Origin of the sequence: Halomonas faecis (genome assembly GCF_010993975.1) — a bacterium.
Taxonomy (GTDB): Bacteria; Pseudomonadota; Gammaproteobacteria; order Pseudomonadales; family Halomonadaceae; genus Halomonas; species Halomonas faecis.
Genome location: NZ_JAACZO010000022.1, coordinates 1 through 113,403 on the forward strand (window position 1 = coordinate 1; position 113,403 = coordinate 113,403).

The following is a 113,403-nucleotide window of genomic DNA, read 5'->3' on the forward strand; positions in this document are numbered from 1 at the left end:
AACAGATGGCCAAGCCAGAAGGCCTGCGTCGAGGTCAGTTCGTTCATGGTGTCCTCCCGTCTATCAGAGGTCACCAGTGTGATCAGTGGCGATCAACTGCGGTAGATGTGGTTGCTGGAGCGTTTACCGACCTCTTGAGCATAGACCCGCCCCTGCTCGACAGAAACTTCCGCCCCTACTTTTGGGACGGTGTCTCCGTCGTCGCGCAGGGGTGCCCCCTTGCCGGACAGATAGAGCATGCTCTCCGAGATGACGTAGGGGTGGAAGTTACCCCTTGGCTTGGTAACTGAGGGTAGTTCTAGACCTAGCGAGCGAAGACGTTCTTCCACAGTTGGTTGCATTGCAAGTCCCTTACGTGCGCTGTTTGAAACTCAGTGACATTTAACGCCGCGCTCTGGGGCAAACCGAAGCGCAGCGTAGGTTTGTCCCTAGCAGCGCATTGTTATGCCTTAGCTTTGACGGCTTGTTTGATGTCATTCCCGTGCAATCTTTCGATAACTTTTTCTTCTTTTACTGTCCTAAACTTTCCGCCCACGTCAATATACTTAAGTTCTTCATCTTCTGTAATTGCTGGTTCTCGCCCAGCGAAGTCACATAGGTTATCAAAGTACCCTTTGGCATACCTGTATGCAGCGACGGCTTCATCAGTGGTTTTTCCAACAGTTAAAAGCTCCATTTCTTCTCCGCGATTCAGCTTCGTCGGAACCAAGACGCTATTCTGGGCAAGTTCAACATAAATTTCCGGCAACCCAAGCTTCTGGCTTAGGCGATAAATTGTGCTGCAAAAATTGGCAATATAGAAGCTGTAGGTCATCTTTGGATTGACATCTCGGATGATTGAGTTGAGCTGCCACCTGGCTGAAGACAACTCTCTCTCAATATCTTCGAATGCTTCTTGATTTATAAGCGGAATTCCATCCTCAGGCTTACCAGTAAAGAATATCTTATGAACTCGCGGATGTACTTTAAATCTACCAGTTAAACAATCAAGATATTCAACTTCGCCTATCTGACCAAAATAGCTAAACAGCTCTTTTCTATGAGAGTGGAAAAGGTCGATGTTGTTCTTCTGCTGTGAGATCTTAATCTGCTTAGCCGTTTGCTTGGTGGCATGCAGGCGGGACACAAGAACAGATAATGGCAGAGAGAGGGATAAAGTCGCTAGGGGAAGAGCGCTGATCGAGAAAAACACCTTCAAACCATCACCTGTCAAAGAGATAGAATGACCGCTCCAAGAAATTACACCAAGGGCAAGAAAATATAGAAATGGTGACAGTACTGATACCCACAATAGACCTTGCTCAGCAAGCCCCCGATCTTCGTCCAGAGCCAGCGTTGTCTGGAAGCGCTCAAAAACCCAAGAGCCACTTCCTAAGACAACCGCAACGACCAATAAAGGAATAAGAAGTGGCAACAATACAAGGGCCAGAAGGCAGACTATGTCGGTCACTCAAAACTCTCCCTTGGCATAACGCCGCTCAGCACGCGCGGCTACGAAATGAAGGCGAAGCCGCAATGTAGTAGACGTCGCCGTGCCTGGCCTTGTTAAAAACAAATGCGGAGTCCGCTTACAGCCATTGCTGACGCCAATAGCCCGAAGACTGTAAATGCGGATCCGGCCCATAGATACCCGCGCTTGCTATCGAGCACACGGTTTTTATGTGCTTTAATTTTATCCGGAATCCGAATATCGATTGCCGACTCTCTCGGAAATACCCCGGCAAATGCCAGTATAAGACCGATGAAGAAGGCGGACAGTATTATTATACGGAAGCCTTCAGGCACATCTGATTTATAGAGAAAAGCAGCGCCACCACCAATCAGAGCCACATTAATAGTTATCAGCAACTTCAGAACTTCATTAGCTGTCCCAATGTTGGCTTTGACCGTTTCGTAGCCCCACTGAATGTAAAAGGCTTCGTCCTCAGTGGTCGCCCGAGCTTTACCCTGAACGATTTTCTCGTCTGTCATTGCTCAACTGTGACCGAGTTTCTTGTGCCACAGTTTGGACAATTAACAACGTAAGTAGGTGGCCTCGGAACATTATCGTCCATCAAAAACATAGTTGCGCCTTCCGTCTCAAACGTGGCTACCTTATCGCAATTTGTGCATGTGTAGGTTACAGATGCCATTGTCTCTCTCCATTTTTAACGCCCACAGCACGGGCAAATTTGTAGCGCAGCGGAAAATTTGTCCCTGTGCCTGTGATGGTTAGGGCTTTTCTTCCTATGGGGCATCAAGGCACTCCTCAATCGATTCTTTCATATAAGAAACAAGTGTCTCGAAATCCTCCTGCTTCTCATCCCATCGATCCTCAATCTTTCCCAGATATCCATCCCGCGCATACCTCAATAGCATTGCGTGGTCAGGGGATGCTTGCTTTTCCGCCCACTCCGCAGCCGCATCTTTTGGAGCAATATCGCCGGTAGCAGCGGTCAGCCACATACGTGACAAGGTCAGAACGACATTGCGTTCATCTCCCGTTGCCTCAGCCAGAAGACTGGGCAAAGAATCATGGATTGCCCGTCGGATGTCACTCATTGGCACCGGATCGAACAGCTCTTCAGCATAGATCCCATACAGAGGCAGGCTGTTATCGATTACTTTCTTCAAAACAACTGCAAGATCAGGATCGCGGACTGGTTCCGGAACACTTCCGGCCTCAAACTCCTGTCGCAACCACTCACCGTATACAAACTCAGCCCGAGGCGGGAATTGCCAAGGCACGACATCAGAAACCGTCATCACAGTTAATTCTAGCGGCCTGATGGCTTGTAGATTCCCAATTGCGCCGGATACGCTCATTAACAGAGATACCAAGGCCTTTCTTTGCTCAAAGGTAGGCGAATCAGAGACCGCGACCAAGATATCTACGTCGCTGTCGCGCTGCAAACCACCAACGACGGCAGAGCCAAAGAGATAAATGCCGATGATCGAATCACCAAGCACACCTTCAACGGCTGACTGTGCCTGCTTCGCTTCATCTGGTATCTCCATATTTGCCATATACTCCGGAAACTCCTCTCGCCCTAACGCCTGGGCTCAGCTGCCGGTTTAGCGCGTCAGCGAAAAACCGGTCAGCTGCAGCCCTTGGTTATGCACTTCTAGCTGCATGGGGCTCAAATGCCGTACCTGCCGCTAGGCATGAAACAGAAATCAGAAGTTCACCATCTTCATCAGTGATGCTTCTGACAAGACCGAAAACCGTTTTAACTTTTCTACCTGTCATAGCATCATATCGGGCTGATGAGCTTAAACAGAGCCAGGCATCAAAGGTATATTCGATTCGAACACCATAACCTCGGTAGTAGGACCTGCGCATCTGAGTCTTCCCTCTCTCATTATTATCTATGTCCGAAAAATAGAACGGCAGCTGCGCTACAAAATAGTCTCCTTCTGAAAGGACAGATTTCAGCTCGCTTTTATAGGGTATGAAAGAGGTAATATCTATTACGGGTGTAGACTCCAATACCTGATCGACTATGTTCGAGAGATACCAAGAGATATACATTCCATCAGAGATATCAGTGAACCAAAACCCATTAGGGTTATGCTGAGCCCAGTTGTCGGTCGAAGAAAGGAATCCATTCCCATCTAGATACCCACGACTTCGGAGGTAACCTGTTATCTTTGTGTTTGTGCACGCGATACTTCGGTCTATAGCCAGCTCAAAAACTCGTTGAATATTCACCCAATCCCAACGAGAGAAATCACGGCTATTTTTAAGTGCCAAAATAGCTTTTGCGTCAAGCTTTGTTACATCAGTTTCCCAGTTTTCCTTGGACGTAATGAGCTCAGATCGAGACAAACCTTGAGAAAGCTCTTTTCTCGTGTGAGCGAGATCATGATGGTCTAGACATAGAACAATCAGGTTGCTCTCCGAATGGTTTCTCGACGACGCCCACTCATCAATATGATGAACAACAACTGACTTTTTGGGGTCCCTACAGACACAACAGGTCCTTCTACTTCGGTAAAGCACCCGCAGCAAAGTTTCTTCAGGTATAGGAGGCCGAGGCTCCTGGAGCAATCGCTCTGCTTGTTCGCTACTAAAACCTAAATTAAGAAGAGACTCCTGTGGCATTTGCTTAAGCGACGCCATGGTGTGTTTTTTCGCAGATAGGCTTTCAGCCAACTTACTGTCGATACCTCTTGCCAGAAGAGCGTTGACTGTCCTCTTACTCATATAGCTTCAGTTCCAAATGCATAACGCCGTGCGCATGGGCGCGAGTTTACGAGCGTCCCGCCGACGCTTGCGACGGCGTAATGACGCACCTTGTTAGGAAATGCTCTCACGACCCAACATTCCTTGAGTTTTGTTTAGCCGCTCTCGCCATGCCTGCACCTGCTCTGGTTTAGTAAAAGTTTCGATAGTATCGGGCGCTGCATTGGTGTACTGGCGCTGAACTACAACCTTTCGTCCTGCTGTCGTCACTTGCTCCGCTATATCGAGTATTTCTCTTACAATATCAACCTCACCCATCATGAGTGGATCATGAATATTTTCATCAATTGAAATTATGAAATCAAAATTCATCTAACATATCCCTTATTTCCTAACGCCCGCAACAGCGGAAAATTGCGAGCGAAGCGAGTAATTTTTCCGACTGCTTGCGCTTGTTAGGCATGGCTTTCCAACAAGTTCTCATTGAGAATCTCGATGCATCTATCTATAAACTCTCTTTTCTTTTCCGGATCTTCGGGATATATATTTTTAAGAGCATTCTTCAACGTTTTCCTATGCTTAGTTTTACTCATCACTCTCGATGAAATGAATCTAAACCTCATTTCCCTAGTGTGGACAATGGAAATGACATAGCAATCACTTTGTACGTTAATATTCAACGGTAATTTTAGGTGGTACCTATCCGCCAAATTAGCAAGATCAGAAAATATCACAACCCGCTCCAAATCTTTTTTATCGGGACAGGGAACCATAAGGGCACCAAAATTACGTGAGTAACTAACAACCTCCCCAAAAGAAATTCCATGCTTTATAAGATTTTGTCCATTTTTAGAAGGATCGAATTCATATAACTCACAGCTTGAATACAAATGTTTACCTGCGGCCAGCGATTCAAACTCGTCTCGAAATAGATTCTTAATCGCATATAAAAAAATATCTAATTTACCATAAAAATCTATATCTACTTTCCCTGCCAGGATGTTAATAAGCGTTTGTTTCCGCTCCTCTTCTAGCTCAAGGCAATCTAACTTAATTGAAAGCTCTTCCTCGCTGAGAGAAGACAACAATTCTTTCGCTTTATTAAATAGCTTTATATCTTTTTCCACTTTTCTGCTCGTAAAGATTGCTGGACTTCCCCAGAAACCGGTACCTCGGATGCCTAACGCCGCTCAGCACGCGCGGCTACGAAATGAAGGCGAAGCCGCAATGTAGTAGACGTCGCCGTGCCTGGCCTTGTTAAAAACAAATGCGGAGTCCGCTTACAGCCATTGCTGACGCCAATAGCCCGAAGACTGTAAATGCGGATCCGGCCCATAGATACCTGCGCTTGCTATCGAGCACACGGTTTTTATGTGCTTTAATTTTATCCGGAATCCGAATATCGATTGCCGACTCTCTCGGAAATACCCCGGCAAATGCCAGTATAAGACCGATGAAGAAGGCGGACAGTATTATTATACGGAAGCCTTCAGGCACATCTGATTTATAGAGAAAAGCAGCGCCACCACCAATCAGAGCCACATTAATAGTTATCAGCAACTTCAGAACTTCATTAGCTGTCCCAATGTTGGCTTTGACCGTTTCGTAGCCCCACTGAATGTAAAAGGCTTCGTCCTCAGTGGTCGCCCGAGCTTTACCCTGAACGATTTTCTCGTCTGTCATTGCTCAACTGTGACCGAGTCTCTTGTGCCACAGTTTAGACAATTAACAACGTAAGTAGGTGGCCTCGGAACATTATCGTCCATCAAAAACATAGTTGCGCCTTCCGTCTCAAACGTGGCTACCTTATCGCAATTTGTGCATGTGTAGGTTACAGATGCCATTGTCTCTCTCCATTTTTAACGCGCGGGTTAACAGGCGCTGGCTGTGCCAGCGTCCTTGTTGAACCCATTGTTAACTTCTACCCAGCCTATCCAATTCGTCCACTGGAATAATCCGGCTATTTGGCACCCTCTTCACTGTCCAAACTCGTGCGAACGCTAAATGCCCAGATGAAAATGACAAAGAGTATTCACTTCTTAATTTGGAGTGAAAGGCATTTGGAACTTGAATCTTTCCCTTCAAGTAGCGCACCGAGCCCTGGATAGCCTTAGATGACTTCATGTTCTTGATATTCCAGCGTTGTGATCCGCTATCGCTTAGTAACGACATGACTTGCGCATCGGACCCCCGCGTGTTCGTGGTTGTCGACCATGAAACGTCTGTCGACAATAAGGCTACCACTGAAAAGTCGTCTACTTGCGCAAAAAGTGATGCTGCCCTAATAAAGTCTTTCACCAGATCGCGCCGCCGATTAGAAGCATTCCCTGCGTCATCACGCCGCCACCATTTGAGCTCTACTCCTCCGACCTCTCGGATATTGCCATGGCTGGTTTTTGACTTAATATATAGGTCTACCGCTGAGTCTAGCCATCCTTGAGGCTGAATTTCCCGGTCAATGATCCACGGTTGGCTCTGACTCGCCCCTGAGGCTGCGGCAGCCGCTACCAGCCCATCTCTCAAGGTAATCTCTCCCATCCCACTCATCGATGACGTCGCCAACCCATGGGCTGCATATGAAAGCAGCATACTAGCAATCCTATCTGCCAGTTCTTGGACTTCCGAGTCGAGCATAGGCATACCTAAAAAAGTTAACGCCGCGCTCACCGGTAAATTAGGAGTGCAGCGAGTAATTTATCCGAGTGCAGCGCCTTGTTAGCGCTTTGAGTTTAGCTTACTTATTGATTTCTCTAACTCGGATATGGATATAGATATATACTGTCTAGACTTTTTGGCTCCTTTAATGTCTCTGTTTACATCAAAAATTCTCTCTTTCTGTTTCGCTGATATTGAGGAGTCTAGACACTGCTGAAACAGAAGCTCATCCTCGAAGATTGTTTCGACATATTTAAGCTCCGGAAAAGAAATCATAGCCTTTACTGGACAGCTTGATATCGTATCGAGTAACCCCTTATCTAAAGTAGTTACACTTGGAATGTAAAAATTGTTACCAGTCTCTTCTGTGAGCAAAGTTTCAGTGAATCTAAATATAAACAGATCCCATGCGAGGGCACCGATGCGCCTTACCGAGTCATTTTTAGGCGACTTAAGAGAGGCCTCATCAAAAACAGGCGTAAAGAAACCAACGCTGAATCCAATTACAACTTTCCATGCGAAGTAGATTTCTTTGAAGGGTAATACACCCAGCTCATCCAAACAATAGTCAACAATACTATGGAGAGCCCTTTCTATAGTGATATTTGTACTTGCCCAGCACATATAAAAGGTTTTAAGCATAACTGCATAAATTAGGTCTCTTCGATCTATCAAGCCCCACATGACTTCACTTGACCTAAAGCTCATCCAAATGGTCTCGGCTTGCTCAATATATGGCTCGAATATATCGCCTTCCGTGTTCGATTTATTAATAGCACCTCTTAATTTGTGATCAAAGTAAATTGCAGCTGAGACTTTATTAACCGGATGAGGGTTGTTGTCACAAGTAAATTGCCTTAAGTTCTCTAGCATGGCGAAAGAATAATCGAACCCGCCACCATACACTCTTTCAATCACGATCAAGACATCTTCGACTTTTTCCGCTGTGGTAATATCGACGCCCTTGAAGTACTTTGGAAGGTCAGACAATAAGTTCGTATCAAGTAATGCTCTTTGCTTAAAGCAAATAACAGATGTTCCCAGTTCCATCTCATTTCTGATTGAATCTGAATACGCCAGCAATCGATCTTTGGCGAATATACCTGAAATAATATGCTTCAGTGAGTCATCCACCTGCAATGGTGCGCCACTAAAATTTGTAGAGTACAACATTCTTATGCCGCTAAATACAGGTTCATCTCTATTTATAACATCTTTAAGAGAAGAATTTTGATCAGCGGTTAAAATTGCCTCTTTGACACGGGATATTTTATTTTTTTCTGTATTCATTTAAAGATTACATCTGCCTTCAGATAAGATTAGCGCTAACGCCGCCATCACGCGCTTATCGCGTGCATGGCCTTGCTAGCACTATTTTAAATACTCGCTTACGGGAAAGAAATTATGAGAAAACCGCATAGCTTCTGATAACTTCATAAGATACATATAACAACCAAGCAAAGTGTTCGATTTTTCTTTCATAGTAGACCAGTGAACATTCCCATCCTTGACATAAGGTATATAAAATCCGTCATTTTTAACTAGGTAAAAACCCTTATCCAGTACAGTTATCACGTTAGGCATAAGATCAATAGATAATTGATTGTGCTTCATGTACTCCCATAGACAACTCCGGAGTTTTTCTTCAGAAGGCCCTTTGAAGGCAGTTATCATGTATGGTGTGAGCCTCTGTGTAGGATTAAGACCTGACTTCTCAAATAAAATATCAGGTGTGTTTTCTGGTAATTTATTGTAAGCAAGGTACTGTTTATCCATACCTATCGGATTAATCCGATCTAGGCGCTTTAATTTAACACATGCGTCTAAGGACATCTTTAATGCTGACTTACCGCCGTCTAGCATTGAGCCAGTCTGCAATTTTGACTTACACTCAATGACAGCGAGCACATTATCGACGGGAAGCAAGTCGATATTCGATGCGATGTTTAACTTCATCGAGCTGGCAGCATGTATGATGATATCAAGTTGACCACTTCTATTATCGGATGAATCAAATACCTCTCCGCTGGTAAAATCTAAAAAGCTAGGAAGGTTTGACTCTAGGAAGTGCTTTATAATAAGTTCTCTAGAGGTGCCTAAATTGCCGGAATGTCCTGATATTGAGGTTAGATCATAGTAACTCTTCAGTGTCGACTGAATATTGTTCAGGTGTTTTTGAATTATCTTCATATGTTTCCTTGTAGCGCTAGCGGAAATGCAATCCGGCAATAGCGCTTTGTTAGCTTATTAATCGATATAACGCCGAACAAGACTCACCAAAAAACTGCTTGACAATATAACTCCAACTATTCCCTCTGCGACAGCAAAAAATCTAGATTGAGCAATGGGGGAAATATCCCCATAGCCAATCGTAGTAAATGATATACCAGAGAAATAGAGCGCCTCCCAATAACCAAGTCCACGCTGAACAGTATCTCCATCCGGCCCAGGCGCATTAAAATACGAACCAGGAATAACATAAAATAGAGAAAATACGATAATCGAGGCAGCAATAATGGCGAGAATTCTCCACGGAATAATCAGGCCGCCAAAAACCCTAAAGACAAATCGTTTAAATTGATTATCAATTGATGAGAGACTTTCGAGGTACTTTAACCTAGCTCGCTCTTTACTACTCATGTGATAATCTGAATTTTTGATAAGAAAGTTAAAGGTATCGTTAGACCTTTTTAACCTTTCTTTCTTTGCTTCTCTGTCAAAGTCTATATGTTTTGAAAAATCAAGAAAAGAATGATTGCTTTTGATTGAATTTAACCACTTATCCGTTTTAACTGCTTTCTGAGCAAATACGTTCACTTGGCCGTAGGGAAAAACAATATCTTTTATGCTATTCCCTGAAATATCAACTGTTCCAAAATAATTGAAGCATGAGGAAAGCGTACTTACAAAACAGTCACCAATAGCTAAATAGGATATATCTGACGAGGAAATTGACAGCAAACCTATCTCATTATTTACAACTTTCAATTCAGGAGAATTTGTTTTCGTTAGGTTAATGTCGGTGATAGAGCTTGCGCCAGCGATAACAAGCCCACCACCAAGGGCGACATAGTCCATGAAGATGCCTAAAGAATGCTCCTCTTTATTTCTGATGCACAGCTCGCCTGTAAATATACAGTCTTTAATACTAATTTTAGATGAGTTAGATATTTCAATCCTTTCCATATCAAAAATCGTTCTATCGTATTCAAAACTCAAACAGTAAACACGATCTTCAGAATCCCCCCTGATCAAGTCAGAGCTTTTTAATATCTTAAAAGGAACGTTATTTGTAGTCTCGTAGTTTTCATCAATATATCTTCTTAACTGCTTTTCTGTACGTATATTCAGTTCATCAAGTAGGGATCTCAATGTTTCCATACTAACTCCAGAGAAAGCTAACAGCGTATTGTATAGAACGCTCATTTTTCCACTTGAACGTGCCAACGCGTTCAACAATCTTATCTAGCCCGCCCATTCTTCGTAACCCCTTGATATTCTTGGAAGCTAAGAATACATCGGCAACCTATGCAGAATTCGCGTGGTTGCGCGTTTTGCTGGAACCTATAATACTGTATAAATATACATAGACAAGGAACGCAAGGAGCAGCGTATGGACGCGCACAGCCGCCCTCCAAAGCTCATGGATCGCGTGAAGGCCATCATGCGAGTGAAACGCTACAGCCCTCGCACCGTGAAGACCTACTGCTACTGGATACGCTACTTCATTCGTTTCAATGGTGTGCGTCATCCCGCCAGCATGGGTGGCCCCGAAGTGAAGGCTTTCCTGGAACACCTCGCTGTGGATCGACGTGTGGCCTCGGCCACGCAGAACCAGGCGCTGAATGCTGTCGTCTTCCTCTATCGCCATGTGCTCGATCAGCCTCTCGGAGATATCGGTGATTTCGCGCACGCCAGACAACCGCGTCGGTTGCCGGTGGTTCTGAGCCATGAACAAGCGACATCCGTGTTGAATCAACTCTCCGGCTCCATGCATTTGATGGCGAGCTTGATGTATGGCTCGGGATTGCGGGTACTCGAAACCTGCCGCCTGCGTGTACGCGATATCGATTTCGACCGCCAGGTACTGACGATAAGAGCCGGCAAGGGCGACAAGGGCAGAACCACCCTGCTCCCTGCGACCTGTATCCCCGCCTTACAACATCAAATCTCTACGGCCAAACGGATATCAGGACGGTACAGGAGCTGTTGGGCCACAAGAGTGTCGAAACGACGCAGATCTACACCCACGTGCTGGGCAAAGGCTTTGCCGGCGTACGCAGCCCGCTGGGCTGAGGCTCGGGGGCATTCGGGCACGCTACCGCCCCTACCTGGGCATGCTGCGATGACCCGTTGCCATCCATGCGGTAGTCCCTGCGTACTTGGTCACTCTAGCCATCTTCAGCGGCCTTTGCCGTACCGTAACCAGCCGTTACACCGAGGGCAACGCCCACGAAAGCATGAGTGAGGCTCAGGAATCGCGCGGGGTTGCTGTTAGCTGGCTTCGCCCAGCATGCCGTCCAGCTCGCTTTCGTCAACGCCGAGCATCTGCAGGATGTTGCGCTGGGCGGCATCGAGAATGCGTTGCCGCTCCTGCTCGCCGGGCAGGCTTTTGGCGATGGCCACGGCGCCCACCAGCGAGGCGAGAATGACGCGGGCTTTGTCGGCGATGACCTCGCGGTCGGGTTCGAAGGGGAGTTTCTTCAGGCGGCTCAGGGCGATGAGCCGGGTTTCGAGCATCTTCTTCATGCGCAGGTAAGAGGCTTCGAACAGCGTGCGGATTTCGGCGTTCTCGTTGCCGATCTCGTTGAACAGTACCGTCTCCGGCCCCGGCTTGTGCTTGCGTTCCAATTCCTGGAGGTTCCAGCAATTGGAAACCAGCTCCGTCAGGTGCTTCACCGAGAGCGGCCCCTTGACCAGCCGGGCCGCACGGCTGCTTTCCAGGGTTTCCCGCACCGAGGCATGGTAGAGCGCTTCCTTCGAGGAGAAGTGCGCATAGAAGGCGCCGTGGGTCATCTTGGCCAGCTTCATGATCTGGCCGATGGAGACCTTCTCGAACCCCTTGCGGCTGAACAGTTCGATGGCCGACTTGAGAATGCGCTCTCGCGATTTGGCCTTGCGGTTCGTCGAGTAGGGCATGGCGATCTCACTCCCACGCTGAATATTATCTTGATCATATCAAGCCGGCTGCTAGCGTGGCACAAACCCAAGCCGTTCAGGAAATCACCATGCAATCACCGCTCGTCATCACCGGCATGGGCATGATCAGCCCGCTTGGTTGCGGCGTTCATGCCGGCTGGGATCGCCTTCTGGCCGGCCGCTCCGGCATTACCTCCATTACCCGCTTCGATACCGGCGAGCTGCCGATCAAGGTGGCGGGGGCGGTGCCGGATATCGAGAGCGACCCGGAAGCCGGCCTCGACCCGGATCGTGTGCTCGATGCCAAGGAGCGTCGCAAGCTGGAGCTGTTCAGTCTCTACGCCATGGCCGCGGCGCAAGAGGCGCTGACCCAGGCCAACTGGTTCCCCTCGAACGATGCGGAACGAGAGGCCACCGCCACCATCGTGGGTTCCGGCATCGGCGGCTTTCCTACCATCACCCAGGCGCAGAACACCCTGTCGACGCGTGGCCACCGACGGCTCTCCCCTTTCACCGTGCCAGCCTTCCTGGCCAACCTGGCGGCGGGCAATGTGTCGATTCGCTATGGCTTCCGGGGGCCGCTGGGTTGCCCGGTAACGGCTTGTGCGGCGGGCGTGCAGGCCATCGGCGATGGCATGCGCCTGATCCGCAGCGGCGAGGCCGAGGTGGCTCTGGTGGGTGGTGCCGAGGCTTGTATCGACCCGCTCTCGCTGGCCAGCTTCAACGCCATGAAGGCACTCTCCACCGAGCAGAATGACCCCACCAAGGCGTCGCGCCCGTTCGATCAGGCACGCAACGGCTTCGTGATGGGAGAGGGCGCGGGGCTGATGGTGATCGAAACCCTGGCCCACGCCGAGGCACGCGGGGCAACGCCGCTGGCCATCCTCAGCGGCTACGGCACCAGCGCGGATGCGCACCACATCACCGCCGGCCCGGAGGACGGCGCCGGCGCTGCGGCGGCCATTCGCGCGGCACTGCGGATGGCGAGACTGGCTCCCGAGGCCATCGATCACATCAACGCTCACGCCACCTCGACCCCTGTCGGCGACCGGGCCGAGATCGCGTCCCTGCGCAATGCCTTCGGCGACGCCCTTGCCGGCATCCCGATCTCCGCCACCAAATCGGCCACCGGCCATCTGCTCGGTGCCGCCGGCGGTGTGGAGAGCATCTTCTCCGCCCTTTCGACGATGCACGACCGCCTGCCCCCAACCTTGAATCTGGAAAATGCCGACGAGGATCTGAGCGATCTGGATTTCGTTTCGGGCTCGGCACGCGAGCACCGCAGCCAGCACGTGCTGTGCAACGGGTTCGGCTTCGGCGGGGTGAATGCGGCGCTGATCGTCAGCAAGGTGTAGGTGAGCTCCTCGGATCGATTGCACCCATTGTCACTCCGCAACGATACGATCCCGCCCGTCCTGCTTCGCACGGTAGAGATGCCGGTCCGCTTTCTCGATCAGGCTGGACGGGCCACCACCATCCGCCGCAAATGCGGTGGCCACGCCCATGCTGACGGTGACGAGGTGGGAAACCTCGGAGGCGCGATGGGGAAGGGCCGCATCGTTGATGGCGGCCTGGCAGCGCTCTGCTACCTGCCGAGCGGCTTTAAGATCGGTTTCCGGCAAGACGAGCACGAACTCCTCACCGCCGAATCGCGCCAGCAGATCGCGCGGCCGCACGATCGACGACCCGAGAATCTGCGCAACACGTCGTAGACAGTCGTCGCCAGCCAGATGACCGTAGTGGTCGTTGTACTGCTTGAAGCTGTCGATATCGAGCATGATGACCGAAAGGGGTTCACCGCTGCGTCGAGCGCTCGCCCACTCTGCCTCCAGCACGGAATCGAGCAGCCGGCGGTTGGCGACACCGGTGAGGCCATCCTGGTACGAAAGCTCCTCGAGCTCGCGTTGCAGCTGCAGCAACGTCTCTTCGTTCTTCTTGCGCTCGCTGATGTCGAACATGAAGCCGATCAGCGCTTCGACTTCGCCGTTCTCGTTGCGTACCACGTGCACGACGTCACGAATCCATACGTAGCTACCATCCGCCTTCAGCGCACGGTAGTCCGCCTCGTGGTCGATACCCGACTTCGACTGCGCGACGCAAAAGCCGAAGACCCGGTCGCGGTCTTCCGGATGCATGCGCTCCACCCAGTCGTCGATGCTGACCCAACTGCCCCGAGGCCAACCCAGCAGGCGCTCGATCTGTGGTCCGATATAGGCGAAACGCAACGTTCCCCAGTCGATTTTCCAGGGGATGGCCTGGGTAGACTCCAGCAGCGTCTTGTACACGGCATTGCCAAGGTTCATGTCCGCGGGAACGTCACTCATGAATGCATGGCCTCGGAAAAAGCTGACATCGCAGCGAAGGATGGTCGAGATCGCAAATAGTGAAGAGGAATGATGCTCAGACACCACTCCTCGGTCTGCACTATAGCCCGTACGGCTGCGGAGGGGAGCATCGAAAGCCGGCGACACGGGGCACACCGACTCAAAAGAACACGGATTCCGCATCGTGGGAGCCATCGGGTCGCTCAGTCAACCGCCGCTAAAGGCGCCATCTGCTCGGCGTATGCCTTCACGAAGGCCGGGCGAGCCATGGCGAACGCATGTCGAGGCGACTAAACCCAGACGTCGTTCTCGGCCTCGAGGTCGCCACCTTCGTCCCCCGTGTTGACGACGCCTCGCGGCTCGATGAGAAGCACATGGCATTCCGAGTCGGCAAACGGCTTATGCTCCACGCCTCTCGGGACCACATACATCTCTCCTTCGGAGAGTCGCACCGTTCCCTCCCGAAACTCGATCCCCATGGAACCGCTGATCACCAGAAACACTTCGTCCGTCTCTTGATGATCGTGCCATATGAACTCGCCTTCGAACTTGGCTACCTTGAACTGGTAGTCGTTCATCTCCGCGACCACGCGAGGTGACCAGAATTCGGAAACCTTGGCGAACTTCTCCGCTAGATTGACGACGCCTGACGGCATAAGATTTCCCTCCTCGAACTCGTGCCAACGTCATCCATTCTCCGCATACTGGGGAAGGTCGTCAGTTATTTCGAACCATGGCGCCTTACTGTTCACGAAGACGTGGCGATCCGCGCGCACCCCGGGATCGGTATCGAGCGTGCCCAGCGGCAACGCATACACTTCGGGTTTCGAATCGAACCGCGTGTGAATGCTCGAGCCGCAGTTCGAGCAAAAGACCTTGTATTCGCCGGGTGAAGATTCATAGGACTTGAGCAATTCCTGGCCCTTGACGGTTCGCCAGTCCTGCATTCGCACCTTGGCACACGTCCTGAAAGCGGCAGCGTGAAGCTTTCTGCACATGGAGCAGTGACAATGGTAAACGTCCTTGAGGCTACCATTGATTTCGTATTGAACGCCGCCGCAGAGGCAGCTACCCGATAGGCTCATTGATAGACCTCTCTTCACGGTGGCTGAGACGAGCTATCGTTCGTCGAGTCGAGTGATTTACAGGAACACGTTGGATGGTTGACCCATCCGAAGCGTAAGCAAGAGCGGCGATGGCTGCAAAAACGGCGGTGGGTCGTGGCATCGAACTCGACGCCCTCTTGCCGGTTCCCATCATTGCCCAGCACGGTTGCAGACTCAACGAGCCCCGATCATGATGGCACGAGCCGTCTCGGCAACACGTGCCCCCGCCACGGAGCTCCCATGCCATTGTTGATCGACTTTCAGGACGCCCGTGAAGCCACCCGCTGGCGAACCATCAACGATGATGTCATGGGAGGCATTTCCCGCGGCGAGATGACGGTGGAAAACGGCATCGGCGTGTTCAGCGGCGAACTTTCCCTGGAGCATGGCGGCGGCTTCGCCTCGGTGCGCCGCGATCCCGAGGCCTTCGAGCTGGACGGCTATGCGGGCATGATGCTCAACGTGCGCGGCGACGGCCGCGGCTATCAACTACGCCTGCGCACCAACCGGCTGTTCGATGGCGCGGCCTACCGGGCTCGCTTCCAGCCACCGGCTGGCGAATGGCAACGCATCGTCCTGCCTTGGCGAACGTTCGAAGCGGTCTTTCGCGGTCGGCTACTGACGGATGCCCCACCGCTCGAGCCCGACGCGATTCAGCAGGTGGGCCTGTTGATCGCTGACAAGCAGGCCGGGCCGTTTCGACTGGAGGTCGAGTGGGTGGGAACTCAAGGAGACGGAGATCGGGGATGAGGTAGGGGATCTCTCCCCTCGCCTCATGCCTTATCGCTTCGCCGTAGCCAGTGCTGCCCCGAAGCACATGAACGTCGCCCCTCCGATCCGATTGACCACGCGCGCTCCCGTCGGCGAACCGAGCCAGCCCTTTGCCTGCTGGCCGAAGAGTGCATACAGGCAGTGAATCACGATGACCAGGGTGCTGTAGGTCAGCACCAGCAAGGCGAACTGAGCCTTGAAGCCCCACTCCGGGCTGATGAACTGGGGAAAGACCGAGAGAAAGAAGAACACGGCCTTCGGATTGGTCAGCTGGATTGCAAGCCCTTCGAGAAAGCGGCGGCGAAAGCCCAGTGACGGCGTGGGCCGCTCAGCGAATGCAAGCGCCGGAGATCGCCACAGGCAAATTCCCAGATACAGCAGGTAGGCGGCACCGAGCAACTTGAGCGCCGTAAAGGCAACTGCCGAGGTCGCCAGTACCACGCCGACACTCGTCGCGGATATGCTCGCCACGATCAGCGTGCCAAAAGCGATGCCGAATATTCCACCAAGACTCCCCATGAAGCCAAAGCGTAGCGAGTTGCTGAGCGTCATCACGACGCCCGGCCCCGGGCTGAGAACCGTCAGCGTCGCCATGACCAGGAACAGCCAATAAAGGTCCATCTCAAACATCCTCCGAATGATGGCTCAAAGTTGCCAGAGGCCGTGATCGTTCGATCCAATGATGTATATCGCGAACTTTCCCTTCCCGGGAATTTCCATCGGATGCATAGCAATCTTCGCACCCTGAGCCTCGATCCGGGAAACGGCCGATTCGATATCGTTCACGAGCCAATAGGGCCGAACCACAGGGTCTTCTGTCTCTCTCAGTGGGCCTCTGACGCCGACGGTCGTACCGTCGAGCAGTCGACAGGTTCTGGCTCCACCGAGAAGCTCATCCGGGGCACTGAACTCAACGCCATGGGCGGCCTCATATGCATTGCACACCGCATCGACATCATGCGATACGATTTCCAGGTAATGTACCTTCATGCGCTTTCCTCACTATCGAATGCATCTGGCAGGAGACGGACTGCGACCGGATACGACACTGCATTCGTTTCAATGGCGTATCGCCCCACCGGCATGCGTCAAAATCTTGGATTGATACTCAACGACAACATGGCCGAGAGATGACACAACGGCCTTCCTGAATTCTGCTGCAGCTCATTGAAGGCATCTTGTACGGCCTGAATGTCTCGCTGACTCGTGGGAGTCCGGTCAATGATGCCGGCGGCCATCAAGCGCGCAACCACATCGCTGGTCAATAAAAACGTATCCTTTCCGACCAGGCGTAAGAATCCGGCACCCGAGCGTCCGCCCAAACGAGCGCCGCGCTTGGCAAGCAAACGCCACAAGCCGATGATGTCGGAACTCGGCCAGTTGGCAATGAACTCGCCAAAGCTGGTGCCATGCTCCTGGCGAACATCCAAAATGAATTGGGCGTTTTTAGGAATGGTCTGGAGCTTGGTACGATGACGAATGACTCGATCGTTTTTCATGTAGCCTTCGATTTGTTCCGGGCTGAGCAACACCATTTTCTCGGGTTCAAAGCCCCAGAAGGCGTCTTCAAAGGCCGGCCACTTGGCATCGACCACCGAATGTTGCATACCGGCCTGAAACACCCGCTGACTCATGGCGGAAAGATAGCGATCATCCCCCTTCTGCTTCAGCTCGTCGGGAGTGAGCGCTTCGGGAAGGAAGGCCTCCAAGGCTTCGTCAGATTCGAAACGCTTGCGTGCGGTGTCGTAAAGCCAGCGGTAGTCGAGTGTCATGCTTGCCTCAGTGGAAGTCATGGAATCAGTACCTGCCCAATGCGCTCTGCTCCGGCGGTCTGGAAGTCGTGCCGTTTCTGGTCGCGGCCGGTCGATGATGAATCGGTCGTGCTGGCACCGCTTCAATGTAGGGTGTCGTCGGCTGCTACGCCGGTAGTGGCTCACGAGACACGCTAACGCCCCTAACCTGAAAGCCGTGATGAACTCCTGCCATCCCTGCGGTGGTCCTTGCGCTCCCACGATATTGCTCGAAAGCCCGGTCGTTTCAGGTACCTGAGAAGATCAGCGTATGCAAGAGTAGCGATGGATGCAAAACGGCGGTTCGCGGACGAGCAGGCCTTGAGGCTCATATCGATGAGGAAGCCTAACAGCCCGACAACCTGAAGTGCTCGGAGATGAATGAGGCGGGATATGATAACGTGAGAGCACTTCGCAGATTTTTCTGAAGAAACGGAGGCTCATGTGCTGGAATGGCTGCAACGTCGACTCGGACTGCAGACCATACCGGGGGTGTTTTTTACCTCGGCGGGGATAGCCGCACTTTTCATCGCGCTGGCGATCCCATTTGACCAAGTCGTTGCCGAAAGTTTCGGGCTGCTCACCGGTTGGGTCGCTCGTAACCTGGGCTGGTTCTACATCCTCGCCGTGAGCGTTCTGTTGATCTTCCTGCTCGTGCTGGCGATCAGCCGCTATGGCAACATCCGGCTGGGAGCGGACGACAGCCGCCCCGATTATTCCAACCTGACCTGGTTCACCATGCTGTTTGCCGCCGGCATCGGCACCATTCTGATGTTCTGGGGCGTTGCAGAACCGGTTTCCCATTTCGCCCACCCGCCTTTCGACAACGTACAGCCGGGTTCGGAGCGAGCGGCCAGCGATGCCATGACCATAGCGCTGTACCATTTTGGCCTGCACACTTGGACGATCTTTGCCATGCCGGGATTGGCGATCGGTTACTTTGCCTACCGGCATGATCTTCCCATGCGCATTAGCAGTCTGTTCTACCCAATCCTCGGAGAAAGGGCCTTTGGCCCTTGGGGCTGGGCCATCGACGTGATTGCTGTACTTGGCACTCTGTTTGGTGTGGCAACCTCGCTGGGGCTCGGTACGCTGCAATTGAACAGTGGCCTGAACTATCTGTTTGGCGTGCCTTCCACCGCCCTGATCCAGGTCGGCTTGATTGCCGTCATTACCGGCATCGCCGCCACTTCGGTAGCGCTGGGGCTAGACAAGGGAGTGCGCCGCCTGTCCCAGGTCAATATTGTACTGGCCATGGTCTTGCTGGCTTTCGTTTTCACCGTAGGGCCAACCGTATTCATTGCCGAGGGAATGGTCCAGAGCGTGGGCGATTACTTCGACAAGTTGCCGTGGCTGGCTTTCTGGACCGAGACCTTCAAAGAAACCGACTGGCAGCGGCAGTGGACCCTGTTTTACTGGGCATGGACCATCTCCTGGGCGCCTTATGTGGGAATTTTCATTGCCCGAATTTCTCGGGGGCGAACCATCCGCGAGTTTGTGGCCGGTGTCTTGTTTGCGCCCACGGCTTTCACTCTGGTCTGGTTCGGCATCTTCGGTCTCTCGGCCATCCAGGTGGAGATGAACGGCCAGATATCCCTTGCCGAACAGGTTCAGCAAGATCCCTCGGTGGCCATTTTCGCCTTCCTGGAAGCTTTCCCGCTAGCGGATATCGCATCTGCGTTGAGCGTCGTCATCATCGTTATTTTCTTTACCACATCATCCGATTCGGCCTCCTTGGTGATCGATATGTTGACGCGGCGCGAAGATCAACCATCGTTGGTGCGCCAGCGTATTTTTTGGGCTGTTGCTCAAGGGGTAATTGCTGCGACACTGCTATTGGCCGGCGGACTGGACGCCTTGCAAAATGTGATCACCTCCCTTGGTCTACCTTTTTGCTTCCTTCTGGTCTTCATGGCAATAGCTCTTTTCAGAGCGCTACGAGCGGATTATCGCGGCTTCAGTGTCGATGAATTGGTCCAGGGTAGAGCCTTCCCCGAAGTGGAGGGCACTTCCAACGCTAAACAGGAGACCGATAATGTATCAGAAACTGTTGGTCGCCATTGACCCGGAAGACGATGGCGAGGGCAAGTGTGCCATAGCAGCTGCCATGGAGCTGCTGACCGAGGATGGGGAGCTTCACCTGGCCAGCGTTTACAATCCGGGCGGCGGTGGATTTTTCCCGCACGTGACGGAAGAAGCGCCAGAGCAGAAAGAAGCGGAGGTTCGGAAAAAACTGGATCTGTTCGTTCGCAAGTATTTGCCTTTGGACCGAAATGCGAGCTTACACGTGGTAGCAGGAAGCGCTGGCGAAAAGCTGGTGGGCCTCGCGGCCCAGCTCTCTGCCGATCTGATGATCCTGGTATCCCGCGGCAGCAGCGGCCACTGGCCCCTGCGCCGTGCCACTGTGGAGTATGTTTCCGTCAATGCGCCATGTCGGGTACTGGTGTTGCCTTCATCGGAACGAGCCGACTCTCAGACTGCAGAAGAAGAGGATAAATAGTCGAATACGCTGACGGAGAAACACGGCCCGGATGCCGGCATGGCAAGGCCTGCCACTGTCGCGCTTAGACGTTCGCCCTCTCATGTCCGCTCGCTTGGCCCCGGCAGTATGCAGTTTCTTGTAGCTATCGATCAGGCGCTGGTGCCTCGAAAGAGCGACACTAACTCACTGGAAACGTGAATGTTTGCCCATCCGCTGGGATCAGCAACCTATCCTGAAGATTTTCGCGCTGACAACGGCAGGCCAAGTCGTTACGGCTAACCGGGCAATGATCCAGAGCCTCCAGGTGATTGGCGACAACGATCCCCGAGCTGAGATGACTGGCAGCTATGACGTCCTCTTCACCCATGATGATTTCACCGCCTAGATCAAACCGGGCTCCACCGGCAGGTAATATCGAGACATCCGGCTGGCGTTGCGTTAAGCAGTTCTTGACGTCCTCGGTCAGGACACTTCCACGCCTGCTTGAACGCAACACACCCTTTCAGGAGCTACCTGAACTGATACAAAAAGCCCCCTTTTTACGAGACGTGTTTCATTGGGTTGAGAAAACTCCGTACACCCACCTAAAGACTGCCTCACTCGCCAAGCACCTGCACATCACCCAGCGCACTCTCAGCAGAAAAATTGTCACCACCACCGGCTATAACAGTGCGCAACTCATGCGATTGATAAAACTCAATCAGATAAGCGAGCTATTGATAAGCACCAACAAGCCGGTATATCGCATCAGTGACGAAATGGGTTTCGCCGATGACACGAGTCTGCGCCGCAGCTTCAAGCGGATAACGAATATGACACCAGGAGAGTATCGGCGGTCCTTCGCTTGAAGAGGCTGGTTTCAGTTAGTCGTTGAGGACGAGGTGCGCGGAAACGCCCTCCCCGTCGAGACCACCGGGCCGGGCGCTGACGGCGAGAGCGTAGGAAGGGAGAGTTACGAGGTGGCGATACCGGCCCTGGCAGCGCGGGCGGCGTGCAGCTTCCGGTAGCTATCGATCAGGCGCTGATGCCTTTCCAGTCCTTCCAGTTTCATGCTGGTCGGAGTCAGGCCATGGAAGCGGACCTCGCCTTGCACTGAGCCCACCACGGCGTCCATGGTTTGCACACCGAACAGACGCTCGAGGTTGTCGCGGTAATCGGAAAGCTCGAGCTCGTCGTCCAGGGCGATCTCCAGCACCGCCTGAACCGCCTGATAGAACAGGCCCCGCTCGACGGTGTTGTCGTTGTACTGCAGGAAGGCCTCGACTCGCTCAAGGGCTTCCTCGTGCCGTTGCAGCGCCAGGTCGATCAGCAGCTTCAGCTCGAGGATGGTCAGTTGCCCCCATACGGTGTTCTCGTCGAACTCGATGCCGATCAGGGTGATGATGTCCATCTGCTCGTCGAGCGGGCTCTCCTCGAGGCGCTCGAGCAGGTCGGCCAGCTGCCGATCGTCCAGGGCGTGAACGTTCAGGATGTCCTCGCGGAACAACAGCGCCATGTTGGTGTTGTCCCAGACCAGATCCTCCACGGGGTAGACCTCGGAATAGCCCGGCACCAGGATGCGACATACCGGCGCGCCCAGGTCCTCGAAAACGGCCATGTAGGCTTCGTGACCCAGCGCCTCGAGAATGCCGAACAGGCTGGCGGCCTCTTCCTCCGTACTGCTGGAACCGCTGCCGGAGAAATCCCACTCGCAGAAGTCGTAATCGGCACGGGCGCTGAAGAAGCGCCAGGAGACCACCCCCGAAGAATCGATGAAGTGCTCGACGAAGTTGTTGGGCTCGGTAACGGCCAGCGAGTTGAAGGTAGGCGCCGGAAAGTCGTTCAGCCCCTCGAAGCTGCGCCCCTGCAGCAACTCGGTCAGGCTGCGCTCCAACGCCACCTCGAAGCTCGGATGCGCACCGAAGGAGGCGAATACGCCGCCGGTCCTGGGATTCATCAGGGTCACGCACATCACCGGGAACTGACCGCCCAGAGAGGCATCCTTGACCAGCACGGGAAAGCCCTGGGCCTCCAGCGCCTCGATGCCCGCCAGAATGTCGGGGTACTTCTCGAGAACCTTCCGGGGAACGTCCGGTAGGGCGAGCTCCTCCTCGATGATCTGCTTCTTCACCGCCCGCTCGAATATCTCGGAAAGGCACTGTACCTGGGCTTCCGGCAGCGTGTTGCCGGCGCTCATGCCGTTGCTGAGATAGAGGTTCTCGATCAGATTGGAGGGAAAGTAGACCGTCTCGCCGTCCGACTGGCGCACGAAAGGCAACGAGACGATGCCGCGTTTCATCTTGCCGGAGTTGGTGTCGATCAGATGCGAGCCGCGCAGCTCGCCCTCCGGATCGAAGATCGCCCGGCAGTGCTCGTCCAGGATGCCCGCCGGCAGCGCGTCGCCCGGCCCGGGCTGAAACCATTCCTCGTTGGGATAGTGGACGAAGGCGCTATTCGCGATCTCCTCGCCGAAGAACTGATCGTTGTAGAAGAAGTTGCAGCTCAGCCGCTCGATGAACTCGCCCAGCGCCGAGCACAGCGCGCTCTCCTTGGTGGCACCCTTGCCGTTGGTGAAGCACATCGGCGAGGCGGCGTCGCGAATGTGCAGCGACCACACGTGCGGCACGATATTGCGCCATGAGGCGATCTCGATCTTCATGCCGAGGTCGGCCAGGATGCCCGTCATGTTGGCGATGGTCTGCTCCAGCGGCAGATCCTTGCCCTCGATCCAGGTACCCTCGCCGCGCTCGGCCCCCTGGGGCACGCCCGTCAGCATGGCCTGGGCGTCCTCGTCGATGTTCTCCACCGCCTCGACCTGGAACTCGGGGCCGGTCTGCACCACCTTCTTCACCGTGCAGCGGTCGATGGAGCGCAGGATGCCTTGGCGGTCCTTGTCGGAAAGATCTGCCGGCAGCTCGACCTGGATCTTGAAGATCTGCTGATAGCGGTTCTCCGGGTCGACGATGTTGTTCTGCGACAGCCGGATGTTCTCGGTGGGGATGTTCCGCGCGTTGCAGTACACCTTGACGAAGTAGGCCGCACACATGGCCGACGACGCCAGGAAATAGTCGAACGGGCCGGGGGCCGAGCCGTCGCCCTTGTAGCGGATGGGCTGGTCGGAGATGACCGTGAAGTCGTCGAACTTGGCCTCCAGGCGGAGGTTGTCGAGATAGTTGACCTTGATTTCCATGGGGCACCGGAGGTTTTGCGTGGGCAGCACGAGGCGGCAAACCCGCCATTATCCAGTTTTCGACGCGCCTCGTCTTGGGCGGCGGCAAAAAATCCGCCGGGGCACGCGCTACATGCCGTACTCGCGCTCCACCTTGGCGATGCGCACCCGAAAATCGGCATACCAGCGCTCGTGTCCCAACCGCTGGGCCTCGCGGTGCTCGGCGTGCCGCTTCCAGTTCTTGATGGCTTCCAGACTCTCCCAGTAGGAGACGGTGATGCCCAGCCCCTCGCGGGCGGACTCGATGCCGAGAAAGCCGGGCTGCGAGGCGGCCAGCGCCACCATGCGCTCGGCCATGGCACCGTAGCCGTGATCGCCTTCGGTGCGATGGCTGCTGAAGATCACGGCGTAGTAAGGCGGTTCAGGGGTATTGGCGATATCGGACATGGGTGAGCCCCGGGATTGCGTTGGCCGATGGAGATGGGTGACGGCTACTCAGCCTCCTTGTACACCAGCAGCTCTCCCTTGCCGACGGGAACCAGCGACATGGTGAGCGCTTCGTTCGCTTCGATCCAGGCGACGAAGTCGCGGATTTCCCGTTCGTGGGAGATGGCGTTGTCGCAGACCAGCAGCCCACCGGCTTTCAACCGCGCGAACAGCCTATCGGCCAGGGGAAGATACAGGGACCTATCCGCGTCGAGGAAAATGACATCGACCGTCTCGGGTACGGCGGACAGCGCTTGCCTGACATCGCCTACCAGTTGCGTCACGCGAGAGGCCATGCCCGCCCTTTCGATGTTGTCGCGGGCCTCCCTGGCCTTGGCCTCCTGGTGCTCGATGGTATGGACCTGGCCCTCGTCCGGCACGGCCGAGGCCAGCCACAGCGTGGAATACCCATTGGAGGTGCCGATTTCGAGAGCCGTTGTGGCGCCGACCGCCTTGACCAGCAGCGCCAGGAACTCACCGGTATCGCGCGTGATGTTCAGGTATCGCTTGTCTTTCTGCGTTTGAACGGCGTCGTTCCGGCTTCCCAGTGCTTCGAGTTCCGACAGCAGGTTTTCGAGAATCGAGTCGGAGGCTTGCATCGTTCTTGCGTCCCTGTGTTCCGTGACCGTGTCCTTCCCTGGCCCGTTGCCGGAGCCTGGATGTTTCAGACTATGCCAAGCCGTGCACCTCTGCAAAGCCCGGCAGCTCAGGGCAATTTCGTGCAATACCGCCGCAGCTTCGCCGGCCAGACTCGAGCCACCGCTTGCCCTTACCGGAGAATGACGATGAGCCTTGCCATGATCCTACCGATGTCGGCCTTTGCCCTTGCGGCCTCCATTTCACCAGGCCCCGTGAACCTGGTGTGCCTGAGCAGCGGCACCCGCTACCCCATCGCACGGGGGCTGATCTTCGTCACCGGAGCCACCCTGGGCTTCGTCGCGCTGTTCATTGCCGTGGGCCTGGGACTCTATTCGCTGCTGATCGTGGTGCCGGGCCTGGAAATCGCCCTGCGCTGGGCCGGAGTGGCGTTTCTGCTCTACCTGAGTTTGCGCCTGTTCCGCGACGATGGCCGCCTGCCGGAGAACGAGACCCAGCGAGCGCCGGGGTTCATGACCGGCGCGCTGATGCAGTGGCTCAATCCCAAAGCGTGGCTGGCCTCGGCATCGGGTATCGGCGCCTACGCCGGTGGCGATGTCGGGTTGGTGTGGCTGTTCGCCGCCCTCTATCTGCCCATCTGCTGGCTGTCGTTGGGCAGTTGGGTCTATGCCGGAGCCTTCCTGCGCCGCCATGTGCAGCGCCCCGGTGTCCTGGTTGCCATCAACCGGACCCTGGCGGTGCTGCTCGCCGCCAGCTGCGTCTATCTACTGCTCGGGTAGCGGGCGGCGGTACTGGTCCGGCGTGGCAGCCACCAGCCGCTTGAAAGTGCGCTGGAAGTGCGGCTGGTCGCTGAAGCCGGCATTCAGCGCCGCTTCGGCGATGGGCCTGCCGCGCTTGAGCTCGCGCTGGCCCAACTGAATGCGGCGATTGATCAGGTAGGCATGGGGCGTGAGGCCGAAGTGCTGCTTGAAAGCGCGGATGAGGTGGCCAGAGCTGTAGCCGGAGCGCTGGCACAGGTCATCCAGAGAGACCTCCTGCGCAGCGTGTTCGTCGAGATAGGCGGCCAGCTCGCGGAGGATGGCCGGAGGCAGCGACTGCGGCCAGGCCGGCTGACCGGCCAGATGATGCATCAGCGCCGAGAGGTACTCGACCGCCTCGCTCTGCTTGTCCAGCAGGTCGCGCTGCGGATCCAGCAGGGCGTCGGTCATCGCCACATAGCCGGCGTACCACTCGGGCTCGGCGACCACCGCGGTGGGAATGTCCTGCCAGTGCGGCGCTTCGATCAACCCCGCCGCATGGCGCAGCCGAGTCAGCCAGTCGGCATCCACATAGAGCATGCGGTAGGCCCAGGGCTCGTCGTCGATGGGGTTGCAGGCGTGTACCCACTCCGGGTTCATCAGCACCAGGCTGCCGGCGTGGATGCGATAGCGCGCTTCCCGGTAGTGGAAGGTGCTTTCTCCGGCCGTCACGGCGCCCAGCGACCACTGCTCATGACTGTGGGGCGCATAGCACACCTTGCGGCCGTCCTCGACCCGACGCAGCTCCAGATGGGGCAGGCGGGGATCGCGCCAGAAGCGGGGTAAGCTGGCATCGTTCATCGGCACTTTCCTGTTAGGGCACGCCGCCGGTCACTCCAACGGCATCGCTCCAGCGTAGCGCACCCCGCTGAGCAGAGCCATGTCGCGGTTCCAGGTGGCCAGGTCGTCCGGGTTGAAGCCGGCCAGGCTATCGTGACCGCAGGCGCGAGCCATCATTTGCATGAGCGCCGTCGACGACCGCAGGAAAGTGTCGAGCTGTTTGGCCGACTTGTCGACATCCAGGCGCTGGCGCAGGTCCTGCCGCTGAGTGGCGATGCCCGCGGGGCAGTTGTTGGTGTTGCAGATGCGGGCCGCCACGCAGCCGATGGACTGCATAGCACTGTTGGCGATGGCCACGCCATCGGCCCCGAGCGCCAGCGCCTTGACGAAGTCGATGGGCAACCGCAGTCCGCCGGTGACGATCAGGGTGACGCGCCCGCTGGCACCCTGGGCATCCAGGTAGCGCCGGGCGCGCGCCAGCGCCGGAATGGTGGGTACGCTGATATGGTCGCGGAACATCGTCGGGGCCGCCCCAGTGGCGCCGCCGCGGCCATCCAGGATCAGGTAGTCGGCACCGGCGTCCAGAGCGAACTGAATGTCGCGCTCGATATGATTGGCACTGAGCTTGAAGCCCACCGGGATGCCGCCGCTGACCTCGCGAACGCGATCGGCGAAGCGGCGAAAGTCCGCCACACTATGCAGGTCCTCGAAGGTGGCCGGCGATTCGGCGGGCTCACCCTCGGTCAGGCCGCGTACCTGGGCGATCTTGCCGACGTTCTTGCTACCCGGCAGAAAGCCGCCGGTGCCGGTCTTGGCACCCTGGCCGCCCTTGAAGTGGAAGGCCTGCACCTTCTCGAGCAGCGTTTCCTCGTAGCCGAACTTGGCGCTGGCCAGCTCGTAGAAGTAACGGGAGTTCTCCTGCTGTTCTTCCGGCAGCATGCCGCCCTCGCCCGAGCAGATGCCGGTACCGGCCTTCTCGGCACCGCGGGCCAGGGCGATCTTGGCCTCTTCGGAGAGCGCGCCGAAGCTCATGTCGGAAACCAGCAGCGGCATGTCGAGGGTCAGCGGTCTCTTGGCCTCGGGACCGACCACCAGCCGGGTGGCCACCTCGGCATCGTCGAGCAGCGGCTGGGTAGCCAGTTGGGCCACCATCAGTTGTAGGTCGTCCCACTCCGGCAGGGTGTGGCGCGGCACCCCCATGGCAGCGATGGGGCCGTGGCGTCCCACTCCCTCCAGGCCTTCCCGGGCCAGTTGGTGGATGAATTCCACCGTGGGCTCTTCCTCACTGCTCTTGGCCTTGGGTGCCTGGTTCTCGCCTTCGTCGGCTTCCGGCTCGGGCGCCTCCTGGCCCACCTGCTCCTTGCCGAACTGCTTGTGCGTACCGTCGCAGAAAGGGGCGTCGCCAGTCTGCTTGCACTGGCAGAGAAAGGCGTCGCCATCCTCCTCGGCCACGAACGTCTTGGGGGCGAACCCCGTCCCCTGATGGGAGCCGTCGCAGAAGGGTTGGTCGTTCGAACGGCCGCACACGCAGAAGGCATACTCCTTGCCTCGCTTCAGCGTGACCTTCCTGGGCTTGTTGTCGGCGATGACCGGCTGGCTCATGGGCTGGCTCCTGGTCCGAGAAAACGACAGCGTTTTCGTCAGTCTGGGATAGGAGCTCACTCGCTTCCAACTATTACGGCGATAGCCGTCAACGCTGGATCCTTCTCCTCTGCCATTCCGCGACGACCCACCGCGCCCCAGGCGAGCGCATCGCAGCGTGCGACTCACCGTAGCAATTGAGCGGGTCGCCCTGTCTCAGGCAAGATGGAACCGAGCAATGCAAGCAGGAATCGATGAGCCACGGCATACCGCTGGAGGAGCCCTATGCAACCGCTGAGCTACTACTACTACAACGTGCTGGAAGGTTTGGAAAAACCGAGCGACGTGCCGTTGGACCACCTGCAGGAGGGCTATGACATCCTGTACCGGCATGGCGGACGCATCGAGATCGATCTGCTGCGCAAGGCCGAGGAAGGCGACGCCAAGGGCGAGCCCTACCACTGGTACGAAGCGCTCGACACCGAGCAGCGGGAAAAACTGCACAAGGCACTCGATGACCGCGACCCCGCCAAGATTCTCAAACTCATGCAGCGCAACGGCTATAGCGGCGTGTTGTATCACCATGCCAGAGAACACTTTCAGGAGGATTCTGGAGCCGCCTGAACGTCACGCTCCCACCGTCAAGCAAAGGGCCTGCGAGATTGCAGGCCCTTTTTGCGGTGGCATGCGTTCAGGACGTCACGGCGTCTCACCCTCGACCCATTCCTGACCACTATCACCGCTTTTCTCTGGAGCTGTTGCATCATCACTGGCGTACTTGATCCAGGTCTTGCCCAGGTGGTTGCGCAGCTCCTGGCCGATACGCTCGGCATCACGTGCTTCCAGTGCGGCCATGATGGCCTCGTGCTCCGCCATGGCAACGGACCACTTGTCGTTCTTCTGGTTGGAAAGATATCGCACCCGATACAGCTGACGGCTCAGGTTGGCATGGATTTCGATCAGCGAGGCATTGCCCGACAACGAGACGATCCGGTTGTGAATCTCCTGGTTGAGCCTGAAGTAATTCTGCCGATCGCGGCGCAGAAAGGCGGCTTTCATCTCATAGTGCAACGCTTGCAGTTCGGCGATGTCGTCATCGGTTGCCTTTTCGCAGGCCAGTTCCGCCGCCCCTTGCTCCAGGACGCTCAGCACGTAAGCCTTTTCTTTCATGTCTGCAGGGCTGACGTCGGCAACCACGGCACCACGGTGCGGCGATATCACCACCAGCCCCTCGGTAGCCAGGATCTTGAGAGCTTCGCGCATGGGAGTGCGCGATACCTGAAGCTCCTGGGCGAGGGTGCGCTCGGGAAGCCGCTGCCCTGGCTGAAAGTGATCCATCACGATGTGCTCGCGCAGGTAGTTGGCAACTTTCTCTACAAGCCCTGCACGACTCGTCTGTTCCGCGACTTGCATCTGATTCATCGGATTGAGCCCTCCGTATCATAGAAGAATGGCATACCAGAAATATCCTTTCAAATGCCTAACCTCTCCGAATCCTGCTAGAAACTATTTACTTTGCAGACACTTGAGCCCAAGCATGATCATGATGCGACCAAAGTCTCAGCCCCGCGACATTGACCCCCAAAATGGCATACCACTACATTGCTTCCTAACGATCACTGGCCCACCACCTGGATGACCCTTGAAGGCTCCCAGGAGTGACGCCCGACTCATACCGGGGACAGCTAGCACACATGAACTATTTGCAACACTTTGATTCTGAAAGAGTTATCGAAACCTGCGTGGCAGGTGCCGGCGATTTCGGACGCGGTATTCTGCGCCAGGCTCGCCAAATGCGCGCCCTGTCCGCACGCATCGCAATCGACGTGAACCCCGAGACGGCGGCTGAAGCGCTACGCTTGTCGGGCGTACCCAATGAGCAAATTACGGTATGCCATTCTACTAACGATGCCCAGAAAGCCTGGAATTCGGGCCACTACCTCGCTGCGGACAGCCTGAAAACCGTCAAGGAGCTCCCGTTCGACATTCTGGTCGAATCAACTGGCATACCAAACATTGGCGCTCATCATGCCGAAACCGCGATTCTCGCCGGCAAACACGTCGGTATCGCGACCAAGGAGACCGAGTCAGTCGTTGGCCCCTACCTGACGCGACTGGCCGAGCAGCATGATCGGCTGTTTACCCCGCTCGACGGCGACCAGCCCAGCCTGCTGATCGGACTGGTGACCTGGGCGCAGACTCTAGGCTTCGAGATCGTGGCTGCCGGTAAAAGCAGCGAGTATGACTTCATCTGGGACGAGGCCGACGGTGCCGTCTGGTGCAACGGCAGCCGTTACTCGGCCCAGGCACTGGCCTCCCTGTGGACACTGCCCCATGAGAAAGAGCGCGACACTGTCCAGGCCCGCAGTGAGGTGCTGGCAGCCATCCCCCAGATATCCGTCCCGGATCTCTGCGAGATGACCAACGTGGCCAACGCCACCGGCCTGGTGCCCGACACTGCCGAGTTTCATGCCATGGTCTTGCGGACCCATGAGGTTCCAAGCCTGCTCGATCTGCAGGAGTTCGGGGGGGTCCTTCAGGGCACCGGACGACTGGAAGTCTTCAATTGTCTGCGTCGACCCGATGAAGTCAGCTTCGCGGGAGGGGTATTCGTCATCGTCCGCTGCGAAGACCCTGAGGCCTGGGAACTGCTGCACGGCAAAGGGCATGTGCTGAGCCGTAGCGGCAAAGCCGCGATGGTATACCTCCCTCGCCACCTGCTGGGTCTGGAAGCCCCGATCTCGCTACTGGATGCGGTGCATAAAGGCTTGCCTTCCGGGGGCGGTCCCGCCACCGAGCCGCATGTCGACCTGATCGCCCGTACCACGCAGGCCTTCACGCCCGGCCAGCGTCTCGAGATGAAGGGGCATCATCGCCACATCGAAGGACTACGACCGGAAGTCCACCCCGCGGCTCCGTTGTCGAGCGCGTCCCCGGTGCCCTTTTACCTCCTCCCGGACGCCAAAATCGTCCGTCACGTAACCGCCGGCCAGCCGATCACCCTGGCGGATATCACCCTGTCCGACTCGCATCTGCATCGACTGCGCCAGGCTCAGGACACGCTGTTCTTCCCTGACAGGCCGTCATTCACGCAACAAAAGGAGTCCTCCCCCACGCCAACTTCCTGACCGGAAGCTCATTCACCCATCCATGAACACCGTCATAACAACCATCACAGGAGCATGTCATGTTCAAGAAGCATTTTCTCGTCGCCGCCAGCTCTCTCGGCCTGACCTTGATGGGTAGCACCACCGCCGCGATTGCCAGCAGCGATGCTGCGGCCGACTTCCCTTCCAAGCCCCTGCAGTTCCTGGTGGCTGCCGGTGCAGGCGGAGGAACCGACAACTTCACGCGTACCGTGAAGCCGATGCTGGAAGAAGTGCTGGGCGTCCAGTCCACCGTGATCAACCTGCCATCGGCCTCCGGCGCTCTGGCCCACCAGCGTACTGCCAACAGCGAGCCAGATGGCCACACGCTCGACTTCGCCTCCTCGACCCTGGTGACCTCCCTCGCGGCAGGCCAGAATCCGACCGGTCTCGACGAACTGACGCCAGTGGCCCGGATGCAGTCGGACGTCATGACGCTGATTGTCGATCCCGACAAATATCCTGATTTCGAGTCCTTCATGGCTCACGCCGAGGAGAACCCCGGCGAGGTCATCATTGGCGGCACCCACGCGGCCAGCCCGGATCGCATGGCCTTCCTGTCCTTCCGCGATGCCTCTGGACTCGACATCAACTTCATTCCCTACGATGAAGAAGGCAGTGTCTCGGCCAACGTGATGGGGGGTAACATCGACGGTATGTTCGGCGAGATCAGCTCGATTCTCAGCTACATGGAATCGGGCGACATGATGCCGATCCTGGTGTTCGCCGAGGAGCGCCTGGGTAACTTCCCGGACATTCCCACCACCGTGGAGAACGGTTGGAACCTGACCGACGGCAACGAACGTGGCGTGTTCGTCAATGCCGAAACGCCCGACGAGATCGTGGCCAAACTCGAGTCTGCCTTCAAAGAGGTCTATGACTCCGATGCCTATCAGGAGTACGCAGAGCGGGTAAACCTCCATTACCGTGAAGGCTGGCTGGGCAGCGACGCCTACGGCCAGAAGCTGGAGGAGAACCTCGATCTCTACAAGCGCCTCCTCGAGCAGAATTGAGGCCCTGCCCCTCCCGAGCGAGTGGATCGTGGCTGGCCCGCCGGGCCAGCCACGGCCCAACCAGACACCCTTAGTGCCGCCGCCCGCTTCCCGCGGATAGCACACCTCACGACCGGGCTCGACCATGCAAGCCAAGGTAACGCTTTTCGCCATTGCCATCCTGCTGCTCGCGCTGGTGGCACTCGTTCCCACGCTGCAGCTTCCCAGTGCCGAAGAGGTTTCGACATTCATCGGCCCACGGCTCTGGCCGCTGAGTCTGCTTGTCACCTTGCTTGTGCTGGGTGGTTTCCTGCTTGTGACGACGTGGCGCAATACCCACCGAAGCCGGACCAAGAAAACTGAAGAAGACGAATCCGCGCCACCACGCCGCTTCTCCCTGGCGGCGACCCGTCACTGGTGGATCATGGCCGCAACTCTAGCCTACACACTGCTGATGCAAGCGGTCGGCTTCCTCCCGGCGACCGTCGTTTTCACCGTGTTCGGCACCTGGCTGTTGGGGGCGCGCCACTGGGTTGCCATCCTGGCCACCGTGGCCATTGCCGTCGTGCTCATTCAGGGCGTCTTCGCATTCCTACTGGGAATTCCGCTGCCTTGACCTGAGGGATTGATGATGTTCGAGAGTTTCCTGAGCGGGTTGGCAGTGGTTCTCCAACCCATGAACCTGTTGATTTTGACGTCGGCCGTCTTCATCGGCTTCATAGGCGGTGCGCTGCCCGGCATCAGTGGTGTCATCCTGGTCGTGATCCTGCTGCCGGTCACGTATGGCATGGACCCAACCGCCGCTTTCATGCTGCTCACTGCCATCTACGGCTCGACGGTCTTTTCCGGCCTGATCACCGCCATCCTCTATCGCGCCCCTGGCACGCCGGAAGCGGTAATGACCGCCTTCGACGGCTACCCCATGACACAACAGGGGCAGGCCGGGAAAGCGTTGGGCATCGGTGTGCTGAGTTCGGCCATCGGCGGCCTGGTGGGAACCGTTGCGCTGATCATCTTCACTCCCCTGCTCGCCTCGGTGGCCCTCAAGTTCTCCTCGCCCGAGTACTTCGCCCTGGCGATCCTGGGGCTCACCGTGGTGGCATCGCTGGGTGGTCGACTGATATTCGGCCTCATCGGCGCCACTCTCGGACTGCTGATCGCGAGCGTCGGCATCGACCCCCTCACCGGCACCAGCCGCTACACCTTCGGGAGTCTGCACCTGGCCGAAGGCGTCGGCCTGATCCCGGTCATCGTGGGGCTGTTCGCGGTCTCCGAAGTCATGAAGCGAGCCCTGGGCCAGGAGACCCATCAGCCGCTCAAGAAGGTCAGCGTGAAGATCTTCGACATGCCCATCTTGCGACGGATCGGTATCACGCTTTCCCGGTCGTCCCTGCTCGGGGTCATCATCGGCATCTTGCCCGGCATCGGCGCCAGCACGGCCGCCATGGTCAGCTACAGTGAGACGGTTCGTTGGTCCAAGCACCCCGAGCAGTTCGGCAAGGGGGCACCGGAAGGCATCGCCGCCCCGGAAGCCGCCAACAACGCGGCTGCCATGGGAGCACTGGTCCCGCTGTTCGCGCTGGGCATTCCCGGAAGCGGTACCACGGCCATCATTCTGGGTGCCTTCATCATGCATGGCCTGCAACCGGGCCCCATGTTCATGATGACCAGCAGCGACCTGATCTATGCGGTGTTCGCCGGCCTGTTCATCGTCAACTTCATGATCCTGCTTTTCTCGAAGCCTTTCATCGCGCTGTTCACCCGACTGCTCAACATCCCCTACTCGGCTCTGGGTCCCATCATCGTCATGTGCTGCATCGTGGGTACCTACTCGGTACGCAACTCAATGTTCGACGTCTGGTTGATGCTGGGCTTCGGCGTGCTCGGCTTCCTGCTCGAAAAAATCCGGTTCCCGCTGGTGTCGATCATTCTCGGGCTGGTCCTCGGCCCCATCGCTGAGAGCGAACTGCGGCGTTCACTGGCCATGTCCCAGGGCGACCTCGGCATCTTTTTCACGCGTCCCATCAGCGCCACCCTGATTGCGATCTCATGCCTGCTGCTGATAGCAGCCATCATCGTGCCCCTGCGCAAGCGCTGGCGCATCAAGGCGGCAACGACCTAACACTGACTAGCGGAGACATTCATGACATTAGTGCTGGGTGCCATTGCCGACGACTTCACCGGCGCCACGGATCTCGCCAACAATCTGGTGCGTGCTGGCATGCGCTGCGTGCAGGTCATCGGCGTGCCGGAGGCCGATCTGCCCCTCGATGAGGTCGATGCAGTGATCGTGGCCCTGAAGTCTCGCTCCATTCCGGCGGAGCACGCGGCGGCCGGCAACATCGGCCCGGTTGCCGACGCCCTGCTGGAACGGCTGGACGCGAAGCAAACGGTGATGGTGCCGGCCTTTCCGCTCAACGGGCGCACCGTCTACCAAGGCCACCTCTTCGTCGGCGACCGACTGCTCAATGACAGTGGCATGCAACACCATCCGCTCACACCCATGACGGATGCCGACTTGGTGCGGGTGCTGGGCCGCCAGACCCCGCATGGAGTGGGGCTGGCCGCCCGACCGATGCTGGCCCAGGGGGCCGCGGCGACCCGCTCACATCTGGAGGCGCTGGCCGGCCAGGGGGTGCGCCACGTGATCTGCGACACGCTGGACGAGGATGACCTTCGGGTGCTGGCAGAAGCCGTGGTGGACCACTCGCTGGTTACCGGGGGATCAGGGCTCGGGCAGGCACTACCCGCGCAGTACCGCCACCGTGGCTGGCTGGCCGACGTGGCAGAACCGGGGCGACTCTCCCCAGCCACCGGCAGCGCCCTCGTGCTCTCGGGGAGCTGCTCGCGGGCCACGCTGAGCCAAGTGGCCCACTTCCTCGAACGCCACTCTCCCCGGGGCTTCGCCCTGGATCCCCTGAAACTCGCCGAGAGCGAGACTCACCTGGCCCAGGCGCTGGCCTTCGCCCGCCAGGCACTCGCCGACTGCGGCCCGGTGCTGATCTACGCCTCCGCCGATCCCGAGCGAGTCCAAATCACCCAGTCGGCCTTGGGAGTCGAACGCGCTGGCGAGTTGGTGGAGCATGCCTTGGGCGAACTGGCGCGGACGCTCGTTGACGAGGGCGTGGGGCGCCTGCTGGTCGCCGGGGGAGAAAGCTCCGGAGCGGTGGTCTCGGCGCTGGGCATCCGCCAGCTGCGCATTGGCGACCAGATCGACCCCGGCGTACCCTGGACTCAGGCACCGCTGCCGGGCCGAAAGGCACTGCTGTCCCTGGCCCTCAAGTCAGGCAACTTCGGTGGCCCGGACTTCTTTACCCACGCCTTCGAGGTGCTGCCATGAGCGATCAAGCCATCAGTGCACTGCGCGAGCAGATAGCCACCTTGGGCGAGTCGCTGTTCGATCGTGGCCTGACCATGGGGTCCAGCGGCAACATCAGCGTGCGACTCGCTGACGGCGGCTGGCTGATGACGCCCACCAATGCCTGCCTGGGCCGCCTCGACCCGGCGCGCATCTCGCGTCTGGATGAGTGCGGCCAACTCATCGACGGCGACAAGCCCACCAAGGAGCACTTCCTGCATACGGCGATGTACCAGGAGCGCCCCCAGTCCGGCGCCATCGTGCACCTGCACTCCACCCACTCGGTGGCGGTTTCCTGCCTGCCAGGCATCGATCACTGCGACTGCATCCCGCCGCTCACCGCTTACTACGTGATGCGCGTGGGCCGGCTGCCGCTGGTGCCCTATCACGTGCCCGGCGATCCCGCCTTGGGCGATGCCGTCCGCGGCCTGGCCGGTCGCCACAGCGCCGTGCTACTGGCCAACCATGGCCCGGTGGTGGCCGGCAAAAGCCTCGAGGCCGCAGTCTACGCCACCGAGGAATTGGAGGAGACCGCCAAGCTGTTCTTGATGCTGCAAGGCAAGAACCCGCGCACGTTGACCCCCGAGCAGGTCGCCGAACTCGAGGCTCGCTTTCCCCGGGATTGAACGTCTCTCGGAGCTCGGTTCCGATGAATCGGTAGCGAGGCGTGAAAACACTACCCCCACCGAGCTCCGAATCGTCCCGTATCGGCAACACCGATATGGCACTGCCGGTCCGGCGACTGAACGCCTCGCCGATCAGAACTCGGTCCACTCCTCGACATCCTCCGCGGGCTTCTTGTGGCGCGGCTGAGGTTTGGGATCGACTTCGCGGCTCGCCGATGCGTGGTCATCCTGGTGTGACGACGAGTCGCTGGGTCGATGAGTCAGCCGGGCTGCCGGCTGCGCCGCGGGTGCTTCCCGGTCGTCGATGCGGAAGGTGGCGATCAAGCCGGCCAGGTGCTTGGCCTGCTCTTCCAGCGAGGCGGCGGCGGCGCTGGTCTGCTGAACCAGCGACGCGTTCTGCTGCGTGACCGAGTCCATTTCGGTGAGCGCGCTGTTGATCTGCTCGATACCGCCGTTCTGCTCCCGCGTGGCGGTCGAAATCTCGCTCATCAGGGCAGTGACCTGACGGATCGATTCGACCGTCTCGCCGATGGTGGTACCGCTGCGCTCGGCCTGCTCGGCGCCGCTGGTCACCTGCGACGTGGTCGCTTCGATCAGGCCGCGGATCTCCTTGGCGGATTCCGCACTGCGGCTGGCCAGCTTGCGCACTTCTTCGGCCACCACGGCGAAACCGCGACCGTGCTCGCCGGCGCGAGCCGCCTCCACCGAGGCATTGAGCGCCAGGATGTTGGTCTGGAAGGCGATGGAGTCGATCACGCCGATGATCTCGTTGACGCGATTGGCGCTTGCGGCGATCTCGCGCATCACCTGCACCGTACGCTCGACTTCCTGACCGCCGGCTTCGGCGGTCTGCGACGCCGACGTGGCCAGCTTGTCCGCTTCCTGGGCCGTTTCGCTGTTGGTACGCACGGTACTGGCCATCTCTTCCATGCTGGATGCCGTCTGCTGCAGCGCCGAGGCCTGCTGTTCGGTCCGCGAGGAGAGATCCTGGCTGCCCGAGGCGATTTCCCCGGCCCCGGTGAAGACGTTGTCGCTGCTGTCACGCAACGACACCACCAGTCCCTTGAGCTTGTCCTGCATGCTCGCCAGACCTCGATAGAGCTGACCGATCTCATTGCGCCCGCGATCCTCGATCCGTTCGGTGAGGTCGCCCCCGGCGATGCGCTCGAAATGATCGACGGCTCGTCGCAGCGGAGTGACCACCACACGCATCATGCCATAACGAATCACCAGAACCGCCAGCAAAGCCGCTACCAACAAGGTGACATCGATGATGCCGATGATGCGACTGACCCCGGTGACTTCATCGATCACCGTCCTGCCATGGCTCTCCGAGTCGTCGATGAACTCGCGCATGGCCGTGTCGAGGGCGATGCCCAGCTCGGCCAACTCCTCCTGGCTACGCATGATTCGAAACGGCGTCTCGTCGAGCAGCGGCTCCAGCCCATCGTTCACGTAGGCCTCGAACGCCTCGTCGATCGCCGCCACGTAGGGGGCACGCGGATCATCCGGTGCGACGTCCACCTCACGGAAGGCAGCGAACCGTTCACGCGCGGCGGCCAGGGCCTCCTTGGCCAGTTCCTGGTTCTCTCGCCCCTTTTCGGAATTGCCCTGGGTGCTCAGGCTGGCGTAACGGTCCAGGTGGGTCTGGGCACGCAACACGTTCACCTGAGCACGGTTCGCCTGGTTGGCCAGCTGAATGTTGGTTTTCTCGAGTTCATGAAGCGCACGTTGGCTAGTGCTGCTCGAATAAAAACTCAACCCGCTGATCAGGCCAATCATCAGCACCAATACCGCCAGTGCTGCCGTCAGGCTCCATTTGATGGATAGATGCTTCATCGTTCCCCCGTGGCTCGTCTGTCTTCACTCTTAGCGGTCTAATGGGTATCGGCAGATACGACAAAAGATTGAGGGGGTCGCGTCGGTCTACGACGTTTGGCTAACACCCGACCGTGATCCAACGGCTGCATGCCCAGCGACGTCGGAACGTTCAGTTCTCCCCGGGCCCGCACTTGGCTAGGATGAGAAGCTGTCAATCGGCGGATGGCCTCCATGCTCGCGTCACTCGAACAGCGCACTCTCAAGATTTCCATCGTCGCGACCCTCGCGGTCTCGGCATTGGGGGTAACGCTGGGGTTGCTCGCCGGATCGCAATCGATTCTCTTCGACGGGGTATTCTCGACCATCGATGCCGCCATGTCGGGTCTGGCGCTACTGGTGGCACGCCTGGCGGAACGTGAGGTTAGCGAGCGCTTTCAGCACGGCTATTGGCACCTGGAACCCATGGTGGCTGCACTCAACGGCAGCATTCTGCTGCTGCTGTGCTTCTATGCCTTCCTCAACGCCGTGCTGGGGTTGCTGGAAGGTGGCCGCGAGCTGACCTTCGGTCTGGCCATCGTCTACGCCGCGGTGGTCGCTCTGGTCTGCTTTGCCATGCATGCCTACGAAAAACGCATCAATCGCCGCGTCGATTCGGAATTCCTGCGCATCGACGCCCAAAGCTGGCTGATGGCGGCACTGATCACTTCGGCGCTGTTAGTGGCCTTCGCCATTGCCCTGATACTGGAAACCACGCGCTGGGCACATTTCACCCGCTACGTCGATTCACTGCTGCTGGCGGTTCTCACCTTGTGTTTCATGCCGGTGCCCATCGGCATCGTGCGCCGAGCCCTGCGCGAGGTGTTCCTCATCGCTCCCGGCGAACTGGACAGCGAGGTGCACGCTGCCATGGCGCCGGTGATGGCGCGCAATGGGCTGCTCGAATACACCAGTCACGTGGCCAAGACCGGGCGCGGCCACTTCATCGAGATCCACATCGTCACCACGCCCGAGTTCGCCGTCGGCGAAGGAGTCGCGGTGATGGACGAGATCCGCGAGCAGATCGCATCCGGCCTGACACCGCCGCCGGAACGACGCTGGTTCACGGTAGCCTTCACCGCCGATCCGCGCTGGGTCTGAAGCGTACTTGCAGGGCCCCCGCCTCGACCGGTGAGCCATGCGTTGCCTGAGAGCCCTTCATGCGTCGATACTCGAACGCATGCGCAGGGCTAGCTCGATACCGAACGGCTCATCGCCCTTGCGCGGTCACCGCTCATGGGTGACCGGAATGTCGAAATGCAGCACGTCTTCGCACGGACCACCCAGTTTCGAGTAGAGAGCGATGGCCGCAGCGTCGCCCCTGTCCGCCTGCACGAAGACCACGTAGGCGCCGCGCTCGAAGGCGATTTGCCGGATTTTCTGGATCAAACCGGTGGCTATGCCCTGGCGGCGATGAGCCTCGGCCACCGCCAGATCGTAGATATAGAGCTCGCTGCGTGCCTGCTCGAACTTGATCAGCTCATAAGCGGTCAAGCCCCCTACCACGTCATTCCCGCTTAGGGCGGCCAGCGCGATGAACGTATCGCTGCCTAGCAGCCGGCGCAGATAGGCATCGTCAGGACGAGCGCTGCCGTACGTCTCCGCCTCGTCGAAGGCTTCGCCGAAGGTGGTCAGCAGCGCGTGCATCATCGGCACGTCCTGCGCGGTAAGGCGATGCAGACGAAAGGCATCCCGAGCAGCCATGACAGTCTCCTGGACTTCTACCTGGCCTGTCCGTCGAAGCAAAGGCAAGGGGTGACCCTCGGCATGGCAGCATGCCTCCGTCCGGCATCGGCAGAACCCGGAGTCATTCGTCCACGACGACCTCGAAGCCGCCATAGATCAGCCGCTTGCCGTCGAAGGGCATGGGGTTGGCATCGGGCTGCAGGCGCGGGTCTTCCATGACCTTGGCCATGCCTCGATCGCGCACATCCCGCGAAGGCCAGGTGATCCAGGAAAAGATCACCGTCTCGTCCGGCTGGCATTTCACCGCCATGGGAAACGAGGTGACCTTGCCGTCCGGCACGTCGTCACCCCAGCATTCCACCATCTGCAGGGCACCGTGCTCCTTGAAGACCGCCGCGGCATCGCTGGCGTGCTTGATGTACTGCTCGCGGTTGGCGGTAGGCACCGCCGCGACGAATCCATCGACGTAAGTCATGACTCTGCTCCCGTATCGCGTGGGGGTAGTTCCCGTACCGGACGCACCTCGATGGTGCCGAAGCGGGCGGGAGGAATGCGGCTGGCCAGCTGCACGGCTTCGTTCAGGTCGCGGGCCTCCAGGAGGTAGAAGCCGGCGAGCTGTTCCTTGGTTTCGGCGAAGGGACCGTCGGAGATCAGCACCTCGCCATCGCGAAGGCGCACGCTGGCGGCACTCTCCACCGGCTGCAGGGCCTGGCCGGCGAGAAAGTGCCCCTGGTCGGTCAGGCGCTCTACCCCGGCCAGGCACTCCTGGTTGAGGTCGTGCCACTCCTGTTCGCTCATGGCCTCGATCAGGCGCTCCTGGTAGTAGACCAACGCGGCGTATTTCATGATTCGCTCTCCTCGTCGTTCATCGGACAGCGTCCGGTCTGACAGCCGATCATCCAGTGCACCCCGAAACGGTCGGTGGCCATACCGAAGCCCCGAGCCCAGAAGGTGGCGTCGAAGGGCATGGTGACCTGGCCGCCCTCGGCCAGCCGCTGGAACACCGCCTCGGCCTGTTCGAGCGCCTCGTATTCGAGGTGCACCTGGGCTCCCTGCGGCGCCTGGTAGCAGTCGCCGGCCATGTCCGCGCCCATCAACCGCCGGCCGCGCACGTTGAGCGAAGCGTGGATGATGCGATCATGCAGCTCGGACGGTGTGTCCCGGGCGGCCGGGGTCTCGCCGTAAGTGACCAGCGCCTCCAGCCGACCGCCGGTGACCTCGGCGTAGAAGGCCATCGCCTCGCGGCAGTTGCCGGGAAAGCACAGGTGCACGTTGAGTTCGCTGGGCAGACGAGCCTGGTCGAGATGCTTATCCAGACCGTGCCCCGGTTCGAAATCCTCGAGGCTGAAGTAGCGGCGCAGCTCCAGCGTGACGTCGCCGTCCTCGCGAGGCCACTGCCTGGCCCACTCGATGGCGGTCTCGAGCGAGTCCGCCTCGAGTACGGTGTAGCCGGCGAGCAGCTCCTTGGTTTCGACAAAGGGCCCGTCGGTGACCAGCAGCTCGCCACCGCGTCGTTCGATCCGGCAGCCTTCGCGGCTCGGTCGCAGGCCGTCACCGGTAACGAACAGACCGGCCTCGTCCAGCCGGCGGTTATAGTCCGCCATGGCTTCGAGCACTTCCTGGCTGGGTAGCTCACCGGCTTCGGTCGCCTCGTCGGCCTTGCGCATCAACATGTATCGCATCGGTTACTCCTTCATCGGCTGGTTGCTTCCTCGAGTCGCACGAGGCGCGGACGAATCGACAACGAAGGCGAATTTTCAGCGTTCCGGCTGATCCAGCTCGCCCAGACGACGCTCCAGGAAGCGCCGCTCCGGCTCCTGGACGCTCAGCGCCAGGGCGCGCTCATAGGCGATTCGGGCCTCGCGAGGCTGACCGGCGCGGCGATGAAGGTCGCCCCGAGCGGCATGGAAGAGGTGGTAGTTGACGATCGCCTTGTGGCCCTCCAACGTCTCCAGCTGGCGCAGGCCCACCTGCGGGCCGTCGCGCATGGCGAGGGCCACCGCGCGGTTGAGCGCGATCACCGGCGAGGGCTGCTGCTGGTAGAGCGCCTCGTAGAGCTTCACGATCCGTGCCCAGTCGGTCGCCTCGGCGCTCGGCGAGCGGGCATGTTCGGCAGCGATCGAGGCCTGCAGCGTGTACGGTCCGGTGGGGCTGAGCGCCAGTGCCCGCTCCAGGCCGAGCAGGCCTTCGCGGATGCGCTGCCGGTCCCAGCGGCTGCGGTCCTGCTCCTCCAGGGGAATCAGTTCCCCGTCCGGGCCCTGGCGGGCATCGCGCCGGGCATCGTGCAGCCGCATCAGCGCCTGCAGCCCGAACACTTCGCCCCGCGGCAGCAGCCGAGCCAGCGCCTCGGCCAATTCCATGGCCTCGCCCGACAGGCTGACGTCGAGCAGCGATTCGCCGGCCGTCCGCGAATACCCCTCGTTGAACACCAGATAGATCACGCGCAGGACGTCCGGCAAGCGCTCCGGCAATTCCCGGGCATCCGGCACCTCGTAGGGAATGCCCGCATCGCTGAGCTTTCGCTTGGCGCGCACGATGCGCTGGGCCAGGGTGGCGGGCTTGAGCAGCAGCGCTCTGGCTACCTGCTCGGTGGTCAGGGCGCACATCTCGCGCAGCGTCAGCGCCACGCGCTCGTCCAGGGCCAGGCTGGGGTGACAGCAGGTGAACAGCAGTCGCAGCGGGTCGTGCTGGATGCTTCGCTCGTCGAGGCTCGCCACGGGCTCTTCGGGCACCACGAGATGGGCATGCTGGCGCGTGGTCTGGCGGCGCCGAATCTGATCGATGCCACGCCGCTGCCCGGTTCGGATCAGCCAGGCGGCGGGGTTGTCGGGCATGCCCTGCTCCGGCCACTGCTGCACGGCAGCCATGAAGGCCTCCTGCATGGCCTCTTCGGCCATGTCGAAATCGCCGAGCAGACGAATCAGGGTCGCCAGCACGCGCCGCGAGTGCTGTTGGTACAGTCGTTCGATATCGGGTTCGCGGTTCATGACGATGAAGGGCTAGTCCGGACGTTCACTGCAAGCGTAACCGCATGCTGCGAAAGCGCCGCCGATACTGGCTGGGGGTGAGACCCACGCGACGCGTGAACAGGCGGCGAAAGAAACTCGGTTCAGCATAGCCGACCTGCTCGGCCACCGCTTCGATGGGCTCGGCGCTGCTCTCCAGGATCTGCTTGGCCTCCTCGAGTCGCAAGGTATGCAGGTACTCCATGGGCGTCATGCCGGTAGCCGCCTTGAAGCGGCGCTTGAAAGAGCGTTCGGTCAACCCGCTGAGCTTGACCATGCCGGCCACCGGCGAGTGGGTATCGTAGTGCTGGGCCGCCCATATCTGGCAGCGAGCGATGCAAGCATCATCGACCTGACGCGTGCTGTTCAGGGCCGCATAGGGAAGCTGGCCGTCGTGATGCCAGTCGATCAGGTTGATCCGCGCCAAGCGCATGGCCTCGTCGGCACTCACCAGCCGAGCGACGAGGAACAGCGCCAGATCGATCCAGGAGGTACCGCCGCCGGCCATGATCAGCCGCTGCCCTTCCCCGCTGACCACCAGGGTACGGCGGGCATGCACCCGCACCCGCGGGTGACGTTGCGCCAGCGCCTCGCAGTAGGCCCAGTGAGTGGTGGCATCCTGGCCGTCGAGCAGGCCGGCCTCGGCGAGCAGCAGCGCTCCCGTACAGGCAGCGGCCAGCATCGCCCCCTGGCCATGGCAGGCACGCAGCCAGGCCATTTCCTCGGCATATCCCTCGAGCGGGGCATCGGGCGCGACGAACAAGTCGGGAATGCACGCCACGGCGGGCGCCGGGCAGTCGGCCAGGCGGGCATGCGGCTCGATCCAGGCGCCATTGGCGGCGCGAAAGCCCCGCCCATCGCGCGACACGATCATCGGCGCGAGCAGCGGCTCCCCCATTCGTCCGCTCATCAGGAACTCCCAGTCGCGTCCCACCGAGCCGAACAGATCGTACATGCCATACAGCGTGGAGGCGGTCGCATCCGGCCCGGCCAGCAGCGCGACGGTCAACGCCGAGCAGGAGGGTTGGACAAGCTCAGACATGGCAGAAAACCCCCGTTTGCGGCGCGATGCGCCAGCGTGGTGGCAGCGATATCGCCGTAACCTGCTCCCGGCACCTATCGCCAACCCACGACAAGAGGAGCCAGAACATGTGCGATATCGCCATTACGACGACCGACCGGGCCAACGCCGAAACCGAACGCAGCGAGGAGGACTTCGAGAGCCGGCTGGTGCAGGCGCTCAACGCCGGCGGCCTGCTACTGCTGACTTCGCTGGGCCACCGCACCGGCCTGCTCGAAACGCTGGCCGGCCAACCGCCGCTCACCAGCCAGGCCCTGGCGGAACGCTCCGGCCTTCAGGAGCGCTACGTCCGTGAGTGGCTCGGTGGCATGGTGGCAGCCGAAATCGTCGAAACCGATCCGCAGTCGGCCACCTACTGGCTACCGGACGAACGCGCCGAGCTGCTCACCGACCGGGGCACGGCGAACCTAGCCGTCTATGCTCAGTTTATCCCGTTGCTCGGCAGTGTGGAGGATGACGTCCTGCGCTGCTTCCGCGAAGGCGGTGGCGTGCCCTACTCGCGCTATCCACGCTTCCAGGAGGTGATGGCCAGCGACAGCGGCCAGACGGTGCTGCCGGCATTGTTCGATGCCATTCTGCCGCTCTGCCCGGGGCTCACCGACCGCCTGGAAGCCGGCATCCGAGTGCTCGACTGCGCCTGCGGCCGCGGCCGAGCGCTGCTCGCCATGGCCGAACGCTTCCCGGCCAGCCGCTTCGTCGGCTACGACCTCTCCGCAGAGGCCATTGCCTGGGCCAACGCCCAGGCCGAACACGCCGGACTCACCAACCTGACCTTCGAGGTGCGCGACCTGAGCGACTTCGACGCGACGGCCGAACCGGCGGCGTTCGACCTGATCACCACCTTCGACGGCATTCACGACCAGGGGCAGCCGCGCCGACTGCTGGCGGGCATCCGCAAGAGCCTGGCCGCCGATGGCGTCTACCTGGTGCAGGACATCCACGCCTCGAGCCACCATCACCTGGATCGCCAACATCCGCTCGGCGCGATGCTCTACGCCGTGTCGGTAAGCCACTGCATGACCGTGTCGCTGGCCCAAGGCGGGGAAGGACTGAGCACCATGTGGGGTCGCGAGCGGGCACTTCGCTACCTGAAGGAGGCAGGATTCGGCGACATCCAGGTCCACCAGCTCGAGCACGACATCCAGAACGACTACTTCGTGTGTCGACCTTGACCGCTACACTGGTGGGAATAGAGCGGGCCGCTCGGCGTGTGCCGGGCGGCCCGGCGGTAGGCAAGGGAGCAGGCAACATGATGGATCTCGCGAGTCTTCAACGGGCCCAGGCGCGCATCGCCGATACTCTCTCCCCCACGGCCCTGGTTCTCGACCACCCCTTGAGCGAGCGTCTGGGGCGGCGGGTGTGGCTCAAGGGCGAACTGTTCCAGCGCACCGGCTCCTTCAAGGCGCGCGGCGCGCTCAACTGGGTCCGCACGGCCTCGCCGCAGGAACTCGAAGGCGGGCTGGGCGCCGTCTCGGCCGGCAACCATGCCCTGGGTCTCGCCTGGGCGGCACGCGAGGCGAACGCACCGGTGACCATCGTGATGCCCGAGAACGCCAGCCCCTTCAAGGTGGAAGCCGCTCGGAAGCTGGACGCCGAGGTGATCCTGCACGGCGACATCAACGACGCCTGGGCGCACATGCATCGACTGGTCGAGGAGCGGGGCCTGACCCTGGTGCACCCCTACGACGACGAGCGCATCATTGCCGGCCAGGGCACCGTAGGCCTGGAGATCCTCGAGCAGGCCCCGGAAGCGACAGCGATCCTCTGCCCCATTGGCGGCGGTGGGTTGATCTCGGGCATCGGGGTGGCAGTCACGGAGCTACGCCCCGCGCTCAGCCTGGCCGGCGTGGAACCGGCCGGGACGGCGAGCATGTCGCACGCCTGGGCCAGCGGAGGGCCGGAGCGTCTGGATCCGGTCGACACCTGCGCCAAGAGCCTGGCCGCGGCCATCGTCGGCGAGTGCACCTATTCGCTGAGTCGCGCCCATGTCGACGCCCTGGTCGACATCGAAGAAGCAGCCATCCACCGCGCCATGCGCCACCTGCTCTATGCGAGCAAGCTCGCCGCCGAACCCGGGGCCGCGGTGGGCGTGGCCGCCCTGCTGGAGGATGTCGTCGAACTGCCCCCGCAGGGCGATGTCGTGGTGGTGATCACCGGCGGCAACATCGGGCGCGAAGAACTGATGGATTTCCTGTAACTGCCTCGTTCAGCCGAGTATGAAGATCACGCAGGCTGCGGTCAGTGCTCCCATGGTGACATTGAATACCCGCCAGGCACGCGGCGTATCGAGCCAGCGCCCAATGGCGGTGCCGAAGCCCGCCCACAGGGCGATGCACGGCAGCCCCACCAGTTCGGCGAAGCCCGCCAGTAGCAGCGCATTCACTACCGTATCGCCGCCCTCGGGTAGAAACCCCGCCATCAGCGCCAGCCCCATCACCCACGCTTTGGGGTTGGCGAACTGGAAGGCGGCCGCCTGCCAGAAACTCAGCGGCCGCCCTTCGCCAGTGCGGCGTAGATCCGGCGGTGGAGCGGTGGCGATGCGCCAGGCGAGATACAGCAGATAGGCGCTGCCGATGAAGCGCAGTGCCGTCTGCACGATCGGATAGCGCTCGAACACCAGACCGAGCCCCAGCGCGATACCGGCAAACAGCAGAAAGCAGCCGCCGAGGATCCCGAAGATGTGCGGCAGGGTGCGCAGAAAGCCGTAGTTGGCCCCGGAGGCTGTCAGCATCACGTTGTTGGGGCCCGGCGTGATGGTCATCGAGATCATGTAGAGAGCCGCCGGCCCCAGGAACGCCAGAATTTCCATATAATTGCACCCATACATTTTTGACGAGAATCGACTTTAAATGCCGATAAAATCCAGCATAATGGGTACGAAAAAGGCGTCAAAGGTTTTATTGTCACCATGACGATTTGGATTCCCCGGCTCACCGAACGGGGCCCCCGCTATCGCGCCATCAGCGATGCCATTGCGACGGCGGTGCAGTCCGGTGAGCTTCGTCCCGGCAGCCGCTTGCCCCCTCAGCGTCGCCTGGCCGATGAGCTGTCGGTCACCGTGGGCACCGTGACCCGCGCCTATGCCGAGGCCGAACGCCAGGGCTGGGTGCGGGCCCGAATGGGCAGCGGCACCTATGTGCGGGGCGGCGATGACGACCCCGTCGCCCCCTTCCTGGCCAGCCGCCCGGTCGAGGATGGCGTGGTCGACCTGAGCCTCAGCCTGCCGCCACCGCATCCCCTGCGCGCGGCGGCGTTGGGACGCGCCCTGGCAGCGATCAGCCAGGATGGCGACGCGCTCAGTCGCGCCGTGGAGTACCAGCCGGAACGCGGCGTTCCCGCCCACCGCGAACGGCTCGCCGCTTGGATGGACCGCCTGGGCATGCCGGTTGACCCCGAACGGCTGCTGGTCACCCAGGGAGGTCAGCACGGTATCGATCTCACGCTGCGCGCCCTCGCCCGGCCCGGGGCTCGCATCGCCGCCGATGCCCTCACCTACCCCGGCCTGATCGGCGCGGCGCGCCAGGCACACCTCAAGACCCTGGCCGTACCGATGGACGCCGGCGGCATGGACATGGAAGCCCTGGCGCGCCTCTGCGCCCAGCAGCCGCCACAGCTCGTCTACGTCACTCCGGAACAGAACAACCCCACCGGCATCATGCTCAGCGAGGCCCGTCGCGAACGGCTGGCCGAGCTGGCCGAACGTCACGAGTTCTGGATCCTCGAGGATGGCGTGCAGTACCTCCCGGAAGCCGAACGGGGCACACCGCTCTACCGGCTGGCACCGCAGCGTACCCTGTTCGCTTTCAGCACTGCCAAGGTGCTCGCCGGCGGGCTGCGCATCGGCGTGCTGGTGGTTCCCGAGGCGTTGCAGGAGCGGCTGGGAGCGGCGCTGCGCGCCCAGAGCTGGATGGTGCCGCCGCTGATGGTCGATGCGGTGTGCCACTGGGTGGCCAGCGAAGACGCCGAACGGCTGCTGACCTGGCAGACCCAGGAGCTGGGCGAACGCCAGCGGCTGGCCCACCACTGGCTGGGGGCTTACGAACCCAGCGGCCGCCCCCATGGAGCCAACCTGTGGTTGCCTCTTCCGGATGAGTTGCGCAGCGCCGAGCTGCAGACGGTTCTGGAGCGTCGCGGCGTGCGGGTAACCAGCGCCGAGCCGTTTTGCGTGGGTGGCGAACCGGCGCCCCAGGCGCTGCGCCTGTGCCTGAGTGCCGCCGGCTCGCGCGAGGCGCTGACTCGCGCGCTCGACATCCTCGTCGAGACATTGAACGAGCCGCCACCCTCGCCTTGGCAAACGTTATAACGACCTCAGCCGGCCAGGTTTCGCGCTGTGTGCCAGGCGATCATGCGCTCCTCATCGGTGGGGATCACCCACACTCCGATGCCACTGTCGGCCCCGGCAATGCTGGCGGCATGCGCCGCGTTGGCATGGGGGTCCAGCGTTGCCCCCAACCAACGACACCCTTCCACCACTGCGGCGCGCACCGGAGCGGCACGCTCGCCGATACCGGCAGTGAACACCAGATGGTCAAGGCCGCCCAGCGCAGCAGCCAGGCTGCCGATCTCGCGCACGACCCGATAGACGAAGAGTTCGATGGCCTCGGCCGCCTGCGGCGCCGAGCTTTCCAGCAGCTCGCGCATGTCGCTGCTGATACCGGAAACGCCCAACAAGCCCGATTCTTTGTAGAGCAGGTGCTGCACACGCTCCGCCGTGAGCCCCTGCTGCAGGATCAGGTGTAGCACCAGGCCGGGATCGAGGCTGCCGCTACGGGTGCCCATCATCAGCCCCTCGAGAGCGGTGAAACCCATGGTGGAAGCGACGCTTTCGCCATCGCGGATGGCGCACAGACTCGCGCCATTGCCCAGGTGAGCGACGACGGTACGGCCGGGCACGCTGCCTACCCAGCGCGGCAGCATGCGATTGATGTAGTCGTAGGAAAGCCCATGGAAACCGTAGCGCCGCATGCCTGAGGCGGTGTAGCGCCGCGGTAACGGGAAGGTCTGGGCCACCGCCGGCTGGGTGGCATGGAAGGCCGTGTCGAAGCAGGCCACCTGAGGCAGACGCGGACGCATCTCCTCGAGCGCCCGCACCGGTGCCAGTCCGTAGGATTGATGCAACGGCGCCAATGGCACCAGCGCCTCGAGCTTGGCAAGCACCGCGGTATCCAGCCGCAGCGGCGCGCAGAACTCGCTGCCGCCATGCACGATCCGATGGCCGATGGCGGTGAGCTCGGCCAGCTCGGGATGCGCCTCGATCCAAGCCAGCAACCGAGACAGCGCCGCATCGTGGTCAAGCTCGGCAGCGATACGCCCCAGCGGCGTTCTCGGGCCGGCGTATTCCTGGCGCTGCCCCCGGCCGTCGACCAGAGTCAGCCGTGCATGGCTGCCAAGCCCGGCGAAGTGACCGCGATAGCGCAGCGACAGGTCGTTCAGCCCAGCCCCCTCCGGCGCGCCGAACAGGCCGAACTTGAGGCTCGAAGAGCCGCTGTTGAGGACCAGCATCTCTTCCACTAACGACTCCTCCGCTTCTGGTGTTCGGTCACCAGCAGAGCCAGCGCGCAGGAGGCCAGACGCGTGATGGCGTCGTCGGCGCGACTGGTCAGCACGATGGGCACCCGCGCCCCCACTACCACGCCAGCGCCCGTGGCATCGGCCAGATAGGTGAGCTGCTTCATCAGCATGTTGGCGGCTTCCAGATCGGGCGCCACGAGGATATCGGCGCGCCCCGCCACCGGCGAATCGATGCCCTTGGCAGCGGCAGCCGCCTCGGAAACGGCATTGTCGAAGGCGAGCGGACCGTCGATGGTGCCGCCCACGATCTGACCGCGCTCGGCCATCTTGCAAAGCGCTGCTGCCTCCAGCGTCGAGGCGATCTTGGGATTGACCGTCTCCACCGCGGAGAGGATCGCCACTTTGGGGTCGTCGTTGCCCACGGCATGGGCCAGATCGATGGCGTTCTGAACGATATCCAGCTTGTCGTCGAGGGTCGGGTAGATGTTGATGGCGGCATCAGTGATGAACAGCGGCCGCGGATAGGTGGGCACGTCGAAGGCCATCACGTGACTGATGCAACGCTCGGTGCGCAGCCCGCTGTCGCGCTTGACCACCTCGTGGAGCAGCTCGTCGGTGTGCAGCGCACCCTTCATGATCGCGCCCACCTTGCCGGCGCGGGTGAGCGCCACGGCCTTGGCGGCTGCGGCATGACTATGCGGCACGTCGACCAGCTCGAACTCGTCGATATCGATGCCCGCGGCCTTGGCCGAGTCCCGGATTTTCGCCTCGGGTCCCACCAGTACCGGATGAATCAGCCCCTGGTGCCATGCTTCCCAGGCGCCCATCAGCGAGACCTCATCGACCGGATGGACAACCGCCATGCTCACCGGCTCGGGATGGTTGGCGGCACTGAGCAGTTCGTGGAGTCGCGCTCGCTCGGCCATGCGCACCCGCGGCAGTACGGCGCGCGGACGACGGATCTTCTGGGTGGGCGCCTGCACATTGGCCTCGCCCTCGATCACCACACGGCCATTCTGGTTGATGCAGCGGCAATCGAAGGTGATGCGATGCCGCACGGTATCCTTGGCGCGCGCCGTGACGCTGACCTTCAGCACGTCGCCCAGGCGCACCGGCTCGCGGAAGCACAGTGTCTGGCCCAAATAGATCGTGCCCGCCCCGGGCAGCTCGGTGCCCAGCACCGTGGAGATGAGCGCCCCACCCCACATGCCATGGGCCACCACTTCCTGGAAGCGGGTACTCTTGGCGAAGTCTTCGTCGAGATGCGCCGGGTTGATGTCGCCGGACATGATGGCGAACAGCTTGATGTCGTCGAGCGTCAACCGCTTCTCGATGGCTGCCGTGTCGCCTACCTGGATCTCATCGAAGGTTCGGTTCTCGATCTGCCCCGCGTCAGCTACCGTATGATTCGCCATGCCCAACTCCCGAAGCGGTATTTGCACCAGCATACTGCAGCGCAGCATGAAAAGGCCATGCCGGCCAACGATGCCATGCGGCAAACGACGGGAGCCTGACAGACATCACCAGCGGCACGGGTGGAGCGAGCCATCTATAGTGAGCCAACGGGTACCAATCACGGCAGTCAAGGAGGCCCCATGCCACAGTATCGCAACGATCCGACGCTGGAAGTGCCGGTCTTTCCCGGCAGCCACCTGGTCTTCGACGACCACTACGTCTTCGTGTCGGGACTGACCGTCACCGACATCCAAGGTGGAGACACCGTCCTCGGCGATATCGGCGAAGAGACCACCTGGATTCTGCACCGCCTGAAACGCATGCTCGCCTTCGTCGGCGCCGAACTGGCCGATACCGTACGTGCCGACGTCCACCTGACCAACCTCGACGACATTCATGATTTCGATGCCGCCTACGCTGAATTCTTTCAGCGCGAGCGCTACCCGGCACGCACCTGTACCGAGTCCCCACGCCTGTACGGCGGCGCCAACGTGGAAATCACCTTGATGGTGAAACGTCAGCCCGAGCCGAATGGGAGCGACGGCGAAGAGGCGGCGTCACAAGCAACCTGACGCCTTTCAGGCCACGGCGGGGTGGCGGCGCGGCCCCAACAGGCAGGCGCACAGCAGCAGCAACCCCGACACGGTAGCGATCATGCCCGCCGCGCTCAGCGAGGCATCGATGCCCAACCAGCCCGGCCCATGACCCGCCAACACGTAGCCGACCACCGACGCGATCACCGCAAAGCCCTGGCTCCAGGCGATCTGCACCGACAGCCGATCGGTCATCAGCCGGGCAGCGGCCGCCGGGCAGATGAACATGGCGATGACGATGATCGAGCCCACCGCTTCGAAGGCGGCGATGGCCGCCACCGCGACCAGAGTCACCAGCAGCAGATCGACCAGGGCTGGATGAGCGCGAACGCTGGCAGCGAAATCCGGGTCGAAGCTGCCCAGCACCAGGTGGCGCCGGAATGCCGCCACGAAGACCACCACGAGCCCCCACACCAGTACGACACGCGCCAACTGCGGGGGCAGCTCGGCCAGCGCCAGCGGATCGAACAGCGCTGCCGGGCCGGTGCCCTCGAACCAGATCAAGCTTTCCAGGTTGCCGTACAAGGCGTGCTCCACATCGAGATGCACACCAGCCGCGTCGTGCCACTCCAGCAACAGCACGCCCAGGGCGAACAGGCTGGTGAAGGTCACCCCCATGGCGGCACTGGTTTCCACCCGCCCCAACCGGCGGATCAGCTCGATCATCACCACGGTGACCAGCGCCGACACCCCTGCCCCCAGCATCATGGCGCCCGACGCCAGCATGCCAGTGAGAATGAAGCTGACCACGATACCGGGTAGCGCCACGTGGCTGATGGCATCGCCGATCAGGCTCTGGCGCCGCAGCACCAGGAAGTTGCCGAGCAGCGCGCAGGTCATGCCGATGACCACCGCCACCGTCAGCGGCACCAGGCTGAACATGAAAAAGTCGCTCATCGGCGGGCCTCCTGCGTGGCACTGGGCGGCAACTCGGCCTCCAGCGTCATGATGGCATCCGGAGACAGTACGCTGGCGATGGGCGTCAGGCCGGAGTGCTCCTGCTGCAGGGCATCCTCGGGCTGACGTTCGCGATAGAGCGCCCACAGGCGCTCCTCGTGCTCGGCATCCCGGGCCGCCGCCCGCCCCGGCGGTGTGGGCACGCCATCGCGCCTGAGATAGCCGCGGCGCTGCAGAATACGCAGAGTGAGATTGTCGAAGATCGGCTCATCGCGGGCGACGGCCAGTAGTCCCTGGCGCAGATGCACCCGGCGGCGGAAGCGCTGGTGGGCGAGCAGCGAAGCCAGCACGCCGCGCCGTGCCGAGCACAGGAAAGAAACGAAGAACAGACTGAAGGCGGCAAGCACGATCAAGGGGCCCGTTGGCAACCCCTCAGCCACGCTGGAAAGCGTGACTCCCAAATAGCCGGCCAGGATGCCGAGCAGCGCCGCCAGAATCACCATGTGCAGGGGGCGGTCGGTCCAGAACCGCGCCGTCACCGGCGGGATGATGGTCAATGCCACGATCAGGATCAATCCCGTGACCTTGAGGCCGATCACCACCACCACCATCAGCAACGCCAGCATGGCCAGATCGATGCGCCCCGTATGCACGCCCTGGGTGCGTGCGAAATCGGCATCGAAGCAGACCATCAGGAAGTCGCGGCGCATCACCACAATGGCCAGCAGCACGCCCAGCGCGCATAGCGCTATGAGCTGCGCCTCGGCGGCCACCATGCCGGCCGTAGCACCGACCAGGTAGCCGGTGAGACCCGCCTGCCCGGTCACCGACATCGACTGGATCACGGTGATCAGCACCACGCCGAAGGCGAAGAAGGTGGAAAGCACCGAGCCGATGGCGGCATCCTCGCCCAGACGAGTCCGCTCGCTGATGCGCTGCACGGCCCACAGCCCGAAAGCCGCGCTACCCGCCGCCCCGACGAGCAGCGCCGGCAGCCAACGGCCATCGCCCTGCACCAGGCCCACCAGGATGAAGGCCAACGCCAGGCCGGGCAACGTGGCATGGCTGATGGCATCGCTGACCAACGAGCGTTTGCGCAGCAGAATGAAGGTGCCGATCATGCCGGCACCCGCCCCCAGCAGCATGGTTCCCAGGGTCACCAGACTGGTGTTGTAGCCCAGTTGGAACGTCAGGGCGCGCCACCAGATTTCCATCATTCGCTCCGCGAATCGCTGTGCGCCACCGGTTCCATCAGCCGCGCCAGCTGCATGGGACTCAAACGACCGCCATAGGTCGCCTGCAGGTTGGGCGCGGTGAAGGCTTCGGCCACCGGGCCATCGGCGATGCGCCGCACGTTGAGCAGCAGCACATGGTCGAAATAATCGCGTACCGTGGCCAGGTCATGGTGCACGCAGAGCAGCGTGCGCCCTTCACGCTTGAGCTGCTTGAGCACTTCGACGATGGCCTTCTCGGTGGCGGCATCCACGCCGGCAAAGGGTTCGTCGAGGATGGTCAGCGCCGCCTGCTGGGTCAACGCTCGCGCCAGGAAGACGCGCTGCTGCTGACCGCCCGAGAGCTGCCCGATCTGGCGATCGGCAAAGGCTTCCATGCCGACACGGCTTAGGCTCTCCAGGGCGCGCTGGCGATGTCGACGCCGCGTCAGTTGCCACCAGCGCAGATCGCGGAACAGCCCCATGGTGACCACGTCGATCACCGTGGCCGGAAAATCCCAGTCGACGCTGGAGCGCTGGGGGACGTAAGCCACGTGCCGCGACATCGTTTCCACGGGCTGGCCGAACACCCACACTTCCCCGGTCAGCCGCCGGGTGATGCCCAGCACGGCCTTGAGCAAGGTCGACTTGCCGGCACCGTTAGGACCGACGATGGCCGTCATGCTGCCCGGCGGAGTCACGAAATCCACCGAGTGCACCACCGGACGGTGAGCATAGCTGACCGTCAGCCCGCGAATGGCCAGAGGGCTCTGAGCGATGGTTTCGCTGGCACCGATCATGAGTCCTCCTCGTCGTCGGCCAGGCGCCCCTCGCGTCCGCCAGCGGGGGCGTCTCCGCCCAGCGCCGTGGCGATGGCCGTGACGTTGTGGTCGAGCATGCCCAGCCAGGTTCCCTCGTAGCTGCCTGCCGGCCCCATGGCATCGGAAAACAGCTCACCGCCGATGCTGACCTCGTGACCGCGCGACTCCGCACCTTCGATCAGTGCCCGCACGTTACGGTCCGACACCGACGACTCGATGAAGATCGCGCCGATGTCACGCGTCACCAGCTCATTCACCAGCGACTCGATCCGCGCCAGGCCCGCCTCGCTCTCGGTGGAAAAACCCTGGATGCCCAACACCTCGAAACCGTAAGCGTCGCCGAAATACCCGAAGGCATCGTGGGCGGTGACCAGCACCCGAGACGACTCCGGCACGCTCTCCAGCACCTGGCGCGCATAGTCGTCCAGCGACTCTAGCTCGTCCAGGTAGGCATCGGCACGCTCTTCGAAGGCCTCGGCGTGCGAGGGCTCAAGCTCGCTCAACGCATCGCGCACCGCCACGACCACATGGCGCCAGCGGGAAGGATCCATCCACACGTGGGGGTCGTACTGATCGTCATAGGCCTCGTCGGCGAGGCGCTCCCCCTCGGGCACCGCCTCGCCCACGGCATAGACCGGACGCCGCGCTGCCAACCGCTCGAGGAAGTCCTCGAGCTGCGCTTCCAGGTACAGGCCGTTCCAGAACACGGCATCGGCCTTGGTCATGGCGCGCACGTCGCTGCGGGTCTGCCGATAGAGATGGGGGTCGACGCCGGGGCCCATGAGCCCATTCACCGAAACCGCATCGCCGCCCACCTGGCGCAAGACATCGGCGATCATGCCGGTCGTGGCCACCACCTGAAGGGGCTCACCCCCCTCTTCGGCATGGACGTCGAGAATCGGTAACAGGGCCACGGTCATCATCAGCCCGGCCTTCACTAGGCGGCGAATCCACACGGGTTTGAACTCCTTTGCTGAAGACATCGCGTATCCGATTATAAAGGCTACCATCGATAGACTATCTTGTCGGAAAGCGATGGCTAATCGGTCATGGCTAGTCAACCCATAGCCTCAGACCATTTCGGTACCCACCGGGGGAGCGACATCATGGTCAATCACCCTCACCAACCGCCCGTCGACGGCCCACTCAACCATTACGCGTACGTCCACCGGCTGCTGCACTGGCTGATTGCCGTGCTGGTGCTGTACTCGCTGACCAGCGGTATGACGCTAGGTTCCCTGGGCTTCGAGGGCAGCGTGGATACCTTCGGCCGCACGGCCACCGACACGATCTACACGCTGCACAAGACCTCGGGCGTGTTGATTCTCGTCCTGATGGTGCTGCGCTTGGTGAGCCGGCTGACCAACGGCAAACCGCCTTACGCCGTGCCGCTGCCCACTCTTCATCGGCTTGCCAGTACGCTGGTCCATGCCCTGCTCTATGTCTTGCTGTTGGCGATGCCGGTGCTCGGCTGGCTGGCCACGGCAGCCGGGGATTTTCCCGTGCAGTTCTTCGCCTGGAACCTGCCCGGACTGATCGGCGTGGACGAGGCGCTCTCCGAGACGCTGTTCGTCTGGCACGGCCGCGTGGGCGTGTTGATCCTGCTATTGGCAGCCCTGCACATCGCCGCCGCCCTTTACCACTGGTTGATCCGCAAGGATGGCGTCATGGCACGCATGAGCCTGTTCCGGCACTGAGCGCTACAGCGTCATGCCCGGCTCGATGCGATAACCCAGATCGATGATCCGCTCGGCATCGGGCCTGCCGCCGATGCCGGCCAGCAACGCTCGGGCCGCCCGCTCGCCGATCGCCTGACGCGGGGTGATGACGCTCGCCAGGCGCGGGGTCATCACCTGTCCCACGTCATGGCCGTGGAACCCGGCGATGGCCATCTGCTCCGGCACGCGGACACCGCGACGCAGACACTCGAAGTAGGCGCCGACGGCCACGTCGTCATTGGTGCAGAAAATGGCGTCGGTCTCGGGATGTTCGGCAAGGATTTCGCCCAGCAGCGCCGCACCGACGCTGTAGGAGGAGCGCTGGCTGCGGTGCAGGGTGACCGGCGTCAGCCCCCACTCCACCATCGCCTGGCGGTAGCCCTCCTCACGCTGACGGGTGCGCTCGTCCAGCCGCACTGCCAGATAGAGCACATGGCGACGGCCACGGCGGATCATCTCGCTGACCATGTCGTAGGAGGCCGCGACATTGTCGAATCCCACCGACTGCTGCAGCGGTGGCGAGCGCGAATCCATGATCTCCACGGTGGGAATGCCGGCCGTTTCCAGCATGCGCCGGGTGCGCGAGGTATGACGGCTGTCGGAGAGAATCACGCCATCGACGTTATAGGAAAGTAGCGAGGCCAGGCTGCGCTCCTCGAGTTCCTGACTGTAACCATAATGGGAGAGCATCAGGTGATAGCCGGCCGGTTCGGTCACCGCTTCGATACCCACCAGCACGTCGGCGAATACCTGGTTGGTGAGCGACGGCACCAGCACTCCGATGGAGTGGCTGGTGGCCCGCGAGAGAAGGTCCGGGGCGCGGTTGGGGATGTAGCCGACCTGTTCGGCAGCCGAAAAGATGCGTTCGCGCAAGCCCTCCGAGACGGTGGCGGGATCGCGCAGGCAGCGACTGACGGTCATTTTCGTCGCACCGACGCGATCGGCGATGTCCTGGAGGGTGGGGCGTCGTTTCTTCACGGTACCGTCAGTCGTTTGATGAACGTCTCGACCAGAACCGCAGGCGGCTCGGCAATATCCAGCCGCACGGCTTCGTCCGGTCCGGGGGGTTCCAGGTCGGCAAACTGGCTGTCGAGCATCGCCTCGCCCTTGAAGAAGTGCCCTTCACGACCGATCAGCCGCTCGCACAGGCGTTCGCGACTGCCGTCGAGAAAGAGGATGGCAAGAGCGGAATCGCCCTGACGCAGGGTGTCGCGATAGCGCCGCTTGAGCGCCGAGCAGCCGATCACCACGCTGGCGTCACGCTGGCGGTAGTCAGCGAAAAGCTCGGCCAGCGTTTCCAGCCACTCGCGGCGGTCCTCGTCGTTGAGGGGAACGCCCCGCGCCATTTTGGCGATGCTGGCCGGAGCATGGTAATGATCGCCATCGATGAAGTCGATGCCGAGCCGCTCGGCCAGCAGGCGGCCGACATGGGTCTTGCCCGAGCCCGACACCCCCATCACCAGGATACGCTGCGATACCGTCACGCCACCCCTCCGTCAGTTGCCGCGAACATCGGTGAGTTCGGGCAGCCAGGTAACCAGCCCCGGGAAGGCGATCAAGATCACCAGCACCACCAGCAGCGCCGCATAGTAGGGCAGCATGGCCTTGACCAGTTGCTCCATCGATACCTTGCCCACGCCGCAGCCGACGTAGAGACAGGTGCCCACCGGTGGCGTCAGCAGGCCGATGCCCAGCACGAAGGCCATCAGCACGCCGAAGTAGACGGGGTCGATGCCCACCGAGGTGACGATGGGCGTGAGCATCGGCGCCATGATCACCATGGCCGGCGTCAGATCCATGACGAAACCGACGAGCAGCAGCAACCCGGCGACGATCATCAACAGCCAGAATGGATCCTGGGTAATCGCCCTCACTTGCTCGACCAGCGTCTGCGGCACCATGTTGATGGTGAGAAACCAGGCGATCACCGTAGCGAACGCCAGCAGCAGCAGCACCATGCCGGTCAGGCGCGCCGTGCGCACCAGCATGCCCCACAGTTCGCGCACTTGGAATTCGCGATACACCGCCAGCGAAATGAACAGCGAATAGAGCAGGGCCGCCACTGCCGCTTCGGTGGCGGTGAACACCCCACCGATGATGCCGCCGATCACGATCACCGGCAGTAGCATCGCCAGCCACGCCTGCTTGAAGGCCTGCCACAGCAGATCGAGGCGAAATTTACGGGTCTGCCCGGCGTGCTCGATGCTGGCCATGATGAAGGTCGTCACCATCAGCGCGAAACCGATCATCACGCCGGGCACGATGCCGGCAACGAACAGCCGGCTGATCGAGGTCTCAGTGACGATACCGAAGAGAATCAGCGGGATCGACGGCGGAATGATGATGCCGATCACCGAGGAGACGGTGTTGATGGCAGTGGCATGGGGGGCGGAGTAGCCCTGCTGCTTCATCGAGGGAATCATCATCGAACCCGTGGCCGCGGTGTCGGCCACGGCCGAACCGCTGATGCCGCCGAAGAACATCGAGCCGGTGATCGCCACCTGGCCAAGCCCACCGCGAATGAAGCCGACCAGCGCTCCCGCCAGATCCATCAGTCGCCGGGCGATGCCGCCGGCACTCATCACCTCGCCGACGAGGATGAAAAAAGGAATGGCCAGCAGCGGAAAGTTGTTGACGCCGCGGATCGACTGTTCGATGAGGATCGACAGCGGGATATCGGAGATCACCGCCAACACCACGGCGGCTACGCCCAGGCCGAAGGCGATGGGCAGACCGATGGCGATGGAGGCGAAGAGAATGCCCAGAAAAATCCACAGCATGACTCAGGCTCCTCCATCGTTGGTCGACGCCGTCGACCGGTTGGGATCGCGCAGCAAGCGTACGCATTGCAGCGCACGCCATACGGCGACTGCACTAATGAACGCCGCGCACAGCACCAACGACACGTTGATCAGGTTCCAGGGCACGCCAAGGATGGCAGTGGTCCCGGTGGAGCGACTCATCACCAGATACCCGCTCCACAGAAGCACGACCATCAAGCCGATGATGAACAGATGCTGAAGCAGATACAGCGCATAGGCAGCGCGCGAAGGCAGCCGGCGCACCGTGAAGTCCACGGCGATGTGCTCATAGCGCACGAAAGCGGCCGCCGCGCCGATGAAGATCAACCAGATGAACAGCATGCGCGCCAGTTCATCGGCCCAGGGCAGGGAGTGGTTGAGCAGGGAACGCCCAATGACGTTGGCCGAAACGGAGACGATCAGCGCAACGAGGATCGCTGCGATCAACTGTTCCATGGCGAACGTGATCCAGCGAAACGCGGCCGGCCCCTTGCGAAGCTCGAGATCGATCTCCAACGGGTCACGGCGGGGATCTTCTAGATACACCTCAGGGTCGACCGCATCGCGGTCGCGTGGGGGCGAGGAAGTGGTTGTCATGCCGAACTCCGGGGACAGAACGGGGCCACCCCCGTCCTGTCCGGCGTGGGGAAGGAAGAATCAGTCGCTGGTGGTCTCTTCGACGATGGCCTGGACCTCGGCAATCAGCTCCTCGCCAATCTCGGGGGCCCACTCCTCGTAAACCGGCTGCACGGCCTCCTGGAAGGCGGCTACCTGCTCATTGGTGAGACGCGTGATCTCCATGCCGCGCTCCACGAGTTGCTCGCGCGACCAGTCGTCATACTCGGCAGAAAGCTGAATTTCGTACTCGGCAGACTGACGGGCGGCTTCCTGAACGAGCTCCTGATACTCCGGCGCCAGGTTATCCCAGGTACGCTCGGACATCATCATGATGAACGGCGTATAAACGTGGCGCGTTTCGGAGCCGTAATCCTGCACCTCGTAGAAGTTGGAGGTCAGGATGGTACTCCAGGGGTTCTCCTGGCCGTCGACCACTCCCTGCTCCATGGCCGAGAACAGCTCACCGAAGGCCATCGGCGTGGGATTGGCACCCAGCGTCTCCCAGATCGAGAGGTGAACGGGGTTCTCCATGGTGCGAATGGTCAGGCCACTGACATCGAGGCCGGCCACATCCTCTGGGGTCTCCACCGGGCGGGCGCTGTTGGAGAGCTGACGGTAGCCGTTCTCCGAGAAGGTGAGGGCCTTGATGCCGGTGCCGTCGAAGGCATCGAGCATCTCCTGAGCGACGTCGCTCTGCATCACCGCCACGGCTGCCTCGCGGGTGGGCAACAGGAAGGGCAGATCGAACACCGCCAGCTCTTCGACATAGGTGGTGGCGGGTGACGACGAGGGATAGCTCATGTCCAGCGAACCGGTCTGCAGCATCTCCATCATCTGCACGTCATCGCCCAGCTGGCTGTTGGGGAAGACGTTGACGGTGATACGGCCCTCGGTGCGCTGATCGAGGATTTCTGCAAAGTATTGGCTGGAGAGATATTGTGGCGAGCTTTCAGCCAGGCCAATGCCCATGCGTAGCGTATGGGAACCGTGATCGCCGACCACCTCGCCATCGATATCGGGCGGGTCGGAGAGGTCCGGCGTCTGGGCATGAGCCATGCCGAGCGTGAGACTGGCCGCACCGGCCAGAGTGAGCGTACGGCGCCAGATAGCAGTCATGGCGTGGTCTCCTTTCAACGGGTTGTTGTTGGTCGTTGACGATACGGGACCGGCCAGGGAGAGCCCGTCCCAAGTAGGCTGCATTCAGAAAGGCCTACGAATGTCCGACTTGTGTTTTGTTACCGGTAACATTCAACTCGAAACTAGTTGCAACATCACGGAGTGTCAACGCAGAACCGCTTAACTTCGACCAAGGTCTCATCTCGATAGATCGGGAACGCGGGCATGACATCCCGGCCATCAACCCGCAGAGTAGAGCCGTTGCCAACGAACAGGAGCCATCACGTGAACGACGCCTCTACGCTGGGCTGGCTGACGACCGGCGGCAGCCATTACGACATCGGCCTGGCACTCGGCCGTGAAGGGCGAGCGGCCGTGCACGACCGGCTTCGCCACACGGCTCTCTGGCAGCGCATCGTCGCCCTGGTCGATACTCCGGCGGTCACACGAATGCGCGCCGACACCGCGCAGCGCTTTCCCTGGATGATGGCGGAGCTCGCCGGTCTGGCGGAGGGGCTCGCCCTGCCGATCGGCGAGGTCTTTGCCTGGCACTGCCGCGGCGAGCTGCTGGCAGGCGCCCCCGAAGGTTGTACCACGCTGCTGCTGCCCGGCGAGACACCGCTTCTCGCTCACAACGAGGACGGTCTGCCCTGTCTCGACGGTACGGCCTTTCTGGTCCATGCCACACCCGACGACCAGCCGGCTTTCCTGTCGTTCTGCTATCCCGGCTCCCTTCCGGGTCACACCTTCGCCATGACCGGCAGCGGTCTGGTGCAGACGGTCAACAACCTGCGCCTGACCGGCATCATGCCCGAGGTGCCGCGCATGGTGCTGAGCCGCGCCATGCTCAGGCAACCCTCGGTGGCTGCAGTACTCGACATGCTCGAGAACGCCCCAGCCAGCGCCGGCTTCCACTTCAGCCTCGCCCGGCTCGGCGAGCCGGGCCTGACCAGCGTGGAGATCGGTGGCGGCAAGGTATGCCAGCGCTCGGTCACCACACCGCAGTTGCACGCCAACCACGCCCTCTACCATCCCGCCACCGACGGCGCTCAGGTGATCACCCGTTCATCGCGCGACCGGCAGCAGCGTGGCGAAGCGCTACTCGCCGACGGCGTACGCGACCCACTGGCGATCCTCGGCGACGGCGGCGACGGTGGCCTGCCGATTCTCCGCCGCTCTCCGCATGACCCCGACGACGAGAACACTCTGGCCACCGTCTGCTTCCGGCTGTTGCCCGACGACATCCTCTGGGAAGTGCATGCGCCGGGGCCGGCAACGCCACGACGCGGCAGCCTGCAGACGCTGTTCGGCTGAGCCCCGGCTTAGCGAACGCTCACGCGTTTCTTACCCACCTCTTGCGTCTCGCCACGGGCAAACGCCCCTAGAGCGCTCGCCCGGCCAGGCGTGCTGCACCAGGTCGTGGCACGCATATTGCTTATCGTATCTTGCTAAATGAATTCAGTGCCACGCCGCTGCCAGGCCACAGTCCACCACGGTGAGCTAGCCCGGCGAGAAAAGCACGATAACGGGGCAGACTGCGCACCCCTTTGGCGCACGCCACCGCAGGAGACTCACCCATGCAGCCCTCCCTTCTCGACACGCTCTGGGTACTTTGGGCCGCCGCACTGGTGTTCGTCATGCAGGCGGGGTTTCTATGCCTGGAGGCCGGTGCGACGCGCAGCAAGAATGCCATCAACGTCGCCATGAAGAACCTCGTCGACTTTGCCGTCGCCGTCAGCGCATTCTGCCTGGTGGGGTTCGGCATGATGTTCGGCACCTCCTTCCAGGGCTGGCTGGGTACGGACCTGTTCGCCTGGCAGCTTGGCAACGCCTCTCCCTGGACACTGAGCCTGTTCCTCTTTCAGGCCATGTTCTGCGCCACGGCGGCGACCATCGTGGCCGGGGCCGTGGCGGAGCGCATGACCTTCCTAGGCTATCTGGCCCTGGCCCTTCTGGTCGGTATCCTCATCTACCCCATCTTTGGGCATTGGGCCTGGGGAGGACTGCTCGACGGCCCTCCCGGCTGGCTGGCGCGACTGGGCTTCGTCGACTTCGCCGGCGCCACGGTGGTGCATAGCCTGGGAGGCTGGGTCGCCCTCGCAGCCGTGCTACAGATCGGCCCGCGCCGCGGCCGCTTCGTGCCCGGCGAGACACCGCGCACGCTGCCCGCCGCCAACCTGCCACTGGCCATGCTGGGCGCTCTGCTCATGATACTGGGCTGGTTCGGCTTCAACGGCGGCAGCACCCTGGCTTTCGACGATCGCGTGCCGGGCGTGCTGGTCAATACGTTGATGGGCGCCGTCTCCGGCGTGCTCTCGGCCATGTTGCTGGGTTGGCGCCTGCGCCGCTATGCCGAGGTGATCTACGCCATGAATGGCGCCATCGCCGGGCTGGTATCGGTCACCGCCGGTGCTCACGCCTTCAGCTTGGGTGAGGCCCTGCTGATCGGCGCCATCAGTGGCGTCGTGATGGTCATGGCCAGCGAGTGGATGCTGCAGCGGGGCATCGACGACGCCGTTGGCGCCATTCCCGCCCACCTGGTGGCCGGCATCTGGGGCACCCTCGCCGTAGGCCTGTTCGGCGACAGCGACGCGCTGGACACGGGCCTGGGACAGGGCATGCAACTGCTCATCCAGGTGATGGGTATCGTGGCTTGCGGGCTGTGGAGCTTCGGCCTGGCCTGGCTGCTGTTGCGCGGCATGAACGGTGGAATCCCGCTGCGCGTCACACCCGAAGCGGAGAAGCTCGGGCTCAACATGGCCGAGCACGGCGCCCGTACCGAGCTTCATGAACTGCTCGAGCACATGCGCGCGCATGAGGTTCAAGGCAATCTTAGCGAACGGATCGAGGCCGATCCCTTCACCGAAGTGGGCGAGATCGCTGCCGGCTATAACCGGGTCTGCAGCGCCCTGGAAAAGGCCGTGGCCCATACCCAGGTGATGCTGCACAACCTGCGCGATGGCGTCGTGACCTGGCGTGCCGATGGAACCTTGACCAGCCTCAACCCCGGTGCCGAGCAGCTTTTCGGCGTCGTGGCCGAGAACCTGCTGGGCTCACCGGTGACTCAACTGGTCAAGCAGGGCATGCCGCCGCCGGGCGAACGCCGAGAGCTGCGCCTGGCGAGTCCGGAACGTGGCACCCGTTATCTGGAGATCATGGTCAGCGAAGGAGCCGCGGACTCGCGTTCGGCATTCTCGGGCATGGTTCGCGACATCACCGATCGCAAACGACTGGAAGAACAGCTCGGCCGAGAACGCGAACTGGCCCAGACCACCCTGGCCTGCATCGGCGACGGCGTGATCACCACCGATGCCAGCGGCTGCGTCACTTTTCTCAACGCCGAGGCACGTCGTCTCACCGGCTGGCCACTGGAAGCCGCGCAGGGCCAGCCCATCGCGCGCATCTACCAGCTCGTCGAGGAAGTCAGCGGGGCCCGGGTCGAGAATCCGGCACGACGAGTGCTCTCCAGCGGCCGCGCCCTCAATTCCAAGGGGCATCATCTGCTGGTGGCAAGCGATGGGCAACGGTATCCCGTGCAGGACTCCGCCGCTCCCATTCGCTCGCGCAACGGCATCACCGTGGGCACCGTAGTGGTGTTCCAGGACGTCAGTCTGACTCGCGAACTCTCTGCCCAGCTCACCCACCAGGCCAGTCACGACGCCCTGACCGGCCTGCTCAACCGACGTGCCTTCGAGACGGCCCTGGACGAACGCCTCGAACGCACCGAGGGCGAGCACGTGCTGTGCTTCCTCGACCTCGACCAGTTCAAGGTGGTCAACGATACCTGCGGCCATCTGGCCGGCGACGAGCTGCTGCGCCAAGTCACCCACCTGTTGCGCGCCCGGGTTCGCAGCAGCGACCTGGTCGCCCGCCTGGGCGGCGATGAGTTCGGCATCCTGTTGCCCGACTGCCCTCTCGACAAGGCCGAAACCATCGCCGAACTACTACGCAGCGATATCGACGCCTTTCGCTTCAGTTGGGAGAACCACACCTTCAGCATCGGCGTGAGCATCGGTCTGGTAGCACTCGACGCCGACCATCCCGTACGCCTCGGCGACGCCCTCAACGCGGCCGACACCGCTTGCTACGCCGCCAAGGAGGCGGGACGCAACCGCGTACACCGTTACCGTGTCGATGACCGCACTCTCAAGGCGCGCCACGGCGAGTTGTGCTGGGTTCCTCGCCTTCAGGCCGCCCTGGACAGTGATGCCCTGCGCCTGTTCGTCCAGCCCATCGTCCCGCTAAGCAGCGGTCGCGGACGTGGCTATCAGGAGGTGCTGATCCGCTTGGAGGAGAATGGCGAACTGATCACCCCGGGAGCCTTTCTTCCCGCCGCCGAACGCTACCACCTGATGCCGGCCATCGATCGCTGGGTGGTTCGCAATCTCCTCGCCTGGCTGACCGACGTGTGCCGCGATGGCCGCCATCACGGCACCTGGGGCATCAACCTCTCCGGAGCCTCGCTCTCCGACGAGCGTTTCTGCGACTACCTGGAGAAGCAGGTGACACAGGCTGCCCTGCCACCCGGCACCCTGTGCTTCGAGATCACCGAAAGCGCCGCCATCGCTCAGCTCTCACGAGTCACCGAGCTGATTAGCACCCTCAAGTCGCTGGGTTGCCGTTTCGCCCTGGACGACTTCGGCACCGGTCTCTCCTCGTTCAGCTATCTCAAGCACCTGCCGGTCGACTTCCTCAAGATCGACGGCCACTTCATCCGCCAGATCCACCAGGATCCGATCGACCGCGCCATGGTCGAAGCGATCCACACGGTGGCGCGCACCCTGGGACTGCAGACCATCGCCGAATTCGTGGAAACCGAGGCCACCCTCGACACCCTGCGTGAGCTGGACATCGACTTCGCTCAGGGCTTTCTACTCGGTCGGCCGGCTCCCCTGACCCAGATCGCCGATGGCGTCGTGCGGGTGATGCCACGCTGAGCCTCGACCAGGACCGCTCGACACATGCGGCCATGACCGTTGGCCCCACCACTTGCTGTGTCGCGACTCCCCGCCTACACCTTGAGCATGGAGACGCATCCCGCAAGCCAGGCACCCGCCCGTGGCCCGATGGGCGTCGTGCGCTTCCTGGCACTGGTGCTGCTGGGAGCGCTGATCGGCGCTGTGGCTGCTGCACTGGCAGTGGGCTTCGTGACCGCAGTGCTGTGGCTCAACGAGGCACTGCTGATCTCGCCGCGCAGCCGCATGATGTTCGACCGCCCCGATCTGCTGCTGGTTGCCACCGTGGCGGTACCCGCTCTGGGAGGCCTCGTGGTGGGGCTTCTACACTGTGCCATCCCCGAACGACGCGCCCATACGCCGGCCGACGTGATTGCTGCCGTCCAGACGCGCCAAGGACGCCTACCGGCCCGAGCCGGCGCGCTTTCGGCACTCTCCGCCCTGGTGTCGCTGGGCGCCGGGGCTTCGGTGGGCCAGTACGGTCCGCTGGTGCACCTGGGCGCGACCCTCGGTTCGCTGGGCACGCGGCTGCTGCGACTGGGACGCTCGGAAGACAACATCACCATCGCCTGCGGCGTGGCGGCGGCCATCGCTACCGCCTTCAACGCCCCGCTGGCGGGCATCGTCTTCGCCCACGAGGTGGTGCTGCGCCACTACGCCCTGCGCGCCTTCGCCCCGATCGCCGCAGCCGCCATCGTCGGCTACGTGATCGCTACCAGCGTGCTGGATCGTGGCGCACTGTTCCACGTTGCCGATACCGCCGTGCCACGCCCCTGGGAGTTCGCGCTGTTTCTCGCCATCGGCGGCCTCGGTGCCCTGGTTGCCGGCGCCTACATGCGCGCCATCCTCGGCGCGGGTCGCCTGGCCGCGCGCCTGCCCCTGGCCCCCGCGCTGCGACCGGCCGCCGCGGGCGCGTTGCTGGGGACCACGGCGCTGTGGGTGCCGGACATCCTGGGCATCGGCCAGGAGACGTTGCGCTTCGCCACCATTGCCGGCGCCTACGGCAGCGACGAACTGGTCATCGTACTGGTGCTCAAGATCGCCGCCACGGCACTGTGCCTGGGCATGGGCTTCAGCGGCGGGGTGTTCAGCCCCGCGCTGGTCATCGGCACCCTGTTCGGTGCGCTGTGCGGCAGCCTGGTGGGCGAGCTGGGCGCCCTCTCTGCGGACACCTTCATCTATTACGCGGTATGCGGCATGGTGGCCGTGACCGCCCCGGTAATCGGCGCGCCGCTGACCAGCCTGCTGATCGTCTTCGAGCTGACCGGCAGCTACGCCCTGACGACTGCCGCTCTGGCCAGCGTCACCCTGGCCAGCCCCATCGCCGCCCAGCTGTTCGGCCGCTCGCTGTTCGACACTCAGCTACGGGCACGCGGCCTGGATCTCTCTGCCGGCCGCGGTCGCGCAGTGCTCCAGAGCATGCCGGTGGGCGAGCACCTCAGCCACGATGGCGTGACCCTGGCGCCGAGCGTCACGGTGGATCGCGCCGTGGCACAACTGGGTCGGGCTGGCCATGGTGAGGCCTATCTGGTCGATGGGGCGGGTCGCTACCGCGGCTGTGTGACCCTGGCCGACCTGGAGGGTGCCCGTGCCTCGCAGGATGCCCCCGCCTCCGTCGGCGAACTCGCCACCACCGAACGCCCGGTGCTGCATCCCACCACCTCGCTATGGGCCGCCATGACCACGCTCGAGACGGTCACTGGCGAAGCACTGCCGGTGGTCGACGAAGCGGACGGCGAAACCTTCCTGGGCGTGGTCTACGAAACGAGCATCGCCCGCGCCTACCTGGCTCACAGCGACGAACTCAGGCAGGAGGAACATGGCACCGGCTAGACGATGGCGATACGGCATCGGCGCCCTGCTGCTGGGCCTGAGCCTGGCGCCTGCCGCCGACAGCGGAGAGAGTGCCGAAGGCCTGACCGTACTGAGCTGGGGCGGCGCCTACGAACGCGCCCAGCGCGAGGCATGGTTCGAGCCATTCACGGCTGAAACCGGCATTCCCGTCGAGGTGGAGCGCTACGATGGCGGCCTCGACGGCCTGCGCCGAGCCGTCGCCAGCGGCGAGGTACCCTGGGACCTCATCGACATGACGCGCAGCGACGCCATGGCCGCCTGCGAGGAGGGATTGCTCGAGCCCCTGCCGCCCGATCTGCTCGCCCCGGCTCCCGATGGCACCCCACCCGAGCGGGACTTTCTGCCCGCCTCCATCGGCCGCTGCGCCATCACCCATACGCTCTTCGCCACGGTGGTCGCCTACCGTCGCGATGCCTTCCCCGGTCAACGCCCCACCGCCATCGCCGATCTCTTCGACCAGCAACGCTTTCCCGGTCCACGCGCCCTGCAGCGCACCCCGGCGGTCAACCTGGAGTGGGCGCTGCGCTCCTTCCGCGTACCGCGCGCGGAGCTCTACGGGCTGCTCAGCACGCGACGCGGCCTGTCCCTGGCGCTCGGTCGGCTCGAGCAGCTCGACACCATCCGCTGGTGGGAGGGCGGCGAGCAGCCGGTGGAGTGGCTGCTGGACGGCGAGGTGGTGATGGCTTCGGGCTACAACGGCCGCTTCTTCGATGCCATGATCCACCGCAACGCCCCTATCGAGATACTGTGGGACGGTCAGGTCCAGGAACACGAGACCTGGGTGATTCCACGCCGCAGCCGCCATCCCGAGTCGGCGCGCGAGCTCATACGCTTCACCACCTCCACCGAGCGGCTCGCCGAACTAGCGCGACGCATTCCCTACGGCCCGGCACGCCGCTCCGCCACCCGCCGGGTGACCGACCATCCCGAGACCGGCCAGGACATGCGTCTGCACCTGCCCACTCACCCGCTCAACGCCGACGGCGCCATCGTCAAGGACGAGGCCTGGTACGCGCGTACCCTGGAGCGGATCGACGACTATTTCCGCGACTGGCTGGCCGCCGAACCCGACGAGTGACCCTCGCCGCTTTGGTAACCGGCGACAACCGGGCGACGAGCCGTACCCATCACCGCCCGGTCGTTGCCCTGGGCATTGCTTCACTCATCCAGCGTCTGCCCCGAGCCACCCATTTCCGCCGGCACGTCCCGCATCTTGGGCAGACCGTCGCGCAGCGGCAGCACCGACTCCTGATAGTGGACGTGCAGTCCCGGCGCGAAGGGAAAGTCGGGCATGACAGCCGCATAGACGTCGATCAATCCCATCTGGGGATGCTCGGTCATCACGTGTCCACCGCAGGTCTGGCACCACATGCGCCGGCTAGCCGGCGTCCGACTGTAGCTCGCCAGGTTGTCGGCCCCCTGGGTGACCCGTACGGCGTCCGGCTCCCACAAGGTGAAGGCGTTCACCGGCCCCGCCGACCAGTGCCGGCACGATTCGCAGTGGCAGTAGCCCATGCCGGCCGGCTCACCGCTCACTTCCACCTGCACCGCGCCACAGAAACAGCTGCCCCGATAGCTCTGTGCATTGCTCATGGCATACCTCCCGAGGGTCCCGCTTCGTCGAATTGCCCATTCAGTGTAGCCAGCCGCCACTGCTCAGCGATGCAGCCAGCAAGCCGAGCGATGACCACTTCGAGGCTCGAACTCGGGCGGGTCGTCGCGGTCGCACAGCCCAGGCATGAAGTGTGGGCAGCGCGGGTGGAAGCGGCATGCCGCCGGCGGGTGCAGCAGGCTCGGCGGCTCACCGGCAGGTACCTCGCGCAGCCGGGTGGCGTTGGCGGCATCCGGATCGGCCAGCGCCGCAAGCAGGGCCTGGGTATAGGGATGCTGCGGGTGGTCGATCAGGTCGTCCACCGCAGCGCTCTCCACCACCCGCCCGGCGTACATGACGAAGATACGCTCGGCGTAGTGGCGTACGGTGGAAAGGTCATGGGTGATGAAGGCCAGCGTCAGCTCGCGCTGCTGCTGGATGCGCCGCAGCAGCTCGAGGATCTCCACCCGCACCGAGGCGTCGAGCATGGAGACCGGCTCGTCGGCGACGACCAGCCGCGGGGCGAGAATCAGCGCCCGGGCGATCACCACCCGCTGCTGCTGGCCACCGCTGAGCATGTGGGGAAACTTGCCCAGGTACTCGTCGGCCGGCGACAGGCGGACCTCCTCCAGCGCCGTGCGGATGCGCCGTTCGCGCTCGCTGCGAGCGCCCACGCCATGCACGATCAAGGGCTCGGCGAGGATGCGCCGCACGTCGAGAAACGGCGGCAAGGCCCCGTAGGGATCCTGCTGCACGTAGCCCACCTCGGCCCGATACGCCTTGAGTTGGCGACCGCTCAGCGTGCCGAGCGAGCGGCCGGCGAAGTGAACCTCGCCGCGGGTCGGGCGATGCAATCCGAGCAGGGTGCGCGCCAGCGTGCTCTTGCCGCAGCCGCTCTCCCCGACGAAGGCCACGGATTCGCCGCGAGCCAGCGCGAAATCGACGCCGTCCACCGCATGCACCGCACCCACCCGCAGAAATCCCCACTGGCGCAACTCGAACCAGGTGTGCAGGTTGCGGGCGGCAATCAGATGCACCGGTTCGCCGCCTGCGGTCGGGATGGGGGCCGAACTCATGTATCACCTCCTGCCCGAGCATCGTCGGCATGCAGCCAACAGCGCACCCTGTGGCGGTCGCCGAGCGGCAAGGCGGGCGGTTCCCGGTCGCAGCGCGCGAAGCGGTACGGGCAGCGCTCGGCGAAGCGGCAGCCGCCGGGCGGGTCGAAGAGGCTCGGCGGCTGGCCGGGAATCGGTTCCGGGCGGAGGCGCTGGTGCAGGCGCGGGACGCTGGCCATCAGCATCTGCGAATAGGGGTGAGCCGGCTCACCGAAGAAACGTGCGGCATCGGCGACCTCGACGAACTGACCGGCGTACATCAGCGCCACCCGATCGGCCAACTCACTGGAAGTGGCCACGTCGTGGGTGATCAGGATGAAACTGGTGCCGAGCTCGCGCTTGATGCGTTTCAACGCATTCATGATGCTCGCCTGGGTCAGCACGTCAAGCGCCGAGGTGGGCTCGTCGAGTATCACCAGTTCCGGTTCAGCGATCAGCGCCATGGCCAGCACGGCTCGCTGGCGCATGCCGCCGGAGAGTTCGAAGGGATAACGCGCCAGGAAGTCCGTCGATACGCCCACCAGTTCGAAGACCTCAGCGGCCCGGGCAAGGGCACGCCTGCGCGACCAGCCGCGCAGCACCCGAAGCGGCTCGGCAACCTGCTCGCCCACCCGCACGACTGGATTCAGGGCGTTCATGGAAGCCTGCATCACCAATGCCATGCGCGACCACTGCACCTCGCGGCGAAAACGCTCGTCGGGCAACGCCGACACTTCGACGTCGCCCAGCACGATCCGTCCGCTTCGGTGACCGACATTGCGCGGCAGCACGCGCATCAACGTCTTGGCCAACGAGCTCTTGCCGCAGCCCGACTCCCCAAGCACCACCAGCGCCTCGCTGCGCTCCACGTCGAAGCTGATGCCGTCCACCGCCCGCACCGCCCCCTGGCGAGTCCGATAGTGCAACGCCAGTTCTTCCACGCGCAGCAGCGTCTCGCTCATCACAGACTCCTCAGCCGCGGGTTGAAGACGCGGTCCAGCGCGAAGCCGAGCATGGCGAAGCCCAGCCCGGTGAGCATCAGCAGCACCGCCGGCGAGATCACCCAGTAGTAGTAGCCGTTGTAGAGCGCGCTCTGCGACTGGGCATCGTTGAGCACCTTGCCCCAGGTGGGCAGCAGCGGATCGCCCAGACCCAGCACGGCCAGCGACGCCTCCAGGAATACGAAGGAGGGAATCAGAGTGACGAAGGTCGGGATCAACACCGGCAGGATGCGTGGGATCAGGTAGCGCAGTACGATGCGCGCGTTGCTGGCCCCGTAGGCGCGTGCCGCCTCGATGTAGGGCGCTTCGCGGATCGGCAGCAGCATCGCCCGGTACATCTTGATGCTGGCGCTGAAGATGCCCAGCACGACGACCACGCCGAGCATCAGCCAGATGCTGGTCGAATAGAGGGTGCCGACCATCACCAGAATGGGCAGGACCGGCAGAATCATGTTGACCTCGGTGAGACGCTGGATGGTCGCATCCACCCAGCCGCGATACCACACCCCCACGGCGGCGATCGCCAGGGTGGTGACGGTAGTGCCCACCGCCGCCAGCAGGCCGAAGGCGAGCGCCACCGGCGTGCCCCACAGCAGGGCCAGGCTCAGCTCGCGGCGTTGATGGTCGGTGCCGGCAATGCCGTGCACCCGGCCATAGAGCACCAGCTCGGCGTCGAACGCCGCCGTCTCGTCGAACGCCAGCACGTCCAGCAGCAGCGTATGGCGGCCTGGCAGCACCTGCGGTTGCCCCTCCTCCCTCTCGGGATCGGCCAACAGCCCGATATGCGGCGCCAGCCCGCCCAGACGACGCTCCAGGGCCCGGTCCTGGGAGATCGAAATGCGCTCCTCTGCCCCGACGCGATGCCCGCCCAGGGCGATCTCGCGTCCATCCGGCGTGCGCCACGCCAGGCGCACGAACGGCGGCTGCTCATGATCGGGCGCGCGCAGGAAGAGGTTGAGCTCGCTGGGAAAGCCCCCTGCGTCGTAGTCGAAGGCGAGCGGGATGCGCAGGCGGCGACCACCCTCGAAGGCGCGCTCCTCGACCGTAGCCGCTTCGCTGGCGACGACTTGCGTACGCGGCGCCTCGCCGCCGGTGAGGCGATCCAGCCAGAGCGGAGCGGCATTCACGGGGTTGTCCTGCCACGCCTCGCTGCCGCGCCACTTGGCCACCGCCTCGGGATAGGGAATGGCGATGACGGTGTAGAACGCTAGCGCCAACAGGCCGGCGATGATCACCATGCCCATGAGCGCCGAGGGGTAGCGGCGCAGCTCGCGCCAGCCCGTCTGCCAGAGTGTTCCCTTCATTGCCGACCTCCGGCAAGGCGAACTCGCGGGTCGAGCACGGCATAGAGAATGTCGAGCAGGAAGACCGTGGCCGCAAGCAGATAGGCGAAAATCACCACGCCGCCGATGATCACCGGGGTGTCGCGATGACCGATGGCCTGGAACAGCAGCGAGCCGAGCCCGGGCCAGTTGAACACCTGCTCGAGGATGATGGCGCCACTCCACAGCCCGATCAGCATCAGCAGAAAACTGGTGACGATGGGCGCCAGCGTCGGGCGCAGAATGTAGCGACGTTCGATGAGACGCGACGGCAGCCCCTTGGCGCGGGCCATCTCCACGTAGTCTTCGCTCGAGTGGATCAAGAAGAAGGTGCGCCAGGAGTAGATGGAAATGAATATCTGGGAGAGCAGCATTGCCGACACCGGCAGCAGCAAGTGGCGCACCATGCTGAGCGCATAGGCCCAGCGCCCTTCCGGGGGTGGTACCGCGACCATGCCTCCGGCGGGCAGCAGCGGCGCCACGAAGGCGAACAACAGAATCAGAAAGATACCGTAAAACCAGGCCGGGGCTGCCGAAGTGGGCGCCAAGGCGACCACGCTGCGGTCGAGCGCACTGCCGTAGCGTCGTGACAGCCACAGCGCCACGAATACCGAGACGAAAAAGATCAGCAGGTTGGCGGTGCCGAACAGCAGCAGGGTCGCCGGCAGTCGCTCGACGATGATGTCGCGAACCGCCCGTGAGCCGAGGTCGCTGTGCATCTGTTCGGCGCGCCCCAGGTCGAGACGCAACGCTCGCTGCAGGTAGTCGACGCTGCGCACCAGGAAGGGCTCGTCGAGACGCAGCCGCTCCACCTCGAGCGCCACCTGGCGCTGGATCATCTCGTTGCGCTCCTGTGAGGAGAGATCCTGGAAGGCGGGGTCGGCGCGCACCACCTCGGCCGCCTCGCTGCGGATCTGCACTCGACGCAGGTCGTCCACCTGACCGCCCATGTTGGCGATGACGATGGTCAGGTAGACCCCCACCACCACGGTAACGAACAGCGCCAGCAACCGCTTCACGGTATACAGCAGCAGGCGACGCAGGTCGCGCCACCCGCCGCGGCGCGCCGCCGGCACGCGGTTGGAAGTACCGAATCGGCTCATGGTGCGGCCTCCATGCCGCCAGGCGGCACCGTGGCGAAGACATGCGAGGCGAACGCCGGCAGGGCCACTCGACGGCTGGTTACCGCCACCTCCAGGCTATTGGCGCCGATGCCCAGCGAGGCAAGCGCCGGCCTCGGGAGCTCGATCCGCCAGCGGCCGTTGGCATGGGGCTCGGCCTCGCCCCGCTCGACCAGCGTTCCCCGACCGTCGAATAGCAGGAACTGCACGCCTTCGATCGACTCGAGCGGGTAGGGCTCGCCCGCCAAGGTCACCGCCAGCTCGAAGCTTGCCGCCCGGCCAGCGGCGGTTTCACCGCTGACGGCTTCCACTACCAGGGGGCCACCGAGCTCCAGCTCGGGAATCGCCGGACGGGAGAATCCCAGCCACTTGTCGGCCAGGTCGGGGAAATCGTCGAAGCGTTCGAGAACCAGGCTGCCCTCCACCGGATGAACGGAATCGAGCAGAAAGGGGCCATTGCCGATCCAGAAGTGACCGCGTTGGTCATGCCAGTCGGCGAGGGCGCGATAGCGGGCGGCGATCTCCTCTTCGTCGAGCAGCTCGTCCAACACGCCGGGGTAGGGATGCGCGCCGCGCTCGCGGGCACGCTCGAGATAACGCGCCAGGATCGGCACGCTGGGACCGGCCACCAGGCTCATCCAGTCCACCCGCAGCCGATCCGCCTTGTTGGAGGAAAACGCCAATTCGCCGTTGCGCTCGGCGAAGATTCCCAGTGCCAGGGCATGCCACGGCTGCGGCGTCGGCGCACGCCGAGCCACCAGGGTCTCGGCATCGGGGAAAATCTGATCGCTGTAGACCTCGATGACCAGCGGATTGCGGGAAACGATGTGCCATCCGCGAAAGTGGCGCTGGAAAGCCTCGAAGGTCGGCAGGTGGGCCACGTCGTACAGCGGGCTCGCCTCATCGGCACGCTCGAAGCTGAGCGCCCAAGGCACTACGAAATCGGCCAGCGACAGTCGCGAGCCATCGTGCCAGCGCTGCTCGAAGAGCGCATCGTCGTAGCGAATGCGCACCTTCGTGCGAGCCGTTACGGGTTCGTCGTACTTCTCGCCGACGCTGACGAACCACCCCGCCTCGCCATCCCAGTCGATCCACGCCGCCTCCGGTACTTCTATGCGCTCTTTCGTCGCCACACTCAACCAGTCGAGGGTTCGCTCCACGGTCACGTCTTCCTGCACGGTCACCTCGGCCTCGACGATGCGCTGGGGACGATAGAGCCCGGTGAAGGGGTCGGGCAGCGCCACCGGGTCCTGGGTGGCACGCATGATCATCCGGTCGAAGATCCAGTTGCTGCCGGCCACGGGATTCCACGGTTCGGTCAACAGTCCCGGCGTGCCGAACACCATCTGCCCTCCCACCCGGCCGCTATAGCGCAGAGTGTAGGGCCACAGCGCCGAACCGGAGAGCCCTCCGGCGAGGTCGACGGCCACCTCGACGTTGCTGGCCCGTGCCGAGGCATTGAGCTGATCGACGAGCCAGATGCGCGACGAATCCTGCATGGCCAGTTCCAGGGCCCGAGCCATCATCGACTGGCGCTCCTCCCAGCTCCGGTAATCGCGGCGCAGCAGGCGGTCGGCCAGTTCATCGAACGCCGGGGCGGAATCGTAGGCCTGCCACAGCGGCTCTGCCCGCCCTCGTGGGGTGTAGTAGAAGCTGAACGCCTCCGCCTGATCGCGCTGGATCTCGATGGTGATCCAGCTCCCGGTATACAGATGCCACTCCCCGGCCTGCGGGTCCGTGGCGATCCAGATCCGCGAGGCCTCTTCGGCGGTGCGGTAGCGACGCTCGACGGTGAACCCCAACCCCTCCAGCAGGTTGGCGACGTAGTCGCCGACCAGGCGGCGCTCGTCTTCGGTACGAATCAGCACGGTCAGGCGCACCGGCTCCCCCGCGTAGCGCCATTGCCCGTCGCGGAACTGCGCGCCGAGCGCTTCCATTTCGCGGTGGATCACCTCGCTGGCGGCCTGTGGGTCGTGGGCATAGCGCAGTTCCAGTTCCCGGGCCACATCGGCCAGGCGCGCATAGTCGGGGAAAGCGGTGGAGAGCGGCAAGAAGCGCGGTTCAGCCAAGCCGCCGTAGAGTTCCTGGGCAATGTAGTCGCGATCCACCAAGCGATTGAGCGCCTCGCGGATGGCCGGCACATGGAAGGGATTGAGACTGCCATCGGCAAGTTCCGGCCCGGCCGGATTGAGCGTCAGCTCGCTGGAGGTGCCGTAGGAGAGGTCGTAGTCGATGACCAGCGAATCGCGCAACCGGCGGAAGACCGCAGGACTGGAGATGCCCTGGGTGAAGACCTGCTGGGCTCCCGTCTCGATCAGCCCCGTGACCCGCCCCGGCTCGTCCTCGCCGGTGAAGACGACCCGATCGACCAGCGCCCCGCGGCGTTCGGCCAGCGCACTCTCGTCGACGACCTGCCCCTGCTCGCCAGTCGTGGACGACAAGCTGTCGGGAGGTCGCAGAGCGACCACCACCACGCCCAGTAACAGCAGAGCCGCGCTCGCCAACAACAGCCGTCTCATCGGTTCACCGCCAGCTCCCCAGTCGCCAGTGCCTCCCTCTCTACACTAAGGGAGATGGCCCGCCGGCGGAGTCAACGGCATTCAACGGCGAGGCTCGGCAGACCGGCTCACGGCTTCGCCCGCAGCAGCAGATTGCGCGGGGTGAGGTCACGTGCGCAAAAGGTACCGAGTTCGACCGCAAATCCCGCTTCCTCGAGGCGCATCCGTCGATCCAGTGCCAGCCACACTTCCAGCGGCCGGCGAAACAAGTGGCGCACGAGCTCGAATCGTTCGACCTCGTTCAGCCGCCGTTGTCCTTCCCGTTCGAAGCGTGCTCCGTCGATGCGTGCCGGCAGCACTAGCCCCTTCTGCTCCGCCGCCCAGCGGCAAAAGCCGACGAAGGTGGCCGGCATTCGCCCGTGGGCGAGGCTGGGTACCGGCAGGTAGGCGTCGCTACCGCGCACGTCGCGCTGAAGCGCATCGAACCCCAACCGCCAGGCGTTGGCCCGCGCGCGGCGGCGTCGATCGCCCCGCGGCGCGGTGACGGTCTCTTGCACGGCCAGCGTCAGATCGTCACGCTCGAGCGCCAGGCCCCGCTCGGTGGTGAGTCGACGTGCGTACCGCGAGAGCGGCCGATAGCGCTCGGCGGCGGTGCGGTGATAGCAGCACGGAGCGAGGGTCAGAGAGCCACCGCGCTCGGCGATGAGCTCGATCAACCGAACGTGCAGGTCGCCGCAGGCATGCAGCGCCGCCACCTGGGTATCGGTACCAAGCAGCCTTGACGCATCGGAGTCCATCACATCCTGCCGCGCCAGGGTGACAGCCGCGCCCTGGCGTTCGGCGAGGTTGCGGCCTGCCTCGCACAGCGAGACCTGCCTCTCCAGGGCCGTGACGTCGCAGTCGTGCAGCCGGGAAAGTGTACGCGCCAGGTGGCCCTTGCCGGCACACCACTCGACCACCGGCTGATCCGCGCACACTGGCATTCGCCTGGCGAAGGCGACGATCTGGCGCCACTTGCGCCCGCCGATGTGCTCGCCCCAGGCGGCCGGCGGCTCGGCATGACCGACACCCAGTTCCGGCAAATCGACCAGGGTCGCCAGCTCATCCACCGGCAGCCATGCGGCCAGCGGTGAATCCTCGAAGGGCGCGTCCTGCAATCGGGTCAACGTTGTCTCGTCCAGGCCTCGCAGCCGTGACGCCAACCCCGGAAAGCGCGCTTCCCAAGGCAGACAGCGATGGCGAAAAGGCAAGGGACGCCATACACCCTGCCACTCGGCCAGCAGCGCGGTGAGGCGGGCGAAGCGCTCGGCGGATTCCAATGACAAGGCGCTCAAATCGCGTTACGCAGCCCCAGCTCGTAAGGGTGCGGGTCGAGATAGGTCTGGCCGCGAATGTAGTCGGAGCCGTGACGCTTGATGTAGTGGTTGATCATGCGGATGGGCACGGCGAGGTGTACGTGTCCCTGGCGGTAGTCATCGATGGCTGCCAGCAAGTCCTGCTTGGTGTCGCTGTCCAAGGCCTGCTTGAGATAGCCCAGCACATGCATCAAGGCATTGGCATGGGTCTTGCGCGTGGCGGGCCGCGACAGCGCCGCCATGAATCGCTGCAGGTAGTGACGCATGGCTTCGTCCAGCGGTCGCTGACCGGCATCGCCCAGGTAGCGGCCCAGTTCACGGTAGGCTTCCACATGGTGGGCCATCAGCAGGTACTTCTGGCGACTGTGGAACTGCAGCAGGGCGTGGTGGCTGGGGCCAACCTCGACGTGGCGCTTCCAGTCGTCGAAAGCGTAGACACGGGTGATGAAGTTCTCGCGCAGCACGGCGTCGTTCATGCGTGCCTCTTCCTCCAGCGGCAGCTCCGGGAAGTGGCGGCGCAGGGCACGCACGAAGGCGCCCGAATCGCTGTGACTGGGCATGCCATTGTCGTGATAGACCTTGACGCGCTCCAGACCACAGCTCGGCGACCCCTTCATGAGGATGAAGCCACGCAGGTGGCGATGTTGCTCCACGAATCGTTCGCTCACCTCGGCCAGGCGCCCGGTGACATCCAGACCGGGATCCTTGGTGCCCACCAGACGCGGTTCCTCGCCGGGCTTGCCGACCAGTCGAATGGGATCGCGCGGCACGCCGAGCCCGGCTTCGAGCTCGGGACAGAAGGGCTCCAGGCGAAAACGCTCGGCGAGCACGTCCAGGCAGTAGCGCGAACGTTTGTGACCGCCGTTGTAGCGCACCGGCTCCCCCATCAGGCACGCGCTGATGCCGACCGGTATGCCAGCGTCGGCCTCTAGCTGATCGGTCATCCCCTCTCCTCCCTTGCAGGTATCGCCGGCGACCGCGGCGCCGATGGCATTCTGACATAGCCGGCCAGAGCGGTCAGTCGCGGCGACGCCAACCGTGGTTCCAGCGTAAAAGACCGGCATGAGCGGGCTGCTATCTTGTAGCGGTCACGACAATCACGAGGAGTGCACGATGATCGATCTGTGGACCTGGAGCACCCCCAACGGCCGCAAGGTCTCCATTTTGCTAGAAGAACTCGGCTTGCCCTACCGCACCCACGCCGTGGACATCACCCAGGGCGAGCAGTTCTCCCCCGACTTTCTCGCCGTGAGCCCCAACAACAAGATCCCCGCGATTCACGACCCCGATACTGGCATCAGCCTGATGGAGTCGGGAGCCATCATGATCTATCTCGCCGAAAAGACCGGGCAGCTGCTGCCGAGCGCTGGGGAGGCGCGCCATCGGGTCATGGAGTGGCTGATGTGGCAAATGGGCGGATTCGGCCCCATCCTCGGTCAGGTCCATCATTTCGTGACATTCAACGCCGGCCAAGCGCCCTATGCCGAAACGCGCTTTCACCAGGAAGCCCAGCGCCTCTACGGCGTGCTCGACCAACGGCTCGAAGGACGCGACTTCGTGGCCGACGAGTACAGCATCGCCGACATCGCCATCTGGCCGTGGGCCTCACGCTTCGAGTGGCAGCGGATCGATCTCGGGGACTACCCCAACGTCAGGCGCTGGTACGTCGAGATCGCCAGGCGCCCTGCTGTGGCGCGCGGCTACCACTGCCCGAAATGGGTCAACGAGATTCCGCTGCCATGAAGGATTCGGCATCGCCGCTCCTGCGGCCATCGATTCGCATGCTATGCTTCGACATCGATCGTCAGCCAGCCACCCGTCTCGAGGAACGCCCGATGAACGACGACGCCTTCCACCAGAGCATTCGCAAACTGCTGAAAAACGTGGGTGTGAATTCACAGCAGGCCATCGAGCAAGCCGTTCGCGAGGCCCTGGCCGACGGCCGCCTGCGCGGCGATGAATCGCTGCCGGCCAGCGTGCGCGTGCAGGTGGCCGGCATCGACGTCGACCTGACGTTCAGCGATGACATCACCCTTGAGTGAGCAAGCGATGATCCACGTCGAGAAACTGTCAAAGACGTTCGCCGACGGTTTCCAGGCACTCAAGGGCATCGATCTGACGATACGGCGCGGTGAGATCTTCGCCCTGCTCGGCCCCAATGGGGCCGGCAAGACGACGCTGATCAGCGTGATCTGCGGCCTGGTCAACGCCAGCCATGGGCGAGTGCTGGTGGATGGCCACGACAACGTGCTCGACTACCGTGCCGCGCGCCAGCGCATCGGCCTGGTGCCCCAGGAGCTCACCAACGAGGCCTTCGTCACCGTATGGGACACGGTGAGCTTCAGCCGCGGGCTGTTCGGCAAACCGAAGGATCCCACCCACATCGAAAAGGTGCTGCGCGCGCTGACACTGTGGGAAAAGCGTCACAACCGCTTGCTCGAACTCTCCGGCGGCATGAAGCGTCGCGTGCTGATTGCCAAGGCGCTGGCCCACGAGCCGGACGTGCTGTTCCTCGACGAGCCCACCGCCGGCGTCGACGTGGAACTGCGTCGCGAGATGTGGGAGGTGGTGCGCGGGCTCCGCGATCAGGGGGTGACCATCATTCTCACCACCCACTACATCGAGGAAGCCGAAGAGATGGCCGAGCGCATCGGTGTCATCCGCAACGGCGAGATCGTGCTGGTGGAGAACACGCACGCCTTGATGCAGCAGCTCGGCAGCAAGGAATTGACCCTGCACCTGCACGATCCCCTGGAACGGATTCCGCCGGCCCTGGCCGGACATGCCCTGACCCTGACCGAAGAGGGCCATGCCCTCGTCTACACCTACGATGCGACGAGCCAGCAAGAGGGCACCAGCATTTCAGCACTGCTCGCCGACCTGGAAGCGGTGGGGCTGCGAGTCAAGGACTTGCACACCCGCCAGAGTTCGCTGGAGGACATCTTCGTGAGCCTCGTGCGGGAGCCCCGATGAACATCAGGAACATGAACCTGCAATCCGTCAAGACTCTCTACCTCGCCGAAATGGCGCGCAGCCTGCGTACCGTACTGCAGAGCATCGTTTCGCCGGTGATCTCCACCTCGCTCTACTTCGTGGTGTTCGGCGCCGCCATCGGCACGCGCATCAGCGAGGTGGATGGGGTCAGCTACGGCGCCTTCATCGTGCCGGGGCTGATCATGCTGATGCTGCTCACCCAGAGCGTATCCAACGCCTCCTTCGGCATCTTCTTTCCGCGCTTCTCGGGAACGATCTACGAAGTGCTGTCGGCGCCCATGTCCTACGTCGAGGTGGTGCTGGGCTACGTCGGCGCGGCAGCCACCAAGTCACTGATTCTCGGCGCCATCGTCCTGGTGACGGCGCGGCTGTTCGTGCCCTACTCCATCGAGCATCCGGTCATGATGGTGCTGTTTCTGGTGCTCACCGCGGTCACCTTCAGCCTGCTCGGCTTCATCATCGGCATCTGGGCCGACGGTTTCGAGAAGCTCCAGTTGGTGCCGCTGCTGGTCATTACGCCGCTCACCTTCCTGGGCGGTACCTTCTACTCCATCGACATGCTGCCCCCTTTCTGGCAGGGCGTGACGCTGGCCAACCCGGTGGTCTACCTGGTGAGCGGCTTTCGCTGGAGTTTCTACGGCATCAGCGACGTGAGCCCGTGGGTGAGTCTGGCCATGATCCTGCTGTTCCTGGGCTTGGCGCTGGCGGTGGTGGCCTGGATCTTTCGTACCGGCTATCGGCTCAAGCCCTGAATCTTCAGCGATGCCTATCCATTTGCAGGGGGAATACGGTCAACGGGTGACGGTAGTCTAGGCTTAGTCTGATTCGCGACAACCTCATGAGGCCGAAGATGCTGCCATCCGTCCCTCGCTCCGTCCTGCGACGCTCTCTCGTCACCCTGATCTCATCCCTTCTGCTGCTTGCGGCCTCCTCCGCCCTGGCCGAGCGAGTCAGCGTCCTGATACTCGACGCATCCGGCTCGATGTGGAACCGCATAGAAGGCGACGTCACACGCATTGAAGTCGCCCGTGACGTCATCGAGGAGTACTTCCACGACCGGGACCAGGAGGTTCCGCTCAGCGTGCTGGCCTATGGCCACAATCGGCGCGGCGATTGTGGCGATATCGAGATCGTCGCGGCCATGGGCCGCCACGATACCGAGAGCCTGGCGAGTCAGCTACGAGCCCTCAACCCGCAGGGCATGACACCCATCGCGGACAGTCTCGTCCAGGCCAGCGCGGAGATTCCCCGCTCCGCCGAAGCGGCGGACATCATCCTGGTCACCGATGGCCTGGAAACCTGTGACGGCGACCCCTGCCAGGTTGCCTCCGACCTGGCGGCGGCAGGCCTCGATTTGCGCGCTCATGTGGTCGGGTTCGGCCTGAGCCAAGAGGAGGTGCAAAACCTCTCCTGCATTACTGAGCAGACCAGCGGTCAGCTCTTCCAGACCAATTCGGGCGCCGAGCTGGCCAGCGCCCTGAGCGAAGTGGAAGCGGTCGCATCGGCCCCCGCCGAGACACGACCGGAGCCAGAGCCGGAACCGCAACCCGACGCTCATGTGTCCACGGCCGAGGAGACTCCGGCCGGTTCCGAATTCGATGTCGAGTGGGAAGGCCCCGATGACGACCGGGACTACATCACCATCGTCGAAGCCGGCGCTCCCGAAGGTAGCTATCTCGACTACACCCGTACCCAGCGCGGCTCCCCGCTGTCACTCATCGCGCCAGATGCCCTGGGTGAGTACGAAGTCCGCTATGTGCACCAGCAGAGCGAAGCCACCCTGGCCAGTCAGCCGGTCACCCTGACGCCCGTGGAAGCCAGTCTCTCGGCCCCGGACGAAGCCCCCGCCGGCTCGGTGATCGATGTGGAGTGGGAAGGCCCCGACAACCCGCGGGACTACCTCACCATCGTCGAGGCCGGCGCTCCCGAAGGTAGCCATCTCGACTACACCCGCACCCAGCGCGGCTCGCCGCTGTCGCTCACCGCCCCGGACGCACTGGGCAACTACGAAATTCGCTACGTCATCCAGCAGTCCGGCCGCACCCTGGCCAGCGAACCGATCACCTTGACCTCCGTGGAAGCCAGCCTGTCGGCCCCGGACGAGACTCCCGCCGGCTCGGTGATCGACGTGGAATGGGAAGGCCCCGACAACCCGCGGGATTACCTCACCATCGTCGAGGCCGGCGCTCCCGAAGGCAGTCATCTCGACTACACCCGCACCCAGCGCGGCTCGCCGCTGTCGCTCACCGCCCCGGACGCACTGGGCAATTACGAGATTCGCTACGTCATCCAGCAGTCCGGCCGGACTCTGGCCAGCCGGCCGATCACCCTGACCCCGATCACGGCCACCCTGGAAGTCGGGGACCCCATCGTGCCGGGCGGCGACTTTCAGGTTCACTGGGAGGGGCCGAACAATCCACGCGACTACATCACCATCGTCGAGGCAGGCGCTGAGGAAGGAAGCCACACGGATTATGTCCGCACCCAGCGCGGCTCGCCCGTGACGCTCGAGGCACCGCAAGAGCCCGGTGACTACGAAATACGCTACGTGGTGCAGCAATCGGGGCGCACACTGGCTAGCGCACCGGTGACCGTCGCAACCGGTGATGTCAGCCTGTCCATCGAAGGATCGCCGGAGACCGGCGGCGTCGTCACGGTGAACTGGCAAGGCCCGGGGCGCTACGAAGACCTGATTCAGATAGTGGAAGCGGACAGTCCCGACGATGCCCCAGCCATTCACGAGGCCAGAGCTTCCCAAGGTAGCCCCCTGCAGCTATACGCGCCCGCGTCCTCCGGAGAGTACGAACTACGCTATAAAGCCTCCGACAGCGGTGAGGTATTGGCCAGCGTTCCATTGACCCTGGAATGAGCCCCTTGTTGCCCGGCGCAAGCGGAAACCATTCAGCCACGATGCCAAATGATGCTGCGAGGTACCGTGAACGACAATCCGTTCCGTCGCCGAAAAAGGAGGATATCGGATCGTAGCAACGACTGACTGACGGGCTCGTTCTTGCTCTGTAGGCGAACTCTTACAGGCTTTGTCAGCTTTGAATGACATCCTTTCAGGCAGCTGGACGACGCTGTGTTTCCTGCCATGATTCGATTTAAGAGACGGCCATTGACATCGGCACAAAGCGCAGATGACGCAGAAGCCGTTACCAAAACTGAAGGGAAGGCAGCGGTCGACGTTGACCGCCGCCCTCAAGGATGGTGGCAGATGGGATCAGGCGTGTCCGACGCTAAGGCAAGCATGCGGCTCAACTGGTACTCCGAATTCCGCGAGCCGACCCTGGAGGCACTGTTCCAGCGCACGATGCAGGCCCACCATGCCTGCCAGCTACGCTATGCGCTGTGGTCGGCTGCCGGACTCTTTCTCGCCTTCAGCCTCGCGGATTACGCCATGCTCGGCCTGGGCGAGACGTACAGTTGGCTGCTGGCGATGCGCGTGGCCGTGGCGCTGAGCTGCGTATCCCTGGCCATGGTGACGCTCAAACGCCCAGCGCTCGCCCAGCGCCCACTACCGGTCAATGTCATCTGCCTAATTTGTCTCACCGGACTGATGGCCACCATTCCCTTGCGCCCGGACCAGATCGGCATCCACCTCGCCTCGATGATCTTCGCCAGCATGGTGCTCTACCTGTTCGTGCCCAACCGCTTTCCCTGGATTCTGATTTGGAACGTCTACCTGGCCAGCGGTGTCGTCACGGCGATGTTGATATGGTCGAGCCTGGCTCCTGGACTGATGTTCACCAGTCTGCTGTTGCTGGGTTTCGTCAATCTGCTGGGCAGCCTGACGCTGACGCGTCTCGACCGCCCGCAGCGCAACCAGTTCGCCTCGCTGCTCGAAGAGCGCGAAGCCAACCGCCAACTGCACAACGAGATCGAGGAACGTCGTCAGCTCGAGGAACGACTGCGCCATATGGCCACCACCGACGAGCTCACCGGCATCGCCAACCGCCGCCACTTCTTCGAGCTGGCCAATCGCGAGCTCAGCCGAGCACTGCGCGAGCAGACCCCACTGGCGATGTGCATGGTGGACATCGACCACTTCAAGTGCCTCAACGACCGACACGGGCACGCCACGGGCGATCGCGTGCTGACCGCTGTGGCCGACTGCTGCCAATCCGTACTCCGGGATACTGACATCATCGGCCGCTACGGCGGCGAAGAATTCGTGCTGGCGCTTCCCAACGCCAATCTGCACACAGCCGCCTCCATTGGCGAACGCCTGCGCGAAAAGGTCACCCAACTGACGCTCCCCGATGTGGACGTCCTCGGCCCGCTCTCGGTTACGGTGGGCATCAGTCGTCTCGAAGCGAACGAAACCCATCTCGATGGCGCTCTGCTACGCGCCGACCAGGCGCTCTACGCCGGCAAGACACGCGGGCGCAACCGAGTCGTGGTGGCCGACCCTCAGGTATCGTTCTTGACCGACGTAAAAGCCTCGGCGAAGCATTGAAGCGGAGAACGGTGCCCGCGCTCGACGCGACTGGTATCGTACGGAAACCCTTCGTCTTCCACCGTTTCGGCCAGTTGAAATGCCCCACCCCGATCCGCGTATTCTCCTGCGTTTGATCCGTTCCCTGCATCCGTACCGCGTGCGCCTAGCCGTGGCGGCACTGGCACTGTTGGTGGCAGCGGCCAGCGTGCTGCTGCTGGGCCAGGGATTGCGGCTGGTGATCGACCAGGGCTTTCTCGCTCGAGATCGAGGCGGGCTTGCCCAAACCCTGTCGCTCATGCTCGGGGTAGTAGGCCTGCTCGCCAGCGCCTCGGCGCTGCGCTACTACCTGGTCACCTGGATCGGTGAGCGTCTCGCCGCCGATCTGCGTCGGCAGGTCTTCGATCACCTGCTCGAGCTCGAGCCCGGCTTTTTCGAGCACGCCAGCATCTCGGCCCAGGGGCCCGGGGAGATCGCCTCGCGCCTCACCGCCGACACCAGCGTGCTGCAAACGCTATTCGGCTCATCGATCTCGCTGGCGCTACGCAACCTGGTGATGCTCATGGGCGCTTCGGTGCTGATGCTCATCGCCCAACCCTGGCTCTCGACACTGGTATTGCTGGGTATCCCGGTGACCGTACTGCCGATTCTGTGGTTCGGCCGCCGCGTGCGTCGGCTGTCGCGCTCGAGCCAGGACCGTGTGGCCGAACTCGGCCGCTATGCTGGCGAGGCGCTCACTGGCATACGCACCGTGCAGGCGTTCACGCATGAAAGCGAAGACCGCCACGACTACGGTGCCCGGGTCGAGGAAGCCTTCGATACGGCGGTGGCACGTACCCGTCAGCGGGCCTGGCTCACCGGTATCGCCATGCTCGCGGTATTCCTCGCCGTGGGGGTGATGCTGTGGCAAGGCGGTGAGGCAGTGCTTGCCGGACGCATGACAGCTGGCGAGCTGTCGGCCTTCATCTTCTACGCCGTACTCGCCGCCGGTGCCGTGGCCACCTTGGCCGAAGTGGCCGGCGACGTGCAGCGTGCCGCCGGTGCCGCTGAGCGCCTGTTCGAGCTGCTCGACGTCCAGCCTGACATCGTCGCGCCACCCAACCCCATGGCCCTCCCATCACCATTGGCCGGAAAGATCGTTTTCGAGTCGGTGAGTTACACCTATCCGAGCCGTGAAGAACCGGCCCTGAAAACCTTCGACCTGAGCATCCAGCCGGGGGAGCGGGTAGCCCTGGTGGGCCCTTCGGGCGCCGGCAAGAGCACGCTGCTCGCCCTGCTACTGCGTTTTTACGATCCGGACTGCGGTCGCATTCGCCTGGACGATATCGATCTGCGCGACCTCGACCCACGAGCCCTGCGCAAAACCATGGGCCTGGTCGCACAGGAGCCGATGCTATTCACCGGCACCGTGGCCGAGAACCTGCGCTACGGCAATCCCGAGGCATCGCCAGGTGACTTGCGAAAAGCAGCCCGCGATGCCAATGCCCTTTCCTTCATCGATGCCCTCCCCCATGGCCTGGACAGCCCGCTCGGCCCCGGCGGCGTGCAACTTTCCGGCGGCCAGAGACAACGGCTCGCCATCGCCCGCGCCCTGCTCAAGAACCCCCGTGTGCTGCTGCTCGACGAAGCCACCAGCGCGTTGGATGCCGAAAGCGAGCGTCAGGTCCAGCAAGCGCTCGACCGCCTGATGAGCGGCCGCACCAGTCTGGTGATCGCCCACCGCCTGGCCACCGTCATGGCAGCCGACCGGCTGATCGTGCTCGACCAGGGACGTCTCGTTGCCAGCGGCAGCCACGCGGAACTTCTCGAGCGCAGCCCCCTCTACCGCCACTTTGCCGAGCTGCAGTTCGGCCCGCACGCAGCTTCCCAGTCGGCGGCTTCGACGCCCATTTGAGCAGCGCACCGACCAAGGTCGCATTGTTTCTCTCACCGCTGTGAACGAGGCTGCTCCCTGTACGACACATAAAAAAGGTCCCCCGAAGGGGACCAGTAGGAGCACGCCAGCTCACTCGGTATATCGCCACCCGGTGGCGATGTGGGTCGGGGAGGCGACTCGCCTTCCCACCGCTTGTTCGCTTGCCAAGAATAAAGCGATATTCAGGCCAAAAACAAAATAATCCTTTTGATTCAAAGCCTTGAACAATAACTAATGCCAAGGCTTTGCTGTTGCTTCCTATCCTACCACGCTGCACCGCACCATCAACCGACATCCTTCCCGCCGATTGCACCATATTGGCGAAAACGCCTCCGGCTCACGGCATCCTGCCGCTCTGGTGAGCGACGTCCGCCTATAGCGAGTTCGGTAAAAGGCTGCGGAGTCCCATATGGCCAGTTCGCTTATAGATATAGGGTTCCGGATGGCCAGGATTTCCCTAGCACACCGTAAGAATGCCAGTCAGTGCTAGCTGACTGGCATTGCCCTGCAGATGTCTCGAATCACTTAGCCGGGGTTAGGAGTGGCTAGTCAGACACTGTATCAGCCGCACGCGTGAGGCGGTATTCGCTGAGCAGCCCCTTGACGATGGCGTAGCAGGCCGCCAGCAGCACCAGGGTGAAGGGCAGGCCGGTGGTGATCACTGCGGTCTGCAGGGCGACCAGGCCGCCCCCCAGCAGCAGGGCGATGGCGATGGCCCCCTCGATGATGGCCCAGAAGATGCGCTGCGTCTTGGGCGCATCGACCTTGCCGCCGGCGGTGATGGAGTCGATCACCAGCGAGCCGGAATCCGACGAGGTGATGAAGAACACCATCACCAGCACGATGCCCACGAAGGAAGTGATCGCACTGAGCGGCAACTGGTCGAGCATCTCGAAGAGCTGCAGCTCCAAGGCCGCCTCGCGCACGCCTTCGAAGCCCTGGTTGATGACCTGGTCGATGGCGGTGCCGCCGAAGGCGGTCATCCACAGCACCGACACCACTGACGGTACCAACAGTACCGCTATCAGGAATTCACGCACCGTGCGACCACGGGACACCCGGGCGATGAACATGCCGACGAAGGGCGACCAGGCGATCCACCAGGCCCAGTAGAAGGCCGTCCAGCCCTGGGTGAAGTTGGTGTCTTCACGGCCGAAGGGCATGGACAGCGCCGGCAGGTGTACCGCATAGGAGAGCAGGTTCTCGAAGAAGCCGGTGACGATCATCAGGGTGGGGCCGACGATGATCACGAACGCCAACAGCAGGAAGGCGAGCAGCATGTTGAGCTTCGACAGCTGCTGTACCCCCTTCTCGACGCCGAGCGCCACCGAGCACAGCGCCACGGCGGTGATGCCGATGATCAGCAGCACCATGGTGGTGTCACCGCCCGGTATGCCGAACAGGTAGCCGAGCCCCGCCGTGGCCTGGGTGGCGCCCAGCCCCAGCGAGGTGGCCAGCCCGAACAGGGTGGCGAAGACAGCGAGGATGTCGATGACATGCCCCGGCCAGCCCCAGATGCGCTCGCCCAGCAGCGGATAGAAGATCGAGCGCATGGTCAGCGGCAGGCCCTTGTTGTAGGAGAACAGGGCCAGGGCCAGCGCCACTACCGCATAGATGCCCCAGGGGTGCAGCCCCCAGTGGAAGATGGTGGCGGCCATGCCCAGCGAGATGGCGCCCGACTCATTGCCTGCCGCTGCGCTGAGCGGAGCCCAGTCGGTGCGCGCGCCGTTCTCCATGGCCGTGCCGCCCAGGGCGGTGCCGAAGTGGGTGATCGGCTCGGAGACCCCGTAGAACATCAGGCCGATGCCCATGCCGGCGGCAAACAGCATCGAGAACCAGCCCAGGTAGCTGAAGTCCGGTTTGGCATGCATGCCGCCGATCCTGACCTTCCCCAGGGGGGTGAAGATCAGCACGACGGAGAGGATCACGAAGATATTGGCCGCCAGCAGGAAGAACCACGCCAGGTTGCCGGTGAAGAAGCTGAACAAGGCGTTGTAGATGGGTTCGACCTGGTCCTGCAGGGCCAGCGTGATGATCACGAAGAACAGGATCACCAGCGAGGAGAAGGTAAAGACCTTGCCATGCAGATCAAGGTTGATGCCCATGGGGCTAGCAGTGATGTTGTCTTGACCGATCACGTAGTCAGTTTCGATCAGGTCGGCAGGGCCATCGGGGGCCGGAATGCCTTCAGAAGGTGGGGGGGTGGTTTCTTTCATCAACGGTTTCCTCGGTTTGTTGTTATTGCACTGTTTTTATCGCCTATGGTGCATTGTCCTCCTGCAGGGACCCCGGCCGACTCGGCGGAACTGGCCGGTGTCGTGGGTGATCAGATGTTGGAATCAGGGAAGGCAGCCTTGCGCGTGGCCATGTAGTCGAGCAGGGCCTCGTCGACCGCTGAGTCCAGGGGCGGCGCTTCGTATTCGGCGAGTAGTTTCTTCCAGCGGGCGTTGGCGCGCTGAGCCATGTCCAGGCGGCCGTCGGCGTCCCACTGTTCGAAACTGTTGTTGTCAGTGATCGGCGAGAGGTAGAAGGCGTCCTTGAAGTTGGCCTGGGTGTGCGTGCAGCCCAGGAAGTGCTTGCCGGGGCCGACCTCGCGAATGGCGTCCATGGCCTGGCCGTTCTCCGAGAGGTCGACGCCCTTGAGCAGGGTCTGCATCATGCCGGTCTGGTCGGCATCCATGATGAACTTCTCGTAACCCATGGCCAGCCCTCCTTCCAGCCACCCCGCCGAGTGCAGCGCAAAGTTGACGCCACCCAGGGTAGTGGGCAGCAGGGTGTTGGCGCTCTCGCTGGCGGCCTGGGCATCGGGCAGCTTGGAGGCAGTGAACGAACCACCCGAGCGGAAGGGCACGCCGAGACGACGGGCCAGATTGGCCATGGTGTAGAGCATCAGAGCCGGCTCCGGCGTACCGAAGGTGGGAGCGCCCGATTGCATCGACATGGAACTGGCGAAGCTGCCCAGTACCACCGGCGCCCCCGGGTTCACCAACTGTATGAAGGCCATCCCGGCCATGGCCTCGGACAGGGTCTGGGCGGCGGTGCCGGCCACGGTCACCGGCGACATGGCGCCGGCCAGGATGAAGGGAGTGACGATGCACGCCTGGTTGGCCCGCGCGTAGACCTTAGCCGCGCCCAACATGGTGTCGTCGAAGGTCATCGGCGAGTTGGCGTTGATCAGGTTGATCACGCAGGTGCGCGGCTTGTCGGTCTCAGGATCGAACCAGCGCTCGCCGAACAAGATCTTGGTCATCTCCACCGTATCCCGGGCGCGATCGGGGTGCGTCACCGAGCCCATGAAGCACTTGTCGGAGTACTTCATGTGGCTGTAGATCATGTCAAAATGACGCTTGTTGACCGGCAGATCGACCGGCTCGCAGATGGTGCCGCCGGAGTGGTGAAGGCCCGGTGACAGATAGGCGAGCTTGACGAAATTCTGGAAGTCATCGAGCGTGCCGTAGCGCCTTCCCCGGTCGATGTCGTACACGAACGGACAGCCGTAGGCGGGCACGTAAACGGTATTTGGACCGCCGATCTCCACGTTGCGTGCCGGATTGCGTGCATGCTGGGTGAACTGGCGCGGTGCGCTGTCCTGGATCAATTGGCGGCACAAGCCGCGCGGTATGCGCACCCGTTCGCCCTGTACGTCGGCACCGGCATCGCGCCAGATCTGCAGGGCCTCCTCGTCGTCCCGGAAATCGATGCCGATCTCCTCGAGGATGGTGTCGGCGTTCTCCTCGATGAGGGACAGCCCCGCGTCGTCGAGGACCTCGAAGTAGGGAATGCGGCGCGTGGCGTAGGGCGCGACCGGAGCGGTGGCGCCTTTGCCGGCGCGGCGGGCGCCTCCGGCGGTGCGGGTACGGCGGCGAGAGGTGGGGGAATCCATGGTGTTCTCCGGCGTTGTTGTTGCAGACAGTGTCGTCGCAGACAGTGTTGTTGGAGAGAGGACAGTATGCGGAGCACTGGCAGGCTGGCATTGCTCATCCAGCGACCCGCACATACCGAATTGCGTCAACCGTGGTGCAATGCCATCGCCCTGGGCGATGGTGGGTATCAGGTCGTCTCGGATGACGTGCCTCCCCAGGCCAGCGACATGATGTCGTCGGGGAAGGGGATGCCGTGCTGGCGGCAGGTGGCCTCCAGGGTGTTGAGCAGCAGGCAGGCGATGGTCATGGGGCCGACGCCGCCCGGCACTGGAGTAATGGCGCCGGCGCCCTCCCGGACGGCGGCGAAGTCCACGTCGCCGACCAGGCGCGTGCGGCCGTCGACCTCGATGCGGTTGATGCCTACATCGATGACCGTAGCGCCGGGCTTGATCCAGTCGCCCTTGACCATGCCCGGCCGGCCCACCGCAGCCACCAGGATATCGGCCTCGCAGCACAGCGCCGCGAGGTCCTGGGTACGCGAGTGGGCCACGGTGACCGTGCAGTGCTCGCGCAGCAACAGACTCGCCATCGGCTTGCCGACGATGTTGGAGCGCCCCAGCACCACGGCCCGTTTGCCGCTTAGCTCGCCCAACCGGTGCTTGAGCAGCATCAGGCAGCCGAGCGGCGTGCAGGGCACCATGCCCGAGCTCCCGGTAGCGATGTTGCCCACGTTGAGGGGGTGGAAGCCGTCGATGTCCTTGTCGGAGTGAATGGCCTGGATCACACGCGTCTCATCGACCTGGGGTGGCAGCGGCAGTTGGACTAGGATTCCGTGCACCTCGGGGTCGTGGTTGAGCCGCTCGATCAAGTCGAGCAGCTTGCCCTGGGGGGCGCTGTCGGCGAGACGGTACTCGAACGAGGCCATGCCGGCCTCGCGGGCCTGAGTGGCCTTGTTACGTACGTACACCTGACTGGCGTGATCCTCGCCAACGAGGATCACGGCCAGACCGGGGGTGATTAGATCATGCTGTCGCAACCGGCTAACCTGGCGGCCGATCTCCTCGCGAAGCCGGGCTGCCTGGGCCTTGCCATCGATCAAGGTGGACATGGTTTCTCCTCCTTTCGGGAGCCTCAGCGGAAGATGACGGTTTTGTTCCCATTGGGGAAAACACGATGCTCCAGGTGATACCGAACCGCCCGTGACAGCGCCATGTTCTCGGCATCTCGACCGACGGCAGCCAGTTGGGTGGGGCTGTACGTATGATCGACGCGTTCGACGACTTGTTCGATGATCGGCCCTTCATCCAGGTCGGTCGTGACGTAGTGAGCGGTGGCGCCAATCAGCTTGACGCCACGGTCAAAGGCCTGATGGTAGGGCTTGGCGCCCTTGAAACCTGGCAGGAAGGAGTGGTGGATATTGATGGCGCGACCAGCCAGCTCCTCGCAGAGGTTAGGGGATAGGATCTGCATATAGCGCGCCAGTACGATTAGATCGGCTCCCGTGTCTTCGACGAGGTCAAGCACCTGTCTCTCCTGCTCCTGCTTGGTCTCCGGCGTGACAGGCAGGTGATAAAAAGGAATCTCATGCCAGTCAGCAAGGCGCTTCAGGTCAGAGTGGTTGGAGACGATGGCCGGGATCTCCATCTTGATCTCACCCGTGCGCTGGCGGTACAGAAGATCATCCAAGCAGTGGTCGAACTTAGAGACCATGATAAGAACTTTCGGAGAGGTGAGCGTATCGTGTATCTCCCACTCCATCTTGTCGAGCTCAGCAACACCGTTTCCAAACTCTTCCCTGAGAACGTCTAACGGCGGAGTCACGCCTGGTGTAGAGGAAAAAACGCAGCGCACATAGAAATTACCCGTTGCGATTTCATCGAACTGCGCCAGTTCCATGATGTAGCAGTTGCGCTGGGCAAGATAGGTAGTAATGCGGGAAACAGTACCAATGGCTCCCTTGCAGCTGGCCTTCAGCACGTAGATATTCTTTCCTTCGGTCATTGCGGACATGGCCATCCCCGATAGCTGACTGTTGTTGTTGCTGTCTGCCAAGCAATGTACTCCGACCATGCCCAGGCACATGCTTGAAGACGACGCAAAGCGTCGTTGCTGCGACTGGGAAGAAAAATTGGAAGATCGAAAAATATGATGCAAATCAATTTTTTGTGAGATAACTCAGAAAGAGATTTCCGAGTGCCCGACATGACGTTTCTCGACATGAATGCGTCGCTTGGATGGATGTGGTTTGCATGCCGTATGCCTACTCTGCTCTCGCAGCCATCACCCTTGCCTTGATGGGGTGACATGACCTGGAGTGAAGCGCCATGACAGAACAGTACAACGAAGACGAAGACTTCGATCTCAACGACTTGCCGGATGACGAACTGGTCGAGCAGATGCACGATGACCTCTATAACGGCCTGCGCGAGGAAGTCGTCGAAGGTACAGACATCCTGCTAGCACGTGGCTGGAGTGCCAGCCAGGTGCTAGATGAAGCACTGGTGGGTGGCATGGCCATCGTCGGCGTCGATTTTCGCGATGGCATCCTCTTCGTACCAGAGGTATTGATGGCTGCTAATGCCATGAAAGGTGGCATGGATGTTCTCCGCCCCCTGCTGGCAGCCTCCGACTCCGAGACCATCGGCAAGATCGTGATCGGCACCGTCAAGGGCGACATTCACGACATCGGCAAGAACCTCGTGTCGATGATGATGGAGGGAGCCGGTTTCGAGGTGATCGATATCGGCATCAACATCCCGGTGGAGACCTATCTCGAGGCGCTGGAAGAGCACAAGCCGGACATTCTCGGCATGTCAGCGCTACTCACGACCACCATGCCCTACATGAAAGTCGTCATCGATACCTTGGTCGAAAAAGGCCTGCGCGACGACATCATCGTCATGGTGGGTGGCGCCCCGCTCAACGAAGAGTTCGGTCAGGCCATCGGGGCGGATGCCTACTGCCGAGATGCCGGCGTGGCAGTCGACATGGCCAAGGATCTCATCGCCCAGCATCGCGCCGCCTGAGCCGGGGAGGTCCGCCGATGTCGTCCACGTTGATCATCGCCTGCGGGGCGCTGGCCAAGGAGATCAAGGCCCTGATCACTGCCAATGGCTGGCGCGATGTGCGCCTGGAATGCCTGCCGGCGGACCTTCACAACAGGCCGGATCGGATACCCGGTGCGGTGCGGGAAAAACTGGAAAAGGTGACGGGATCGCCGCGTATTCTCGTGGCCTACGCCGACTGCGGCACGGGCGGATTACTGGACGACGTGCTGGCCGAGCATGGCGCCGAACGGTTGCCGGGGGCGCACTGCTATGACGTCTATGCCGGGGAGTCGGTGGTCGCGGCCCTCAGCGAACAGGAACCGGGCACCTTCTATCTAACCGACTTTCTCGTGCGCCATTTCGATCGGCTGGTCATCGAGGAGCTCGGCATCGCGCGCCATCCCGAACTCGCGAGTCTCTATTTCGGCCAGTATCGGCGGCTCGTCTACCTATCGCAGCGGGACGATCCCGATCTGCAGGCGTCGGCCCGGCGTGCCGCCGCACGACTCGGACTCTCCTTCGAATACCGGCATACCGGCTACGGCGAGCTGGCGACCTCCCTGGTCCGCCTGGTCTCGGAGCCGGCCGCTGTGGAGCAGGCGACATGACAACACTGACTATCGTCAGCTGGCGGGACATTCCCGCCCAGGTGATCACCAAGCAGGGCCGCAACAGTGCCAAGGTGCTGCTGTCGCTGCGCTTCCAACTCGCCATCGATCGGGCGGCCATGCGTGCCGGCAAGGGCGGTTCGGAGGCGTACATGGCCGACTGGCAGCGCAGTACGCCGCGCGAATGCGGTGACGACCTGCAGGCCGAAGCCGAGGCCGAGGCGGCGCGCCTCGAGACGCACTACGACGATGAGGCGCTCAAGCAACTGGTGCGCCAGAAAGGGCTGGCCCTGCCCGCCTGAGCAGGCGCGACGACAACAACAAAGACCATGGCCGCTGTCCCCGATCACGGGGGCGGAGGGCAAGGAGGGAGAGGATGTACAAGGTGAGGTGCTGGGTGGTTCGTCACGCCCGGCTGTTCGAATGGGTGTACCGGGGCTTCGAGCCACTGCTGGTCAAGCTGCACCCGCTGTGGCGGCGGATCGGCTATGAACGGGCCGAAACCCCGGTCAAGGCCATCGAGAAGGGTGTCAAGGGCCTGCTGTTCGATTGCCAGATGTGCGGGCAATGTGCGCTCTCCGCCACCGGCATGTCGTGTCCCATGAACTGCCCCAAGAACCTGCGCAACGGCCCCTGCGGTGGGGTCCGTGCCAACGGCCACTGCGAGGTCAAGCCAGAGATGCGCTGCGTGTGGGTCGAGGCCTGGGAAGGCAGCCGCCGGATGACGTATGGCGATCGCATCCAGGTGGTGCAGCAGCCGGTCGACTTCCGCCTGAAGAATTCCTCGTCCTGGCTGCGCGTGGTGCACCAGTTGGCCGATCAACCCCGTGAGCGCGCAGATAGCGGAGCCGTGAAATGAAGTTCGACGACGAGCCCGTACCGGGCTACTCGCTGCCGATCCTGCCGGGGCACGTCTCGCCCGGTCGCCTGGAACGCGTGCTGCGTGCCGGCAAGTTCGCCATCACCAGCGAGATCGACCCACCGGACTCCGCCGACCCGGCCGAGGTGCTCAAGCGCGCGGCGATCTTCGACGGCTACGTGGACGCCATCAACGCCACCGACGGCTCCGGTGCGCACTGCCACATGTCCAGCGTCGGGGTCTGCTCGCTGCTCACGCGAGTGGGCTACGCCACCATCCTGCAGATGTCGTGTCGCGACCGGAACCGCATCGCCATGCAGGGCGAGATCCTGGGGGCGGCAGCCATGGGCGCCTGCAACCTGCTGTGCCTTTCCGGCGACGGCGTCCAGGCCGGCGACCATCCGCAGGCCAAGCCGGTGTTCGATCTCGACTCCTTGTCGCTGCTGGAGATCGCCCGTGGCATGCGCGACGAGTGCCGATTCCAGAGCGGGCGCAAGATCGACATGCCACCGCACATCTTCCTCGGCGCTGCCGAAAATCCCTTCGTGCCGCCCCTCGAGTGGCGGCCGCATCGACTGGCCAAAAAGGTGACCGCTGGGGCGCAGTTCATCCAGACCCAGTACTGCTTCGACATTCTCCGGCTGCGCGACTTCATGCTCAAGGTGAACGACTTGGGGCTGCTCGAGGGGCCTGATCGCGTCTTCATCCTGCCCGGCATCGGCCCGCTCGCCTCGGCGCGCAGCGCCCGCTGGATCCGCGAGCACGTGCCCGGCGTGCACATCCCGGACGCCGTGATCGCGCGTCTGGAGGGTGCCAAGAACCAGAAGGAAGAAGGCAAGCGGCTGTGCATGGACCTGTTGCAGCAGATCCGCGAGGTCCCCGGGGTCAGCGGCGCGCACATCATGGCCTACCGCCAGGAGCACAGCGTAGCCGAGATCATCGAGGGCACCGGCGTACTCGAGGGGCGCAAGCCTTGGTATCCGGGACGCGACAACCCGTCGGAACTCAACCCTGAATCTCCCCATGCACTGTCGGAAGAGCCCGAGCCGATATCGGGATGATCCGCAGGCACTCAATAGCAACGACAAGACACCATCACTGAGGAAGCACCATGACCGATACCGTCATCAGCTCGCACAAGAAGGAAGTCGTGCTCGGCTTCGAACGCCCCTTCGTGGTCATCGGCGAGCGTATCAACCCCACCGGGCGCAAACAGCTGGCCGCGGAAATGGCCGCCGGCGACTTCTCCCGTGTGGTCCAGGACGTCGAGGCGCAACTGGCCCACGGAGCGCACATGCTGGACGTCAATGCCGGCATCCCGCTGGCTGACGAGCCGGCCATCTTGGCCCAGACCATCGAGCTGGTGCAGTCGCTCACCGACGTGCCGCTGTGCATCGACTCGTCAGTCATCAAGGCGCTGGAGTCGGGGCTTTCCGTCTATAAGGGCAAGGCTCTGGTGAATTCGGTGACCGGCGAGGAAGAGAGCCTCGAGGCGGTACTACCGCTGGTCAAGAAGCACGGTGCCGCCGTAGTGGCGATCAGCAACGACGAGACGGGGCTCTCCCACGATCCCGACGTACGCTTCGCCGTCGCCAAGAGGATCGTCGAGCGTGCCGCCGACCACGGCATCCCCGCCTGTGACGTGGTGGTCGATCCGCTGGTGATGCCGATCGGTGCGGTGGGAAGCGCAGGACGCCAAGTGTTCGCCCTGTGCCACCGCCTGCAGAAGGAACTCAAGGTCAATACGACCTGCGGGGCCTCTAACGTCAGCTTCGGCCTACCCAACCGCAACGGCATCAACGCGGCGTTCATGAGCATGGCCATCGCCTCGGGGATGACCTCGGCGATCACCAACCCGTTACACACGGAGATCATGACCGCGATCATGGGCGCCGACGTAATGATGGGGCACGATCCCGACTGCATGCGCTGGATCCAGAAATTCCGCGAGCCGCCAGCAGCGGGGGCGGACGGGGCCGAAGGGCGCGGACGGCGTCAGACGCGCCGTCGCCGTTCAGTGACCTGAGCGCGGATTACAGCAAGACCATAACAACGAATGACGCAAGCGCCTCCCATGAGGCGCTTCGCTCTCCTGCACGAATCCCTGGCGGACGGAGGCCCCATGTCCAATGCAGACGATGCTCTCGTAGTCTTCACCCCTTCCGGCCGCCGCGGGCGCTTCCCGGTGGGCACTCCAGTGCTGGAGGCCGCCCGCGCGCTCGGGGTCGATATCGATTCGGTGTGCGGGGGGCGCGTGCTGTGCGGCCGCTGCCAGGTCGACCTCTGCGAAGGGCACTTCTCCAAGCATGGGGTGGCCTCCTGGGCCACGCACCTCACCGCCAAGAGCGACACCGAGCAGGCCTGGGAGACGCGTCGCGGGCCGCTGCGCGATGGACGTCGGCTGAGCTGCTCGACCCAACTGCTTGGTGACGCCGTGATCGACGTGCCCGCGTCGAGCCAGGTGCATCGCCAGATCGTGCGCAAGCGCGCCGAGGTGCTCGATATCGAGCTCGACCCCATCGTGCGCCTCTACTACGTGGAGGTGCAGCAGCCGGACATGCACGTGCCCGCGTCCGACCTGCGCTGCCTCAAGGACGCCCTGGCCTACGAATGGCACCTGGCCGATCTGGAGAACGATATCCGTGTCGTCCAGCAACTGCAGGAGGCCCTGCGCAAAGGCGACTGGGGCGTGACGGTGGCGGTCTACGACGACCGGCGCCTCATCGGCATGTGGCCGGGCCTCCAGTCGCAGATCTACGGCATGGCGGTGGACGTGGGGTCGACGACCATCGCCGCGCACCTGTGCAACCTGCAGACCGGCGAGGTGGTCGCCTCCGCAGGACGCATGAATCCGCAGATCCGCTACGGCGAGGACCTGATGAGCCGGGTCTCCTACATCATGATGAACCCTGGCGGCGATCAAGCCATGACGCGCTCGGTGCGCGACGCCTTGAACGAACTCACCGTGGAACTGGCCAGCGAAGCGGACGTGCATGTCGATGCCATCCTCGAGGCGACTTTCGTCGGCAACCCGATCATGCAGAGCTTGGTGTTCGGCATCAATCCGGTGGAACTGGGTGGCGCGCCCTTCGCGCTCGCCACCGATGAGGCCATCGACGGCCTGTGGGCCACCGAGATGGACCTGGTCATCCACCCCAACGCCCGGGTCTACGGCCTGCCCTGCATCGCCGGGCACGTGGGGGCCGACACCGCCGGAATGATCCTCTCCGAGACGCCCTACCTGGGCGAGGAACTGATGCTGCTGGTCGACGTGGGCACCAACGCGGAGGTCGTGCTGGGCAACCGCCACCGCCTACTGGCCTGCTCCAGCCCCACCGGTCCGGCCTTCGAGGGTGCCCAGATCAGCGGCGGGCAGCGGGCGGCCGCCGGCGCCATCGAACGGGTGCGCATCGACCCGCTGACGCTCGAGCCGCGCTACAAGGTGATCGGCTGCGAGCGGTGGTCCGATGAGCCGGGCTTCGACGACGCCGTGGCCCCCCACGGAGTCACCGGCATCTGCGGCTCGGGCATCATCGAGGTCATCGCCGAGATGTACCTGGCAGGCATCATCAACCAGGACGGTGTCGTGCAGGGCGGCCTGGCGGCGCGCAGCGAACGCATCGTGGCCGACGGGCGCACCTACGCCTACGTGCTGCATCGCAACGACAGCCGCACCCTGGCCATCACCCAGAACGACATTCGCGCCATCCAGCTGGCCAAGGCGGCGCTCTACGCCGGTATCCGCCTGCTGATGGAGCAATTCGGTGCCGACCACGTCGATCGCATTCGTCTTGCCGGGGCCTTCGGTGCCCATATCGACGTCAAGTACGCCATGATCCTGGGGCTGATCCCCGACTGTGATCTCGACCATGTCACCTCGGCCGGCAACGCTGCCGGCACAGGGGCACGCATCGCCCTGCTGAGCCGCAAGGCACGCCGCGAGATCGAGGCGGCGGTGCGCCGCGTGGAGAAGGTGGAGACCGCCACCGAGCCGCGTTTCCAGGAGCACTTCGTAGCCGCCATGGCAATACCCCATCGCCACGATCCCTTCCCGCAGCTGCGCGCCGAGGTGACCCTGCCGTCGGCGACGGCGGAAAGCCCCGCCGCCTCGCGTGGTAGCCGGCGTCGGCGTCGCCAGCGCGCCTGAGGAGCGGCCCTAAAACCGTGTATCAATGCCCCCCACCAAAGGTGACACCCTGTGGTTAACAACATCGGACATTTATAAGAGAGGCCTCGATGGGCTATCGGCTGGGCATCGACACCGGCGGGACCTTTACCGACGCGGTCCTCCTCGACGCGGCCGATCAGGTAGTCGCGACGGCCAAGCGCCTGACGACGCGCTTGGATCTCCAAGGGGGCATCGCCGATGCCCTGGCGGCACTGCCCACCGACCTGCTGTCCCAGGTCGAGCTGGTGTCGCTATCGTCGACCCTGACCACCAATTCGGCGGTGGAAGGCAAGGGCACCCCGGTCTGCGTGCTGCTGATCGGCTATAACGAACGCCAAGTCCAGGCGACAGGACTGGTTTCGCTGCTGGGCGCCGCCAGCCTGATCCGCCTGGACGGCGGTCATGACGCAGGCGGCCATGAGCTTGCCCCTCTGGATGAGCGAGCCCTGCGCGAGACGATCATGAGCTGGAAGGAGCGGGTATCGGCCTTTGCCGTCTCGGCCTCCTTCGGCATCCGCAATCCGGCTCATGAGCAGCGCGCGGCCGAACTCGTGAATGAACTTGCCGGCAAGCCGGTGACCTGCGGCCATGAGCTGGCGGCTTCGCTGGGGGCGCCACGCCGCGCCATGACCGCGGCACTCAATGCCCGCATGATCGCCTACGTGCAACGACTCATCGAGGCGGTGCGGGGACTGTTGCACCGGCATCGAATCGTCGCACCGTTGATGATCGTGAAAGGCGACGGCTCACTGATCTCTGCCGACAGTGCCATCCTGCAGCCCATCACCACCGTGCTGTCCGGGCCGGCGGCCAGCGTCAACGGCGCCATGATGCTGAGTGGATGCCGTAGCCTGATCGTCGCCGACATGGGGGGGACCACGACGGACATCGCCGTGGTGCGCGACGGCGTACCGACGCTCGCTTTCGACGGGGCCAGAGTGGGTGACTGGCGCCCCATGGTGGAGGCCATCAAGCTCTACTCCATTGGCCTCGGCGGTGATAGTGAAGTGGCCTTCGATCCCAGTCGGGGCTTTGCCATCGGCCCTCGTCGCGTGGTGCCCATGTGCCTACTGGTTGACCAGTATCCCCAGCTGTATGAGGTGCTACTGCGCCAGCTTGGCTCACCGCCGGGCAGCAGTCACAATCGCTTCGCCATGCGTCTGCAGCACGAGGAGGCGCTACTGAACCAACTCACTCCCGATGAACATGAGGCCTGGCAGCGTCTGTCCCAGGGGCCGGTGGAAATGCTGCGTGCCGTCGAAGAGGAACGCTGGCTAGCCAGGGCGCTGACCCGTCTGGAACGCCGCGGCCTAGTGATCTTCAGCGGTTTCACGCCTACCGATGCCGCTCATGTTCTGGGAGTCTCACATCACTGGAATACCGAAGCCGCCCGCCTAGCGGCGATCATCTGGGCCAAGCGCATGCGCCGCCAATACGGACTCGGGCGCTGGCCGGAAGGCGATGCGGAAGCCCCCTCTCGCGAGGTCTTTGCCCGGGTGGTCCAGGCCATCGCCACCAAACTGATCGAGGCGGGACTGCACGATGCCGATGTCGATGCCCAGCAGGAGCGACTGGCGGCTTCACTAGCCGGACTGATCCTACGCGGCGAAGCCGGTGCCGACAAAGCACCATCGATATTCTCGCTCCATTTCGCACCGACATCGCCGATCATCGCGGTGGGCGGGCCGGCTGCCACCTACTACCCGGCGGTCGGCGAGGCACTGGGTGCCGAAGTGGTGCTGCCATCTCACGGTGACGTGGCCAACGCCGTGGGCACCCTGCTCGCCCAGGTGGTTCAGCGGGTCCACGTCTCGGTGCTGCAACCAATTCGCGGCTGTTTTCGGGTCTTCCTTCCCGAGGGCCCCTGCGACCACGTCACGCTGGAGGCAGCGTACGCCACGGCACGCCAATCGAGCGCCAAGTGTGCCGAAGCGCTGGCCTGGCGGGCCGGAGCCACCGCAGTGCAGGTGCACTTCGAGATTGATGAAAATCGCGTCAATAATGACATTGATGGAGAGATCTTCTTCGAAGCCAGGGTGACGGCCGTAGCCGTTGGGACTCCAGACCCGAATCAGAAATGACAACCTTAAAGGTCCACCATGCCTGAATGCGGGCTGACGGCGTCCCGCCTGTCTGCAGCGGCTGCGACCATGTCTGTTTCCTGGTACATGACGTGCATCGCCGGCGCGCCCGTGAGTTACCGCTGCTGATCTACCGAGTGGAACTCGACGTCCCGGTACGACGCCTGCACTGCCCTGTCTGCGGTCCGACACGGGAGCGCATCGACTGGTTGCCGGGACGCTCGCCGGTCACCACCACGCTGCGCCAGTGGGTGGAGCGTCTGGTCACGTTGCGGCCGATTCGGCATGTCGCCGATCTGGTTGGGCTGCACTGGCATACCGTCAAGAGCATCGACAAGCAGCGCCTGCAACGCGACCTACCGGCGCCGGATCCGATACGGCTGCGCCGCTTGATGATGGACGAGTTCGCCTTGCTCAACCCCGAGCAGGCGGTGAAGCAGACCAAGAAGGGCAAACACTGGTTTTCGGCATGAAGGCACATATCGGTGTCGATGCGGTCTCGGGGTTGACTCACCGTTTCGTTGCTGCGTTGAGTGCGTACCGCACTCGACATAGCATTGATCAGCGGCCCCCTAAATGTGAATTTTTGCAGACTCATGCTGCAAACGACACCTCGCGCATGCTGAGACTTTACCAGTTGCAGGAGACTAACCATGACTTCACCCCGCCTTGGCTTCATCGGTATCGGTTTGATGGGTGATCCCATGACGCGCTGCCTGCTGGCCGCCGGCTTCGACGTGACCGTATGGAACCGCTCGCCCGACAAGGCCGAGGCGCTGAGAGAGGCGGGGGCCACGGTAGCGGGCTCCATCGGCGAACTGGTGCAAAGCGTCGACGTGGTGATGTTGTGCCTGGCAAATACCGCCGCGGTGGAGTCGGTGGTGTTCGGCGACGGCGGCGTGGCTCAGTACGGGCGCACCGGACAACGGCTGATCGATTTCTCCAGCAGCGACCCGGCCGCCACGCGCGACTTCGCCGAATGGCTGGACAGCGAGTGCGGCATGCGTTGGATCGACTGCCCCGTCTCCGGCGGCGTGGCGGGGGCCGAGGCCGGCACGTTGGTGATGATGGCCGGCGGCGAGACCGATGACATCGACGCCATCCGCCCGCTGGTCGAGCCGATCTCCGCGCGACTGACCCACATGGGGCCGGTGGGCAGCGGCCAGGTGACCAAAGTGTGCAACCAGATGATCGTCGGCTGCCAGGCCGCGGTGATCGCCGAGATGGTCGCGCTCGCCGAGGTCAGCGGCGTGGATGCCGACCGGCTCACCGAGGCTCTCTCCGGCGGCCACGCCGACTCCAAGCCGTTTCAGATCCTCGTGCCGCGCATGGCGGCCAGCAACTTCGAAAAACCGCCCTGGCACCTGCGCACCCTGCTCAAGGACCTCGACATGGCGGTGGCACAAAGCCAGCGAGCCGGCAGCGCCACGCCCATGAGCGGCCTGGCTGCCCAGTTGATGCGCACTCATGCCAGCCACGGCCACGCCGAGCACGACCCGGCCACCCTGGTGGAAAGCTACCGCCAACGCGATGCCGAGTGATGATGCTGGGTCGAGGCGCCCCGTCAGGCGGTATAGTGCACGGCCAGCCACACGGTGGCCTGCCGTGGATCCGTCCATTCGACACGATGCCGGCAGTGCGCCGGAATCGTGAGATGATCCCCCAGCGCCAGCGCCGCATCATTGCCCTGCTCGAAGGCGAGCACCGCCCGCCCCTGCAGCACCACCACCCACTCGTGCTGCGGCTGATCGTACCAGCCGTGTTCCGGTGAGGCGTGGCCGCGCGAGACGATGCGCTCGATCTGCACGTCCTCGCCGCCCGCCAATTCCTCGAATAGCTCGGCTTTCAGGGAGGGGGGAATCGATGCGAAGAGGTTTTTCATCACGACCTCCTTTTCCTTGACACCCAGCTTGCCGACATACAAGTCGACATATAGACTATCCATAAATAGTTTATCTGTTGACTTATGGACTCTCTCACGGCACAGCAGGTCTTCCGAACATGGGATCGCCAGGGGCGATATGTCTTCCTTCACCGCGATCTTGCCAAGCTGTTTCCAGGGGATAGTCCCAAGACACTACAGGAGGGGATCAACCGTCTGGTGAAACAGGGGGTTCTAGTGCGCGCCTGCCGGGGCATCTACGTCAACCCCCACGCCCGTAGCCTGGACGCCTACACGCTCGAGCGCGTGGCCGCCGCACTCCGGCGAGGGGAATACAACTACGTCAGCCTGGAGTCCGCCTTGTCAGAGTATGGCGCGATCTCGCAGGTCCCGGTGGATCGCCTGACCGTGATGACCACCGGCCGCCGGGGCACCTACCGTACTCCCTATGGCGCCATCGAGTTCACCCATACCAAGCGCCTGATTCGCGACCTGCTGGTGCGCATGACCGACATCGGCCGCCCACTGCGCTTCGCCACCCCCAAGGCTGCATGGGCCGATCTCAAACGGGTGGGGCGTAACATCCACCTCGTCGATACGGAGGCTCTGCATGCGGATTGACCCGGAAGATTTCGAAGCCCTGGTAACGCAGGCCATGCAGGTTCCCGGCCATCAGCACATGCGCCCGGTGATCGAGAAGGAACTGCTGCACTACGACATGCTCTTCGCCCTCGAGCGGGAGGGGCTGCTGGACGATCTCACCTTCCAGGGTGGAACCTCACTGCGCCTGTGCCACGGCGCCTCGCGTTTCAGTGAGGACCTCGATTTCGTCGGAGGACACCATTTCGCCGCATCCCAGGTCGCGGAGATCAAGCGCTGCCTCGAGCATTACATCTCCAAGCGTTACCAGTTGGATGTGCTGGTGAAGGAGCCGGCAGAACTGCGACAGGACCCCAACCATGCCGACGTGCGCGTCGACAAGTGGCAGCTCGCCATCGTCACGGCACCAGCACGCCGGGACATACCCAAGCAGCGCATCAGGCTTGAAATTGCCAACGTCCCGGCCTATACGCGGGAGCCACGCCCACTGTGGCTCAACTATGACTTCCTGCCGGATGGGTACCGCGACACCCTGGTGATGATGGAAAGTCTCGACGAGATCATGGCGGATAAGCTGGTATCGCTGGTCAACAACCAGCGTTATGTCCGCCATCGGGATGTCTGGGATCTCGCCTGGCTGGTTCAACAGAGAGCCGACCTCGACATCGGCTTGCTTCGCCACAAGCTCGAGGACTATCGAGCCGTAGGCTACCTCGCCAAGGCTAAGCAGCGGCAAGGACAGCTTGCCGACATCGTGCAAGGCCGCCCGTTCCAACAGGAAATGGCACGCTTCCTCCCCCAAGACATCCTGGAGCGCACGCTTTACAAGGCCAAGTTCTCCGACTATCTCATCAACACCGTGGTATCGCTGATCGGCCGAGTGGTCCAGCAGTTGGATGACGGTCAGGTATCGGAACCTGTGCCTCCATTCCAGATGTAGAGAGGCGGGATTTGTCCCCTCCACCGCCCTTCCGTACACTCGTTTGACTCTCCCCCACACGATGCTACGCCGAGGCATGACCATGGCTTTCGATTCGACCTCAACCTACGTGGCTACCGATGCCTTGAAGCAGGCGGTGAACGCCGCCGTGACGCTGGAGCGTCCGCTGCTGATCAAGGGCGAGCCGGGCACCGGCAAGACGCTGCTCGCCGAGGAGCTGGCCGGCTCGCTCGACACCCGCCTGATCACCTGGCACATCAAGTCCTCCACCAAGGCGGCCCAGGGACTCTACGAGTACGATGCGGTGAGCCGCCTGCGCGACTCCCAGCTCGGTATCGAGGGCGTGGAGAACGTCGCCAACTACATCAAGCCCGGCAAGCTGTGGGAGGCCTTCACCGCGAACGAGCGCGTGGTGCTTTTGATCGACGAGATCGACAAGGCGGACATCGAATTCCCCAACGACCTGCTCCAGGAGCTGGATCGCATGGAATTTCACGTCTACGAGACCGGCGAGACCATCACCGCCAAGCACCGCCCGATCATCGTCATCACCTCCAACAACGAGAAGGAGCTGCCCGACGCCTTCCTGCGCCGCTGCTTCTTCCACTACATCGAGTTCCCCGACCGCGAGACCATGCAGGCCATCGTCGACGTGCACTTCCCGGACATCGCCCCCAAGCTCGTCGGCGAGGCGCTGGAGGTGTTCTTCGATCTGCGCCAGGCGCCAGGCCTCAAGAAGAAGCCCTCCACCTCGGAGCTGGTCGACTGGCTCAAGCTACTGATGGCCGACGACCTGGCCCGCGAGGCGCTCTACCAGCGCGATCCGGTGAAGGCGATTCCGCCGCTGGCCGGGGCACTCGTCAAGAACGAGCAGGACACCCAGTTGCTCGAGCGGCTGGCGTTCATGATGCGTAGGAAAAGCAGATAAGCCATGTTCATCGGCCTGTTCGAGACGCTCAAGCGCCATGGCGTGCCGGTATCGCTGCGCGAACTGCTCGACCTTCACGCGGTGGTCGAGCGCGGCGTGGTGTTCGCCGACATGGAGGCCTTCTACCGGATCGCCCGTACCGTGATGGTCAAGGACGAGCGCCACTTCGATCGCTTCGATCGCGCCTTCGCCGCCTGGTTCGAGGGGCTGGAAAGCCTCGACGCCGCCATCGAGGCCCTGATCCCCGATGACTGGCTGCGCCGCGAGTTCGAGAAGCAGCTCTCTGATGAAGAGAAAGCGCAGGTCGAATCGCTGGGCGGACTCGAGAAACTGATCGAGACCTTCAAGCAGCGCCTCGAGGAGCAGCAGAAGCGCCACGCCGGCGGCAACAAGTGGATCGGCACCGGCGGCACCAGTCCCTTCGGCGCCTACGGCTACAACCCCGAGGGCATCCGCATTGGCCAGGAGGGCTCTCGACACCGCCGTGCGGTGAAGGTATGGGACGAACGCCGCTTCCGCGACTACGACGATAGCCTCGAGCTCGGCACGCGCAACATCAAGATGGCGCTGCGCCGGCTCCGCAAGTTCGCCCGCCAGGGCGCGACGACGGAGTTCGACGTCGACGCCACCATCCGCGAGACGGCCCGCGACGCTGGGCTGCTCAACGTGCAGATGCGCCCCGAGCGCCACAACGCCGTGAAGGTGCTGCTGCTGCTCGATGTGGGCGGCTCCATGGACGACCACATCCGCACCTGCGAGGAGCTCTTCTCGGCGGCGCGGGCGGAGTTCAAGCACCTGGAGCCCTACTACTTTCATAACTGCCTCTACGAGGGGCTGTGGCGCGACAACTCCCGTCGCCATCATGAACGCATCCCGACGATGGACGTGCTGCACACCTATGGGGCCGACTACCAGGTGGTGATCGTCGGCGACGCCGCCATGTCGCCGTACGAGATCACCCACCCCGGCGGCAGCGTCGAACACGTCAACGACGAGGCCGGCGCAGTGTGGCTGAAGCGCCTCGTCGACAAGTTCCCCCGCCTGGCGTGGCTCAACCCCATGCCGCCACGCGCCTGGGAGTTCACCCACTCCACCCAACTGATCCGCCAGCTGATCGACGACCGCATGTATCCAATGACGCTGGAAGGCCTCGAGAGGGCAATGGGCGAGCTCGCCAAATAGCGCTTACCAGCAATATCATCTATTTATAGCCTTTAAGGGCTATTTACTGGAAAAATAGCCTTTAAAGGCTATACTAAGAGGCTCTCGGTAACGGAGCCTGCGACCGCCATGCCTCAACGAATTGCCGTGCTGACGGGCGATGTGATCGACTCCCGCCAGGTGCGGGACCGCACTCGCCTCTACCGTCTGCTGGATGACACCCTGGCGGCGCTGGTCGCCCGCCACGGCGGCCGCGCCGAACGCTTCCGCGGCGACGCCTTCCAGCTGGCCCTGCCCGACCCCCGCCCGGCCATGACGGTGGCCATTGCCCTGCGCGCAGCGCTGATCGAGTGCTCCGAACCCGAGCAGCGCTGGGACGCGCGCCTCGCTGTGGCAGTAGGCGCATCGCACTGGCACGGCGAGCGACGCCTCACCGACGCCGACGACGCCCCCTTCGTGCAATCCGGCCAGGGGCTGGATACGCTGGCCGAAGGGCCGGCGCGACTATCGCTGGCACTGCTCGACGAACCCGACGACGGCGGCCTGGACCTGCTCGTCCGCTATCTCGACGACCTGGTGGCGGGCTGGTCCACCTATTCGGCGGAGGTGGTACGGCTGAACCTGGAGCGAGAATACTCGCAGCAGGCGCTGGCCGAACGGCTCGGCATCCGCCAGCCCAGCGTGCACAAGCGGTTGCGCGCGGCACGCTGGCCGCTGCTCTCCGATACTCTCGCTTACCTGAACCAACGCCTCGCCGACCGGGAGGGCCGCTCATGAATGCCGCCGATCTCTCCGTACTGCTGGCGCTGCTGCTCGCCCACCTGGCCGGCGACTTCCTGCTACAACCGCTCGCCTGGGTCGAGGATCGCCAGCGCCGGCTACATCGCTCACGCCATCTCATCCATCACGTACTGGTGCACGGCGCCCTGACCTTCACGGTGCTCGCCGTCGCAGGCCTGGCCATGGCCCACGCACCGGGGCTGGTAGCGGCACTGGTCGGGGCCGTGGCGGTAATCGTCAGTCACTGGCTGATCGACCTGGCCAAGGCTCACCTGCCCGCCAGCCAGCTGCGCTGGTTCCTGCTCGACCAGGCACTGCACTGGCTGGTGCTGATAGGGGTATGGTTAGCCTGGCTGGGCAGCGCCCGGCCACTCGATGCGGCCGTCGGCTGGCTCGTCTCGCCCGAGACGCTGGGGGTAGCCACGACTTACCTGCTGGTGACACGTCCGGCCGCCTTTGCCATCGCGCTAGCCATGCAGCGCTGGAGCGAACAGCTCAGCGCGCCAGGCACCCTGGCCCGGGCCGGGACGCGCATCGGCATGCTCGAGCGCACCCTGGTACTGACCCTGGCATTGCTCGACCAGCTCGCCGCAGTGGGCTTTCTGCTCGTTGCCAAGTCGGTGCTGCGCTTCGGCGACCTGCGCGAGGCGCAGGACCGCAAGCTCACCGAGTACGTGCTGCTGGGCACCCTGCTCAGCGTCACCAGCGCACTGCTGCTGGGGCTGGCGCTGCGGCGGCTGCTGGCCTACTGACCGTCACTCCGAAGCATCGGGGTCACAGGCGCCCGGCGGGGCGACTCCGTGGCACTACCGGCTTTTGCCGCGCCCTGCGCTTGGCCGTACAATACGGGGTCATTGCGGCCGACTCGTGGCCCCTCCCGTTCGAAGAGCTCAAGGAACCGCCGGACCCATGCGCGCCACTCAACTGCTGATCGCCACCCTCAAGGAAACGCCCGCCGACGCCGAGATCGTCAGCCACCAGCTGATGCTGCGCGCAGGCATGATTCGCCGCCTCACCTCCGGGTTATACACCTGGCTGCCGGTGGGCCTGAAGACCCTGCGCAAGGTGGAGCGCATCGTGCGCGAGGAGATGGACCGCGCCGGCGCCCAGGAGGTGCTGATGCCGGCGGTGCAGCCCGCCGAGCTGTGGCAGGAGTCCGGCCGCTGGGAGCAGTACGGCAACCTGTTGTTGCGCATTCGCGACCGCCACGACCGCGATTTCTGCTATGGCCCGACGCACGAGGAAGTGATCACCGACCTGGTGCGCAACGAAATACGCTCGTACAAGCAGTTGCCCTCCAACTTCTACCAGATCCAGACCAAGTTCCGCGACGAGACGCGCCCGCGTTTCGGGGTCATGCGCGCCCGCGAGTTCATCATGAAAGATGCCTACTCCTTCGATATCGACCAGGCTGGCCTGCAACGCTCCTACGATGCCATGTACGACGCCTATATGCGCATCTTCACGCGCCTGGGGCTGGATTTCCGCGCCGTCGAGGCAGACAACGGCGATATCGGCGGTACCGGCTCCCACGAGTTTCAGGTATTGGCCGACTCCGGCGAGGATGCCGTGGTCTTTTCCACGTCGTCCTCCTACGCCGCTAACATGGAGAAAGCCGAAGCGCTGCCTGCGCCGCTCGGCGAGACACCGGAGCGCCCCGCGCCCCAGGAGGCGTTGCGCCTGGTCGACACGCCGAATGCGCGCACCATCGCCACCCTGGTCGAGCAGCACGGCCTGCCCATCGAGAAGACCATCAAGACGCTGATGGTCCACGCCGCCGAGGGTGGCCTGATCGCGCTGCTGGTGCGTGGCGATCACGAGCTCAACGAGGTCAAGGCCGAGAATTTGCCCGAAGTCGCCGCGCCCTTGACCATGGCCAGCGAAGCGGAGATCCGCCAGGTGGTGGGCGCCGGCCCCGGCTCGCTGGGCCCCGTCAACCTGGACATGGCGTTGATCGTCGATCGCAGCGTGGCGCTGATGAGCGACTTCGGCGCCGGCGCCAACGTCGACGGCAAGCACTACTTCGGCATCAACTGGGAGCGCGACGTCGCGCTGCCCAAGGTGGCCGACCTGCGCAACGTGGTGGAGGGCGACCCCTCGCCGGATGGCCAGGGCACGCTGTCCATCGCACGTGGCATCGAAGTCGGTCACGTCTTCCAGTTGGGCACCAAGTATTCCACGGCGATGAACGCAACCGTGCTCGACGACAATGGCCAGGCAGTGCCGTTGCTGATGGGCTGCTACGGCATCGGCGTGACCCGCGTGGTGGCCGCCGCCATCGAGCAGAACCACGACGACGCCGGCATCATCTGGCCCGACGCCATCGCCCCCTTCCACATCGCCCTGGTACCGATGAACGCCCACAAGTCGCAGCGCGTGCGCGAGGAATCCGAAGCGCTCTACCAGAGACTGACCCAGGCCGGCTACGAGGTGCTTCTCGACGACCGCGACCTGCGCCCGGGCGTGAAGTTCGCCGACCAGGAACTGATGGGCATTCCCCACCGCCTGGTGGTAGGCGATCGTAGCCTCGACCAGGGCGAGCTGGAATACAAGGGGCGTCGTGACAGCGATGCCACCATGGTGCCGACCGAGCAGATCCTTGAGTTCCTTGGCGAGACGATCAAGCGGTGATGTCAGGCAGGTCATCGCTCTGGTAACGATGGCCTGCCTGCCGCTGCCCACCGGCGCCGAGACGGTGGGCCAACTCTCCGCACCCGCCGAGCCCCTAGCCGCTGCACAGCGCGCGGCGCTGCTGAACGAAACCCTGGACGATCTGCAACGTGCGGAGCCTGCCCCGCTGGAAATCTGGGCCGCACGCCAGTGGATCAGTGCCATGGAACCGCGCCTGGCACGCTTCATCGCCGATGGCGAGCAGCGCCGCGCGCTACTTCAGCGTCTCTACCAGGAAGCCAGGCTTGCCGACCTGGCGCCTGAACTGGTGCTGGCGGTGATCGAGGTCGAGAGTGCCTTTCGTGCCGATGCCGTTTCTTCGGCCGGCGCCGTGGGGCTGATGCAGATCATGCCATTCTGGATCCGTGAGCTGGGCCTGCCGGCCGACGACCTTAAGCACCCGTGGCGCAACCTGCGCTACGGGTGCACGATTCTTGCCCACTATCTGGCCATGGAGCGCGGCGACCTCACCCGGGCGCTGGCCCGTTACAACGGCAGCCTGGGCGAAACCTGGTATCCCGAACGAGTGCTGAGCGCCTGGCAGCGTCACTGGCGTGCGTCCAGTTCCGTTAGCCAAGTGACCGTGCGCTGAGCATGGCCAATCAGGCCTGACTCTCGTCGACTCGGTTGGCCAAGGCTGCCTCGCCCTCACTTGCTTCCCAGCCGTTGCGGCCGTGCTCCTTGACGCTATAGAGCGCGCGGTCGGCCGCCGCATAGCCAGCGGTGAACCCGGCTTCTCCCGCGATGAAGCAGGCCGCACCGATGCTGAGGGTCACGTAACGGTTTTCGGGGTGTCCCGGATGGGCGATCGCCGCCTCGCGCAGGCGCTCGGTGATCTCCTCGCACCGCCGGGCCAGACCGCAGCTGTCATGGCAGGGCAAAAGCGCCGCAAACTCGTCGCCTCCCATGCGATAGAGGCGCGCCTGCCCTGCCAGCGACTCGTCGATGAGCAGCGCCAGGCGACGTAATAACTGGTCGCCATCGGGGTGACCGAGCGTATCGTTGTACTGCTTGAAGTAGTCGATATCGATCAGCATCAGACTCATGGTCTGACCGGTCTGGGCAAGCACGTCTTCGTGCAAGGCGCTGCGGTTACCGACACCGGTCAGCGGATCGCGCAGGGCACGCCCCATCCAGCGCAGGCTCTCGCGGGTGGCGCGTTCGGCATGGCGCCGTTGGCGTTCGTGCATCCACCAAAAGACCAGCCCCATGAGAAAGATCACCAGGCTGCCGCCCAGCACCACTCCCTGGTGGCGTCGCGTATCTTCGACGAAAGCGCTGGTCACCGCACTACGCCGGTCGAGTTGATCCATTTCGATCTCGGTGAGGCACCCGATCGGCCCCAACAGATGACGGTTGAGCTCAGCACTCGTCAGGACGTCGCCACCGGACAGCCGGTTGCTCAGCGTCTCCAGCGAGCTCAAGCTCGATTCGGTGCAGGCGTACTCCCGACGATAGAGACCGATATCGAAGAGACTGTAGGCCAGATCCAGGCGGAAGGCGGCCTGTTCACGTGCCGCTTCATCGTCAGGGGCTTCCAGCAACACGCCAAGCCCCTCCTGCAGGTAACCGCGTGAACGAGTGGCAAGCTGCTGCCCAGTAAGATTCCCGGTCTGACTGAAGTACGCATGAATTTCAGGGTAGACCCAGCGCGTCTCGTAGGTGATAAGGATCAGCAACGTAGTGAAGCTCATCAGGCTGAGCCACAGCCAGCCAGCATGACGCCGCCAGGGTCGAGGCATTGTCACGGAACCGCCTCGATGCTGCGGATCATCCAGATCCAATCGTTGAAGGCACGCAGGTTCTCGAGATCGCGATCGCCATAGTCACGTTCCACCAGACGAAGCGGACCGCGGTCTCGCAGCGTCAAGGGCTCGCCGTTCTGATGGGTCACCAGTATCCAATCGGGATCGTCCCAGCCATCGAGGGTCACCCGATACTCGTCCCACGCCTCGAAAGCGAGCGCCTCGGGCACTTCACCGAAGTGCTCGACGAGAAAGTCGCGAAATGACACGCCGCGCATCGCGACGTCTTCGGCTTCGAAAGGGTCGTAAAGGGTGAAGCTCTCGTCGGCCTGGTCGCGCAGGGCGGCGATGGGTAGCCGGACCTCTTGGCCAGCCTGGCGCAATATCAACTCATCGGGACCGGCCACCGCAACGGAGGTCATCGACATCGTCCCGACGAGAACCAGCCCCGCCAGGGCAGTGCAACGCAATATCGACCATGCCAGCATGAGTGAGGGTTCCTTGCGTCGTGGATCGTTATGACGTTTTGCGACGAGTCTATACCAGCAAGAAAAAAAAGCCGACCCAAATGGGTCGGCTACACTGGGGGGAAGATCCCCCCTCCCCTGACGACTTGATGTGCTGCTGGATTCAGTGGCGCTTCTTGCGATGGTGGTCACGAATCACGAAGCCAATCCAGCCAGCCATGAATGCGATCATCATTCCGACGGTGACCAAACCAAAGATTACGGCGTCATCCCAGTACATGGTGCGGCTCCCCCGTCTCGCGATGTGTTGGGAGAACTGTAGCCCGGCAGCGCGGGGAGAAAACTGACCTGAGTCAATTCAGTGGGCCCACACATCGTCTGCTGGCCGCAAACTTGATACAGGTCAGTTTTCAAGGCATTACAGCCTCAAGTCGCCTTGCGGTCCTCGACCTGGGATGGCTCGACACCGGGGGGAAGGGGATGGCCCTGGGCAAGCTCGGCACGCGTGGCCTCACGCACGTCGAGCACCTCGAGACGATAGTGCAGGGATTGGCCGGCCAGCGGGTGGTTGGTATCGATGCGTACCCGCTCGTCGAAGACATCGAGTACGGTGACGACCTCGGGGCCATCGTCTCCTGGCGTCTGGAAACGCATACCGGTCGCCAGATCCGCGACCGGAAAGGCATCACGACCGACCTCGCGCACCAGCGCCTCGTCGCGTTCACCATACGCCTCGGCAGGGGAAAGGAGCACATCGACCGAGGTCCCCACCCCCTTGCCGTTCAGCGCACGCTCCAGCCCGGGCAGGATGTTGTCGTGTCCATGCAGATACTCCAGAGGCTGCTGGCGGCGTTGTGAATCGTCGAGAACGTGGCCATGGCCATCGCTGAGTACGTAGTGCAGGCTAACGACCCGCTGCGGGGCGATCATCATGATAATTCTCCGGTCGCGAGTGGGCATGAAGAGTGAGTCGACATCACTCCTGACGGCGTAGATGGGATACGGGCATCTCCAGGCGCTGCCGGCGGTGCAGCAGATCGAGCAGCACGATGGCGCGCGCCTCTCCCCGGTGAGTGGCGAAAACGGCACTCAGATCCTTGAACGGCCCTTCGGTGATCTCGACCGTCTCGCCGGCCCGGAAGTAGACGTTGGC

General features: G+C 62.5%; 108 protein-coding genes and 3 pseudogenes (1 of these 111 only partly in view). 51 read left to right on the top strand and 60 right to left on the bottom strand.

The window, feature by feature from the left end:
* Positions 1–442: 442 nt before the first annotated feature.
* The 10 genes from GFD32_RS10145 to GFD32_RS10190 form a co-directional block, all read right to left on the bottom strand.
* Entirely contained in the window at positions 443–1,450 is a 1,008-nt protein-coding gene (locus GFD32_RS10145) for a hypothetical protein (RefSeq protein ID WP_163576434.1), read from the bottom strand.
* A gap of 95 nt (positions 1,451–1,545) precedes the next feature.
* Positions 1,546–1,971, bottom strand: coding sequence for a hypothetical protein (locus GFD32_RS10150; RefSeq protein ID WP_163576435.1), 426 nt, complete (start codon positions 1,969–1,971; stop codon positions 1,546–1,548).
* Between the two features lie 255 nt (positions 1,972–2,226).
* On the bottom strand, positions 2,227–3,006 hold the full coding sequence (locus GFD32_RS10155) for an aminoglycoside adenylyltransferase family protein (RefSeq protein ID WP_163576436.1): 780 nt from the start codon (positions 3,004–3,006) through the stop codon (positions 2,227–2,229).
* Between the two features lie 88 nt (positions 3,007–3,094).
* On the bottom strand, positions 3,095–4,186 hold the full coding sequence (locus GFD32_RS10160) for an HNH endonuclease signature motif containing protein (RefSeq protein WP_163576437.1): 1,092 nt from the start codon (positions 4,184–4,186) through the stop codon (positions 3,095–3,097).
* 93 nt (positions 4,187–4,279) lie between these two features.
* On the bottom strand, positions 4,280–4,537 hold the full coding sequence (locus tag GFD32_RS10165) for a hypothetical protein (protein WP_163576438.1): 258 nt from the start codon (positions 4,535–4,537) through the stop codon (positions 4,280–4,282).
* A gap of 83 nt (positions 4,538–4,620) precedes the next feature.
* Positions 4,621–5,292 carry a BrnT family toxin gene (locus tag GFD32_RS10170; RefSeq protein ID WP_163576439.1) on the bottom strand — a complete coding sequence of 224 codons (672 nt, stop codon included), beginning with the start codon at positions 5,290–5,292 and terminating at the stop codon, positions 4,621–4,623.
* A gap of 130 nt (positions 5,293–5,422) precedes the next feature.
* Complete coding sequence (locus tag GFD32_RS10175; protein ID WP_163576440.1) at positions 5,423–5,848, bottom strand: hypothetical protein; 426 nt, start codon at positions 5,846–5,848, stop codon at positions 5,423–5,425.
* A 1,032-nt stretch (positions 5,849–6,880) separates the two neighbouring features.
* Positions 6,881–8,110, bottom strand: coding sequence for a hypothetical protein (locus tag GFD32_RS10180; protein WP_163576441.1), 1,230 nt, complete (start codon positions 8,108–8,110; stop codon positions 6,881–6,883).
* An 81-nt stretch (positions 8,111–8,191) separates the two neighbouring features.
* The gene (locus GFD32_RS10185) at positions 8,192–9,010 is read right to left on the bottom strand and encodes a DUF6602 domain-containing protein (protein ID WP_163576442.1); all 819 of its coding nucleotides are present in this window, start codon (positions 9,008–9,010) and stop codon (positions 8,192–8,194) included.
* Between the two features lie 57 nt (positions 9,011–9,067).
* Positions 9,068–10,201, bottom strand: coding sequence for a potassium channel family protein (locus tag GFD32_RS10190; protein WP_163576443.1), 1,134 nt, complete (start codon positions 10,199–10,201; stop codon positions 9,068–9,070).
* Positions 10,202–10,484: 283 nt separating this feature from the next.
* Between GFD32_RS10190 and GFD32_RS10195 the strand changes: the two are divergent.
* A pseudogene (locus GFD32_RS10195) lies at positions 10,485–10,936 on the top strand (phage integrase N-terminal SAM-like domain-containing protein); the annotation flags it as partial.
* 93 nt (positions 10,937–11,029) lie between these two features.
* Positions 11,030–11,116, top strand: coding sequence for a hypothetical protein (locus GFD32_RS19950; protein WP_240455619.1), 87 nt, complete (start codon positions 11,030–11,032; stop codon positions 11,114–11,116).
* Positions 11,117–11,314: 198 nt separating this feature from the next.
* On the opposite strand, the gene GFD32_RS10200 is transcribed toward GFD32_RS19950, so the two are convergent.
* Entirely contained in the window at positions 11,315–11,959 is a 645-nt protein-coding gene (locus GFD32_RS10200; protein WP_163576444.1) for a TetR/AcrR family transcriptional regulator, read from the bottom strand.
* 89 nt (positions 11,960–12,048) lie between these two features.
* Here GFD32_RS10200 and fabF point away from each other — a divergent pair, with 89 nt between their 5' ends.
* On the top strand, positions 12,049–13,314 hold the full coding sequence (gene fabF, locus GFD32_RS10205) for a beta-ketoacyl-ACP synthase II (protein ID WP_163576445.1): 1,266 nt from the start codon (positions 12,049–12,051) through the stop codon (positions 13,312–13,314).
* 30 nt (positions 13,315–13,344) lie between these two features.
* On the opposite strand, the gene GFD32_RS10210 is transcribed toward fabF, so the two are convergent.
* From GFD32_RS10210 to GFD32_RS10220, 3 genes are all read right to left on the bottom strand, one after another.
* Positions 13,345–14,283 (bottom strand): GGDEF domain-containing protein, encoded by a 939-nt coding sequence (locus GFD32_RS10210; RefSeq protein WP_163576446.1) that lies wholly within the window; start codon positions 14,281–14,283, stop codon positions 13,345–13,347.
* Between the two features lie 290 nt (positions 14,284–14,573).
* Positions 14,574–14,939: a cupin domain-containing protein gene (locus GFD32_RS10215; protein WP_089689177.1), complete on the bottom strand. Its 366-nt coding sequence runs from the start codon at positions 14,937–14,939 to the stop codon at positions 14,574–14,576.
* Between the two features lie 30 nt (positions 14,940–14,969).
* Positions 14,970–15,368: a GFA family protein gene (locus GFD32_RS10220; RefSeq protein ID WP_163576447.1), complete on the bottom strand. Its 399-nt coding sequence runs from the start codon at positions 15,366–15,368 to the stop codon at positions 14,970–14,972.
* A gap of 261 nt (positions 15,369–15,629) precedes the next feature.
* Here GFD32_RS10220 and GFD32_RS10225 point away from each other — a divergent pair, with 261 nt between their 5' ends.
* Entirely contained in the window at positions 15,630–16,139 is a 510-nt protein-coding gene (locus GFD32_RS10225; RefSeq protein WP_163576448.1) for a CIA30 family protein, read from the top strand.
* Between the two features lie 30 nt (positions 16,140–16,169).
* Here GFD32_RS10225 and GFD32_RS10230 read toward each other — a convergent pair whose 3' ends face one another.
* The 3 genes from GFD32_RS10230 to GFD32_RS10240 form a co-directional block, all read right to left on the bottom strand.
* On the bottom strand, positions 16,170–16,781 hold the full coding sequence (locus GFD32_RS10230) for a LysE family translocator (RefSeq protein ID WP_163576449.1): 612 nt from the start codon (positions 16,779–16,781) through the stop codon (positions 16,170–16,172).
* Between the two features lie 24 nt (positions 16,782–16,805).
* Entirely contained in the window at positions 16,806–17,150 is a 345-nt protein-coding gene (locus tag GFD32_RS10235) for a VOC family protein (RefSeq protein ID WP_163576450.1), read from the bottom strand.
* A gap of 98 nt (positions 17,151–17,248) precedes the next feature.
* Positions 17,249–17,932 carry a DNA-3-methyladenine glycosylase I gene (locus GFD32_RS10240; RefSeq protein WP_089689182.1) on the bottom strand — a complete coding sequence of 228 codons (684 nt, stop codon included), beginning with the start codon at positions 17,930–17,932 and terminating at the stop codon, positions 17,249–17,251.
* Positions 17,933–18,394: 462 nt separating this feature from the next.
* Here GFD32_RS10240 and GFD32_RS10245 point away from each other — a divergent pair, with 462 nt between their 5' ends.
* The 3 genes from GFD32_RS10245 to GFD32_RS10255 all read left to right on the top strand — a co-directional run bounded on the left by GFD32_RS10245 (position 18,395) and on the right by GFD32_RS10255 (position 21,280).
* Positions 18,395–20,014, top strand: a complete 1,620-nt coding sequence (locus GFD32_RS10245) for a BCCT family transporter (RefSeq protein ID WP_163576451.1) — start codon at positions 18,395–18,397, stop codon at positions 20,012–20,014.
* Positions 19,986–20,450 (top strand): universal stress protein, encoded by a 465-nt coding sequence (locus tag GFD32_RS10250; protein WP_163576452.1) that lies wholly within the window; start codon positions 19,986–19,988, stop codon positions 20,448–20,450. The genes GFD32_RS10245 and GFD32_RS10250 overlap by 29 nt, the downstream gene beginning before the upstream one ends.
* 347 nt (positions 20,451–20,797) lie before the next feature.
* Positions 20,798–21,280, top strand: coding sequence for a helix-turn-helix domain-containing protein (locus tag GFD32_RS10255; RefSeq protein WP_163576453.1), 483 nt, complete (start codon positions 20,798–20,800; stop codon positions 21,278–21,280).
* 104 nt (positions 21,281–21,384) lie between these two features.
* Here GFD32_RS10255 and GFD32_RS10260 read toward each other — a convergent pair whose 3' ends face one another.
* The 3 genes from GFD32_RS10260 to GFD32_RS10270 all read right to left on the bottom strand — a co-directional run bounded on the left by GFD32_RS10260 (position 21,385) and on the right by GFD32_RS10270 (position 24,665).
* Positions 21,385–23,601, bottom strand: coding sequence for an OsmC domain/YcaO domain-containing protein (locus tag GFD32_RS10260; RefSeq protein ID WP_163576454.1), 2,217 nt, complete (start codon positions 23,599–23,601; stop codon positions 21,385–21,387).
* Between the two features lie 108 nt (positions 23,602–23,709).
* Positions 23,710–24,027: an antibiotic biosynthesis monooxygenase family protein gene (locus GFD32_RS10265; RefSeq protein WP_089682524.1), complete on the bottom strand. Its 318-nt coding sequence runs from the start codon at positions 24,025–24,027 to the stop codon at positions 23,710–23,712.
* A gap of 44 nt (positions 24,028–24,071) precedes the next feature.
* A complete protein-coding gene (locus GFD32_RS10270; protein ID WP_163576455.1) occupies positions 24,072–24,665 on the bottom strand; it encodes an O-methyltransferase in 594 nt (197 codons plus the stop codon).
* Between the two features lie 186 nt (positions 24,666–24,851).
* On the opposite strand from GFD32_RS10270, the gene GFD32_RS10275 reads away from it, so the two are divergent.
* Positions 24,852–25,442: a LysE family translocator gene (locus GFD32_RS10275; RefSeq protein WP_089682519.1), complete on the top strand. Its 591-nt coding sequence runs from the start codon at positions 24,852–24,854 to the stop codon at positions 25,440–25,442.
* Here the strand turns inward: GFD32_RS10275 and GFD32_RS10280 are convergent.
* Complete coding sequence (locus GFD32_RS10280; RefSeq protein WP_163576456.1) at positions 25,428–26,261, bottom strand: AraC family transcriptional regulator; 834 nt, start codon at positions 26,259–26,261, stop codon at positions 25,428–25,430. The genes GFD32_RS10275 and GFD32_RS10280 overlap by 15 nt on opposite strands.
* Before the next feature lie 30 nt (positions 26,262–26,291).
* The gene (locus tag GFD32_RS10285) at positions 26,292–27,842 is read right to left on the bottom strand and encodes a glutamate synthase-related protein (protein WP_163576457.1); all 1,551 of its coding nucleotides are present in this window, start codon (positions 27,840–27,842) and stop codon (positions 26,292–26,294) included.
* 264 nt (positions 27,843–28,106) lie between these two features.
* Between GFD32_RS10285 and GFD32_RS10290 the strand changes: the two genes are divergently transcribed.
* A complete protein-coding gene (locus GFD32_RS10290) occupies positions 28,107–28,445 on the top strand; it encodes a hypothetical protein (protein ID WP_089682514.1) in 339 nt (112 codons plus the stop codon).
* Between the two features lie 75 nt (positions 28,446–28,520).
* Here GFD32_RS10290 and GFD32_RS10295 read toward each other — a convergent pair whose 3' ends face one another.
* Positions 28,521–29,243 carry a GntR family transcriptional regulator gene (locus GFD32_RS10295; RefSeq protein WP_240455601.1) on the bottom strand — a complete coding sequence of 241 codons (723 nt, stop codon included), beginning with the start codon at positions 29,241–29,243 and terminating at the stop codon, positions 28,521–28,523.
* 272 nt (positions 29,244–29,515) lie between these two features.
* Between GFD32_RS10295 and GFD32_RS10300 the strand changes: the two genes are divergently transcribed.
* From GFD32_RS10300 to otnC, 6 genes are all read left to right on the top strand, one after another.
* Complete coding sequence (locus GFD32_RS10300) at positions 29,516–30,949, top strand: NAD(P)H-dependent oxidoreductase (RefSeq protein WP_163576458.1); 1,434 nt, start codon at positions 29,516–29,518, stop codon at positions 30,947–30,949.
* Between the two features lie 59 nt (positions 30,950–31,008).
* On the top strand, positions 31,009–31,980 hold the full coding sequence (locus GFD32_RS10305) for a Bug family tripartite tricarboxylate transporter substrate binding protein (RefSeq protein WP_163576459.1): 972 nt from the start codon (positions 31,009–31,011) through the stop codon (positions 31,978–31,980).
* Positions 31,981–32,104: 124 nt separating this feature from the next.
* Positions 32,105–32,575, top strand: coding sequence for a tripartite tricarboxylate transporter TctB family protein (locus GFD32_RS10310; RefSeq protein ID WP_163576460.1), 471 nt, complete (start codon positions 32,105–32,107; stop codon positions 32,573–32,575).
* 60 nt (positions 32,576–32,635) lie between these two features.
* On the top strand, positions 32,636–34,081 hold the full coding sequence (locus GFD32_RS10315) for a tripartite tricarboxylate transporter permease (protein ID WP_240455602.1): 1,446 nt from the start codon (positions 32,636–32,638) through the stop codon (positions 34,079–34,081).
* A gap of 21 nt (positions 34,082–34,102) precedes the next feature.
* Complete coding sequence (otnK, locus tag GFD32_RS10320; RefSeq protein WP_163576461.1) at positions 34,103–35,299, top strand: 3-oxo-tetronate kinase; 1,197 nt, start codon at positions 34,103–34,105, stop codon at positions 35,297–35,299.
* Entirely contained in the window at positions 35,296–35,943 is a 648-nt protein-coding gene (otnC, locus tag GFD32_RS10325; RefSeq protein WP_163576462.1) for a 3-oxo-tetronate 4-phosphate decarboxylase, read from the top strand. The genes otnK and otnC overlap by 4 nt, the downstream gene beginning before the upstream one ends.
* A 132-nt stretch (positions 35,944–36,075) precedes the next feature.
* Here the strand turns inward: otnC and GFD32_RS10330 are convergent, their stop codons facing one another.
* A complete protein-coding gene (locus GFD32_RS10330; RefSeq protein ID WP_163576463.1) occupies positions 36,076–37,782 on the bottom strand; it encodes a methyl-accepting chemotaxis protein in 1,707 nt (568 codons plus the stop codon).
* A 213-nt stretch (positions 37,783–37,995) separates the two neighbouring features.
* On the opposite strand from GFD32_RS10330, the gene GFD32_RS10335 reads away from it, so the two are divergent.
* Positions 37,996–38,901 carry a cation diffusion facilitator family transporter gene (locus GFD32_RS10335; protein WP_163576464.1) on the top strand — a complete coding sequence of 302 codons (906 nt, stop codon included), beginning with the start codon at positions 37,996–37,998 and terminating at the stop codon, positions 38,899–38,901.
* Positions 38,902–39,027: 126 nt separating this feature from the next.
* On the opposite strand, the gene GFD32_RS10340 is transcribed toward GFD32_RS10335, so the two are convergent.
* The 6 genes from GFD32_RS10340 to GFD32_RS10365 all read right to left on the bottom strand — a co-directional run bounded on the left by GFD32_RS10340 (position 39,028) and on the right by GFD32_RS10365 (position 43,533).
* Positions 39,028–39,504 (bottom strand): AAC(3)-I family aminoglycoside N-acetyltransferase, encoded by a 477-nt coding sequence (locus tag GFD32_RS10340; RefSeq protein WP_089682497.1) that lies wholly within the window; start codon positions 39,502–39,504, stop codon positions 39,028–39,030.
* 103 nt (positions 39,505–39,607) lie between these two features.
* Positions 39,608–39,961, bottom strand: a complete 354-nt coding sequence (locus GFD32_RS10345) for a DUF1428 domain-containing protein (protein WP_089682495.1) — start codon at positions 39,959–39,961, stop codon at positions 39,608–39,610.
* Positions 39,958–40,332, bottom strand: coding sequence for a YciI family protein (locus GFD32_RS10350; RefSeq protein ID WP_163576465.1), 375 nt, complete (start codon positions 40,330–40,332; stop codon positions 39,958–39,960). The genes GFD32_RS10345 and GFD32_RS10350 overlap by 4 nt, the downstream gene beginning before the upstream one ends.
* The gene (locus GFD32_RS10355) at positions 40,329–41,168 is read right to left on the bottom strand and encodes a YciI family protein (RefSeq protein WP_163576466.1); all 840 of its coding nucleotides are present in this window, start codon (positions 41,166–41,168) and stop codon (positions 40,329–40,331) included. Before GFD32_RS10355 ends, GFD32_RS10350 begins: the two co-directional genes overlap by 4 nt.
* Positions 41,169–41,243: 75 nt before the next feature.
* Positions 41,244–42,473 carry an RNA polymerase sigma factor gene (locus tag GFD32_RS10360; protein WP_089682488.1) on the bottom strand — a complete coding sequence of 410 codons (1,230 nt, stop codon included), beginning with the start codon at positions 42,471–42,473 and terminating at the stop codon, positions 41,244–41,246.
* A 25-nt stretch (positions 42,474–42,498) separates the two neighbouring features.
* Positions 42,499–43,533, bottom strand: a complete 1,035-nt coding sequence (locus tag GFD32_RS10365; RefSeq protein ID WP_089682487.1) for a GlxA family transcriptional regulator — start codon at positions 43,531–43,533, stop codon at positions 42,499–42,501.
* Positions 43,534–43,640: 107 nt separating this feature from the next.
* Between GFD32_RS10365 and GFD32_RS10370 the strand changes: the two genes are divergently transcribed.
* Together GFD32_RS10370 and GFD32_RS10375 are read left to right on the top strand one after the other, a co-directional pair.
* Positions 43,641–44,744, top strand: a complete 1,104-nt coding sequence (locus tag GFD32_RS10370; RefSeq protein ID WP_163576467.1) for a class I SAM-dependent methyltransferase — start codon at positions 43,641–43,643, stop codon at positions 44,742–44,744.
* A 77-nt stretch (positions 44,745–44,821) separates the two neighbouring features.
* On the top strand, positions 44,822–45,769 hold the full coding sequence (locus GFD32_RS10375; RefSeq protein WP_163576468.1) for a threonine/serine dehydratase: 948 nt from the start codon (positions 44,822–44,824) through the stop codon (positions 45,767–45,769).
* Positions 45,770–45,778: 9 nt separating this feature from the next.
* Here GFD32_RS10375 and GFD32_RS10380 read toward each other — a convergent pair whose 3' ends face one another.
* Positions 45,779–46,381 carry a LysE family translocator gene (locus tag GFD32_RS10380; RefSeq protein ID WP_163576469.1) on the bottom strand — a complete coding sequence of 201 codons (603 nt, stop codon included), beginning with the start codon at positions 46,379–46,381 and terminating at the stop codon, positions 45,779–45,781.
* Between the two features lie 99 nt (positions 46,382–46,480).
* Between GFD32_RS10380 and GFD32_RS10385 the strand changes: the two genes are divergently transcribed.
* A complete protein-coding gene (locus tag GFD32_RS10385) occupies positions 46,481–47,875 on the top strand; it encodes an aminotransferase-like domain-containing protein (protein WP_163576470.1) in 1,395 nt (464 codons plus the stop codon).
* 5 nt (positions 47,876–47,880) lie between these two features.
* Here the strand turns inward: GFD32_RS10385 and GFD32_RS10390 are convergent, their stop codons facing one another.
* Together GFD32_RS10390 and GFD32_RS10395 are read right to left on the bottom strand one after the other, a co-directional pair.
* Positions 47,881–49,074: an acetate/propionate family kinase gene (locus GFD32_RS10390; protein WP_205599110.1), complete on the bottom strand. Its 1,194-nt coding sequence runs from the start codon at positions 49,072–49,074 to the stop codon at positions 47,881–47,883.
* 8 nt (positions 49,075–49,082) lie between these two features.
* On the bottom strand, positions 49,083–50,498 hold the full coding sequence (locus GFD32_RS10395) for a bifunctional enoyl-CoA hydratase/phosphate acetyltransferase (protein ID WP_163576472.1): 1,416 nt from the start codon (positions 50,496–50,498) through the stop codon (positions 49,083–49,085).
* Between the two features lie 180 nt (positions 50,499–50,678).
* On the opposite strand from GFD32_RS10395, the gene GFD32_RS10400 reads away from it, so the two are divergent.
* A complete protein-coding gene (locus GFD32_RS10400; RefSeq protein WP_163576473.1) occupies positions 50,679–51,110 on the top strand; it encodes a RidA family protein in 432 nt (143 codons plus the stop codon).
* Between the two features lie 6 nt (positions 51,111–51,116).
* Here the strand turns inward: GFD32_RS10400 and GFD32_RS10405 are convergent, their stop codons facing one another.
* From GFD32_RS10405 to GFD32_RS10420, 4 genes are read right to left on the bottom strand one after another with little or no spacing between them, the layout of a single operon-like run.
* On the bottom strand, positions 51,117–52,028 hold the full coding sequence (locus GFD32_RS10405) for a metal ABC transporter permease (RefSeq protein WP_163576474.1): 912 nt from the start codon (positions 52,026–52,028) through the stop codon (positions 51,117–51,119).
* Complete coding sequence (locus GFD32_RS10410; RefSeq protein ID WP_163576475.1) at positions 52,025–53,242, bottom strand: metal ABC transporter permease; 1,218 nt, start codon at positions 53,240–53,242, stop codon at positions 52,025–52,027. Before GFD32_RS10410 ends, GFD32_RS10405 begins: the two co-directional genes overlap by 4 nt.
* Entirely contained in the window at positions 53,242–54,039 is a 798-nt protein-coding gene (locus GFD32_RS10415) for a metal ABC transporter ATP-binding protein (RefSeq protein ID WP_163576476.1), read from the bottom strand. The genes GFD32_RS10410 and GFD32_RS10415 overlap by 1 nt, the downstream gene beginning before the upstream one ends.
* A complete protein-coding gene (locus GFD32_RS10420; protein ID WP_205599092.1) occupies positions 54,036–55,016 on the bottom strand; it encodes a metal ABC transporter solute-binding protein, Zn/Mn family in 981 nt (326 codons plus the stop codon). The genes GFD32_RS10415 and GFD32_RS10420 overlap by 4 nt, the downstream gene beginning before the upstream one ends.
* A gap of 150 nt (positions 55,017–55,166) precedes the next feature.
* On the opposite strand from GFD32_RS10420, the gene GFD32_RS10425 reads away from it, so the two are divergent.
* Positions 55,167–55,757 (top strand): cytochrome b, encoded by a 591-nt coding sequence (locus GFD32_RS10425; RefSeq protein WP_163576477.1) that lies wholly within the window; start codon positions 55,167–55,169, stop codon positions 55,755–55,757.
* 3 nt (positions 55,758–55,760) lie between these two features.
* On the opposite strand, the gene gntR is transcribed toward GFD32_RS10425, so the two are convergent.
* From gntR to GFD32_RS10450, 5 genes are read right to left on the bottom strand one after another with little or no spacing between them, the layout of a single operon-like run.
* On the bottom strand, positions 55,761–56,756 hold the full coding sequence (gene gntR / locus GFD32_RS10430; protein WP_163576478.1) for a gluconate operon transcriptional repressor GntR: 996 nt from the start codon (positions 56,754–56,756) through the stop codon (positions 55,761–55,763).
* Positions 56,753–57,235 carry a gluconokinase gene (locus GFD32_RS10435; RefSeq protein WP_163576764.1) on the bottom strand — a complete coding sequence of 161 codons (483 nt, stop codon included), beginning with the start codon at positions 57,233–57,235 and terminating at the stop codon, positions 56,753–56,755. The genes gntR and GFD32_RS10435 overlap by 4 nt, the downstream gene beginning before the upstream one ends.
* A 39-nt stretch (positions 57,236–57,274) precedes the next feature.
* Positions 57,275–58,558 (bottom strand): TRAP transporter large permease, encoded by a 1,284-nt coding sequence (locus tag GFD32_RS10440; RefSeq protein WP_163576479.1) that lies wholly within the window; start codon positions 58,556–58,558, stop codon positions 57,275–57,277.
* 3 nt (positions 58,559–58,561) lie between these two features.
* Complete coding sequence (locus tag GFD32_RS10445) at positions 58,562–59,176, bottom strand: TRAP transporter small permease (protein WP_163576480.1); 615 nt, start codon at positions 59,174–59,176, stop codon at positions 58,562–58,564.
* Between the two features lie 60 nt (positions 59,177–59,236).
* Positions 59,237–60,313 carry a TRAP transporter substrate-binding protein gene (locus GFD32_RS10450; protein WP_163576481.1) on the bottom strand — a complete coding sequence of 359 codons (1,077 nt, stop codon included), beginning with the start codon at positions 60,311–60,313 and terminating at the stop codon, positions 59,237–59,239.
* A gap of 285 nt (positions 60,314–60,598) precedes the next feature.
* Here GFD32_RS10450 and GFD32_RS10455 point away from each other — a divergent pair, with 285 nt between their 5' ends.
* The 4 genes from GFD32_RS10455 (at position 60,599) to GFD32_RS10470 (ending at position 68,200) form a co-directional block, all read left to right on the top strand.
* The gene (locus tag GFD32_RS10455; RefSeq protein WP_240455603.1) at positions 60,599–61,627 is read left to right on the top strand and encodes a C45 family autoproteolytic acyltransferase/hydolase; all 1,029 of its coding nucleotides are present in this window, start codon (positions 60,599–60,601) and stop codon (positions 61,625–61,627) included.
* Positions 61,628–61,890: 263 nt separating this feature from the next.
* The gene (gene amt, locus GFD32_RS10460) at positions 61,891–65,250 is read left to right on the top strand and encodes an ammonium transporter (protein WP_163576483.1); all 3,360 of its coding nucleotides are present in this window, start codon (positions 61,891–61,893) and stop codon (positions 65,248–65,250) included.
* Positions 65,251–65,337: 87 nt separating this feature from the next.
* A complete protein-coding gene (locus GFD32_RS10465) occupies positions 65,338–67,101 on the top strand; it encodes a chloride channel protein (RefSeq protein WP_163576484.1) in 1,764 nt (587 codons plus the stop codon).
* On the top strand, positions 67,088–68,200 hold the full coding sequence (locus GFD32_RS10470; RefSeq protein WP_163576485.1) for an extracellular solute-binding protein: 1,113 nt from the start codon (positions 67,088–67,090) through the stop codon (positions 68,198–68,200). The genes GFD32_RS10465 and GFD32_RS10470 overlap by 14 nt, the downstream gene beginning before the upstream one ends.
* An 80-nt stretch (positions 68,201–68,280) precedes the next feature.
* Here the strand turns inward: GFD32_RS10470 and GFD32_RS10475 are convergent, their stop codons facing one another.
* The 8 genes from GFD32_RS10475 to GFD32_RS10510 all read right to left on the bottom strand — a co-directional run bounded on the left by GFD32_RS10475 (position 68,281) and on the right by GFD32_RS10510 (position 78,048).
* Positions 68,281–68,715: a GFA family protein gene (locus GFD32_RS10475; protein WP_089682449.1), complete on the bottom strand. Its 435-nt coding sequence runs from the start codon at positions 68,713–68,715 to the stop codon at positions 68,281–68,283.
* A 63-nt stretch (positions 68,716–68,778) separates the two neighbouring features.
* Complete coding sequence (locus GFD32_RS10480; protein ID WP_163576486.1) at positions 68,779–69,789, bottom strand: ABC transporter ATP-binding protein; 1,011 nt, start codon at positions 69,787–69,789, stop codon at positions 68,779–68,781.
* Positions 69,786–70,769 carry an ABC transporter ATP-binding protein gene (locus tag GFD32_RS10485; RefSeq protein WP_163576487.1) on the bottom strand — a complete coding sequence of 328 codons (984 nt, stop codon included), beginning with the start codon at positions 70,767–70,769 and terminating at the stop codon, positions 69,786–69,788. The genes GFD32_RS10480 and GFD32_RS10485 overlap by 4 nt, the downstream gene beginning before the upstream one ends.
* A complete protein-coding gene (locus GFD32_RS10490; RefSeq protein ID WP_163576488.1) occupies positions 70,769–72,112 on the bottom strand; it encodes an ABC transporter permease in 1,344 nt (447 codons plus the stop codon). Before GFD32_RS10490 ends, GFD32_RS10485 begins: the two co-directional genes overlap by 1 nt.
* Entirely contained in the window at positions 72,109–73,233 is a 1,125-nt protein-coding gene (locus GFD32_RS10495; protein ID WP_163576489.1) for an ABC transporter permease, read from the bottom strand. Before GFD32_RS10495 ends, GFD32_RS10490 begins: the two co-directional genes overlap by 4 nt.
* Complete coding sequence (locus GFD32_RS10500; RefSeq protein ID WP_163576490.1) at positions 73,230–75,770, bottom strand: ABC transporter substrate-binding protein; 2,541 nt, start codon at positions 75,768–75,770, stop codon at positions 73,230–73,232. The genes GFD32_RS10495 and GFD32_RS10500 overlap by 4 nt, the downstream gene beginning before the upstream one ends.
* A 107-nt stretch (positions 75,771–75,877) precedes the next feature.
* Positions 75,878–77,074 (bottom strand): methyltransferase, encoded by a 1,197-nt coding sequence (locus tag GFD32_RS10505; protein ID WP_163576491.1) that lies wholly within the window; start codon positions 77,072–77,074, stop codon positions 75,878–75,880.
* A gap of 5 nt (positions 77,075–77,079) precedes the next feature.
* Positions 77,080–78,048 carry a YbgA family protein gene (locus tag GFD32_RS10510; protein WP_163576492.1) on the bottom strand — a complete coding sequence of 323 codons (969 nt, stop codon included), beginning with the start codon at positions 78,046–78,048 and terminating at the stop codon, positions 77,080–77,082.
* Between the two features lie 169 nt (positions 78,049–78,217).
* On the opposite strand from GFD32_RS10510, the gene GFD32_RS10515 reads away from it, so the two are divergent.
* The 7 genes from GFD32_RS10515 (at position 78,218) to GFD32_RS10545 (ending at position 86,430) form a co-directional block, all read left to right on the top strand.
* A complete protein-coding gene (locus GFD32_RS10515; protein WP_163576493.1) occupies positions 78,218–78,847 on the top strand; it encodes a glutathione S-transferase family protein in 630 nt (209 codons plus the stop codon).
* A complete protein-coding gene (locus GFD32_RS10520) occupies positions 78,844–79,146 on the top strand; it encodes a DUF6494 family protein (protein WP_205599094.1) in 303 nt (100 codons plus the stop codon). Before GFD32_RS10515 ends, GFD32_RS10520 begins: the two co-directional genes overlap by 4 nt.
* Positions 79,127–80,077, top strand: a complete 951-nt coding sequence (locus GFD32_RS10525; RefSeq protein ID WP_205599096.1) for an ABC transporter ATP-binding protein — start codon at positions 79,127–79,129, stop codon at positions 80,075–80,077. Before GFD32_RS10520 ends, GFD32_RS10525 begins: the two co-directional genes overlap by 20 nt.
* An 11-nt stretch (positions 80,078–80,088) precedes the next feature.
* Positions 80,089–80,850, top strand: a complete 762-nt coding sequence (locus tag GFD32_RS10530; RefSeq protein WP_163576767.1) for an ABC transporter permease — start codon at positions 80,089–80,091, stop codon at positions 80,848–80,850.
* 98 nt (positions 80,851–80,948) lie between these two features.
* Entirely contained in the window at positions 80,949–82,967 is a 2,019-nt protein-coding gene (locus GFD32_RS10535) for a vWA domain-containing protein (RefSeq protein ID WP_163576494.1), read from the top strand.
* Positions 82,968–83,327: 360 nt separating this feature from the next.
* On the top strand, positions 83,328–84,557 hold the full coding sequence (locus GFD32_RS10540; RefSeq protein WP_163576495.1) for a GGDEF domain-containing protein: 1,230 nt from the start codon (positions 83,328–83,330) through the stop codon (positions 84,555–84,557).
* Between the two features lie 79 nt (positions 84,558–84,636).
* A complete protein-coding gene (locus tag GFD32_RS10545; RefSeq protein WP_163576496.1) occupies positions 84,637–86,430 on the top strand; it encodes an ABC transporter transmembrane domain-containing protein in 1,794 nt (597 codons plus the stop codon).
* A 566-nt stretch (positions 86,431–86,996) separates the two neighbouring features.
* Here GFD32_RS10545 and GFD32_RS10550 read toward each other — a convergent pair.
* From GFD32_RS10550 to purU, 4 genes are all read right to left on the bottom strand, one after another.
* A complete protein-coding gene (locus GFD32_RS10550) occupies positions 86,997–88,667 on the bottom strand; it encodes a BCCT family transporter (protein WP_163576497.1) in 1,671 nt (556 codons plus the stop codon).
* A gap of 110 nt (positions 88,668–88,777) precedes the next feature.
* A complete protein-coding gene (locus tag GFD32_RS10555) occupies positions 88,778–90,334 on the bottom strand; it encodes a trimethylamine methyltransferase family protein (RefSeq protein ID WP_163576498.1) in 1,557 nt (518 codons plus the stop codon).
* A 167-nt stretch (positions 90,335–90,501) separates the two neighbouring features.
* Positions 90,502–91,422: a bifunctional methylenetetrahydrofolate dehydrogenase/methenyltetrahydrofolate cyclohydrolase FolD gene (gene folD / locus GFD32_RS10560; protein ID WP_163576499.1), complete on the bottom strand. Its 921-nt coding sequence runs from the start codon at positions 91,420–91,422 to the stop codon at positions 90,502–90,504.
* Positions 91,423–91,445: 23 nt separating this feature from the next.
* Positions 91,446–92,366, bottom strand: a complete 921-nt coding sequence (purU, locus tag GFD32_RS10565; RefSeq protein ID WP_320416212.1) for a formyltetrahydrofolate deformylase — start codon at positions 92,364–92,366, stop codon at positions 91,446–91,448.
* 272 nt (positions 92,367–92,638) lie between these two features.
* Here purU and GFD32_RS10570 point away from each other — a divergent pair, with 272 nt between their 5' ends.
* The 11 genes and pseudogenes from GFD32_RS10570 (at position 92,639) to GFD32_RS10615 (ending at position 102,618) form a co-directional block, all read left to right on the top strand.
* Positions 92,639–93,340, top strand: a complete 702-nt coding sequence (locus GFD32_RS10570) for a corrinoid protein (RefSeq protein WP_163576500.1) — start codon at positions 92,639–92,641, stop codon at positions 93,338–93,340.
* Positions 93,341–93,357: 17 nt separating this feature from the next.
* Complete coding sequence (locus GFD32_RS10575; RefSeq protein WP_163576501.1) at positions 93,358–93,969, top strand: DUF1638 domain-containing protein; 612 nt, start codon at positions 93,358–93,360, stop codon at positions 93,967–93,969.
* Positions 93,966–94,271: a virulence factor gene (locus GFD32_RS10580; protein ID WP_163576502.1), complete on the top strand. Its 306-nt coding sequence runs from the start codon at positions 93,966–93,968 to the stop codon at positions 94,269–94,271. Before GFD32_RS10575 ends, GFD32_RS10580 begins: the two co-directional genes overlap by 4 nt.
* A 74-nt stretch (positions 94,272–94,345) precedes the next feature.
* Entirely contained in the window at positions 94,346–94,828 is a 483-nt protein-coding gene (locus GFD32_RS10585; protein ID WP_163576503.1) for a methylenetetrahydrofolate reductase C-terminal domain-containing protein, read from the top strand.
* Positions 94,825–95,889, top strand: a complete 1,065-nt coding sequence (locus GFD32_RS10590) for a methylenetetrahydrofolate reductase (protein ID WP_163576504.1) — start codon at positions 94,825–94,827, stop codon at positions 95,887–95,889. Before GFD32_RS10585 ends, GFD32_RS10590 begins: the two co-directional genes overlap by 4 nt.
* Before the next feature lie 50 nt (positions 95,890–95,939).
* Complete coding sequence (locus GFD32_RS10595) at positions 95,940–96,854, top strand: dihydropteroate synthase (protein WP_163576505.1); 915 nt, start codon at positions 95,940–95,942, stop codon at positions 96,852–96,854.
* 96 nt (positions 96,855–96,950) lie between these two features.
* Positions 96,951–98,975: an ASKHA domain-containing protein gene (locus GFD32_RS10600; protein ID WP_163576506.1), complete on the top strand. Its 2,025-nt coding sequence runs from the start codon at positions 96,951–96,953 to the stop codon at positions 98,973–98,975.
* Between the two features lie 89 nt (positions 98,976–99,064).
* Positions 99,065–101,077 (top strand): hydantoinase/oxoprolinase N-terminal domain-containing protein, encoded by a 2,013-nt coding sequence (locus tag GFD32_RS10605; protein WP_163576507.1) that lies wholly within the window; start codon positions 99,065–99,067, stop codon positions 101,075–101,077.
* A 26-nt stretch (positions 101,078–101,103) separates the two neighbouring features.
* A pseudogene (locus GFD32_RS10610) lies at positions 101,104–101,409 on the top strand (helix-turn-helix domain-containing protein); the annotation flags it as partial.
* Positions 101,410–101,508: 99 nt separating this feature from the next.
* A pseudogene (locus GFD32_RS20130) lies at positions 101,509–101,615 on the top strand (IS5/IS1182 family transposase); the annotation flags it as partial.
* A 115-nt stretch (positions 101,616–101,730) separates the two neighbouring features.
* Positions 101,731–102,618, top strand: coding sequence for an NAD(P)-dependent oxidoreductase (locus GFD32_RS10615; RefSeq protein WP_163576508.1), 888 nt, complete (start codon positions 101,731–101,733; stop codon positions 102,616–102,618).
* A 23-nt stretch (positions 102,619–102,641) separates the two neighbouring features.
* Here the strand turns inward: GFD32_RS10615 and GFD32_RS10620 are convergent, their stop codons facing one another.
* Entirely contained in the window at positions 102,642–102,959 is a 318-nt protein-coding gene (locus GFD32_RS10620) for a cupin domain-containing protein (protein ID WP_163576509.1), read from the bottom strand.
* 84 nt (positions 102,960–103,043) lie between these two features.
* Here GFD32_RS10620 and abiEi point away from each other — a divergent pair, with 84 nt between their 5' ends.
* From abiEi to GFD32_RS10660, 8 genes are all read left to right on the top strand, one after another.
* A complete protein-coding gene (gene abiEi, locus GFD32_RS10625) occupies positions 103,044–103,580 on the top strand; it encodes a type IV toxin-antitoxin system AbiEi family antitoxin (RefSeq protein ID WP_163576510.1) in 537 nt (178 codons plus the stop codon).
* A complete protein-coding gene (locus GFD32_RS10630) occupies positions 103,570–104,499 on the top strand; it encodes a nucleotidyl transferase AbiEii/AbiGii toxin family protein (protein ID WP_205599100.1) in 930 nt (309 codons plus the stop codon). The genes abiEi and GFD32_RS10630 overlap by 11 nt, the downstream gene beginning before the upstream one ends.
* 82 nt (positions 104,500–104,581) lie before the next feature.
* On the top strand, positions 104,582–105,427 hold the full coding sequence (locus GFD32_RS10635) for an AAA family ATPase (RefSeq protein WP_163576511.1): 846 nt from the start codon (positions 104,582–104,584) through the stop codon (positions 105,425–105,427).
* A 3-nt stretch (positions 105,428–105,430) separates the two neighbouring features.
* A complete protein-coding gene (locus GFD32_RS10640) occupies positions 105,431–106,609 on the top strand; it encodes a vWA domain-containing protein (protein WP_163576512.1) in 1,179 nt (392 codons plus the stop codon).
* Between the two features lie 108 nt (positions 106,610–106,717).
* Positions 106,718–107,365: a hypothetical protein gene (locus GFD32_RS10645; RefSeq protein ID WP_163576513.1), complete on the top strand. Its 648-nt coding sequence runs from the start codon at positions 106,718–106,720 to the stop codon at positions 107,363–107,365.
* Positions 107,362–108,120: a DUF3307 domain-containing protein gene (locus tag GFD32_RS10650; protein ID WP_163576514.1), complete on the top strand. Its 759-nt coding sequence runs from the start codon at positions 107,362–107,364 to the stop codon at positions 108,118–108,120. Before GFD32_RS10645 ends, GFD32_RS10650 begins: the two co-directional genes overlap by 4 nt.
* Before the next feature lie 157 nt (positions 108,121–108,277).
* Entirely contained in the window at positions 108,278–109,999 is a 1,722-nt protein-coding gene (locus tag GFD32_RS10655; RefSeq protein WP_163576515.1) for a proline--tRNA ligase, read from the top strand.
* On the top strand, positions 109,977–110,630 hold the full coding sequence (locus tag GFD32_RS10660; protein ID WP_320416213.1) for a lytic transglycosylase domain-containing protein: 654 nt from the start codon (positions 109,977–109,979) through the stop codon (positions 110,628–110,630). Before GFD32_RS10655 ends, GFD32_RS10660 begins: the two co-directional genes overlap by 23 nt.
* Positions 110,631–110,640: 10 nt before the next feature.
* Here the strand turns inward: GFD32_RS10660 and GFD32_RS10665 are convergent, their stop codons facing one another.
* The 5 genes from GFD32_RS10665 to rfaH all read right to left on the bottom strand — a co-directional run.
* On the bottom strand, positions 110,641–111,780 hold the full coding sequence (locus GFD32_RS10665) for a GGDEF domain-containing protein (RefSeq protein WP_240455623.1): 1,140 nt from the start codon (positions 111,778–111,780) through the stop codon (positions 110,641–110,643).
* Between the two features lie 2 nt (positions 111,781–111,782).
* The gene (locus GFD32_RS19960; RefSeq protein WP_240455605.1) at positions 111,783–112,271 is read right to left on the bottom strand and encodes a hypothetical protein; all 489 of its coding nucleotides are present in this window, start codon (positions 112,269–112,271) and stop codon (positions 111,783–111,785) included.
* Positions 112,272–112,413: 142 nt separating this feature from the next.
* Positions 112,414–112,530 carry a cytochrome c oxidase subunit CcoM gene (gene ccoM, locus GFD32_RS20060; protein ID WP_276208803.1) on the bottom strand — a complete coding sequence of 39 codons (117 nt, stop codon included), beginning with the start codon at positions 112,528–112,530 and terminating at the stop codon, positions 112,414–112,416.
* Positions 112,531–112,676: 146 nt separating this feature from the next.
* Entirely contained in the window at positions 112,677–113,183 is a 507-nt protein-coding gene (locus tag GFD32_RS10675) for an FKBP-type peptidyl-prolyl cis-trans isomerase (protein WP_163576516.1), read from the bottom strand.
* A 43-nt stretch (positions 113,184–113,226) separates the two neighbouring features.
* Positions 113,227–113,403, bottom strand: partial view of a transcription/translation regulatory transformer protein RfaH gene (rfaH, locus tag GFD32_RS10680; RefSeq protein WP_163576517.1) — the end only. The gene runs 354 nt beyond the window's last position; only the last 177 of its 531 coding nucleotides appear in the window; the start codon falls outside the window, past its right edge; its stop codon occupies positions 113,227–113,229.

Excerpts from the sequence above, each read along its gene's own strand:
- GFD32_RS10375 (WP_163576468.1), top strand. The coding sequence starts at position 44,822 with ATGATGGATCTCGCGAGTCTTCAACGGGCCCAGGCGCGCATCGCCGAT.
- GFD32_RS10355 (WP_163576466.1), bottom strand. The coding sequence starts at position 41,168 with ATGCGATACATGTTGATGCGCAAGGCCGACGAGGCGACCGAAGCCGGT.
- GFD32_RS10520 (WP_205599094.1), top strand. The coding sequence starts at position 78,844 with ATGAAGGATTCGGCATCGCCGCTCCTGCGGCCATCGATTCGCATGCTA.
- GFD32_RS10225 (WP_163576448.1), top strand. The coding sequence starts at position 15,630 with ATGCCATTGTTGATCGACTTTCAGGACGCCCGTGAAGCCACCCGCTGG.
- GFD32_RS10300 (WP_163576458.1), top strand. The coding sequence starts at position 29,516 with ATGAACTATTTGCAACACTTTGATTCTGAAAGAGTTATCGAAACCTGC.
- GFD32_RS10295 (WP_240455601.1), bottom strand. The coding sequence starts at position 29,243 with ATGAATCAGATGCAAGTCGCGGAACAGACGAGTCGTGCAGGGCTTGTA.
- GFD32_RS10335 (WP_163576464.1), top strand. The coding sequence starts at position 37,996 with ATGCTCGCGTCACTCGAACAGCGCACTCTCAAGATTTCCATCGTCGCG.
- GFD32_RS10160 (WP_163576437.1), bottom strand. The coding sequence starts at position 4,186 with ATGAGTAAGAGGACAGTCAACGCTCTTCTGGCAAGAGGTATCGACAGT.
- GFD32_RS10220 (WP_163576447.1), bottom strand. The coding sequence starts at position 15,368 with ATGAGCCTATCGGGTAGCTGCCTCTGCGGCGGCGTTCAATACGAAATC.
- folD (WP_163576499.1), bottom strand. The coding sequence starts at position 91,422 with ATGTCCACCTTGATCGATGGCAAGGCCCAGGCAGCCCGGCTTCGCGAG.
- GFD32_RS10600 (WP_163576506.1), top strand. The coding sequence starts at position 96,951 with ATGTCCAATGCAGACGATGCTCTCGTAGTCTTCACCCCTTCCGGCCGC.
- GFD32_RS10405 (WP_163576474.1), bottom strand. The coding sequence starts at position 52,028 with ATGAGCGACTTTTTCATGTTCAGCCTGGTGCCGCTGACGGTGGCGGTG.
- GFD32_RS10190 (WP_163576443.1), bottom strand. The coding sequence starts at position 10,201 with ATGGAAACATTGAGATCCCTACTTGATGAACTGAATATACGTACAGAA.
- GFD32_RS10340 (WP_089682497.1), bottom strand. The coding sequence starts at position 39,504 with ATGGCTGCTCGGGATGCCTTTCGTCTGCATCGCCTTACCGCGCAGGAC.
- GFD32_RS10555 (WP_163576498.1), bottom strand. The coding sequence starts at position 90,334 with ATGGATTCCCCCACCTCTCGCCGCCGTACCCGCACCGCCGGAGGCGCC.
- GFD32_RS10675 (WP_163576516.1), bottom strand. The coding sequence starts at position 113,183 with ATGATGATCGCCCCGCAGCGGGTCGTTAGCCTGCACTACGTACTCAGC.
- GFD32_RS10275 (WP_089682519.1), top strand. The coding sequence starts at position 24,852 with ATGAGCCTTGCCATGATCCTACCGATGTCGGCCTTTGCCCTTGCGGCC.
- GFD32_RS10510 (WP_163576492.1), bottom strand. The coding sequence starts at position 78,048 with ATGACCGATCAGCTAGAGGCCGACGCTGGCATACCGGTCGGCATCAGC.
- GFD32_RS10535 (WP_163576494.1), top strand. The coding sequence starts at position 80,949 with ATGCTGCCATCCGTCCCTCGCTCCGTCCTGCGACGCTCTCTCGTCACC.
- fabF (WP_163576445.1), top strand. The coding sequence starts at position 12,049 with ATGCAATCACCGCTCGTCATCACCGGCATGGGCATGATCAGCCCGCTT.
- GFD32_RS10495 (WP_163576489.1), bottom strand. The coding sequence starts at position 73,233 with ATGAGCCGATTCGGTACTTCCAACCGCGTGCCGGCGGCGCGCCGCGGC.
- GFD32_RS10580 (WP_163576502.1), top strand. The coding sequence starts at position 93,966 with ATGACAACACTGACTATCGTCAGCTGGCGGGACATTCCCGCCCAGGTG.
- GFD32_RS10465 (WP_163576484.1), top strand. The coding sequence starts at position 65,338 with ATGGAGACGCATCCCGCAAGCCAGGCACCCGCCCGTGGCCCGATGGGC.
- GFD32_RS10280 (WP_163576456.1), bottom strand. The coding sequence starts at position 26,261 with ATGAACGATGCCAGCTTACCCCGCTTCTGGCGCGATCCCCGCCTGCCC.
- GFD32_RS10345 (WP_089682495.1), bottom strand. The coding sequence starts at position 39,961 with ATGACTTACGTCGATGGATTCGTCGCGGCGGTGCCTACCGCCAACCGC.
- GFD32_RS10370 (WP_163576467.1), top strand. The coding sequence starts at position 43,641 with ATGTGCGATATCGCCATTACGACGACCGACCGGGCCAACGCCGAAACC.
- GFD32_RS10305 (WP_163576459.1), top strand. The coding sequence starts at position 31,009 with ATGTTCAAGAAGCATTTTCTCGTCGCCGCCAGCTCTCTCGGCCTGACC.
- GFD32_RS10240 (WP_089689182.1), bottom strand. The coding sequence starts at position 17,932 with ATGACACTCGACTACCGCTGGCTTTACGACACCGCACGCAAGCGTTTC.
- GFD32_RS10450 (WP_163576481.1), bottom strand. The coding sequence starts at position 60,313 with ATGACTGCTATCTGGCGCCGTACGCTCACTCTGGCCGGTGCGGCCAGT.
- GFD32_RS10525 (WP_205599096.1), top strand. The coding sequence starts at position 79,127 with ATGACATCACCCTTGAGTGAGCAAGCGATGATCCACGTCGAGAAACTG.
- GFD32_RS10650 (WP_163576514.1), top strand. The coding sequence starts at position 107,362 with ATGAATGCCGCCGATCTCTCCGTACTGCTGGCGCTGCTGCTCGCCCAC.
- GFD32_RS10585 (WP_163576503.1), top strand. The coding sequence starts at position 94,346 with ATGTACAAGGTGAGGTGCTGGGTGGTTCGTCACGCCCGGCTGTTCGAA.
- GFD32_RS10385 (WP_163576470.1), top strand. The coding sequence starts at position 46,481 with ATGACGATTTGGATTCCCCGGCTCACCGAACGGGGCCCCCGCTATCGC.
- GFD32_RS10330 (WP_163576463.1), bottom strand. The coding sequence starts at position 37,782 with ATGAAGCATCTATCCATCAAATGGAGCCTGACGGCAGCACTGGCGGTA.
- GFD32_RS10285 (WP_163576457.1), bottom strand. The coding sequence starts at position 27,842 with ATGAGCCAGCCGGTCATCGCCGACAACAAGCCCAGGAAGGTCACGCTG.
- GFD32_RS10490 (WP_163576488.1), bottom strand. The coding sequence starts at position 72,112 with ATGAAGGGAACACTCTGGCAGACGGGCTGGCGCGAGCTGCGCCGCTAC.
- abiEi (WP_163576510.1), top strand. The coding sequence starts at position 103,044 with ATGGACTCTCTCACGGCACAGCAGGTCTTCCGAACATGGGATCGCCAG.
- GFD32_RS10665 (WP_240455623.1), bottom strand. The coding sequence starts at position 111,780 with ATGCCTCGACCCTGGCGGCGTCATGCTGGCTGGCTGTGGCTCAGCCTG.
- GFD32_RS10530 (WP_163576767.1), top strand. The coding sequence starts at position 80,089 with ATGAACCTGCAATCCGTCAAGACTCTCTACCTCGCCGAAATGGCGCGC.
- GFD32_RS10645 (WP_163576513.1), top strand. The coding sequence starts at position 106,718 with ATGCCTCAACGAATTGCCGTGCTGACGGGCGATGTGATCGACTCCCGC.
- GFD32_RS10635 (WP_163576511.1), top strand. The coding sequence starts at position 104,582 with ATGGCTTTCGATTCGACCTCAACCTACGTGGCTACCGATGCCTTGAAG.
- GFD32_RS10620 (WP_163576509.1), bottom strand. The coding sequence starts at position 102,959 with ATGAAAAACCTCTTCGCATCGATTCCCCCCTCCCTGAAAGCCGAGCTA.
- GFD32_RS10410 (WP_163576475.1), bottom strand. The coding sequence starts at position 53,242 with ATGGAAATCTGGTGGCGCGCCCTGACGTTCCAACTGGGCTACAACACC.
- GFD32_RS10630 (WP_205599100.1), top strand. The coding sequence starts at position 103,570 with ATGCGGATTGACCCGGAAGATTTCGAAGCCCTGGTAACGCAGGCCATG.
- GFD32_RS10235 (WP_163576450.1), bottom strand. The coding sequence starts at position 17,150 with ATGAAGGTACATTACCTGGAAATCGTATCGCATGATGTCGATGCGGTG.
- GFD32_RS10380 (WP_163576469.1), bottom strand. The coding sequence starts at position 46,381 with ATGGAAATTCTGGCGTTCCTGGGGCCGGCGGCTCTCTACATGATCTCG.
- GFD32_RS10260 (WP_163576454.1), bottom strand. The coding sequence starts at position 23,601 with ATGGAAATCAAGGTCAACTATCTCGACAACCTCCGCCTGGAGGCCAAG.
- GFD32_RS10445 (WP_163576480.1), bottom strand. The coding sequence starts at position 59,176 with ATGACAACCACTTCCTCGCCCCCACGCGACCGCGATGCGGTCGACCCT.
- GFD32_RS10365 (WP_089682487.1), bottom strand. The coding sequence starts at position 43,533 with ATGTCTGAGCTTGTCCAACCCTCCTGCTCGGCGTTGACCGTCGCGCTG.
- otnK (WP_163576461.1), top strand. The coding sequence starts at position 34,103 with ATGACATTAGTGCTGGGTGCCATTGCCGACGACTTCACCGGCGCCACG.
- ccoM (WP_276208803.1), bottom strand. The coding sequence starts at position 112,530 with ATGTACTGGGATGACGCCGTAATCTTTGGTTTGGTCACCGTCGGAATG.
- GFD32_RS10655 (WP_163576515.1), top strand. The coding sequence starts at position 108,278 with ATGCGCGCCACTCAACTGCTGATCGCCACCCTCAAGGAAACGCCCGCC.
- GFD32_RS10395 (WP_163576472.1), bottom strand. The coding sequence starts at position 50,498 with ATGGCGAATCATACGGTAGCTGACGCGGGGCAGATCGAGAACCGAACC.
- GFD32_RS10545 (WP_163576496.1), top strand. The coding sequence starts at position 84,637 with ATGCCCCACCCCGATCCGCGTATTCTCCTGCGTTTGATCCGTTCCCTG.
- GFD32_RS10310 (WP_163576460.1), top strand. The coding sequence starts at position 32,105 with ATGCAAGCCAAGGTAACGCTTTTCGCCATTGCCATCCTGCTGCTCGCG.
- GFD32_RS10470 (WP_163576485.1), top strand. The coding sequence starts at position 67,088 with ATGGCACCGGCTAGACGATGGCGATACGGCATCGGCGCCCTGCTGCTG.
- GFD32_RS10640 (WP_163576512.1), top strand. The coding sequence starts at position 105,431 with ATGTTCATCGGCCTGTTCGAGACGCTCAAGCGCCATGGCGTGCCGGTA.
- GFD32_RS10350 (WP_163576465.1), bottom strand. The coding sequence starts at position 40,332 with ATGAAATACGCCGCGTTGGTCTACTACCAGGAGCGCCTGATCGAGGCC.
- GFD32_RS10400 (WP_163576473.1), top strand. The coding sequence starts at position 50,679 with ATGCCACAGTATCGCAACGATCCGACGCTGGAAGTGCCGGTCTTTCCC.
- GFD32_RS10165 (WP_163576438.1), bottom strand. The coding sequence starts at position 4,537 with ATGAATTTTGATTTCATAATTTCAATTGATGAAAATATTCATGATCCA.
- GFD32_RS10215 (WP_089689177.1), bottom strand. The coding sequence starts at position 14,939 with ATGCCGTCAGGCGTCGTCAATCTAGCGGAGAAGTTCGCCAAGGTTTCC.
- GFD32_RS10210 (WP_163576446.1), bottom strand. The coding sequence starts at position 14,283 with ATGAGTGACGTTCCCGCGGACATGAACCTTGGCAATGCCGTGTACAAG.
- GFD32_RS10270 (WP_163576455.1), bottom strand. The coding sequence starts at position 24,665 with ATGCAAGCCTCCGACTCGATTCTCGAAAACCTGCTGTCGGAACTCGAA.
- GFD32_RS10175 (WP_163576440.1), bottom strand. The coding sequence starts at position 5,848 with ATGACAGACGAGAAAATCGTTCAGGGTAAAGCTCGGGCGACCACTGAG.
- GFD32_RS10440 (WP_163576479.1), bottom strand. The coding sequence starts at position 58,558 with ATGCTGTGGATTTTTCTGGGCATTCTCTTCGCCTCCATCGCCATCGGT.
- GFD32_RS10605 (WP_163576507.1), top strand. The coding sequence starts at position 99,065 with ATGGGCTATCGGCTGGGCATCGACACCGGCGGGACCTTTACCGACGCG.
- GFD32_RS10265 (WP_089682524.1), bottom strand. The coding sequence starts at position 24,027 with ATGTCCGATATCGCCAATACCCCTGAACCGCCTTACTACGCCGTGATC.
- GFD32_RS10485 (WP_163576487.1), bottom strand. The coding sequence starts at position 70,769 with ATGAGCGAGACGCTGCTGCGCGTGGAAGAACTGGCGTTGCACTATCGG.
- GFD32_RS10250 (WP_163576452.1), top strand. The coding sequence starts at position 19,986 with ATGTATCAGAAACTGTTGGTCGCCATTGACCCGGAAGACGATGGCGAG.
- GFD32_RS19960 (WP_240455605.1), bottom strand. The coding sequence starts at position 112,271 with ATGCTGGCATGGTCGATATTGCGTTGCACTGCCCTGGCGGGGCTGGTT.
- GFD32_RS10185 (WP_163576442.1), bottom strand. The coding sequence starts at position 9,010 with ATGAAGATAATTCAAAAACACCTGAACAATATTCAGTCGACACTGAAG.
- GFD32_RS10550 (WP_163576497.1), bottom strand. The coding sequence starts at position 88,667 with ATGAAAGAAACCACCCCCCCACCTTCTGAAGGCATTCCGGCCCCCGAT.
- GFD32_RS10200 (WP_163576444.1), bottom strand. The coding sequence starts at position 11,959 with ATGCCCTACTCGACGAACCGCAAGGCCAAATCGCGAGAGCGCATTCTC.
- amt (WP_163576483.1), top strand. The coding sequence starts at position 61,891 with ATGCAGCCCTCCCTTCTCGACACGCTCTGGGTACTTTGGGCCGCCGCA.
- GFD32_RS10515 (WP_163576493.1), top strand. The coding sequence starts at position 78,218 with ATGATCGATCTGTGGACCTGGAGCACCCCCAACGGCCGCAAGGTCTCC.
- otnC (WP_163576462.1), top strand. The coding sequence starts at position 35,296 with ATGAGCGATCAAGCCATCAGTGCACTGCGCGAGCAGATAGCCACCTTG.
- GFD32_RS10615 (WP_163576508.1), top strand. The coding sequence starts at position 101,731 with ATGACTTCACCCCGCCTTGGCTTCATCGGTATCGGTTTGATGGGTGAT.
- GFD32_RS10425 (WP_163576477.1), top strand. The coding sequence starts at position 55,167 with ATGGTCAATCACCCTCACCAACCGCCCGTCGACGGCCCACTCAACCAT.
- GFD32_RS10590 (WP_163576504.1), top strand. The coding sequence starts at position 94,825 with ATGAAGTTCGACGACGAGCCCGTACCGGGCTACTCGCTGCCGATCCTG.
- GFD32_RS10360 (WP_089682488.1), bottom strand. The coding sequence starts at position 42,473 with ATGAACCGCGAACCCGATATCGAACGACTGTACCAACAGCACTCGCGG.
- GFD32_RS10255 (WP_163576453.1), top strand. The coding sequence starts at position 20,798 with ATGATGATTTCACCGCCTAGATCAAACCGGGCTCCACCGGCAGGTAAT.
- GFD32_RS10575 (WP_163576501.1), top strand. The coding sequence starts at position 93,358 with ATGTCGTCCACGTTGATCATCGCCTGCGGGGCGCTGGCCAAGGAGATC.
- GFD32_RS10435 (WP_163576764.1), bottom strand. The coding sequence starts at position 57,235 with ATGGGGGTGTCGGGCTCGGGCAAGACCCATGTCGGCCGCCTGCTGGCC.
- GFD32_RS10230 (WP_163576449.1), bottom strand. The coding sequence starts at position 16,781 with ATGGACCTTTATTGGCTGTTCCTGGTCATGGCGACGCTGACGGTTCTC.
- GFD32_RS10480 (WP_163576486.1), bottom strand. The coding sequence starts at position 69,789 with ATGAGTTCGGCCCCCATCCCGACCGCAGGCGGCGAACCGGTGCATCTG.
- GFD32_RS10180 (WP_163576441.1), bottom strand. The coding sequence starts at position 8,110 with ATGAATACAGAAAAAAATAAAATATCCCGTGTCAAAGAGGCAATTTTA.
- GFD32_RS10290 (WP_089682514.1), top strand. The coding sequence starts at position 28,107 with ATGCAACCGCTGAGCTACTACTACTACAACGTGCTGGAAGGTTTGGAA.
- GFD32_RS10315 (WP_240455602.1), top strand. The coding sequence starts at position 32,636 with ATGAACCTGTTGATTTTGACGTCGGCCGTCTTCATCGGCTTCATAGGC.
- GFD32_RS10415 (WP_163576476.1), bottom strand. The coding sequence starts at position 54,039 with ATGATCGGTGCCAGCGAAACCATCGCTCAGAGCCCTCTGGCCATTCGC.
- GFD32_RS10595 (WP_163576505.1), top strand. The coding sequence starts at position 95,940 with ATGACCGATACCGTCATCAGCTCGCACAAGAAGGAAGTCGTGCTCGGC.
- GFD32_RS10155 (WP_163576436.1), bottom strand. The coding sequence starts at position 3,006 with ATGGCAAATATGGAGATACCAGATGAAGCGAAGCAGGCACAGTCAGCC.
- GFD32_RS10390 (WP_205599110.1), bottom strand. The coding sequence starts at position 49,074 with ATGCTGGTCCTCAACAGCGGCTCTTCGAGCCTCAAGTTCGGCCTGTTC.
- GFD32_RS10475 (WP_089682449.1), bottom strand. The coding sequence starts at position 68,715 with ATGAGCAATGCACAGAGCTATCGGGGCAGCTGTTTCTGTGGCGCGGTG.
- GFD32_RS10500 (WP_163576490.1), bottom strand. The coding sequence starts at position 75,770 with ATGAGACGGCTGTTGTTGGCGAGCGCGGCTCTGCTGTTACTGGGCGTG.
- GFD32_RS10150 (WP_163576435.1), bottom strand. The coding sequence starts at position 1,971 with ATGACAGACGAGAAAATCGTTCAGGGTAAAGCTCGGGCGACCACTGAG.
- GFD32_RS10570 (WP_163576500.1), top strand. The coding sequence starts at position 92,639 with ATGACAGAACAGTACAACGAAGACGAAGACTTCGATCTCAACGACTTG.